The 115343-nt window shown below is 42.6% G+C and carries 115 protein-coding genes and 1 riboswitch (2 of these 116 only partly in view); of the genes, 39 read left to right on the forward strand and 76 right to left on the reverse strand.

The window, feature by feature from the left end; translation table 11 throughout:
• From DFR59_RS02305 to DFR59_RS02320, 4 genes are all read right to left on the reverse strand, one after another.
• On the reverse strand, positions 1–255 hold the beginning of the coding sequence (locus DFR59_RS02305; RefSeq protein ID WP_158538289.1) for a bifunctional diguanylate cyclase/phosphodiesterase. 2661 nt of this gene lie to the left of the window's left edge; the window shows 255 of its 2916 coding nt (coding positions 1–255); its start codon is at positions 253–255; the stop codon falls past the left edge of the window.
• A 106-nt stretch (positions 256–361) separates the two neighbouring features.
• Positions 362–736, reverse strand: coding sequence for a YisL family protein (locus DFR59_RS02310; protein WP_114744011.1), 375 nt, complete (start codon positions 734–736; stop codon positions 362–364).
• A gap of 86 nt (positions 737–822) precedes the next feature.
• Positions 823–1737, reverse strand: coding sequence for a fumarylacetoacetate hydrolase family protein (locus DFR59_RS02315; RefSeq protein ID WP_245948350.1), 915 nt, complete (start codon positions 1735–1737; stop codon positions 823–825).
• Positions 1738–1767: 30 nt separating this feature from the next.
• Positions 1768–2916, reverse strand: a complete 1149-nt coding sequence (locus DFR59_RS02320; protein WP_114744012.1) for a DUF418 domain-containing protein — start codon at positions 2914–2916, stop codon at positions 1768–1770.
• Between the two features lie 178 nt (positions 2917–3094).
• Between DFR59_RS02320 and DFR59_RS02325 the strand changes: the two genes are divergently transcribed.
• From DFR59_RS02325 to DFR59_RS02350, 6 genes are all read left to right on the forward strand, one after another.
• Positions 3095–3316 carry a spore germination protein gene (locus tag DFR59_RS02325; protein WP_114744013.1) on the forward strand — a complete coding sequence of 74 codons (222 nt, stop codon included), beginning with the start codon at positions 3095–3097 and terminating at the stop codon, positions 3314–3316.
• A 15-nt stretch (positions 3317–3331) separates the two neighbouring features.
• Positions 3332–3580 carry a spore germination protein GerPB gene (locus DFR59_RS02330; protein WP_114744014.1) on the forward strand — a complete coding sequence of 83 codons (249 nt, stop codon included), beginning with the start codon at positions 3332–3334 and terminating at the stop codon, positions 3578–3580.
• A gap of 31 nt (positions 3581–3611) precedes the next feature.
• Complete coding sequence (gene gerPC, locus DFR59_RS02335; protein WP_114744015.1) at positions 3612–4241, forward strand: spore germination protein GerPC; 630 nt, start codon at positions 3612–3614, stop codon at positions 4239–4241.
• Positions 4231–4410: a spore gernimation protein GerPD gene (locus DFR59_RS02340; RefSeq protein ID WP_114744016.1), complete on the forward strand. Its 180-nt coding sequence runs from the start codon at positions 4231–4233 to the stop codon at positions 4408–4410. Before gerPC ends, DFR59_RS02340 begins: the two co-directional genes overlap by 11 nt.
• Positions 4407–4790: a spore germination protein GerPE gene (locus DFR59_RS02345; RefSeq protein ID WP_114744017.1), complete on the forward strand. Its 384-nt coding sequence runs from the start codon at positions 4407–4409 to the stop codon at positions 4788–4790. The genes DFR59_RS02340 and DFR59_RS02345 overlap by 4 nt, the downstream gene beginning before the upstream one ends.
• A gap of 86 nt (positions 4791–4876) precedes the next feature.
• A complete protein-coding gene (locus DFR59_RS02350) occupies positions 4877–5095 on the forward strand; it encodes a spore germination protein (protein ID WP_114744018.1) in 219 nt (72 codons plus the stop codon).
• 112 nt (positions 5096–5207) lie between these two features.
• Here the strand turns inward: DFR59_RS02350 and addA are convergent, their stop codons facing one another.
• Positions 5208–8963: a helicase-exonuclease AddAB subunit AddA gene (gene addA, locus DFR59_RS02355; RefSeq protein WP_114744019.1), complete on the reverse strand. Its 3756-nt coding sequence runs from the start codon at positions 8961–8963 to the stop codon at positions 5208–5210.
• Complete coding sequence (gene addB / locus DFR59_RS02360) at positions 8960–12451, reverse strand: helicase-exonuclease AddAB subunit AddB (RefSeq protein WP_114744020.1); 3492 nt, start codon at positions 12449–12451, stop codon at positions 8960–8962. The genes addA and addB overlap by 4 nt, the downstream gene beginning before the upstream one ends.
• Positions 12452–12626: 175 nt before the next feature.
• Between addB and DFR59_RS02365 the strand changes: the two genes are divergently transcribed.
• Entirely contained in the window at positions 12627–13808 is a 1182-nt protein-coding gene (locus tag DFR59_RS02365; protein WP_114744021.1) for an MFS transporter, read from the forward strand.
• 69 nt (positions 13809–13877) lie between these two features.
• On the opposite strand, the gene DFR59_RS02370 is transcribed toward DFR59_RS02365, so the two are convergent.
• The 14 genes from DFR59_RS02370 to DFR59_RS02435 form a co-directional block, all read right to left on the reverse strand.
• The gene (locus DFR59_RS02370; protein WP_114744022.1) at positions 13878–15365 is read right to left on the reverse strand and encodes an acyl-CoA synthetase; all 1488 of its coding nucleotides are present in this window, start codon (positions 15363–15365) and stop codon (positions 13878–13880) included.
• Between the two features lie 141 nt (positions 15366–15506).
• On the reverse strand, positions 15507–16679 hold the full coding sequence (locus tag DFR59_RS02375; protein ID WP_114744023.1) for a thiolase family protein: 1173 nt from the start codon (positions 16677–16679) through the stop codon (positions 15507–15509).
• A 14-nt stretch (positions 16680–16693) separates the two neighbouring features.
• On the reverse strand, positions 16694–17434 hold the full coding sequence (gene fabG, locus DFR59_RS02380; RefSeq protein ID WP_114744024.1) for a 3-oxoacyl-ACP reductase FabG: 741 nt from the start codon (positions 17432–17434) through the stop codon (positions 16694–16696).
• Between the two features lie 13 nt (positions 17435–17447).
• Positions 17448–18350, reverse strand: coding sequence for an intracellular short-chain-length polyhydroxyalkanoate depolymerase (gene phaZ, locus DFR59_RS02385; RefSeq protein WP_114744025.1), 903 nt, complete (start codon positions 18348–18350; stop codon positions 17448–17450).
• 10 nt (positions 18351–18360) lie between these two features.
• The gene (locus DFR59_RS02390) at positions 18361–19374 is read right to left on the reverse strand and encodes a 3-oxoacyl-ACP synthase (RefSeq protein WP_114744026.1); all 1014 of its coding nucleotides are present in this window, start codon (positions 19372–19374) and stop codon (positions 18361–18363) included.
• A 15-nt stretch (positions 19375–19389) separates the two neighbouring features.
• A complete protein-coding gene (locus DFR59_RS02395; protein WP_114744027.1) occupies positions 19390–20388 on the reverse strand; it encodes a branched-chain amino acid ABC transporter permease in 999 nt (332 codons plus the stop codon).
• A 4-nt stretch (positions 20389–20392) separates the two neighbouring features.
• Complete coding sequence (locus DFR59_RS02400) at positions 20393–21253, reverse strand: branched-chain amino acid ABC transporter permease (RefSeq protein WP_114744028.1); 861 nt, start codon at positions 21251–21253, stop codon at positions 20393–20395.
• 16 nt (positions 21254–21269) lie between these two features.
• A complete protein-coding gene (locus DFR59_RS02405; protein WP_114744029.1) occupies positions 21270–21977 on the reverse strand; it encodes an ABC transporter ATP-binding protein in 708 nt (235 codons plus the stop codon).
• Positions 21961–22728 (reverse strand): ABC transporter ATP-binding protein, encoded by a 768-nt coding sequence (locus DFR59_RS02410; protein ID WP_114744030.1) that lies wholly within the window; start codon positions 22726–22728, stop codon positions 21961–21963. Before DFR59_RS02410 ends, DFR59_RS02405 begins: the two co-directional genes overlap by 17 nt.
• A 120-nt stretch (positions 22729–22848) precedes the next feature.
• Complete coding sequence (locus DFR59_RS02415; protein WP_114744031.1) at positions 22849–24075, reverse strand: substrate-binding domain-containing protein; 1227 nt, start codon at positions 24073–24075, stop codon at positions 22849–22851.
• A gap of 173 nt (positions 24076–24248) precedes the next feature.
• A complete protein-coding gene (locus DFR59_RS02420) occupies positions 24249–27482 on the reverse strand; it encodes an AfsR/SARP family transcriptional regulator (protein WP_114744032.1) in 3234 nt (1077 codons plus the stop codon).
• Between the two features lie 102 nt (positions 27483–27584).
• Complete coding sequence (gene lepB, locus DFR59_RS02425) at positions 27585–28139, reverse strand: signal peptidase I (RefSeq protein WP_114744033.1); 555 nt, start codon at positions 28137–28139, stop codon at positions 27585–27587.
• Positions 28140–28161: 22 nt separating this feature from the next.
• Positions 28162–28779: a TVP38/TMEM64 family protein gene (locus tag DFR59_RS02430; RefSeq protein ID WP_114744034.1), complete on the reverse strand. Its 618-nt coding sequence runs from the start codon at positions 28777–28779 to the stop codon at positions 28162–28164.
• 194 nt (positions 28780–28973) lie between these two features.
• Positions 28974–30956 (reverse strand): S9 family peptidase, encoded by a 1983-nt coding sequence (locus tag DFR59_RS02435; protein WP_114744035.1) that lies wholly within the window; start codon positions 30954–30956, stop codon positions 28974–28976.
• A 230-nt stretch (positions 30957–31186) separates the two neighbouring features.
• Here DFR59_RS02435 and DFR59_RS02440 point away from each other — a divergent pair, with 230 nt between their 5' ends.
• Positions 31187–31579: a YhjD family protein gene (locus DFR59_RS02440; protein ID WP_114744036.1), complete on the forward strand. Its 393-nt coding sequence runs from the start codon at positions 31187–31189 to the stop codon at positions 31577–31579.
• Positions 31580–31621: 42 nt separating this feature from the next.
• On the opposite strand, the gene DFR59_RS02445 is transcribed toward DFR59_RS02440, so the two are convergent.
• Positions 31622–32215 (reverse strand): competence protein ComK, encoded by a 594-nt coding sequence (locus DFR59_RS02445; RefSeq protein WP_114744037.1) that lies wholly within the window; start codon positions 32213–32215, stop codon positions 31622–31624.
• 202 nt (positions 32216–32417) lie between these two features.
• Here DFR59_RS02445 and DFR59_RS19990 point away from each other — a divergent pair, with 202 nt between their 5' ends.
• Complete coding sequence (locus DFR59_RS19990) at positions 32418–32657, forward strand: IDEAL domain-containing protein (RefSeq protein WP_158538290.1); 240 nt, start codon at positions 32418–32420, stop codon at positions 32655–32657.
• A gap of 43 nt (positions 32658–32700) precedes the next feature.
• On the opposite strand, the gene DFR59_RS02455 is transcribed toward DFR59_RS19990, so the two are convergent.
• The 6 genes from DFR59_RS02455 to DFR59_RS02480 all read right to left on the reverse strand — a co-directional run bounded on the left by DFR59_RS02455 (position 32701) and on the right by DFR59_RS02480 (position 38144).
• Positions 32701–33951: a M48 family metallopeptidase gene (locus DFR59_RS02455; RefSeq protein WP_211318507.1), complete on the reverse strand. Its 1251-nt coding sequence runs from the start codon at positions 33949–33951 to the stop codon at positions 32701–32703.
• 117 nt (positions 33952–34068) lie between these two features.
• Positions 34069–34377: an AzlD domain-containing protein gene (locus DFR59_RS02460; RefSeq protein WP_114744040.1), complete on the reverse strand. Its 309-nt coding sequence runs from the start codon at positions 34375–34377 to the stop codon at positions 34069–34071.
• On the reverse strand, positions 34367–35095 hold the full coding sequence (locus tag DFR59_RS02465; RefSeq protein WP_114744041.1) for an AzlC family ABC transporter permease: 729 nt from the start codon (positions 35093–35095) through the stop codon (positions 34367–34369). The genes DFR59_RS02460 and DFR59_RS02465 overlap by 11 nt, the downstream gene beginning before the upstream one ends.
• 136 nt (positions 35096–35231) lie before the next feature.
• Positions 35232–35708: a GNAT family N-acetyltransferase gene (locus tag DFR59_RS02470; protein WP_245948351.1), complete on the reverse strand. Its 477-nt coding sequence runs from the start codon at positions 35706–35708 to the stop codon at positions 35232–35234.
• Between the two features lie 6 nt (positions 35709–35714).
• Positions 35715–36491 (reverse strand): enoyl-CoA hydratase-related protein, encoded by a 777-nt coding sequence (locus tag DFR59_RS02475; RefSeq protein WP_114744042.1) that lies wholly within the window; start codon positions 36489–36491, stop codon positions 35715–35717.
• A 108-nt stretch (positions 36492–36599) separates the two neighbouring features.
• Positions 36600–38144, reverse strand: a complete 1545-nt coding sequence (locus DFR59_RS02480; protein ID WP_114744043.1) for a fatty acid--CoA ligase family protein — start codon at positions 38142–38144, stop codon at positions 36600–36602.
• 265 nt (positions 38145–38409) lie between these two features.
• Between DFR59_RS02480 and DFR59_RS02485 the strand changes: the two genes are divergently transcribed.
• Positions 38410–39576, forward strand: coding sequence for an MFS transporter (locus DFR59_RS02485; protein ID WP_114744044.1), 1167 nt, complete (start codon positions 38410–38412; stop codon positions 39574–39576).
• 51 nt (positions 39577–39627) lie between these two features.
• Here the strand turns inward: DFR59_RS02485 and DFR59_RS02490 are convergent, their stop codons facing one another.
• The 3 genes from DFR59_RS02490 to DFR59_RS02500 are packed head-to-tail and all read right to left on the reverse strand — an operon-like array spanning position 39628 to position 42185.
• A complete protein-coding gene (locus DFR59_RS02490) occupies positions 39628–40386 on the reverse strand; it encodes a TrmB family transcriptional regulator (RefSeq protein WP_114744045.1) in 759 nt (252 codons plus the stop codon).
• A gap of 56 nt (positions 40387–40442) precedes the next feature.
• Positions 40443–41432 (reverse strand): lipoate--protein ligase, encoded by a 990-nt coding sequence (gene lplA, locus DFR59_RS02495; RefSeq protein ID WP_114744046.1) that lies wholly within the window; start codon positions 41430–41432, stop codon positions 40443–40445.
• An 18-nt stretch (positions 41433–41450) separates the two neighbouring features.
• The gene (locus DFR59_RS02500) at positions 41451–42185 is read right to left on the reverse strand and encodes an MBL fold metallo-hydrolase (RefSeq protein ID WP_114744047.1); all 735 of its coding nucleotides are present in this window, start codon (positions 42183–42185) and stop codon (positions 41451–41453) included.
• A 176-nt stretch (positions 42186–42361) separates the two neighbouring features.
• Between DFR59_RS02500 and yhfH the strand changes: the two genes are divergently transcribed.
• Positions 42362–42496 carry a protein YhfH gene (yhfH, locus tag DFR59_RS02505; protein ID WP_114744242.1) on the forward strand — a complete coding sequence of 45 codons (135 nt, stop codon included), beginning with the start codon at positions 42362–42364 and terminating at the stop codon, positions 42494–42496.
• A 143-nt stretch (positions 42497–42639) separates the two neighbouring features.
• Positions 42640–43218, forward strand: coding sequence for an SCO family protein (locus tag DFR59_RS02510; protein ID WP_114744048.1), 579 nt, complete (start codon positions 42640–42642; stop codon positions 43216–43218).
• 52 nt (positions 43219–43270) lie between these two features.
• On the opposite strand, the gene DFR59_RS02515 is transcribed toward DFR59_RS02510, so the two are convergent.
• Together DFR59_RS02515 and DFR59_RS02520 are read right to left on the reverse strand one after the other, a co-directional pair.
• Positions 43271–45481 carry a YhgE/Pip domain-containing protein gene (locus DFR59_RS02515; RefSeq protein WP_114744049.1) on the reverse strand — a complete coding sequence of 737 codons (2211 nt, stop codon included), beginning with the start codon at positions 45479–45481 and terminating at the stop codon, positions 43271–43273.
• Positions 45482–45578: 97 nt separating this feature from the next.
• Complete coding sequence (locus DFR59_RS02520) at positions 45579–46154, reverse strand: TetR/AcrR family transcriptional regulator (protein WP_114744050.1); 576 nt, start codon at positions 46152–46154, stop codon at positions 45579–45581.
• A 149-nt stretch (positions 46155–46303) separates the two neighbouring features.
• Here DFR59_RS02520 and DFR59_RS02525 point away from each other — a divergent pair, with 149 nt between their 5' ends.
• A complete protein-coding gene (locus DFR59_RS02525; RefSeq protein WP_114744051.1) occupies positions 46304–46915 on the forward strand; it encodes a hypothetical protein in 612 nt (203 codons plus the stop codon).
• A 75-nt stretch (positions 46916–46990) separates the two neighbouring features.
• Entirely contained in the window at positions 46991–48412 is a 1422-nt protein-coding gene (locus DFR59_RS02530) for a glycoside hydrolase family 18 protein (RefSeq protein ID WP_114744052.1), read from the forward strand.
• Between the two features lie 40 nt (positions 48413–48452).
• Here DFR59_RS02530 and hemY read toward each other — a convergent pair whose 3' ends face one another.
• The 3 genes from hemY to hemE form a co-directional block, all read right to left on the reverse strand.
• A complete protein-coding gene (gene hemY / locus DFR59_RS02535) occupies positions 48453–49865 on the reverse strand; it encodes a protoporphyrinogen oxidase (RefSeq protein ID WP_114744053.1) in 1413 nt (470 codons plus the stop codon).
• A gap of 21 nt (positions 49866–49886) precedes the next feature.
• Positions 49887–50822: a ferrochelatase gene (hemH, locus tag DFR59_RS02540; protein ID WP_114744054.1), complete on the reverse strand. Its 936-nt coding sequence runs from the start codon at positions 50820–50822 to the stop codon at positions 49887–49889.
• A 75-nt stretch (positions 50823–50897) separates the two neighbouring features.
• Positions 50898–51938: a uroporphyrinogen decarboxylase gene (gene hemE, locus DFR59_RS02545; RefSeq protein ID WP_114744055.1), complete on the reverse strand. Its 1041-nt coding sequence runs from the start codon at positions 51936–51938 to the stop codon at positions 50898–50900.
• 351 nt (positions 51939–52289) lie between these two features.
• Between hemE and DFR59_RS02550 the strand changes: the two genes are divergently transcribed.
• The gene (locus tag DFR59_RS02550) at positions 52290–52808 is read left to right on the forward strand and encodes an antibiotic biosynthesis monooxygenase family protein (RefSeq protein ID WP_114744056.1); all 519 of its coding nucleotides are present in this window, start codon (positions 52290–52292) and stop codon (positions 52806–52808) included.
• Positions 52809–52870: 62 nt separating this feature from the next.
• Here the strand turns inward: DFR59_RS02550 and DFR59_RS02555 are convergent, their stop codons facing one another.
• The 3 genes from DFR59_RS02555 to liaF are packed head-to-tail and all read right to left on the reverse strand — an operon-like array spanning position 52871 to position 55389.
• Complete coding sequence (locus DFR59_RS02555) at positions 52871–53506, reverse strand: response regulator transcription factor (RefSeq protein WP_114744057.1); 636 nt, start codon at positions 53504–53506, stop codon at positions 52871–52873.
• Positions 53499–54545, reverse strand: coding sequence for a sensor histidine kinase (locus tag DFR59_RS02560; RefSeq protein WP_114744058.1), 1047 nt, complete (start codon positions 54543–54545; stop codon positions 53499–53501). Before DFR59_RS02560 ends, DFR59_RS02555 begins: the two co-directional genes overlap by 8 nt.
• Positions 54546–54561: 16 nt before the next feature.
• Complete coding sequence (liaF, locus tag DFR59_RS02565; protein WP_147278248.1) at positions 54562–55389, reverse strand: cell wall-active antibiotics response protein LiaF; 828 nt, start codon at positions 55387–55389, stop codon at positions 54562–54564.
• Between the two features lie 248 nt (positions 55390–55637).
• Here liaF and DFR59_RS02570 point away from each other — a divergent pair, with 248 nt between their 5' ends.
• Positions 55638–57032 (forward strand): hypothetical protein, encoded by a 1395-nt coding sequence (locus DFR59_RS02570; protein ID WP_114744060.1) that lies wholly within the window; start codon positions 55638–55640, stop codon positions 57030–57032.
• 18 nt (positions 57033–57050) lie between these two features.
• On the opposite strand, the gene DFR59_RS02575 is transcribed toward DFR59_RS02570, so the two are convergent.
• Positions 57051–57656, reverse strand: a complete 606-nt coding sequence (locus DFR59_RS02575; RefSeq protein WP_158538291.1) for a phosphatase PAP2 family protein — start codon at positions 57654–57656, stop codon at positions 57051–57053.
• 155 nt (positions 57657–57811) lie between these two features.
• On the opposite strand from DFR59_RS02575, the gene DFR59_RS02580 reads away from it, so the two are divergent.
• Entirely contained in the window at positions 57812–59020 is a 1209-nt protein-coding gene (locus DFR59_RS02580; protein ID WP_114744062.1) for a M20 family metallopeptidase, read from the forward strand.
• 26 nt (positions 59021–59046) lie between these two features.
• Here DFR59_RS02580 and DFR59_RS02585 read toward each other — a convergent pair whose 3' ends face one another.
• The 3 genes from DFR59_RS02585 to DFR59_RS02595 are packed head-to-tail and all read right to left on the reverse strand — an operon-like array spanning position 59047 to position 61767.
• Complete coding sequence (locus DFR59_RS02585; RefSeq protein ID WP_245948352.1) at positions 59047–59769, reverse strand: EcsC family protein; 723 nt, start codon at positions 59767–59769, stop codon at positions 59047–59049.
• A 41-nt stretch (positions 59770–59810) separates the two neighbouring features.
• Positions 59811–61031, reverse strand: a complete 1221-nt coding sequence (locus DFR59_RS02590) for an ABC transporter permease (protein ID WP_114744063.1) — start codon at positions 61029–61031, stop codon at positions 59811–59813.
• The gene (locus DFR59_RS02595; RefSeq protein WP_211318511.1) at positions 61018–61767 is read right to left on the reverse strand and encodes an ABC transporter ATP-binding protein; all 750 of its coding nucleotides are present in this window, start codon (positions 61765–61767) and stop codon (positions 61018–61020) included. Before DFR59_RS02595 ends, DFR59_RS02590 begins: the two co-directional genes overlap by 14 nt.
• 570 nt (positions 61768–62337) lie before the next feature.
• Between DFR59_RS02595 and DFR59_RS02600 the strand changes: the two genes are divergently transcribed.
• Together DFR59_RS02600 and DFR59_RS02605 are read left to right on the forward strand one after the other, a co-directional pair.
• Positions 62338–62760 (forward strand): HIT family protein, encoded by a 423-nt coding sequence (locus tag DFR59_RS02600; protein WP_114744244.1) that lies wholly within the window; start codon positions 62338–62340, stop codon positions 62758–62760.
• Between the two features lie 194 nt (positions 62761–62954).
• Positions 62955–63464, forward strand: coding sequence for a tryptophan transporter (locus DFR59_RS02605; RefSeq protein WP_114744065.1), 510 nt, complete (start codon positions 62955–62957; stop codon positions 63462–63464).
• Between the two features lie 89 nt (positions 63465–63553).
• On the opposite strand, the gene yhzF is transcribed toward DFR59_RS02605, so the two are convergent.
• On the reverse strand, positions 63554–63745 hold the full coding sequence (gene yhzF / locus DFR59_RS02610) for a membrane protein YhzF (RefSeq protein ID WP_114744066.1): 192 nt from the start codon (positions 63743–63745) through the stop codon (positions 63554–63556).
• Positions 63746–63896: 151 nt separating this feature from the next.
• Here yhzF and DFR59_RS02615 point away from each other — a divergent pair, with 151 nt between their 5' ends.
• Both DFR59_RS02615 and DFR59_RS02620 read left to right on the forward strand, forming a co-directional pair.
• Positions 63897–64268, forward strand: a complete 372-nt coding sequence (locus DFR59_RS02615) for a YtxH domain-containing protein (protein ID WP_114744067.1) — start codon at positions 63897–63899, stop codon at positions 64266–64268.
• Positions 64269–64564: 296 nt separating this feature from the next.
• Complete coding sequence (locus DFR59_RS02620; protein ID WP_114744068.1) at positions 64565–65140, forward strand: HTH-type transcriptional regulator Hpr; 576 nt, start codon at positions 64565–64567, stop codon at positions 65138–65140.
• Position 65141: 1 nt separating this feature from the next.
• Here the strand turns inward: DFR59_RS02620 and DFR59_RS02625 are convergent, their stop codons facing one another.
• Positions 65142–65471 carry a DUF1878 family protein gene (locus DFR59_RS02625; RefSeq protein ID WP_114744069.1) on the reverse strand — a complete coding sequence of 110 codons (330 nt, stop codon included), beginning with the start codon at positions 65469–65471 and terminating at the stop codon, positions 65142–65144.
• Positions 65472–65673: 202 nt separating this feature from the next.
• Here DFR59_RS02625 and DFR59_RS02630 point away from each other — a divergent pair, with 202 nt between their 5' ends.
• Positions 65674–65853: a hypothetical protein gene (locus DFR59_RS02630; RefSeq protein ID WP_114744070.1), complete on the forward strand. Its 180-nt coding sequence runs from the start codon at positions 65674–65676 to the stop codon at positions 65851–65853.
• 88 nt (positions 65854–65941) lie between these two features.
• Here the strand turns inward: DFR59_RS02630 and DFR59_RS02635 are convergent, their stop codons facing one another.
• From DFR59_RS02635 to DFR59_RS02645, 3 genes are all read right to left on the reverse strand, one after another.
• The gene (locus DFR59_RS02635) at positions 65942–66028 is read right to left on the reverse strand and encodes a YjcZ family sporulation protein (RefSeq protein ID WP_114744071.1); all 87 of its coding nucleotides are present in this window, start codon (positions 66026–66028) and stop codon (positions 65942–65944) included.
• A gap of 68 nt (positions 66029–66096) precedes the next feature.
• A complete protein-coding gene (locus DFR59_RS02640; protein WP_114744072.1) occupies positions 66097–66177 on the reverse strand; it encodes a YjcZ family sporulation protein in 81 nt (26 codons plus the stop codon).
• 182 nt (positions 66178–66359) lie between these two features.
• Positions 66360–66446, reverse strand: a complete 87-nt coding sequence (locus tag DFR59_RS02645; RefSeq protein ID WP_114744073.1) for a YjcZ family sporulation protein — start codon at positions 66444–66446, stop codon at positions 66360–66362.
• 182 nt (positions 66447–66628) lie between these two features.
• Between DFR59_RS02645 and DFR59_RS02650 the strand changes: the two genes are divergently transcribed.
• Positions 66629–67528 carry a peptidylprolyl isomerase gene (locus DFR59_RS02650; protein ID WP_114744074.1) on the forward strand — a complete coding sequence of 300 codons (900 nt, stop codon included), beginning with the start codon at positions 66629–66631 and terminating at the stop codon, positions 67526–67528.
• 59 nt (positions 67529–67587) lie between these two features.
• On the opposite strand, the gene DFR59_RS02655 is transcribed toward DFR59_RS02650, so the two are convergent.
• The 6 genes from DFR59_RS02655 to DFR59_RS02680 all read right to left on the reverse strand — a co-directional run bounded on the left by DFR59_RS02655 (position 67588) and on the right by DFR59_RS02680 (position 75818).
• On the reverse strand, positions 67588–67779 hold the full coding sequence (locus DFR59_RS02655; RefSeq protein ID WP_114744075.1) for a sporulation YhaL family protein: 192 nt from the start codon (positions 67777–67779) through the stop codon (positions 67588–67590).
• A gap of 390 nt (positions 67780–68169) precedes the next feature.
• Positions 68170–69114, reverse strand: coding sequence for a 3'-5' exoribonuclease YhaM (gene yhaM, locus DFR59_RS02660; RefSeq protein ID WP_114744076.1), 945 nt, complete (start codon positions 69112–69114; stop codon positions 68170–68172).
• A 56-nt stretch (positions 69115–69170) separates the two neighbouring features.
• Positions 69171–72158 carry an ATP-binding protein gene (locus DFR59_RS02665; protein WP_158538292.1) on the reverse strand — a complete coding sequence of 996 codons (2988 nt, stop codon included), beginning with the start codon at positions 72156–72158 and terminating at the stop codon, positions 69171–69173.
• Between the two features lie 17 nt (positions 72159–72175).
• Positions 72176–73402, reverse strand: a complete 1227-nt coding sequence (locus DFR59_RS02670; protein WP_114744078.1) for a metallophosphoesterase family protein — start codon at positions 73400–73402, stop codon at positions 72176–72178.
• A gap of 267 nt (positions 73403–73669) precedes the next feature.
• Positions 73670–74926 (reverse strand): ABC transporter permease, encoded by a 1257-nt coding sequence (locus DFR59_RS02675; RefSeq protein WP_114744079.1) that lies wholly within the window; start codon positions 74924–74926, stop codon positions 73670–73672.
• Entirely contained in the window at positions 74919–75818 is a 900-nt protein-coding gene (locus tag DFR59_RS02680) for an ABC transporter ATP-binding protein (protein WP_114744080.1), read from the reverse strand. Before DFR59_RS02680 ends, DFR59_RS02675 begins: the two co-directional genes overlap by 8 nt.
• A 160-nt stretch (positions 75819–75978) precedes the next feature.
• On the opposite strand from DFR59_RS02680, the gene DFR59_RS02685 reads away from it, so the two are divergent.
• On the forward strand, positions 75979–76158 hold the full coding sequence (locus DFR59_RS02685) for a YhzD family protein (protein WP_425454683.1): 180 nt from the start codon (positions 75979–75981) through the stop codon (positions 76156–76158).
• 62 nt (positions 76159–76220) lie between these two features.
• Here the strand turns inward: DFR59_RS02685 and DFR59_RS02690 are convergent, their stop codons facing one another.
• The 5 genes from DFR59_RS02690 to DFR59_RS02710 all read right to left on the reverse strand — a co-directional run bounded on the left by DFR59_RS02690 (position 76221) and on the right by DFR59_RS02710 (position 81377).
• Positions 76221–77015: an enoyl-CoA hydratase gene (locus tag DFR59_RS02690; protein ID WP_114744082.1), complete on the reverse strand. Its 795-nt coding sequence runs from the start codon at positions 77013–77015 to the stop codon at positions 76221–76223.
• Positions 77016–77101: 86 nt separating this feature from the next.
• Positions 77102–78604 carry a coproporphyrinogen III oxidase gene (locus DFR59_RS02695; protein WP_114744083.1) on the reverse strand — a complete coding sequence of 501 codons (1503 nt, stop codon included), beginning with the start codon at positions 78602–78604 and terminating at the stop codon, positions 77102–77104.
• 125 nt (positions 78605–78729) lie between these two features.
• The gene (locus DFR59_RS02700) at positions 78730–79599 is read right to left on the reverse strand and encodes a Cof-type HAD-IIB family hydrolase (RefSeq protein ID WP_114744084.1); all 870 of its coding nucleotides are present in this window, start codon (positions 79597–79599) and stop codon (positions 78730–78732) included.
• A gap of 167 nt (positions 79600–79766) precedes the next feature.
• A complete protein-coding gene (locus tag DFR59_RS02705) occupies positions 79767–80120 on the reverse strand; it encodes a YlbF/YmcA family competence regulator (RefSeq protein ID WP_114744085.1) in 354 nt (117 codons plus the stop codon).
• A gap of 117 nt (positions 80121–80237) precedes the next feature.
• On the reverse strand, positions 80238–81377 hold the full coding sequence (locus tag DFR59_RS02710) for a DUF445 domain-containing protein (RefSeq protein ID WP_114744086.1): 1140 nt from the start codon (positions 81375–81377) through the stop codon (positions 80238–80240).
• Between the two features lie 139 nt (positions 81378–81516).
• Here DFR59_RS02710 and DFR59_RS02715 point away from each other — a divergent pair, with 139 nt between their 5' ends.
• From DFR59_RS02715 to DFR59_RS02730, 4 genes are read left to right on the forward strand one after another with little or no spacing between them, the layout of a single operon-like run.
• Positions 81517–82899 carry a YheC/YheD family endospore coat-associated protein gene (locus tag DFR59_RS02715; protein WP_158538293.1) on the forward strand — a complete coding sequence of 461 codons (1383 nt, stop codon included), beginning with the start codon at positions 81517–81519 and terminating at the stop codon, positions 82897–82899.
• Entirely contained in the window at positions 82892–83980 is a 1089-nt protein-coding gene (locus DFR59_RS02720) for a YheC/YheD family endospore coat-associated protein (RefSeq protein WP_114744088.1), read from the forward strand. The genes DFR59_RS02715 and DFR59_RS02720 overlap by 8 nt, the downstream gene beginning before the upstream one ends.
• An 11-nt stretch (positions 83981–83991) precedes the next feature.
• Positions 83992–85353, forward strand: coding sequence for a YheC/YheD family endospore coat-associated protein (locus DFR59_RS02725; RefSeq protein ID WP_114744089.1), 1362 nt, complete (start codon positions 83992–83994; stop codon positions 85351–85353).
• The gene (locus DFR59_RS02730; RefSeq protein ID WP_114744090.1) at positions 85350–86522 is read left to right on the forward strand and encodes a YheC/YheD family endospore coat-associated protein; all 1173 of its coding nucleotides are present in this window, start codon (positions 85350–85352) and stop codon (positions 86520–86522) included. Before DFR59_RS02725 ends, DFR59_RS02730 begins: the two co-directional genes overlap by 4 nt.
• Before the next feature lie 74 nt (positions 86523–86596).
• On the opposite strand, the gene DFR59_RS02735 is transcribed toward DFR59_RS02730, so the two are convergent.
• Positions 86597–86992, reverse strand: a complete 396-nt coding sequence (locus tag DFR59_RS02735; protein WP_114744091.1) for a ferritin family protein — start codon at positions 86990–86992, stop codon at positions 86597–86599.
• 150 nt (positions 86993–87142) lie between these two features.
• Between DFR59_RS02735 and DFR59_RS02740 the strand changes: the two genes are divergently transcribed.
• The gene (locus DFR59_RS02740; protein WP_114744092.1) at positions 87143–87358 is read left to right on the forward strand and encodes a YheE family protein; all 216 of its coding nucleotides are present in this window, start codon (positions 87143–87145) and stop codon (positions 87356–87358) included.
• A gap of 56 nt (positions 87359–87414) precedes the next feature.
• Positions 87415–87615, forward strand: coding sequence for a hypothetical protein (locus tag DFR59_RS02745; protein ID WP_114744093.1), 201 nt, complete (start codon positions 87415–87417; stop codon positions 87613–87615).
• A gap of 46 nt (positions 87616–87661) precedes the next feature.
• On the opposite strand, the gene DFR59_RS02750 is transcribed toward DFR59_RS02745, so the two are convergent.
• Entirely contained in the window at positions 87662–87922 is a 261-nt protein-coding gene (locus DFR59_RS02750; protein ID WP_114744094.1) for a metal-sensitive transcriptional regulator, read from the reverse strand.
• Between the two features lie 131 nt (positions 87923–88053).
• Here DFR59_RS02750 and DFR59_RS02755 point away from each other — a divergent pair, with 131 nt between their 5' ends.
• Both DFR59_RS02755 and DFR59_RS02760 read left to right on the forward strand, forming a co-directional pair.
• The gene (locus DFR59_RS02755) at positions 88054–88977 is read left to right on the forward strand and encodes a PucR family transcriptional regulator (RefSeq protein WP_158538294.1); all 924 of its coding nucleotides are present in this window, start codon (positions 88054–88056) and stop codon (positions 88975–88977) included.
• 110 nt (positions 88978–89087) lie between these two features.
• Entirely contained in the window at positions 89088–90185 is a 1098-nt protein-coding gene (locus DFR59_RS02760) for an ABC transporter ATP-binding protein (RefSeq protein ID WP_114744096.1), read from the forward strand.
• A 57-nt stretch (positions 90186–90242) separates the two neighbouring features.
• On the opposite strand, the gene DFR59_RS02765 is transcribed toward DFR59_RS02760, so the two are convergent.
• Positions 90243–90485 (reverse strand): hypothetical protein, encoded by a 243-nt coding sequence (locus DFR59_RS02765; protein WP_114744097.1) that lies wholly within the window; start codon positions 90483–90485, stop codon positions 90243–90245.
• A 267-nt stretch (positions 90486–90752) separates the two neighbouring features.
• On the opposite strand from DFR59_RS02765, the gene DFR59_RS02770 reads away from it, so the two are divergent.
• Positions 90753–90965 (forward strand): alpha/beta-type small acid-soluble spore protein, encoded by a 213-nt coding sequence (locus tag DFR59_RS02770; RefSeq protein ID WP_114744098.1) that lies wholly within the window; start codon positions 90753–90755, stop codon positions 90963–90965.
• A 77-nt stretch (positions 90966–91042) separates the two neighbouring features.
• Here DFR59_RS02770 and fumC read toward each other — a convergent pair whose 3' ends face one another.
• The 4 genes from fumC to DFR59_RS02790 all read right to left on the reverse strand — a co-directional run bounded on the left by fumC (position 91043) and on the right by DFR59_RS02790 (position 95648).
• Positions 91043–92425 (reverse strand): class II fumarate hydratase, encoded by a 1383-nt coding sequence (gene fumC, locus DFR59_RS02775; protein ID WP_114744099.1) that lies wholly within the window; start codon positions 92423–92425, stop codon positions 91043–91045.
• A 967-nt stretch (positions 92426–93392) separates the two neighbouring features.
• Positions 93393–94127, reverse strand: coding sequence for an amino acid ABC transporter ATP-binding protein (locus DFR59_RS02780; protein ID WP_114744100.1), 735 nt, complete (start codon positions 94125–94127; stop codon positions 93393–93395).
• 23 nt (positions 94128–94150) lie between these two features.
• The gene (locus tag DFR59_RS02785) at positions 94151–94852 is read right to left on the reverse strand and encodes an ABC transporter permease subunit (protein ID WP_114744101.1); all 702 of its coding nucleotides are present in this window, start codon (positions 94850–94852) and stop codon (positions 94151–94153) included.
• Positions 94839–95648 carry an amino acid ABC transporter substrate-binding protein gene (locus DFR59_RS02790; protein WP_114744102.1) on the reverse strand — a complete coding sequence of 270 codons (810 nt, stop codon included), beginning with the start codon at positions 95646–95648 and terminating at the stop codon, positions 94839–94841. Before DFR59_RS02790 ends, DFR59_RS02785 begins: the two co-directional genes overlap by 14 nt.
• 180 nt (positions 95649–95828) lie before the next feature.
• Between DFR59_RS02790 and DFR59_RS02795 the strand changes: the two genes are divergently transcribed.
• Entirely contained in the window at positions 95829–96449 is a 621-nt protein-coding gene (locus DFR59_RS02795; protein ID WP_114744103.1) for an NAD(P)-dependent oxidoreductase, read from the forward strand.
• Between the two features lie 44 nt (positions 96450–96493).
• Here DFR59_RS02795 and DFR59_RS02800 read toward each other — a convergent pair whose 3' ends face one another.
• The 4 genes from DFR59_RS02800 to DFR59_RS02815 all read right to left on the reverse strand — a co-directional run bounded on the left by DFR59_RS02800 (position 96494) and on the right by DFR59_RS02815 (position 102738).
• Entirely contained in the window at positions 96494–97015 is a 522-nt protein-coding gene (locus DFR59_RS02800) for a hypothetical protein (protein ID WP_114744104.1), read from the reverse strand.
• Positions 97016–97170: 155 nt separating this feature from the next.
• Entirely contained in the window at positions 97171–99186 is a 2016-nt protein-coding gene (locus tag DFR59_RS02805; RefSeq protein ID WP_114744105.1) for an ABC transporter ATP-binding protein, read from the reverse strand.
• Entirely contained in the window at positions 99183–100940 is a 1758-nt protein-coding gene (locus tag DFR59_RS02810) for an ABC transporter ATP-binding protein (protein WP_114744106.1), read from the reverse strand. The genes DFR59_RS02805 and DFR59_RS02810 overlap by 4 nt, the downstream gene beginning before the upstream one ends.
• Before the next feature lie 520 nt (positions 100941–101460).
• Positions 101461–102738, reverse strand: a complete 1278-nt coding sequence (locus tag DFR59_RS02815; protein WP_114744107.1) for an MFS transporter — start codon at positions 102736–102738, stop codon at positions 101461–101463.
• A 330-nt stretch (positions 102739–103068) separates the two neighbouring features.
• Between DFR59_RS02815 and DFR59_RS20215 the strand changes: the two genes are divergently transcribed.
• Positions 103069–103218 carry a hypothetical protein gene (locus DFR59_RS20215; RefSeq protein WP_170137257.1) on the forward strand — a complete coding sequence of 50 codons (150 nt, stop codon included), beginning with the start codon at positions 103069–103071 and terminating at the stop codon, positions 103216–103218.
• Positions 103219–103328: 110 nt separating this feature from the next.
• On the opposite strand, the gene DFR59_RS02820 is transcribed toward DFR59_RS20215, so the two are convergent.
• Positions 103329–105422, reverse strand: coding sequence for a transglycosylase domain-containing protein (locus tag DFR59_RS02820; RefSeq protein ID WP_114744108.1), 2094 nt, complete (start codon positions 105420–105422; stop codon positions 103329–103331).
• 385 nt (positions 105423–105807) lie between these two features.
• Between DFR59_RS02820 and DFR59_RS02825 the strand changes: the two genes are divergently transcribed.
• The gene (locus DFR59_RS02825; protein WP_114744109.1) at positions 105808–106314 is read left to right on the forward strand and encodes a universal stress protein; all 507 of its coding nucleotides are present in this window, start codon (positions 105808–105810) and stop codon (positions 106312–106314) included.
• A 66-nt stretch (positions 106315–106380) separates the two neighbouring features.
• Here DFR59_RS02825 and DFR59_RS02830 read toward each other — a convergent pair whose 3' ends face one another.
• Complete coding sequence (locus DFR59_RS02830; protein ID WP_114744110.1) at positions 106381–106833, reverse strand: helix-turn-helix transcriptional regulator; 453 nt, start codon at positions 106831–106833, stop codon at positions 106381–106383.
• Positions 106834–106966: 133 nt separating this feature from the next.
• Here DFR59_RS02830 and DFR59_RS02835 point away from each other — a divergent pair, with 133 nt between their 5' ends.
• Positions 106967–108376: a cryptochrome/photolyase family protein gene (locus tag DFR59_RS02835; RefSeq protein WP_114744111.1), complete on the forward strand. Its 1410-nt coding sequence runs from the start codon at positions 106967–106969 to the stop codon at positions 108374–108376.
• A 55-nt stretch (positions 108377–108431) separates the two neighbouring features.
• Here the strand turns inward: DFR59_RS02835 and thiT are convergent, their stop codons facing one another.
• The 3 genes from thiT to modA form a co-directional block, all read right to left on the reverse strand.
• Complete coding sequence (gene thiT, locus DFR59_RS02840; protein ID WP_114744112.1) at positions 108432–109013, reverse strand: energy-coupled thiamine transporter ThiT; 582 nt, start codon at positions 109011–109013, stop codon at positions 108432–108434.
• A gap of 118 nt (positions 109014–109131) precedes the next feature.
• A riboswitch (TPP riboswitch) is annotated at positions 109132–109230 on the reverse strand.
• 57 nt (positions 109231–109287) lie between these two features.
• Positions 109288–109953 carry a molybdate ABC transporter permease subunit gene (modB, locus tag DFR59_RS02845; protein WP_114744113.1) on the reverse strand — a complete coding sequence of 222 codons (666 nt, stop codon included), beginning with the start codon at positions 109951–109953 and terminating at the stop codon, positions 109288–109290.
• Positions 109954–109991: 38 nt separating this feature from the next.
• Positions 109992–110759: a molybdate ABC transporter substrate-binding protein gene (gene modA, locus DFR59_RS02850; protein WP_245948353.1), complete on the reverse strand. Its 768-nt coding sequence runs from the start codon at positions 110757–110759 to the stop codon at positions 109992–109994.
• A 193-nt stretch (positions 110760–110952) separates the two neighbouring features.
• Here modA and DFR59_RS02855 point away from each other — a divergent pair, with 193 nt between their 5' ends.
• Positions 110953–112065 carry a histidine kinase N-terminal domain-containing protein gene (locus DFR59_RS02855; RefSeq protein ID WP_114744114.1) on the forward strand — a complete coding sequence of 371 codons (1113 nt, stop codon included), beginning with the start codon at positions 110953–110955 and terminating at the stop codon, positions 112063–112065.
• A gap of 203 nt (positions 112066–112268) precedes the next feature.
• On the opposite strand, the gene DFR59_RS02860 is transcribed toward DFR59_RS02855, so the two are convergent.
• Positions 112269–113504, reverse strand: a complete 1236-nt coding sequence (locus tag DFR59_RS02860) for a dicarboxylate/amino acid:cation symporter (RefSeq protein ID WP_114744115.1) — start codon at positions 113502–113504, stop codon at positions 112269–112271.
• Positions 113505–113835: 331 nt separating this feature from the next.
• Here DFR59_RS02860 and DFR59_RS02865 point away from each other — a divergent pair, with 331 nt between their 5' ends.
• Complete coding sequence (locus DFR59_RS02865; RefSeq protein WP_114744116.1) at positions 113836–114267, forward strand: arsenate reductase/protein-tyrosine-phosphatase family protein; 432 nt, start codon at positions 113836–113838, stop codon at positions 114265–114267.
• Positions 114268–114356: 89 nt separating this feature from the next.
• On the opposite strand, the gene splB is transcribed toward DFR59_RS02865, so the two are convergent.
• Positions 114357–115343 carry the 3' portion of a spore photoproduct lyase gene (splB, locus tag DFR59_RS02870; protein ID WP_114744117.1) on the reverse strand. Its footprint extends 39 nt past the window's final position, so 987 of the gene's 1026 nt are visible here — the last part of the coding sequence; its start codon lies off the right edge, out of view — the gene reads right to left on this strand; it ends in the stop codon at positions 114357–114359.

The following is a 115343-nucleotide window of genomic DNA, read 5'->3' on the forward strand; positions in this document are numbered from 1 at the left end:
TGTAAAAGAAATGATTGGCACGTCTTTATTGATGATTTCATGATGTGATATGGCATAGGTGGTGCTGCATCCAATGAGCGCTGCTTTCGGGAGGGCATCTACAACAGCCGTCCTGATTTTTTCAGCCTGGTCTTTCCCTCCTTGTCCTAAAAAAACCTGAACAAGAATGGAATTAACCTTATCGAGATTATGAGATGCTATATAGTCCAAAAGTCCTTCAACGCTTTCATATCGATAGTTATAGGTTTTTGCCATTTTTTCACCACGCTTACATATTATATATAAAAAATACCATATCCCCCAATCATTGAATATCATTATTACAAAAAAAAGAGCCAAAAAGGCTCTTTTTTGATCCATTTTATAAAAATGGGTGGAATCCAAGCGGAAGGCGAAGCCCTAAATATAGAACAAGCGCAAGGGCGATGACGAAAATCACCCAGAACGATCCAGCGTTCTTCCCTTTGGAAATTTTGATCAAGATCATTTCAAACATGGAAATAACCAATAAACCTGCAAGGACCTTAATGCCATAAAGTGCATGGTTGGCAGATTCATTTCCGAATGGATAAAGCAGGATTCCGGTGATAATGATCAGTATGTAAAAGACACGCAGAATCATCTGAACGATTTTAAATCCTTTCAAGTTGCCGCTCTTATGCAAGGACAGTGCAACAATGAACAAGATAATCGCAATTGCCCATGTAGTAATGTGGGCATGTGTAGTACTCATCATATATTTTTTCCTCCAATCCATTTCCTCTAAATTAATGCTTCCCATATCATACCATAGCGCATGCAAAATGTAGAACTAGTTATGTCCTATTCCTTAACAATATTGTGAAGAACACCGATTCCTTCAATTTCAACCTCGATTGTATCGCCAGGTTTCAGGTACTTTGGAGGTTTAAAGCCTTTTCCCACTCCTGCAGGTGTACCTGTTGCAATGATATCACCCGGCTCAAGCGTCATTCCTTTTGATAATACAGAAATGATTTCATCAATCGGGAAAATAAAATGCTCCGTACTGGAATCTTGGCGAATCTCACCGTTTACTTTTGTCTTGATATTCAATGAATGGGGATCTGTGATGAGTGATGAATGAACAACCCATGGCCCCATTGGACAGAAGGTATCGAGGCTTTTCCCAATGAAAAATTGTTTGTGCCTTGCCTGAAGGTCGCGGGCAGTTACATCGTTGATGATGGTATAGCCAAAGACATGCTTCAGGGCATCCTCCCTCGAAATGTTCCGACCACCTGTCCCGATGACGACCGCGAGCTCCCCTTCATAATCCAATGCATCTGTCAAGGATGGATGCGGGTCGATGGCGTCCCCTTGCCCGATGATGGAAGTAGGCGGCTTAGTGAACATCATAATATCTGTTGGGATATCCGCTTCTGTGCCCAATTCAAGTGCATGTTCCCGATAGTTTTTCCCAACGCACAGAATATGTTTGGGCGGCCTCGGTATTGGTGGTCCGATGATGGCTTCTGCTGCAGATTCTTGATAGATTGAAGGATCGGAGCAAGATTTCCCGAAATTGATCCATTTGTTTACTTCTTTAATGAATGTTTCGCCTTTTTCGATTGCCTGCAGCATGGTTTCAGGATAATCTGTTCCCTTTTCGGATGCATGATGAAGGGCTTTCAGATCCCATATATATGTTTCATCCCCTGATACGACACCTAAACTGAAAGACTGCTTTTCTTCCATTTTATAAGAAACAAATTTCACTTTTCACCACTCCTATTTTTATATGATCTTTTATTTATAGGTCCATTTTCTCCATATGCTTTCCATTGGGCCATATGTGAATTTGCTGAACCATATTTCAGCGAGAATTACTTGGATCATAAAAATCCCAATGGCAACCCATACACCAGTCTCAAGCGGCAAGCGGTTGTACATCCCCATTCCATAACCATAAAAAATGAAGGATGAAAGAATCGACTGCATTAAATAGATGGTCAATGACATTCTCCCGGCGGCTGCTAATGGCTTTAAGATTTTTCCTGCCAGGGGATTTACAACAATCAGAAGGATTGCTGCAATATACCCCATCCCGGTGATCGGCCCCCCGATAATGTCCTGAATGTATAGAAAAACGGTATTTTGAAGCAGGAGATAAGGAAGCGATTTCAATAAAATGCCCAAGAAGAGAAGAACCGTCATCCCTGCAATCCAATACCCTTTATTTTCTTTCACTTTTTTAAACAAATCAGCTTTAAACGCCCCTGCCCCTATCATCATCATTGGAAAGATTGTCGTAAGCATATAAAGAAAGTTGACCGGATTATTGACTGCATACCAATCTATTAACCTTTGATGCAAGGCATCAAAATAAGAGGATGACGTGTAGGAAGCAATGGAGTCCTTCACTCCTCCAATATCTGTCCAAAGCATAGCGCCATAGGGATTCGCGATTGAGCTCCAACTCAAGTAAAAAACAAACAATAAATTAGGGATCAGAAGCAGAGTCAGGCCAAAGGAAATCAGTCGTCTTCCTGAGTATGGCAGGACTGTCATCAGCAAGAAACCAAGCAGCGCATAAATGATCAGGATATCTCCGAACCATATAAAAACGGCGTGCAGTACCCCGATGAAAAGTAATAGGGCGAGTCTCCTGCTCCCTATTCGACTAAACCTTGCACCCTTTTTCAACGCTCTTTGTCTGATGGCTGCCAGTCCGAATCCGAAAAGCAGCGCAAAAATGGGATAGACGCTTCCCTCCAGAAAAATATCGATCCATTCATAATTGATAAGTGTATTACGGAATTCCCACCATTCAAATGGGTTTATGTAAAGGACCGGTGTGTGGAATGAAATGATATTCACAATGAAAATGCCTACTAATGCAAGCCCTCTTAAAATATCTATGGATAATATCCGGTCCTTTGATGAAATAGGCTCCATTTTCCTCCTCCTTGCTAAGCCTTGGCCATGCTGCTTTATGTATTAAAAGTAATTTTGACCGGTGCTTCATGCTGTCTCATTTATTTTACAATGCTTTTTGAAATTAGGCGAATGAATCACATTTCCCCCATCCCTTCATACAATGGGATATGAAATCATGTAAAGGATGTGAACGGTCATGCCTGCATTTGTTGGTGCCGTTCAAGTCATCAACCTGGGGTCGAGTGGTGTTTTTCATATCGGGGATGTTTTCCAGATACAGCCGCTTTCAAATGCAAAAACGTATTCAGGAGCCGGTTCATTTAATACTGGAGACGGACTTTCCATATACAACGAACGTTCTTCCACAAACACCTATGACCAGGACGCTTTAGATCAGGGGCAATATTTCAATGTATAGAGATGCGGTGAAGCCATGAAATTGTATATCCAGCAAACCATTCAAATTCATTTGATAAAAATAGGCTCTGTATCCAATTCATCCGTTTTCCAAATCGGAACGCTTGGCGCAGTCACTGAGACGTCCAATCTTTACAATACTGGTGGATATACCCAGCCAGCGCCGCCTGCGAAAAAGCCTGGAACAGCAGTCTTGGAGCCCGGTGAATACATTAAAGGCGGGGAAAAGACATTTGTTCCTTTCCCTCCTGCCGGCACTCGATAAGAGTAGTATGCAATAAAAAGGGGGTGTCAACATGCAAGATCTCTATTACTACATCAATCAACTATATTCCTTCATCAAACAACAGAATAAAAGAATGGAAGGATTGGAGAGTGCCATGAAAGATCTTCAAAATGAAATCGAAGCACTTAAAAATCGCCCCTCCATCAATGTAGAAAGACTGGAATATAAATTTGACCAATTGAAAGTCGAAACATTGGAAGGAACGCTCAATATAGGGTTAAACCCTTCTGATATTGATAAAATAGAAGATTTTGCAGTTGACCAGCAGACCTCCGCAACCAATTCCCACACTTCAATGTCCCAGCTTCCGGAGGGACTCCGTGAAAAAGTCGACGAATCCAGCAATGAGTATATTGAACAAGAGCTGCCTGCCCTGATTGTTGATACTGAAGATCAACTGCAAGTCAAACTCGATCCCCAATATCACACGATGATCATCGAGGATATCAAACGCCAGCTCCCTCAAAGAATCAGTTATTATATCAATACGCTGAGCGGCCAGTATAACCGTTCTTCAGAAGAATCCAGCCTGGATGAAATTATTTTCTCACGGATTAAAGCAGATATCCAACAGGCGGTCTATACCTTCATTGCCCAATTGCCAAATGAACTGAAAGGAAAGAATAATGATGGAACTTAATGTTGTAAACCGGGAATTATGTGTCAATTCCATTCAATTAACTGGTGTTTCTGCATCTTCCCTCTTTTTAGTTGGAGATGCGAATACAATCCAGCTTGCTTCCACCTTTGATACACCTGCAGAATCCTTAATCATCGGACCGTTTGTTCCATTGACTCCTAAAGGATGAACATCACTCCTTTTGGTCGCCAGTCCCTCGTCCACGATATCAAGCTGAGAACCCTTGCCTTCAGCTCCACATTTCAGATCGGGGATTCCTGCAAAATTAAAGCTGTTTCAAATGTTTTAGCCATTCAAAGGGAGCGTGAACTATTCTTTGATGATGAAGGAAAATTTGAAGACTATCCGATATTTTCAGAACCAATACCCCTTGCTCCTATTACGACTCCTGTCAATGTGAATACATTGAATGCGAATGGCACCATTAAAGTGGGTTCCATAGATATTATCGGGGTTTCGTCTGCTTCCATCCTTCATGTCGGGAATACAGATGATGTCTATCTTGAAAATCGGACCCACCACATCCGTCAATTGAGTGATGCCGAATAGCATTTGAACCATTTTACTTCCCAGGAATACAATAAAAAACATATCCAACAAAAATGACTTTGAATGAAAGAAAAGAGGATAGTACTATGCCTGCTTTTACTGGTCCTGTTTCTGTCCTGAGTGTAAGCGGCGGAAATATTCAATTTGGCGACACGGCTGTCATCTCTCCAAAAAACGCATCCAAGACTACAACCGGATCAGGTTCCGTCAATACAGGCGGATTCTTTTTCACCAATACTTTTTTCAGTATAAACGGCACATTGAATACGAGCCTTCTAGACCAGCCGGTAGTCGGAAACAATTAAAGCTGGCACCTGTGCATCTGCTGCAGCCTTCATGGCCGCAGCAGATACAGGTGTCAGCTTTTTCGTTTTCTAGAAAAGGAACAGCCTAAGACTGCCCCTTTTCATTCTTACCTTATAATTCTAGAATATGAGCACCGTCGAAAAAGAAGAGGAACTTTTGTTTAATAGGCTTCTTCCATATTTTCCGAAGGGCTTCTTCGTAAAATTCCAATTGCACCCGATACCTGTTCTCCAACACAGGTTTCGCATCTTCGAATTTCCCTTTGAATCGATCCGTAATATTATCCGTTTTATAATCAATCAAGACCAATCCATCCGGTTCTTCGATGACACAGTCGATGATCCCTTGTACAAGCACACTTTCATCAGGGCTATTCCAATCAGTGTAAATTTCATTGGCTGGAACGGCGATGCTGAAGGGGATTTCCCTGTGTACATTTGACGATTCTGCCATCTTCCTTCCCAAATCCGTCTCAAAAAATGACAAAATTTCGCCAATCGTAATAGCCTCTTTCTGCTCTATGGATAATAATTCTTTCTCCACCATTGCTTCAAGCAGCGTATTTAAGAGGTGGACATCAATTCGTTCTCCGAATGGGATATGCTGCATGACCATATGCATGGCAGTACCCCTTTCTGCCGGACTCAGCTTCTGCTCCTGCATGAACTTCGGTCTTTTCATCACAGGCTTCTGGAATTTCTGCAAAAAGCTTGTATCACTTTCAGCATCCCGTGTCTCTAACATTCGCTTCAGTTCTGATACCGATTGCTTTGATCTCCGTTTAGCTGCTTCTTGATATGGATATTTCCATGAAAGAACCTCATCTATCTTGTCCCCGGATGAATCAGAAGACTTCAATGGCTGTCCTTTCTGTACCGCTTCGATCCATCCATCATTTTCACTTTCAGGCTCCGGGAAGATATTATGAAGCTCTGATTTATGATGCACCTCTATATGCCATCTTGATTCATGTGAAGCGATTTCCTCACTTAGGAGCGGATGAGGGGAACTTCCCTCTAGAAACTCCCTTAAATCACTGTGGCGTGCCATGGAAGGACCGATCCAGTCAAGATACGACTTTGCACTAGCACGGTCATAGTCTTTCAACAGCCAATCTTGGTGGGATAATGCTCCTGCCCACTTTTGGATGCTTTTCTCCAGATTTTTTGGACTCGCCACTAAATACAATTTTTCTTTGGCCCTTGTCAATGCCACATAGAGAACGCGCATTTCCTCTGCAATGGTTTCCAGTTTTTTCTTTCTTTTAAAAGCAATCTGCGGCAAGGAAGGATATGTGATCCGTTTTTCCGGATCCATGTACTTGGATGCAAAACCTAAATCCTTATCCAATAAATAGGACGCATTTAAATCCATCATATTAAAATTCCTTGAAACGCCAGCCATAAAGACGACCGGGAATTCCAACCCCTTGCTGGAGTGGATGGTCATCAGTCTGACTACATCCTCTCCTTCACTTAAGGCTCTTGCAGTCCCGAGATCATCCCCTCTTTCCCTCATACGGTCTATAAATCGAAGGAAGCGGAATAATCCCCTGAAGGAAGTCGACTCATATTGGCGTGCACGGTCATAAAGAGCACGGAGGTTTGCCTGCCTCTGCTTTCCACCGGGAAGTCCTCCTGAAAAATCGTAGAATTTTGTATCCCTGTACAATTGCCAGATCAGCTGCGACAATGCTCCCTGCCTTGCCAGCGTCCTCCACGCTGAAAGATCTGAAAGAAAAGACTGCAGCTTTTCGTTTAATCCTTCTGCTTGCCCTGAATGATTCTTTCTGGAAGCAGCTTTAACCGCATCGTAAAAAGCACCGCTTGAACTGGAAGAACGGATAGCTGCCAATTCTTTTTCCGATAATCCCACTATAGGCGACCTCAATACAGAAGCAAGAGGGATATCTTGATATGGATTATCGATCACTTTTAAAAGGGAAAGCATGATAGTGATTTCCGTTGCATCAAAATAACCTGTAGCCAAATTGGCATAGATGGGGATTCCAGCTTCTTTGAATTCTTCCATGATGACCGGTGCCCATGGCATTGACCTTAAAAGAAGGACAATATCTTTATACTGAATTGGACGGTAAGCTTTTCTCTTAGGATCATAGATTTGCTTCCTGCTGTCTATGAGCTCCTTAATCTTAGCCGCCATCCATCTTGCCTCGAGCTGTGATTTTTCTAAATCCACAAGATCTTCTTCAGGCGACGCCTGATCTTCAAGTTCATCGGCTGCACTGCCGGATTCATCCTCTAAATCAATCAAATGAAGTTCGATCGGATACGTTTCATCCTGAGGATATGATGCACCAAGTTTAAGTTCGGCATTTTCGTCATATTCGATTTCGCCGACTTTCATTCCCATGATTTGCTTAAAGAGATAATTGGTCCCCGCCAATACTTCATTCCTGCTCCGGAAGTTCATGGCCAGGTCAATTTTAAGCCCAGACCCTTCTCCTTCCGAATCAAAGGCATTGTATTTATTCAAAAACAGATTGGGTTCAGCCAGCCGGAATCGATAGATGGATTGTTTGACGTCACCCACCATGAACAGATTGCCGTTATCCCTTTCTGCTGAAACAAGCTGCAATATCGTTTCCTGGACCATATTGGTATCCTGATACTCATCAACAAGCACCTCTTTGAACTGTGAGCGATAGGACTTTGCGGCTTCTGATGGGGTATTCGGATCATCTGAGTCCATCAATATCTCCAGACAGTAGTGCTCTAGATCTGAAAAATCAACCAGACCTTTTTCTTCTTTTACATCCTTGAACTTTTCACCGAATGTTTTCACAAGTTCAACAAGGGAGGAAATGACGCCTTTCATTTTCTGCATATCATTCAGAAATGTTTCAGGCTTTCTTGAAAACAATTCATTCCTCTGCTTTTCAAGAATCGTTTTCGCTTTCTTTCTCAAGTCATCAGCCGACTTCACCAGATCTTTATTGAAGTCATCCCCCCTGCACGCCTTCGCCCGGTTGAATTCCATCGTATTCATGGCGAGATAAAGCTCATTCCAGCTGGTTTTCCCGGCTGTTATCAACCGGTCAACCAACGCCATATCGTCCAGATAATTTTCTGCCCTCGGTGCAGGACCGCCAGGCAGCTTCGTCAATTCATAGGCTTCCTGAAGCAGCGACTTAGCCCCTTCAAATTGAAGCAGCAAATCCCATAAAATTGCATCATAAAAGGGAAGTTCCTCAATGGGTCCGCCATCATTCACATCATACATGGAGACAAGCTCATCAAGCCACTGATCCGGGAATGGATGGGATCTTGAAAAATCATAAAGCTTCCTGACCATGTCTTGAAGTGCTGCATCGCTCCGGTCATTCGTGAAGGTATCCACAAGAAGGTAAAACGGTTCGTTCCCTTCTTTTCCATACTCTTCTTCAAATAAATCATCGAGCACTTCATCCCTAAGCAGCTCTCCTTCTGTCCCATCAGCGATCCTGAATCCTGGATCAATATCAATCAAATAGTAATATTTTCTGATGACTTCCAGACAGAAGGAGTGCAAAGTGGAAATCGATGCCCTGTTGAGAAGGCTCAGCTGCTTTCGCAAGTGTACAGAAGAAGGGTTTTGACTGATGGCTTTTTCAAGGGCTTCCCCGATCCGATGCCGCATTTCCGCTGCAGAAGCGTTCGTGAAGGTCACGACTAAAAGACGGTCTACATCGAATGGTTCTTCTTCTGAAATAATCTTTCCAATGATCCGCTCAACAAGTACTGCTGTTTTTCCGGAGCCTGCCGCCGCAGCAACCAAAATATCCTGATTCTTGGCATGGATGGCTTTCCATTGATCATCTGTCCAAGTGACTGTTTCCGGTTTTACGGGAATTACACTTCTTTTCATTCCCCATCAACCTCCTCTCTCATATATTGAATGACTTCATCCGGTTTATGAGGCTTCAAGACTCTGTAGTCATTTCCTTCGAGCGACTGATCGAACTGGCAGACAGGCCGGTATGAGCAGAATTGGCATGGTGTTCTGTCCTTCAGCTTGTACGGAGAAATATCCACTGATCCGGAAATGATTTGATTCCCGGTTTTTTCGTATATTCTCCGGACATATTTCCTCATGTAATGAAGATCTTCTTTTCCTGCTGTTTGAGAAGCAGCCGTCAAGCTTCCGTCCTTTTTGAAACCTGCTGAGACCACTTTGGAATTTCCGCTTTCAAGAGCCGTATCCATCATCCTTAGTACTTCGGGATCATCCAGGATCAGCCCTTTCATCTTGAAGCTTTTAAAAATTTCCTCTTCAATCTGATCCAGTGTAAGAATAGAGTTTGCCTTGACAACCGGGTTATGGACATGGAAATAGAGGACTCCTGCAGGTGATGCTTCTGTTCCGACCAGGTTTTTGGAATGCGCGATGACAATGTCCAAATATGTCAGCATCTGCATGGCCAGGCCATAGTAGACCTCCGTGTAGTCAAGGGTTTTGGCACTTGATTTGTAATCGATGACTCTCAGGAAGATTCCATTTGGATTCTCCGCTTTATCCACACGGTCAATTCTTCCTTGAAGGGCCATTTTGACTCCATTCTTCAATGTGAAGGAAAATGGCGGAAGGCTTCCATTCGGGCCAAATCCCAACTCGAGGCCGACAGGAGCGAAGCCACTGACTTTTGCATGCTCGCTCAATACATAGGAAGCCCTGCTGATGACGTTCTCAAGCTTCCGTTTAATATAATGATGGCGATTGGAGCTTAACAGGATCTGATGCTGAAGCTTTGGTGCCAGCTCATTGACCGCCGCTTTCGCCAGATGGATACATTCCTCTTTCGAAAGCTTTGCCCATGAAATATTTCTTCTGTTCACTTCCTCGGAAATCCACTTTAAAGCACCGTGGAACATTTCACCGATATCCGGTGCATCCAGCTTGAAGATATCCCGTTCCTGCAATTTCAGTCCATGACGTGCAAAATGAGAGAATGGACAGCCATGGTACATCTCCATCCTCGACACACTTGCTAATATTTCTTCCCCATAAATGGATTTACTGATGTCTTCATCCAGCGGCTTTGTCCGATTCTGGAAGAAAAGACTGGAAAGAATCAGCATCGCATTTTCTTTCCATTGCGGGTTCTTCATATAGTAATTGTAGACATCCCACCAGAAACCAGCCATTGGGTAGTGGTTTTTCTTCAACTGAAGCTGCGTGGTCAAATAGGCAATCGCAACATTCGGATGGGAAATGTATTCTTTTTGATCTTCTTCAAATAATTCAGCTGGATCATTGACGACCAGTTTTTCCGATAAATCGGGAAACATTTCTTTTATCCTCTTGATATATGGAGAAGGCATCAGTGCCCGTCCTTCTTCGTTTGCAAGGGGATAGGAAAGAATAAGCTGTTCGGATGGAGTCGTCAATGCCTTATAGGCAATGAACTCTTCATCGAGCAGTCTCTTCCTGCTTGAAGGTGCAATGTTGAGTCCTGTATTCAAAAGCATTTCCCTGTCATCGTCTGCAAGAACCCCTTCTTCAGAAATTTTGGCAGGGATGACGCCATCATTTAGTCCGACTACAAAAGCCGTTTTGATTTCTGACAGCCTGGATAGTTCCAGATTCGCCACGATTACCTGATCCATCGCTGGTGGAACAATGGAAAACTTCATGGACTCCAAGCCTGAATCAAGAATTGTCGTAAACTTTTTCAAGGTTAAGGATTCTTTTCCCAGCAGCTCGACGAATTGATCGAGAAGGTCTATCACGGCGTTCCATGCTTGATCATGCTCTCTTGCCAGTACTAAGTTTCCTTTTTCCTCGGCAGCCGTCCTCATATTCTCAAGCTTTGCCGGGATATCCAGCTCTTCTAAAAATAGAAACAGTGCTTCAGCATACTCTTTTCCCACGGATGCTTTCTTCAGTCTTCTTGCCAACCGCAGGATAGGGGCAGAGATGAACAGTCTTAATTCATTGATTTCATGCTCGATTTCCCTTTCCTGGTCTGTCTTAGGGAGATCCGAATGCTCCAGTCCCCGGAAACGCCTGTAAATCCATCGGTCCTTGCTCGTCCATCTGGATCCTTTTATTCCATTGGAAAGAACATAATTCTCAAGGCGGTCCATTTTTTCCCTCAGTTGATGATGATTGCTTTTAAGCGGGAATAGCAGATCTGTTTTCACGGCCCTGAATACCGGTTCATAGCGCCACTGGCTGTTCAACACCTCAAGTGTAGAGCGAATCAGCTCAATGAGCGGATGATTGAGCATCGGCCGTTTTTGATCGATAAAGTACGGGATTTCGTAGTCAAAGAAGATGGTTTCCAGCACTTCCTGGTAGTCTTGTCCGTTTCGCACCAGAATGGCAATATCCTTATAGCGCTTACCTTCTTCCATGATAAGGCGGCGTATTTTCCGCGCAATGCCTTCTATCTCGGCCCGTCTGTTAGAAGCCTGCATCAGCTCGACCGCTTCTTTCTCACCACCATCAAATACAGATGTCGGACGGATTTCAAACTGGTCTTCCAGATGGGATAAAGACTTTTGGTCAAAACGAACCGATTCTCTTAAAATATGATCTTCCACTTCCAAGCGATTAGCAGCGGCCAGCCCATACAAGGAGGAATACGTTTCACCTGTCATCCTGAATAAATCCAACTCATCCGGTACACTGTTTTTATAGGGCTTATCAAGCGTCAATGCGATGGAAACACTTCTGCACGTCTTCATCAGCTGTTCGATGACCAAATACTCCTGTGGGGTGAAGCTATGGAATCCATCAATATAAATGTCCGCATTTTGGAGGTACTCTGAATGGCGGATGGAATCAGCTAAAAGCCTAAAATAATCCTCTGAATCTATATATTTATCAAATAGCGCGTCTTCGAATTGTGTATAAATGAGTTCGAGGTCATGAAGCTTGTCCGACAAGGATTTGTTTGTCCCCTGGTTTTCAAGCTCTTTATTTTTCCTGCTCAGTTCTTCGGGATTCACACAGTAGCGTTTGAATTCCGTCAACATACTTTCAACATGTGAGACAAATCCATTTTTATCAGCAGCGCGATTAAAAAGCTTCAGATCATCTTTCCGTTCTTCGATGATTTTTCTGATCAGCATATTCAGACCGGCACTGCTGAGATGATAGCGTCCGATGCCTCCCGTTTCTTGCAATACTCTCCATGCCAGCCTCGTAAAACTGAACACTTGAGCCCTTATCATCCCTGAAAGATTGGGGGACTGGACCAGACGGTACTCGGATAAGAATGTCATCTGATCAGGCACTAAGTAAATGATCGGTGCGCCTGCCGGATGTAATTCAAGCTTTTCCTGCATCTCATTGAACATAAAAGATGTTTTCCCGGCACCGGAGCGCCCGATTAAAAAGCGGATAGCCATGATTCCACTCCCTTTATATAAAAATCTCTATTTTCGTTTCTTATTCTCCTGAACTTTCATTATAGTACATCTGGAGCTGGATGAGAGAGGAAGTTGCTTTTCAAAATGTGGAAGAGCGTTGGTTTCCCTGATTAGGAACTACCTGCATACAATATGCCAGGAGGTGCACTGCTAAATGAAATTCATTAATAAACTGTCCTTTATTGAGCCGCTTCTCGTTGCGGCGGCCATCATGGTCGCCTGCAACATTTATACTCTCCTGCCTTTATATGACCCCATTTCATCCGACCTTTCCATTTCCCGTGAACAGGTAGTCATCGCTGCCAGCATATTCACGTTTTTCTATGCCCTCGGTCTCCTTATCTTTGGGCCGCTTTCAGACAAATGGGGAAAAAGGACGATTATCGTTTATGGACTGGGTATTTCTGCTGCCAGTACTTTTTTGGTCTCCCTTTCTTCAGGCGAATGGACGCTGTTCCTTTTCAGGGGGATTCAAGGATTCACTTTGGCAAGCTTTGCTCCCGTCGCATTTTCTTATACTTATGACTTATTCAAAGAAAAGAAGCGGACCATGCTGCTTGTTTATATCAATACTGGATTTCTGGCAGCCGGGATCCTCGGACAGCTGATCAGTGATACAATCAGCCGCCAAATGAACTGGCAAGCTGTCTTTCTGTTTTTTATGATTGTTTATCTAGTGCTCTTCTTGATGAGCTTCTTCATTTTCCCTGCCACTGCAATAGTAAAAGATAAAAGTTCTTCGGCCGTTCGAATCATGGCAGGGCTGCTGAAAAGACGTTCCTTGATTCTTTCGTACGGAATCGTCCTGACGCTCCTTGGTTCGTTTGCTGCCTTCTATGATGCAGTGACACGGCTCTCAGACATCCCCCACGAATCTTTATTTCAAATCAGGATGATGGGTTTGACTGGTGCTGTTTTATCCCTCTTTACCGGTAAACTCATTGAGCTGATGGGCGAAATAAAAACCCTTTTTCTCGGCATCGCACTCGGGCTTCTTGGAATGCTGTTACTCCTGCTTGCACCTGTCGTGCTCCTGACATTGATGATTTCATCCATATTAGTGGTTTCAAGTGTTTCGCTGATGATTCCGACCATCATCACGTTTATTGCCAATGGCAGCGGGGTTCATCGGTCTAAAGCATTGAGCCTGTATTCATTTACATTATTAGCGGGGGCAAGCCTTGCTCCACTCCTGATCATGCCCTTGGGCTTTCGCGGAAGCATCGCGGTGATACTGGCCTTTTTTGCCGTTGATCTGGTTCTGGCTGTTTTATTGATAAGAACACAGTCAAAAAGCATCATTCAACTCCAAAGAGAGTCGATGCATAACCATTGAGATTCAGTTAAATTTTACCATAATATGTCCAAAAAAATGCACCCTTGGCTCTGCGTGGGTGCATTTTGATTATTTCTCATATGTCAGTTTTAATGTTTTTTTATCAATTTTTCCGACATCCGTCTTTGGCAATGAGTCGATAAAATGAAATTCTTTTGGGATTTTATAGTTGGTGAATTTCAATTGACAGTGGGATTTCAACTCTTCTTCGCTAAGAACTGCACCGGTTTTGAGGGAAACAAATGCCGCTACCCGCTCTCCCCATTTTTCATCACTCAAGCCTATCACCGCAGCCTCATTGATGTCATAATGTTCACAGATCCAATGCTCGATCTCCAATGGGTAGACATTCTCCCCGCCTGTAATGATCATATCTTTTTTCCTGCCCACAATATAAACATATCCTTCTGCATCCCGCTTCGCCAAATCCCCCGTATACAGCCACCCATCATCTTTTAAGCTTTGAGAAGTAGAACAGGGATCATTCCAATAAAATGCGAAGACATGCTTCCCGCTGATCAAGAGTTCGCCTACTTCCTCTCTACCAGCTTCCGTTCCATCTTCCTTAAGGATCCTGATCGAATTGAACATCATTTCCTTTCCAACCGATCCCTTTTTCTTTTTAGCATCCTCTGGATCTATGTAAAAATTATTAGGGCCTGCTTCGGTCAATCCATACCCCTCTTTGAAAGGCAGACCTTTCCGAATAAAAACATCATAAATCGATAATGGACACGGGGCGCCACCAGATAAAAATACATTCATACTCTTGAACTCGGCTCTTTCAAACTCTTCCGTATGGATCATCATGTGATACATGGTGGGCACAAACAAAGCAATGGTGCATTGATGCTTGATCAGCTGCCTGATCGCCGTAACCGGTTCAAATTGCTTCCCGATGACAACCGTACCTCCCATCATCAAGATTGGCATGGACAAAGCATTTATCCCACCGGTATGAAACAGCGGCAAATAGGTCAGCGTCGTATCATCCTTTGTCAGGTTCCAGCTGACAATAGTGTTTAATGCGTTCCAATTGACAGACTGATGAGTGAGCACAACTCCTTTTGGCTTCCCAGTCGTTCCGCCAGTATAGATCATGATCCAGGGATCATCTTCTTTTACAGATATATGCTTAATATGTTGTGCTGCTTCCTCATGGAATTCAACGCTTTCGAGCCTGATAGTTTCCACCCTGAACGATCTCTCAGCTGCTATTTTTGAAAAAGGGCTTCCATACAGCAAAACTTTCGGCCGGCAATCATCTAAGATCTGTTCCAACTCTTCTCTTCCCAGGCGCCAATTCAGCGGAACAAAAATCGCTCCCAATTTTGCGCACGCAAACATCAGCTCAAAGTAGACTCCGTCGTTTTCTTCAATCAGGCAGATGCGGTCTCCTTTGACTGCTCCTTTTCCCGCCAAAAAAACCGCCCACTTTCCTGCACGTTCATTCAGTTCTTGATAGGTCGTTTTTTTCTCTGTTTCTCCATCGATGATGGCAATTTCGTCTGGAGTCAACCGTGCACGGCTCTCCATCCAATTCAAATGACTCAGCACCGTCTCTTCCCCCCTGCCTTAATGAAGAAAGTGTATCGGATGAAAGTTACACGGCGGTTACAGGATGCGAATCAAATATGGAAACATATCACTCCTGAAGAAAAAACCCCGGACCCTAAACCGGATCCGAGGTTCTCTCTATCAAACTTCCAAAAAGACTGTTGCACCCATTCCGCCGCCGACGCAAAGGGAGGCCACACCTTTTTTTCCATTTCTTCTTTTCAGTTCATGAATCAGGGAGACTACGATTCGGGCGCCGGTGCATCCAACAGGGTGCCCCAAGCTGATTCCGCTTCCGTTGACATTCACTTTTTCCCTGTTCAACCCAAGCTCTTTTTCCACCGCCAGGTATTGGGCAGCAAAAGCTTCATTGATTTCCCAAAGGTCGACATCATCAATGGTCCAATTCACTTTGCCTATGCCTTTCTGGACTGCCGGTACAGGTCCGCGCCCCATCACTTTCGGATCTACTCCTGCTACGGAATAACCGGTGATGCGTGCGAGGATCGGCGCCCCTCTCCGTTCAGCTTCTTCCTCAGACATCAAAATGAGTGCGGCTGCCCCATCATTCAGACTCGAAGCATTCCCTGCTGTGACCGTACCATTCTTCCTGAATGCCGGTTTTAGTCCTGAAAGCTTCTCCAAAGAGAGCCCGGCCCGTGGATTTTCATCCTTTTCGATCAAACGCTCTTCCTTGCGATTCTTGACGGCAACCGGGACGATCTGGGATTCAAAATAGCCTTTTTCCATTGCTTCCACTGCCCGTTGATGTGAAAGGCACGCCAATTCATCCTGTTCTTCGCGGGTGATGCCATGCATATCAGCCAGGTTTTCTGCTGTTTCCCCCATCATGAAATGGTGGATCGGATCTTCCAGCGCTTCCCATACTGTGTCGCGGATTTCTCCATGCTGAAGGCGCTGTCCCCAGCGGTACTGCTTCAAAACATAAGGGCTTGAGCTCATCGCTTCCACTCCACCGGCAAGGACGATATCTGACATGCCTGTCTGAATCTGCATGGCAGCTGAAATGACTGCCTGCATCCCGCTTGCACACTGGCGCTGGATGGTGTAGCCCGTTGTTTCGTCGCTGAATCCTGCCAAAAGGGCTGCAGTCCTTGCCGTATTTGGCTGATCTGTTCGCTGGATGCAGTGGCCCAAAATCACTTCATCGATTTCATCCGGGCCTAGCCCGCTTGCTTCAGCTGCCGCTTTCATGACCGGGACCGCCAGATCGGTAGGAAGCAGGTCCTTGAATACCCCTCCGAATGATCCGATTGGCGTCCTCAGTGCAGATGTGATGACTACATTTCGCATAATTCCATCTCCTTTTACATCATGATGCCTCCATCAACATGCAGGACTGTTCCACTGATATAATCAGATTCATCGCTCGCCAGGAATAGATAGGCATTGGCGATGTCTTCAGGTTTCCCGAGTCTTTGGAGAGGCACCATGCTTTTCATTTGATCAATCACTTTATCCGGTACTTTTGCCACCATATTCGTTTCAGTGAAGCCCGGGGCAACGGCATTGACGTTGATTCCTTTTCGGCCAAGCTCTTTTGCCCACGTTTTCGTCATTCCGACGATGGCTGCTTTGGCAGCTGCATAATTGGTCTGTCCGATATTGCCATAGACCCCGCTGACAGAGGAAGTGCTGATGATCTTGCCTTTGCCATTTTCTATTAAATGGGGCAGGACTGCCTGGGTGCAGTGAAATACCCCTGTCAAGTTGACATCGATGACTTGCTGGAAGTCCTCTTCAGACATTTTCGAGAGCATGCTGTCACGGGTAATCCCCGCATTATTGATCAGGATGTCAATTTTACCGAACGTTTCCGCCACTTTACCAACCATAGCATCTATGCTTTTGCGGTCGGCCACATTCACTTGAAAGAATTCAACATCATGTCCTGATTCCTTTAATTCAGCTGCCCTTGCTGCACCTGTCGCTTCATCAAAATCCCCTATTGCTACTTTTGCTCCTTCTTCTGCAAAACGTTTGGCTGCAGCCAATCCAATTCCATTGGCTCCACCTGTAATAATGGCTGTTTTTCCTTGAAGTCTCATTGTTCTCCTCCTATTATTTCGCTAAAAATCCGTGGATTTCCTGCATGAGTTGATCCAAGTCATCAATCAGCGGTGAATGGCCGCAGTCTTTCAACTCTTTGAATTCTGCATTCGACCCCAGATCTTCCATGATTTCTTCTGCCATCCGTGCATTCACTACGTAGTCGCGGTCGCCTCTTAATACAAGCACCGGGATATTGATCCTCTTCGCTTGATCCGTCCCATCTGTCAATCCGTTGTGTACGGGGCTGATATTAAATAGATTCAAACTTTGATAGACATCAGCAAGATTGCGCTGTGTGAGCATGTCATCCAAATATTCTTCATAATGTTCTTCTGAAGGCTTTCGGTGTGTGTAAATGAGCATATCCCACATGGCTTTTAAAAAGTCTTTATCCCCACGGTCATATGCCCCCTGAACGGCCAATGTCTTTCCAGCGTCTGCTTCGACTTCTTCAATCGTCTTCAGCCTATTTTCCAAATCAGGCTCCCCGCTCGGTTTTGTTCCGAAGAAAGGATAGCCCCTAGTCGAAGCTGATGCCAATAAAATAAGCTTCTCACAGTACCCAGGATAATCGGCAGCGAACTGCATTCCTACCGCCCCTCCAGTCGACCATCCGATCACGGCAAATTCTTCCCAGCCGATGGCATCGATGAATAATTTTACGTCATCTGAAAAATCCTTGATGCTTCTGACCCTGCTATTATAAGTGGAGTGGCCGAACCCCCTAAGGTCCACGGCAGCGACATGATAATTGGGATCCATTCTTTCAATCAAAATATCCCAGTGTTTGGATGACGTCATATTCCCATGGATCAAAAGCACTTTTTCCCCCGTTCCCTTTCGTTCCACATAGCCAAGCTCTTCCCCATTGGACAGGTTAACTTTTTTCAACTGGATTTCCTTCGTTTCCATCCTTTTCACCTCACTCAAAATTTCCCCACTGAATGGTTGATGCAGCCCATGCGTATCCTATGCCTGCACTGACCAGCACCACAATATCCCCACTTTTCAATTTTCCTTCCCGTTCTGCAAGCTCCAGGGATAAGATTTGATCGAACTGTCCGATATGACCATAGTCTTCAAGATAGATAGATTGTTCATTCGACAGCCCTAATTCCCGCAGAACGTAATCGTGAGCAGAGCGTTTCATATGAAGGATGGCTGCATACCCAACGTCCTCTTCTTTATAACCGCTCTTTGCAAGGGATTCCCTTATCACTTTCAAAAAGTTATCCATGGACTTTTGTTCAAGACGCTTTTTCATCCCTGCAGGATCTAAGACATCCAGTCTATAAAGCCCTTCTTTTAAATTCTCGGCTGTAATAGGGTTCTTCGTTCCCCCTGCCGTGACGACGACATCTTCCGAAAATGAACCGTCCGTAATAATTTCTGTTTCAAGCAAACGGTTCTTTTTCAATCCTTTTTGCAGGATGATTGCTCCCCCGCCTGCTGCCAAATTGAACATAAATCGGGTGCGTTCATTTTTATAATCGATGAAATCCCCGTTTCGATATCCTCCAGCCAAAAGTACTGTCTGAATGGATGAATCTGCGACCATCAATGACTTGGCCAGTTTCAGGCCCATTAGTGCTGTCCCGCACCTTAAAGCTGTGTCAAAAGCCCATGCCCGGTAAGCCCCGATTTCTTCCTGAAGTTTGATGGCGGCCGTCCATAACGGGTATTCTTTGTACTCCTCCCCAATATAAATGACCACGTCGATTTCCTTCGGGTCGATTCCTGCACGCTCAATCGCTATTTTCGCGGCCCGGACGCCCATTTCACACGTATGATCTTCTGCCCCGGGGATCGTTTTTGATCTTATTCCCATTTTGTCTTCGATCACTTCCAGGGGAATTCCTGCTTTCTCTGAGATTTCCTTGCTTGTCATCTTCTCATCCGGAAGATAAATACCTGTGCTTAAAATGCCGATATTCATTTTTCCCCCTCCTTATCAACCAGCTGGGCTTTTTTGTTCTTTCACCGATTTTCTTTGCAGGATCCGTTTTCTTCCCCAGCCATGAATCGTCCCTATGATACCTGCAGGGAAGAACATCACCACGAGGATGTAGAGGATACCGAAGAAAATCAGCCATCTCTCGAATATTGGATGTTCTTTGGCCAATTCGGTCAGCCAATGGTGGGCAAATTCGATTAATCCGGCTCCAAGCATCGGTCCGACAAGGGTCCCCACCCCGCCAATGATGGTCATCAATAGGGCATCTAGTGTGGTATCCATTGAGAAAACACTCGTATTGGCAAATCTAAGCGACAGGACATATAGAGAGCCCGAAATGCTTGCGATGACGCCTGCAATGACGCTTGCAATGATTTTATAATAGAGTACTTGAAATCCAAGCGACTCCACTCTCTGTTCGTTTTCCCTGATAGCCACCATCACCTTGCCGAATGGCGACTGGGTGATTCTTTTTAACAAAAAATACACGATGAACATGACAACCAAGCATATGAAATAATAGTCCATCCGATCTTTTAAGATGTCGGGCACCCGGAAGGTAAATCCGTCATTGCCCATTGTTAAAGTCCTCCACTTTTCGGCTGCCACCAGAAACAGTCCCGAAAACGCCAGAGTGAGCATGGCGTAATAATGGCTTTTCAATCTCAATGTTAAGAGCCCCACAATAAAGCTGACCACAGCAGCGAGCAAGATCCCGGCAGCAATCGATATAAGCAGCGTAGGGACTGTTGGCTCAAACCGATCCAGGATGATGCCTGTTGCATAAGCCCCGATGCCAAAAAACATCGCATGCCCGAACGAAACGATTCCTGTAAAGCCAATCAAAATATCATAGCTCATGGCAAAAACAGCAAATATAAAAATTTGAGTCATCAAAATGAGAAAACTTCTGGAATCATTTATGTACGGAACGGCGAGCAGGACAATCCCTGCAATGATCATGACTAAAGTTGAAAGTTGATATCGTTTTCCCATTTCTTCACCCCTTTATCGCAAATAAGCCTTTTGGTTTGAAAATCAATACGACCGCCATTAACAGCATGTTGACGGCGAGAGATAAATCCGGGACATAATATGCCATGAATGAACCCGCCAATCCAACAAGCATTGCTGCGAATAGGGATCCCGGAAAACTTCCCATCCCTCCGATTACTACAACGACGAATGCTAAGATGGCAAACTCCATCCCCATTTCAGCATGAATCACACCGGAGTATGGAGCCAGGAGAACCCCTCCGAGTGCCGCCATGGCTGAGCCGCACATAAAAACCCATAAAAACACTCTCTTTATGTTGATTCCAAGAGCTTCCACCATCTCCTTGTTGAGGACTCCCGCTCTGACTACAAGACCAATCTTCGTCTTTTTCAATATGAATTGTACGATGCCGAAGACAAGCAAGCCCATGATGATAATAAACAAACGGTATTTTATGATAATGACATCTCCAAGTTCCCAGCTGCCGCTAAGATAACTTGGTGTTTTCGCAGAAATTTGATTCGGCCCCCACACTACCTTCAGAAGTTCTGAAAGGACTAGCATGAGCCCAAGCGTAATCAGAATTTGCTGGATGTGGTTTCCGTAAACTGGCTGAATGATTAATTTCTCGGTAATGAATCCGAGCACCAAACCTGTCAGGATGGCGCCTCCAATCGCAAGGACAAAACTTCCTGTCGTTGAATATACCCAGACGCCGCTGTAGGCTCCCCATGCGAACAATCCTCCATGAGCAAAGTTCAGCACATCCATCAAACCGAATATCAATGTCAATCCTGCAGCAAGCAAAAAGATGAGCATCCCGGTTGCCAGGCCATTGATGGATAAATTCATGATTAATTCCATATGGTCCATTTCCTCCTTACGCTATACCTAAATATTTCCTTTTCATTTCTTCATCTTCTTTCAGTGATTTCATCTCTCCGGAGTGAACAGTCCTGCCGTCATCGATGATAAAAAATTTATCCCCGATGGCGCTGGCCATGATAAAATTCTGCTCCACCAAAATGATGGTTGTTTTCTTTTTCATCTCCTGAATGGACTCCATCACTTTTTCCACAATCACCGGTGCCAGCCCTTTGCTGGGCTCATCGATAAGCAGGAGGTCATTCTCATTGACATATGCCCTTGCAATGGACAGCATCTGCTTCTGCCCCCCGCTCAGAAGTCCACCCGGCTTCTTCCAGAACTTCTTCAAGTCAGGGAACAGGGCAAGGATCCATTCCAGACGGCTGTTTGTTTCATCATCCACCTTTTTCATGGCGACCTTTATATTTTCTTCAACGGTCAGCTCTCCGAATATCCCTTGGTCTTCAGGCACAAACCCTATTCCAAGATTGGATGTTTTATAGGTTGGCAGTTTGCTTATTTCCACTCCCTTGTACTTAATTTCGCCTTTGGATGCAGGGGTCATCCCCATAATGGATCTTAGTGTGGTGGTTTTGCCGGCGCCATTTCTACCTAAAAGGACTGTCACTTCTCCTTTTTGAGCCTGGAAGGATACTCCCTGCAAAATATGATATTGTCCGATATAGGTCTCAATTTGATTGACTTCAAGCAGTGAACTCATTATAGAGCCCTCCTAAATACGCGGATTGGACGGTCTCATTCTTGACGATTTCATCCGGTGGACCGTCAGCAAGCAGCTGACCGTTGAAAAGAACCATGATAGAATCGGATAACTCCATGATCATATCCATTTTGTGCTCGATCAACACAATGGTCCTTTCTCCCCGCAGTTTAATATTTTTAATGACTTCCACTATGGCCGGCACTTCTTCAACGGACATTCCCGCGGTCGGTTCATCCAATAGAAGGATTTCTGTTTCCAGCGCGAGAAGCATGGCAATTTCGAGCTTCCTTTTTTCCCCGTGTGATAGATTGCATGCCAAGGAACCCGCTTTACTATCTAAGAGAACAAGCTTCAGATGATCCTCTGCCTTTTTGACCACCGAATCAAATCTGCTAAAATGCCGCAGCATCTGATAGCGGATTCCTGCTTGTGATTGAACGGCCAATCTTACATTTTCCAGCACCGTTAAATTCGGGAACACATTCGTGATCTGAAAAGAGCGCCCTACGCCTTTTCTCGTCCGATTTGTCGGAGAAAGAGAAGTGATATCCTCCCCTTTTAACATGATGCTTCCTTTTGTCGGTGAAAGCTGGCCGCTCAAAAGGTTGAAAAATGTTGTTTTCCCTGCCCCGTTAGGTCCAATGATCGCCTTGAAATGCTTTTCCTGAATGGCGATGCTTACACCGTCAACAGCTGTATGCCCGCCAAGTCTGATCGTCAAATCTTTTGTCTCTAGAATATTTCCCATTTATGCCTCCACCTGCCTTGCTTTTATTATCAAAATAAAGAAGAGAAGTGCCGGAATCCCTTTCCACCTAAACTATGGATGAGGAATCACCGGCACTTACCTTTTAAGAATGGTTCTTTATTAGTTCCGGATCGGCGGCGCCGTTTCTTCAGGAGTCAATTCCCTGATCAATACCGGAACAGGATATGGCACGCCATCTTTCTTCTCCAGCTTGATAGCGTACATGGATTGCAATGCCTGGTGGTCTTCTTTACGGAAAGTCATTTTGCCTTTAGGTGTTTCAAAGCTCATTCCTTCCATAGTTTTGATCAATTTATCCGCGTCAGCATCCCCTTTTGTTTTCTTCAGCGCATCCACAATGGCGATCGCTGCACTCATGCCGCCCGGTGTAAAGAGATCCGGTACTTCTCCGTTATAGCGCTTCTTATGTTCTGAAACGAGCCAATCATTGATTTTGTTTTTCGGAAGATCGTTGTAGTACACAGTGAATCCTTCCATGCCGACAAGGGGCTCCATTGTTGAAAGTGCTGCAATATCAGGTGCGCCTGTTGAAATTTTGATGCCTTTTTCCTGGATTTTCATGTCGGCGATTTGGTTCCAAGGTGAATTTGCCCCAGCCCAAATGACGAATAAATAATCCGGCTTCTCATCGATGATTTTTTGTAGATTTGATGTGAAATCCGTTGCGGCAGGATCTGCGTATTCTTCTAAGACGACATCAGCACCAAGCTTTTCAGCTGCTTCTTTGAATGCCGCCACTCCATCTCGTCCGAAAGAGTAGTCAGGAGCAAGAGTCGCAATCTTGACGCCTTTCTTCGCAATCGCTGCTGCACCCGCCACTGCATCCTGTGAAGAGTTTCTCGCAGTCCTGAAAATATACTTATTGAATTCTGAGCCCGTGATGCTGTCTGCAACGGCAGGCTCGACGATCATCACTTTTTCATATTCTTCCGCCAATGGAAGGACTGCCAATGTATCCCCTGAACTTGAGGATCCGACCAAGAAGTCGACATTGTCTTCTTCAAGAAGCTTAGTCGCTTTTTGAACAGCCACTTCAGGTTTGGTTTCCGTATCTTCATACACTACCTGGATCTTCCTGCCATCGACTTCCATTTTTCCATCTGTGGCATAATCAAGTCCAAGTTCAAACCCTTGCTTTGTCTGTTTGCCGTAAGATTCAAGTGCGCCAGACAGAGAAGCCAATACCCCAATCTTGATCGGTTCCTTCGATTTAGAACCGCCTTCCTTTTTACCGTCCCCTGATGCATCATCAGACGAACATGCACTTGTGAACAAGAGCACGGCAATAAGCATCATAATAAGAGCTGTAAACCTGCGAGTCTTCATACCTTCAATTCCCCCTCATCCCAATAATGATCAAGCATTAAGCTTTGAAATCATCATAAAAGATAGGAGTTACAAAAGAGTTACATAGAAAAGCCCAAGCCGCCGGAGCTGGACAATTAGAAGACTCATAACAAAAAAACGCCCGCACCTGGACGCTTTTTGCCGCTTCACATTCAATTCGCTTCAAGGATCATGCCGTACATTTGCCTTGTTCTTTCCATTGGCTCCACGCCAAGTTCTTCGTTCAATTTTTTCACACACTTATTGAACCATTTCAATGCCTGTGGCCTATTATTTTTTTGATAATAGCAGAACATCAGCAGGCGGTATGCTTCTTCCCATGAAGAATCCTGCTCAAGAATTTTTTCGCACCAGGAGATTGCTTCATCATATTGTTCCGTCTGAACGGCAATCTGTGCAAGCCTCTCCGCTCCCCTTAAGAATATTAATTTCCATTTCTCTTTTTCGCCCTCACACCATGAACAGCCTTTTTTCTCGGCAAGGAATTCTCCATTGTATAAACTGATTCCTTTTTTTAATAACGTTCCTGATTTCTCAGGTGAATGTTCGTCCAGCCCTTCCTGAACCCAGCGCTGCATTAGGAGGCAGTCGATTTCAATCATGGCTTTCGGGTTCAGTCCGTATCCGTTATTGACTCTCTGAACAAAAAAGGGCTTCTCCCTCGGCTTCCGATTCGGTTCCAAGGCGTTATTCAATGCGTTCAGTGCCACTTTAAAGTCCCGATCATTACTTTTGCTGCTATTTTCCGGCCAAAGTTCTTCACACAATTCTTCTTTATTCCACCATTCCCCTTTATGGATGATGAAAAATTGGAATAGTTCTTTCGCCTTTTCCCTTTGCCAGTCCTTATCTTCAATAAGCCGATCACCCATACCGACATGGAATTCCCCCAATGTCGAAACAGTCAGGGAATAGCCTGGATGGGATTCGATTTCATCATAGCCTGCTTCCTTTAATAATTTTCGTGTATAAACCGGATCAATCTCCAATTCTTTCGCTTTCAGGAGAAGAGGGATGTGAGCCTGCAAGTCTTTGGGGCCGAATGTCGTATGGTTTTTGAGGAAAAATTCATATTCCCCGAATTGGACATCTTGCAGGAATTTGCTCATAAACTGTCCAAATGCACCATCATCCCCCAAGTCCAATGCAATTCTTGCAAGCCAATATTCTTCTGCCATCAAACCATATTGGTCCCCGCATATGAGAGAACCCTTCTTAGCTTCACTGATTTCCTTCATGGCATCTTCAAGTTTTCCTGAATAGACATAAGAAATCCCCATACAAAGTTTAATCAATGAAGACAGCCACATATCCTGGACTTTTTCTGTTTCATACAGCGCCCTTCTGCCTGCTTCCAATGCTTTTTCCGGTGCCCCCTGCCTCCCATATAAAATACAAAGTCCCATATATGGCTCAGCATTTCCCCTTGAGACATTCATCTCACCCATCATTTTGAGTGCGGTCATATAGCATTCCTCTGCCAGGTCAGGATGATAGCGGTCAAGCTGCTGGACGGCATGCCCCATCCTGATCCATCCACATGCTTCAACAAATGGAGTCTTAAAACGGATGCCTTGTTCAATCCCTTTCTGGGCAAGCCTTTTTGCCTCTTCCCCGTTTCCGATGAAAGCTTCAATCAGTGAAAAAAGAAGATCTGTCTCCCGGTGAGACTGGGGAAGGTGTATTTTCTCTTCCGACTTTCTTTTTATCAGGATTGATTTAGCCTGATTGAGTTTGCCTGTACGCAAAAACATCCTTGCATCAAGGTTGCCTTCTTCAATCAATAATTTTTCTGACTCCAGTTTTTCATACCACTTTTCTGCTTTTACGGCATTCCCCGAGTTGACCAGGTTTTCCGTGATCAGTTTATAAATTTTCTGCTTTTCAGACAGGCTCGGAGAAGGAAACTTTTCAAGCATATTCAGAGCATCAAATAAGTATCTCTCAGCTTTAAGGGGCTGGATCGTATCAAGATAAATCTCTGCAATTCCCATATAGGCCTGGCTGCAAAGAAAAAATTCATTTTTATCCCTGCAGATGTCCAGTAAATGCTGATAGCATCTTTCCGCTTTTTCGTAGTAAGAACGGTGCCTTAATACATCCCCTTCATGAAGCCATAGGATGACATGCTCATTTTTTATTTCTGCAGGCAAACGCTTGAGCTGGTCTGACAACCCTTCCAGCTTTCCTGCTTGAAGCATGCTCGTGCCCCATTTTTCAAGGATCTTGGCAATGCCGATATGAAATTGAATCCTGTCATAATGATAAATGGCTGAATCCCAATTGTTTTTGCTTAAATAGAAAGCTGCACTCTTCTTATGCAGTTCCTCGTAAATCTGTTTACTTTCCTCTTTTAATTTCTTCTCTAAGAATGATTTGAACAATGCATGGAAGCGGTATTGATGTCCTGAGGCTTTATGTATGAATGTATTTCTTTCGGACAGCTGTTCAAGCATGAGATCTGATGCCGGCAAGCCGATGATTTCGTCGCAGATTTCCGGACTGATTTCTTCGAGTATCGACGTCTGCTTCAAAAAATGCTGGACCATGGAGGTTTGTTTGGAAAATACCTCTTCCGCTAAATAATGGAACAGTTCGTCCATTGAGGTATGCTGTCCCTGTATGATTTCTTCAAGGACGGCTGCTTTTCCACTCTCGTCTTCCAGCTGCTCCCCGATCATGGAAAGGGCAATGATCCATCCTTCTGTGAATTCATAGATCCTTGCAATCTCTTCCTCTTTAAGTGCAGCATCATAATATTCATTTAAAAGCAGATCGATTTCTTCTTGATTGACAACGAAATCCCTTTGATCGATTTCGTGCAGCCTTTTCGTGAGTTTCCACTTGGACAACAGCTTCCATTTCGGTTTCATACGGCTGGAAATCGCAAAATGGATTCCTGCAGGCAAGAGGTCTATCACATTCTCCATCCATTGATTGATGGAAAAGGAGTGATCGACTAAATGAAAGTCATCGAGAACGATGGTAAGTCCATCCTTTAGAAGAGAAAGCTCATTTATCAATGCTCCTGTCAGGGAATCCATCTCTTCTTCGCGGAAATACTTCTCCATCGACTGAAGGCTGTTGAGAAGATCGATGCCGAATTGAGGATAGCTCCTCCTGATTGCATGGATAAGATAGGTGATGAACGGAAGGATATCGTCGTCCCCGGCTGTAATTGTATACCAGCAAAACGGCGCTCCCTCATCATGCAAAAAGAGACTGAGTGCGGTGCTCTTGCCATAGCCTGCTCCGGAATGAATCAGCGTTGCGGGGCAGCTTCGCATCCCCTTCATCTTTTTGAATAGGGATGGGCGTCTTATGAAATTATCTCTGGCAAGGGGTGGGATTAATTTGGTTTCAACAATGATCATCGAAGAGCCCATTCCTTCTCTCCTCTTTTAATCAGACTTTTTAAAATATTTTAACATATTTTAGCAATCCACGGTCTTTAAAAAGAAAAAAACTGGCCTGTTTCCGCCAGTTTTTTAAAAATTAATATCCCATTTTTTTAATGGCCAGTATCTTAAATCCACTTTCCCCACAACCTGGCTTTCATCAACAAAACCGAAGTAGCGGCTGTCCGAGCTGTCCCTTCTATTGTCGCCAAGTACAAATATCTTGCCTGGAGGGACTTTGTCCTTGTTGGTTATTTCTTTCAGTGTAAAATCTCCTGTAAGCTTGCCGTCTATGATCTCTGATTTGTATTTATCCAAATAAGGTTCCTTATACGGCTTTCCATTGATATATAAGATGTCATTTTTATATTGAATGGAATCCCCTGGCAGCCCTATGACTCTCTTCACATAGTCTTCTTCCTTATTTGCATGGAAGACGATCACATCAAAGCGGTCAAAATCACCAATGTCGTAGCCGATTTTATTGACAACCAATTTATTTCCATCCTGCAGGGTAGGCATCATTGATTTTCCTTCCACTACATAATTGGAAAAGACAAATGTACGGATGATAAAAAACAGCAAAAGGCCGATGCAAAAAGCCTTGAACCATTCGACTCCTTCTTTTCTCCACTGGTCATTCACAGCGCATCCCTCCAAAACTTGCTTATTCACGAACTCGTACTTTTTGACTTTTAATGCTGAGTTTATTTTCAATCTGTTTTCCTGCAATCCACATGACAAAGATAAAAAGTAAAATGAACAGGGTCTTTTTTGGTTCCTGAACCAGCGCAGCAGGGTCATGTCCTATGAAGCTGATCATAAAAACCATCACCATCTTGCTTGCGGCTGAAACGAAAAAGTATTTTCCCGGGGAAATGTGAGAGAGGCCGGCGACGATATTCACCAGCGCTGAAGGAGTGAAAGGGAAGCACAGCAGCAGGAACAATGGTCCAAACCCATGCCTGTCTACCCACTCCATCATCTTTTTCACATGCTTATGCCGTTCAAAGAAATGAAAAAGCTTCTTTTTCCCAAAATAACGGAAGAGGAAAAACACAAGCATTGAACCAGCTACCGCTCCTATCCAAGAAAACAAAAAACCCCACCATAGCCCGAATGCGCTTGCATTTGCCATTACAAGTAAAAACAAAGGCAAAAAAGGGATCACTGCCTCAATCATCGGGAGCAAGATGCCCACCGCCGGTCCAAAGGCCTTGTAGTGTTGGATCCATTCCATTACAGTATCAATCGTGATCAGCTCTCGCAAGGCATGCAGTTCCATTCTTTTCTCCTTATATTACAATGATTATGTAATTTCTCTGCTAATTGAACGACTATTTTTCCTCATCTATTTGTTAGAACTGTTTTCAATAAGCTTAATCTTGTTCTTATGTTTGAAGTATATCATATCTTTTATGCACCAATCCTTATTCAGCAAAAAAAGCTGGAACAGCATCCAGCTTTTTTCAGATTATTTTATAAGTAGTCCTTGAACCAATCCCTGATATATTCGAGCCTTTTCATTCTCAAGGCTGGTTTCCCGCTCCTGGAGAGCTCGTGGTTGGATTCAGGGAATCGAATGAATTTCGTTTCTTTTTTCTGTCTCTTCAATGCAATGAAAAGTTGTTCTGACTGCTCAATCGGGCACCTGTAATCTTTTTCGCTGTGTATGATCAAGAGCGGGGTTTTGATTTGATTGACATAGGCAATCGGCGAATGCTTCCACAGTTTCTCGATATCATTTAAGTCTGCTCCAATTTGCCATTCTGAAAAATAATAGCCGATGTCGCTTACCCCATAGAAGCTGATCCAATTGGAGATGCACCTTTGAGTCACGGCTGCCTTGAAGCGGTCTGTATGGCCGACAATCCAATTGGTCATGAATCCGCCATAGCTTCCTCCTGTTACCCCAAGCCTTGTCTCATCAATAAAGTCAAATGTCTTTAATGCGTGATCCACCCCATGCATGATGTCATTGTAGTCATTTCCACCATAATCCCCTCTTACAGCATCAACAAAATCCTGTCCATATCCATGGCTTCCTCGGGGATTGACAAATAACACAGCATATCCTTGTGCAGCGAGAATCTGAAACTCGTTCATAAATGTGTTTCCATACATCGCATGCGGACCACCGTGGATTTCCAGGATCATTGGATACTTCTTACCCTCTTCAAAACCTGCCGGCTTCATCATCCAGCCTTGAACCTTCCAGCCCTCTGCCCCCTCAAATTCAAACACTTCAGCCTGGACCAGCTCTTTATTTGCTAAGGCGTCGCCATTCACATTGGTCAACTGTTCGATTCCACCCTGATCCAGCGATACCGCAAACAACTCCCCTGGCATTGTTGGAGTGCTGATGGCAACTACTCCATGATGTTTGCCCGGTGCAAGGGAAAATCCATAGATGTGCTGGTTTTCAACAATAGAAGGATAAATTTCCCCAGATACATTTCCATAATATATCGCTGTATTTCCGTTATCAGTGGCAAGGAAATAAAAGCCTTCATTATCTTCTGTCCATTGAACGCCGGGACTTGCTGCCCCTTGATGGAAATCCCCGACCATTTGATCCCCGATTGGTGCATCAAACGCTTCAGAGAAGCAAGACAGCTCTCCTTCTTTTAATTGGTACAGCCAGATTTTTGGATGCGTGGCATTTCTAAATTCCTGCAAATGACCGATAAAGCTTAAATACGAACTGTCCGGCGACCATGTTGCCTGCCAATATACCCCGCTGCCTTCCGTCACTTTTTTAGATGCCCCATTCTCCAGCTCGTAAAGGAATACATCATTTTGAAAGGAAAAATCCTTATCCTCAGCTTCATCACATGTATAAGCGATATATTTTCCATCCGGCGACCATGACTGCAATTGTGCATCATGTCTGCCTGAAGTCAATTGACTCAATTCAAATGTTTCAAGATCGATCACCGCTATGTATGTTTTACGGTCATTTAAAAATCCTTGAGCATCTGATTTATATTTCATGCGCTCAACTTCCAAAGGCTCTAATTCCTTTTTTTCTGCCTCTTTTGAAGGCTCTTGTTCCAATGTTTCGCTGTCTTCAAGCGAGACCGTGAATGCCAGCTTTTTCCCGCATGGGGACCACACTGGATTGGAAGCTCCATTTTTACACTTTGTCACTTGCATTGCTTCCCCACCGGCTAATGGAATGACATAGATTTGATTAAGGCTTGATCGATTGGAAACAAAAGCTGCCTTGTTTCCATCCGGCGACCATCTAGGGGAAGAAACTCTGTCTTTTCCGTACGTCCATTGATGGCTTTCTTTTGTTTGGAGATCCAGATGATAAAGGTTTGAAACATATTCTTTCTTCTCTTTGTCAATGTGTGTCTGTATGTACAATAATCGTGTGCCGTCCGGCGATACATTTGGATCTGCCGCTGATTTCAGTTCATAGAGATCTTCCGGGGATATGCCATTTTTTCTTTCCATCTTTAGCTCCACCTTTCATTGTTGTGAATCTTAAAATCTGCTCTTATTTTAAATATTTCGACACTCAAAATATTTTCCCTGCTTGTTTTTTGCAATTCCCCGGTGCTTTTGTAGAAAAATGGAGAAACTAAAGTGATAATACTGCCTTGAATTTTTCTTCGCTACCGGCTAAAATAAAAATACGAACAAATGTTCTTTTTAAACTTAACGATTTAGGAGGAGGTCATTTTATGACCAGGATACCAGAGGACGACAGAGATATATTTGAGCAGGCCATATACCTTCCTATGGTGTTGACTGTGCTGAACCGGGATTTAGCAATCATAGAAAAGAGCCCCTTCAAATTGAAGAAGCCCTATCTGGAACTAATTGAAGAAACAATGAAAGCCATTCAGAAAGATCTGGCTGCGGTAAAGCGCCATATGAAACAGCAGCAGATGAAAGTTGAGCGCATGACCACTGATGATACGTTCACCATGTACCTGTTTCTGTACAAAGGGTATGAAGAGCATCATAATTACTTCAATCCCCGTCTTCGCAATAAATCAGAAGAACTCCTTCGCTATTATCTCTATCAGAGGTTCATTAAAGACTCAACAGTCCAGGCAAGCCAAAATGGATGAAAGCAGCAAGACCTGTCTAAATGAAACGGGATGCGGCTGAATTCAGTCGATTCTGTTTTTGATAAGATTATCTTCTCTTTCCAGCCTTAAGATGTATGACTGCTTCCGTTCAGAGGCTTCAGATGCCTTTTCTTGATTTTTTAAATAAATTTGATTTTCCCTTTTTTCAGCACGCTGCATATATCTGACCCTCAGCATGGATGTTCTCAACAATTGTGCTTCAAACGATCTTAATGAAACCGGCAGGGAAACAGACAGGCCATTTTGAAAAGTAACCAATGTGGATTGATCCTCGAGCTGTTGATATGATTGTACTTGATCATGGGAAATCCATATGCAATGCGGCTCTGTAGGGGATGCTGTTGGAAAAAAGTAGATTGATGTCAGGGGATCTATGATGATGGGGACCTTCTTTGATACTCCAATTAGCCTTTTGGTACCTTCTTTCCTCTCTATGTAGCTGATTCCAAAAAACTCACAGCTCTTTTTAATAATCTCCAAAGGTTTGAATGGAGAGATGAACTGTCCATCAGTCTCATAGATTTCAGTGTAGATTTTAGAACCATACTTTATAGGTCTTAAGAACATGGTGGAAGAATTGACCTCATATTCTTCGATTTTATTATTCTTCATCATTCGACTCCCTTCTAGTAAATTCAACATTTTCAATAACCATCATATCACTACCCATGCCATTTGTCCCATATTTTTTCTAAAAATTCCAATTTTTCGCAATATAACCTCCTGGCTGAAATATTTTTCAGAAAATTTAATTAATTTAGTTGAATATCTAAAGCATCTTCCATATAATTATAAAAAGGGCTTCGAGGTGATCGTCATGAAAAAAGACAAATCTTATTCAGAGATGATGAAGGCATGTGCGATGGCAGGTAATCAGTTGAAAAAGTCGTTTGTGGCAGATATTTATATCGAAATGCTCCTTTTAGAAATCCAACTAAACAAAGAAAAAGAGATCCTGATCAACGCAATCAATGAAGCTCTTGATGTGAAAGATGAGCAGAAATTCATGGAACTTACCAGCCGCTATAATCAATTGATAAAAAAATACGGAACATAAGAAAAGCAAAAAAAACAACCGATTCGGTTGTTTTTTTTGTTGTCTATTTGGAGCTGTCAGCCCGCTCGATCCTCTCCCGCATCGTCGGATGGCCATATCGGAAGATTTTCACGAGCCATGGGGGATCTACTTCACTCAGCCCGGTGCGCGTCAAATCTTGAAAGGTTTTGACAGCGGATGCAGAGTCATGGGTCATCTCCATGGCATATCGGTCCGCCCTTGTCTCCTCATATCTTGATACCCAATTGGTCAAAGGACTTGCTGCGAAAAGAAGGATGGATGTGAGAAGGAAAAACAAAGGCAGCGAACTGAGATTGGATATCCCTTTGACTTTCAGCTCGTTCTTTCTTGCCATACATTTTTCCATCCATTTCGCCGTAATCCATAATCCCACCAGAGATAGAAGCAAGTAGCCGGCAATGCCAAAATAAATATGCTTCTCCACATAGTGCCCCATCTCATGGGCCATGATGAATAAGATTTCTTTGTCGCTCAATTTTTCAAGCGTGGTATCCCATAAGACAATCCTTGAATTCGATCCTATTCCGGTTACATAGGCATTGAGGGAATTCGTCTTCTCTGACATATTGACTTCGTACACATGCTTTGCAGGAATATCCGCCTTTGCTGCCATCTCCAAAATCTTCGTTTCAAGCTGCTTATCCTTTAAAGGATAAAAATCGTTGTACAGTGGATCAATGACGACAGGCTGCAAGAACATCATGAAGATCGTAAACGGGATGGATAAAATCCATGCAGCAAGCCACCATCTTTTCTTGAATTTTTTCATGAGTGCATATAACACGGTCACAACAATAAACATTAAAGCAAAATTCACCCAAAAATCGATCAATTCATCCTTCATCCAGGAATGAAAGTTTTGGGTGGAAATGTGGTAGGCTTTTGAAACGCTGTGTGATAAATAGCTCAGCGGAAATGTAACAATGAAGGACGCGAGTGAAAGCCAAAACAGGTAGACAGCACTTCTAATGATATGGAAGCGCGACGTCTTTTCCGCCCATTTTTCAAATGTTCGGGACACCCCAAATATCAACACAAGGAAATAAAACAGCCATTCATAAGGCGATGATAGAAAAAAGAGCAGATTTTTGATTTTCGAGTATTCTTCGCTAAGCATCAATTCCCGATGATTCATGAAAGTGGACGGATCCACACTGGTTCCCTTCAATGAATGCGGCACGGATGCATCTGCCAGATAAAACAAGTAAGCATACATCAGCACACCAAAAAGCAAATAAGCAAAAACGGCATTAAATGCCCATTTTCTAACCAAACTGAACTCCCCCCTCCTTGTCCTCATTATTAAATGTAGTGCATCTGCAGGAAATTAGAACAATTATATATGTACATAGACTTCATAAGTATCTCCTATTCGGTTGAAAACCAATCTTCACCAGATCCATGAATATAAACTCAGGACACTGATCGCCCCGATGACCACCACAATGACATTTGCCCCCAGGAATGCCAATAAGAACGCTGCTGCTGCACCAATCAAGCCAAAAGAAAGTTCCCCTTCTTTAATCAGAAGGATTCCCGGGAATATCAATGCTCCAAGCGTTGCATAAGGGACATTTTTCAAGACGCCTTGAACAAATGGCGGCAATTCCTTTCCTCCAAAAAGTACGAAAGGCAGCATTCTTGGAATATAGGTTACGAGGCCCATCCCGAGGATCATCCACATGAATTTATTCTCCATTGCGATTCCCCTTTCCTTTTATCACATATTCAATCGCTTCAACCACTACTGATGCCAGCAAGGTGGCAGCTACAATCCGCCATCCGGTTGATAGGATAGAAAGGACCGCAAGGATGGAGTGGATGACAGCTGAAAAAGATGCAAGGAACAGTACTTTTCTGCTCGTTTTCAGCGATGGGACAAGCAGTCCGACGAACATCGCATATAAAGCGACCGTCATGCCTTCTTGAAGCGTTTGGGGAAGATTCGCACCAATAAGGAACCCGATGCCTGAATTGACTACCCAGCTTGCATAGGAAATGGAGGTCACTCCGAATATGTAGCGCGTTGAAACCGTTCCTTCCTTTGTTGCAGCCACAGAAAATGTTTCATCTGTTATGCCGAATGCATAGACCGCTTTCTTCAGAAGAGAATCGTCTTCTACCTTTTCATTCAAGGATGCAGACATGAGCAAATGGCGGATGTTCACAATGAATGTAGTGAAAATGATTTCAAATATACCAGACCCCAAAGCAATCAGGCTAAGCGCAATATACTGGGAGGCACCTGCAAACACGACAAGGCTCATCATGACCGTATCCAAAAAAGAAAGCCCCGTTGTTTTAGCCAACAACCCGAATGTGAGGGCAATGGGCAGATAGCCGATGGCGATGCTCACGCCTCCTTTAATCCCTTCCCTGAAAGAAGAGTCATATACGTTTTCTGTTGATAGTTCCATAAGCATTCCAGCCTTTAAAAATAGATTCGAATTTTTCGGAAAATGCGATAGTGTATTTTATTATACGCTTGCTCTTATGTCAATGAGGGAAAATCCTGCAATTTCTGGCAAAAGAAAAGCATGAGGACACTATGCCTCATGCTTTCTCTGTTTCTTTAACCATTGTAAGAAATTCAATGTGGCCATTAGCAAATTTTTGCTGCTGGCGGAAACCAAATTTTCCATAAAGATGGATCGCCCGTTCATTAAAAGATGCGACGGTAAGGCGAAAGGGCTTATTTCCGCTTTCAAGTGTGGTCTGTTCAAGGATAAATGCAAGAAACTCGCTTCCCCTCCCCTTTCCGGTAAGAGCGGGCTTCATTCCCAGTCCTATATCTATGTATCCATCCGGATAAACATGATATTCATGCCCTTTCGGCACCTGTGCTGCTTTGCCCGCACAGAAAAAACCGATAATCGTGCTTTCATCATTTATTACGCCTTGATAGGAACCCCCTAAAAATTCTTTAAAAGCCTCTTCTGATTTTTCGTTATTGTAAATGTCATATGGAGGCTCATATCTCCAATTCAGTATTTCATCTGCAATTGCATGACTCATTGAAATGCTGTGCATGAAATTCTATCTCCCTTTGAATACCGGCTTCCTCTTTTCGCTGAAAGCGAGCAAAGCCTCCACCCTGTCTTCTGTCGGAATCGTGATTTCGTAGGCTTTCCTCTCGATTTGAAGGCCGGTATTCAAATCGGCATTCATTCCATTTTTGATGGCGTATTTAGCCTGCTGCAAAGCAATCGGCCCATTGGCAAGCATGCTGTCTGCAAAATCGGCAATCGTCTTCTCAAACTCTTCCCGGCTGCAGACTTTAGTGACCACTCCATAATGCAGTGCTTCTTCTGCAGTCAATCGCTTAGCCGTTAAAATCAATTCGAGTGCCTTTGCCTCTCCGATCAGCCTTGGAAGCCTCTGTGTCCCGCCAGCACCTGGAATGATGCCGAGGCTTGTCTCTGTCAACCCCATGACCGCTTCTTCAACGGCAATCCTGAAGTCACAGGATAAAGCAAGCTCCATCCCACCTCCGAATGCATAGCCGTTCATGGCAGCAATCGTTGGCTGAGGAAGCTTCTCCACAGCAGAAAAGACTTCACCAATTTTATAGACATTCCGTCTCACTTGCTGTTCAGTCAATGTCTTGCGTTCTTTTAAATCAGCCCCGACACTGAATGCTTTGCTGCCGGCCCCTTTGAATACCACCACCCGGACATCCGGATTCAGCCTCAGCGCATCGACTACTTCCTCGAGTTCGCATAACGTATCATAGTTAAAGGCATTCATCGCATCTGCACGATTGATTGTGACGGCTGCCATATGGTTTTTTTGCTGCAATAAAATGGATTCCATTAAAACTCCTCCTCCTTTGTTCAATCTATTAATTCGACATTTTTCATGCAAACCCTTTCAAAACTTTCCATAGAAAAAGCAGACATGCAAAATGCCTGCTCTAATCTATCAAGATTGAAGGATATGATCTTTTAACGCTCTTCTTAATATTTTGCCAGTGGTATTCTTCGGAAGCTCCTCGATGAATTCGATGGAGGAAGGAAGTTTATATTTGGCCAGGTGCTGTCTGCAATACTCGGCTACCTGTTCTTCTGTCAAATCTTTGTTTGTGCTCACCACAAAGCATTTGACCGCTTCCCCTTGGTTTGGATCAGGTACACCGATTACAGCTGCTTCGACAATATCAGGATGGCTGTAAAGGACTTCTTCTACTTCGCGAGGGTATACATTGAAGCCGCCTACGATGACCATATCTTTTTTGCGGTCGACGATATAAAAATAGCCTTCTTCATCCATTTTGGCTAAATCGCCTGTATATAGCCATCCATCCCTGATGGCAGCTTCTGTCTCTTCAGGCATTTTGTAATAGCCCTTCATCACATTTGGACCCTGGACAACTAATTCCCCCACTTCCCCGACAGGTACCTCTTCCCCAAGTTCGTTTACAACCTTATTTTTGGTATTCATGATGGAGGTTCCAATGGAGCCCGGTTTCCTTGGGCGGTCCAATGGGTTAAAGCATGTAACAGGTGAAGCTTCTGACAAGCCGTACCCCTCAGAGATCACCACCTTGAATTTCTGTTCGAAATTCTTCAGGAGTGCAACAGGCAAGGAAGCGCCGCCGGAAATGCAAAGCCTTAAAGTCTTCAGGCTATCCGCATCAGCTTCTGGATATTGATAGAGAAAATTGTACATAGTCGGAACCCCGGCAAAAACCGTCGCTTGATATTTCTCAGCAATGCGGAAAATATCAGCGGGGCTGAATTTCGGAGTGATCAGCAAAGTAGCGCCGCTGATCAATGGTGCATTCAATACGACTGTCATACAGAACACATGGAACATCGGAAGAGTCGTAATGACGCGGTCATCCTCATTCATTTTCAAATAAGATCCTGTATCCCTGGCATTGGAATATAGATTCTTGTGAGTGAGCATAGCCCCTTTTGGTCTTCCTGTAGTACCTGATGTATAGAGGATGACGGCAACATCATCTTCATCCAGTTCAGGCCCTTCAAACGAAAGCGCACCTGTTTCCAATACTTCTGAAAACGATTTCATTTTTGGGTGCGCGGCAACCGCTTCTTCAATGGCAGAATCCTGTTTAGTCGGGCAGATGATATAGTTCTCTACTTTTGGCAGAAGCCCTTCCACTTTTCCGACTAGCGGAACCATTAAATCCAAAGCGACCACGGCCTTCACGTCGCCATTATTCAATATGTATCCAATTTCATCTTGAGTGTAAATCGGATTGATTGGAATGACAGTGGCACCTAAACGCATCGCACCATAAAACGCAATGATAAAATGCGGGGAGTTTCCCAGTAATAGAGCAATGTGATCTCCTTTTGTGACTCCAAGAGATTCCAAACCGGAAGCAAACTTTGTAACAGCCCCGTCTAATTCACCGTAAGAAGTGGCTTGATCTAAAAAATAATAGGCTGGTTTTGCTGCGTGTGCAGCTGCTGTTTCACTTAACCGTTTTGATAAATTCATATACTCCCTCCTTCTTTAATGAATGAATGGTCATTCATTTATATTTTTTAATTTTCAAAATATATTATATAGAAAGAATATTATTCTTTCAATAAATTGGCATTCAAAAATTTTCTAAGTTTGTCGTAAGTCGCGGAATATCCTATCCTAATTTGCCTTTTTTTCTCTATTAATTTTCACTTGATGTATACACCGCTAAAGGGTTACTATTGTAGTAGTAACCTAGTGGAAAAGGTAGTTTTTGATAGAGAAAGGGGTTCTCCCATTGAATTACAAAGTATATATTTTAGCCATCGTTTCTTTTATCGCAGGGATGGTTGAATTAATCGTAGGAGGAATCCTCGATTTAGTTGCAGATGGATTGGATATTTCGATCAGCACAGCAGGCGGTTTGATTACCATCTATTCATTGGTCTTTGCAATCGCCTCTCCGATCTTACTGACCATGACAGCCAAGTTTGAGAGGAAGTCCCTTCTTCTCTGGACGCTATTTTCCTTTTTAATCGGGAATATCTTAGCGATGGTGAGTCCTACCTACACCATCCTTTTCATTTCCAGGATGATATCAGCAGCTAGCGGCTCGCTCCTGGTTGTGTTATGTGTGACGATTGCTTCGAGTATCGTTCAAGAACAATTCAGGGCTCGTGCTATCGGAATCATCTTCATGGGCATAAGCGGCTCATTAGTGCTTGGCGTCCCGATTGGCCTGGTCATTGGGAATGCATTCGGCTGGCGCGGCCCATTCGTATTCATTGTCTTCTTGACTGTCTTGGCAATGGCAGGCGTCTACTTCCTATTAGAAAAAATCGAACCGAAGCCCATCATCCCGCTTAAGCAGCAATTAAAGACACTGAAGGATTCCAAGATATTATTTGCACAGCTCACGTCCTTTCTGTTTTTAACCGGACATTTAACGCTTTACGCTTACTTGACTCCATTTCTAAAAACAGCGTTGAATTTAAATGCAGAGTGGATCAGCATCTTTTATTTTATTTTTGGAATTTCTGCCGTATTCGGCGGTGGTTTTGGCGGTTGGTCCGCAGACAAATTCGGATCAAAGAAGAGTATACTTACCTTCATTTCTATTTTCGCCGTCGTCCTCTTCATCTTGCCGAAGATGGCATTCTCCATGCCGCTATTCGCAGCCATCATGGTGATTTGGAGCATGCTCAGCTGGGCGATCACGCCTGCACAGCAGAACTATCTGATTGAATCATCCCCTGAAACAGCCGATATCCAGCAAGGATTGAATAATTCGGCCCTGCACTTCGGAATCGCGTTGGGGTCATTGATCGGCGGAGCTGTCATTGAACAGTCATCCGTGATGAACAATGCGTTCGTAGGAGGGGCATTCATCCTTCTTTCCCTTTTATGTGCTGTGATTTCGATCTCCAGATCTCCAGTGCAAAACATAAAGACAAGTGAAAATTGATGTACAGCAAAAAGCGCCATTCCATAATATTGGAATGGCGCTTTCGTTTTGCTAATAACGAAGACGCATCAGCAGCTTCTTGATTTCTTCATCTGACATGAGGGTTTCCTCATATCTTTTCGTAATTTCTGCGAGGGCGACATCGTGGTAGAAAAACTCAGCGAAAAATTTCACTACCGGTTTTGATTTGGTTTTGATTGCCTGCCAGGCTCCCTCTTCGACGCCTGCAAATAAAATTTCTTCTTCATCAATGACAAGAAGCCTGTTTTTTTCGAGCATCCGATGTTCTTCATTCGGAGATAGAATGTGCAGATTCTTCAAATCCGCTTTAGCATTTCCTACTATCAATGCTTCGACATGAAGACCCTGCCGCTCCTTTTCCTCCAAAATCGGCAGACACGCTTCCAGTTCATCGGTCCAAATGGAGATAAGGATGGATCTGTCTGCCTTCTCTAAAAGTTCAAGGAACTGCGCTTGAATGGAAGAATCCACTTTCAGACTCCAAACCCTGTCATCTGTAATCGTTTTTTTCGGCGTATTTGCTTTTAAATGGTCGATGCTTTCCTGAAACTCAGACGTCAGCTTCTTAATGGCAAGCTCCAATGGCAATGCCATATATAGCTTTTTCTTCTCTGATACGGAATCCAAAATCATTCCTTTTTCCGACATCCTCCCAAGGACTTCGTATATCTTCGCCTTTGGAACGCCGGAATATTTCACGAGCTGGGCTGCATCAAGAGGCTCGGTGCTTGATAGAAGAGCCTCATAGACTTTGCTCTCATACTGGGTAAAACCGAATTTTTGAAGCATATTTCCTCCATATAAAAACTGGATTAAAATGATGACTTGTACATTTTAATTGAATTTTACCACAATAAATCGATGAACTCTTCTTTTGTGATATTTCCAAAGTAGTGTTTGACATCGACCGGTTCAAGCGCCTTTTCGATTTCAGCTTTTTCATAGCGCACGCCTGCAAGCAGATTCTCTACTTCAGAAACATCGCCTACACCAAAGAAATCTCCATAGATCTTGCAGTTTTCAATTCTTCCTTTGTTCACTTCGAGCCGTACATCAATTTGGCCGACAGGGAAACGGTGGGAATGCTGCAGATTGAATTTGGGGGATTTCCCGTAATTCCAATCCCAATTCTGATAGCGCTCCTTCGAAATCTCGTGGATCTTCTCCCAATCCTGTTCGGTCAGTTTATATTCCTGGATTTTATCCTCTCCGCCGAAAATGTTCTTAAGGATCAAAGAACGGAATTCCTCGATTGATGTTTTTTCTTCCAAGAACTCTGATATGTTCGCCACCCTGCTGCGGATGGACTTAATTCCTTTTGATTCAATTTTATCTTTTCTTACTTTCAACGCAGAAACCACATGATCCATTTCCGAATCGAATAAAAGGGTTCCGTGGCTGAACATTTTTCCTTTAGTGGAAAACTGAGCGTTGCCGGAAATTTTCCTGCCTTCGGCTAAGATATCATTCCGGCCGCTAAGCTCAGCATTGACCCCTAGATTTTTAAGTGCTTGGACAACCGGCTCTGTGAATTTCTTAAAATTATGGAAGCTCTCACCGTCATCCTTGGTGATAAAGCTGAAATTCAGATTGCCCAAATCGTGGTATACCGCTCCCCCTCCGGAAAGCCGGCGAACCACAATGATCCCGTTTTTATCAACATAGTCCGTATTGATTTCTTCGATTGTATTTTGATTCTTACCGATAATGATTGATGGTCTGTTGATATAAAACAGTAAATACGTTTCATCAATATCCAAATGTTTAACGGCAAACTCTTCGATGGCCAGATTGATCCTTGGATCGGTAATTCCTTGATTATCAATAAAAAGCATGATTTTTCCCTCTACTTTCTAAATCGTTATCTTCAAACCAGCGGCTGCAAGCATGACTTCCCCGCTAAATATCTCGGACGCCTCGTCAACGAGCTGAGTGAGATCTCCGAATTGAGGCAGATGAGTCAGAATAAGCTTGGACACATCCGCTTTTTCCGCAATATTTCCAGCATCGCGGCTATTCATATGTCCTGCTGAAGATCCATCCATCTCTCCATAAAAATTGCATTCACAAAGCAGCACATCCGCTTTTTCTGAAAATGGAATGAATGACTCCTGGAATGATGAATCAGCGGTGTATACTAACTTTTTGCCGCCCGCTTCGATACACATGGCATAGCACGGGACCGGATGAATCGTTTTTAAAAACTTGATCGTAAACGGTCCGATTTTTATCGACTGGGAAGGGTCATATGCCTCCCCTTTCGTTACATCCCTAAACGACAAACCACGGAATGCTTGATCATCTTCAGTGTGTCCGTATATCGATAAATTCCGATTATTCTTTCCCAAAAATTTATTAATTAAAAGTGCGTGCTGCAGCACACCTATATCTGCAATATGATCAGGGTGATAATGTGAAATGATCACAGCATCCACCATTTCAGGCTGTATGTAATTCTGAAGCTGAGACAATACTGCACTTCCACAGTCAATTAAGAGATGGTAACCCTCATGTGTAAGCAAGTACCCTGTGCTCGCTTCATTCTGTTTTGGATAGCCTCCCCAGTGTCCTACAATCGTCAGTTCCAAATAAATCCCCTCCATCTTTATTTTAGCCGAAATATAATGACATTTCCTCCAATATGCCTATTTTTTCATCCTATCGCAAAAAGATACCAATTATTGTTGACCAGAATAAAACTGTTATAATACAATATAATAAAATAAGAACAGTATTATAACAAATTCCAGGAAGGATGATGAAGATGCTTCATAATGTATTGGAATTCTTTAAAAATCTCCCTGCCAAAAACTGCTCCGAATGCGGGCAGCAGATGGATGAACAGCATGAATGCTACGGCAATAAATGTGACAAGTGTATGGGGATCAGTGAACTGTAGTATGAATATTACTTATTGAGCTTGCCTTAGGGCAGGCTTTTCTTTTGTGAATTTTTCTAGAACATTCTTCCTCTGTTTCAGTAACTTCCCTTTGTTCGGTTATAATGGGATGTAGTATATGAAATCATTTCTTGGAGGTACATATGGTAAAAAAACTCCGCTTGCTTATTGCAATCACAGCTGTTTTCATTCTGGTTCTATCGGGATGTTCTTCAGCTCCCAAAACAACGAAAAAAGTAGAGGACTTTACATTTACTGATCAGAACGGCAAAAAATTCGGCTTAAAAGATCTAAAGGGGAAAATCTGGGTCTCTGACTTTGTCTTTACAAGCTGTACAACCATTTGTCCGCCAATGACCCATAACATGAGTGAACTGCAGAAGAAAGTCGAAGAAGAAGGGCTCGATAATGTGGAATTTGTATCTTTCAGTGTCGATCCTGCGGTGGACTCGCCTGAAGCCCTTAAAGAATATGCAGGAAAATATGATGGCGACCTTTCAAAATGGCACTTTTTAACGGGATACTCCCAAGATAAAATTGAACAATTTGCCAAAGACAACTTCAGTGCTTTCGTCAAGAAACCGGATAGCGGTGACCAGGTAATTCACGGAATTTCCTTTTATATCATCAATAAAAAAGGAGAAATCCTGGAGAAAAATTACGCAGGGAACAAAGACGTTCCATATGATGAAATCATTGATACCATCAAAAAGCTTAACTAAATCAACAAAAAACAAAAACTGGCCAGTGCACCATCTGCACTGGCCAGTTTTTTTATTCTGCTGCTTCTTCCAAACTGCCGTTTTTGAACTTTCTTCTGAATGTAGCCAGGAAGTAAATCAATGACAGAAGCAGGAAGCCTGCAATATAAATGAACAACATGTTCAAATTCGTCCACATGTAGGCAAAGTCGCCGCTTGAAATAACAGCTTTGAATGCCTGCACGGAATAAGACATCGGCAGCAGATAATGAATCGGCTGCAATGGTTTCGGGATAGTTTCAAGCGGGTAGGTTCCGGCACTGGTTGTCAACTGAAGAATCAGGACAATAATTCCGATGAACCTTCCCGGATCCCCAAGAGCAGTAACCAGGAATTGAATAATGGAGATAAAAGCGATACTCGTAACTATCGTAGCCACTACAAATAATGGGATACTCTCCACTTTCAAATCAAGTCCGTAAAGCAGGATTGCATCGACAATCAAGGATTGAATGATTCCGACGATGCCAACGACCCCAAATTTTCCGATGAACCAGCTGAAGCCGTTTCTTGGTCTTCCTGCTGGTTCCCTTAGAGGGAATATGATTGAAAGGACCAGAGCCCCGACAAATAAACTCAATGAGATGAAATACGGAGCGAATCCAGTACCGTAGTTAGGTACTTTATTGATTCCGTTTTTCTTTACTTTAACCGGTTCACCCATCATATCGTAAGTGTCATTGTCCGCTTTTACAGAATTTGCGTCATCCGCACCTTCTGCCAATTTATCATGCAGTTCTTTCGTACCTTCTGAAAGATCGTTTGTTCCATTCGATAAATCTTTGGATCCATCTGCAAGCTTCTGGGCTCCATCTGTCAGCTGATTGGAACCAGATGATAATTGATTCATTCCGCCTGCCAGCTGTCCTGCACCCTGTGCAAGCTTATCTGCGCCATTTTTCGCTTCATTCAGCTTGCCGCCAAAAACACCCATGCCATCTACAAGCTTGCTTTGTCCAGAAGCCAGATCATTGGCACCTTTTGCAAGCTGGCCGGAGCCGGCGGATAATTGATCTAACCCGCTTTTTAATTGCTGCTGCCCAGCATTAAGCTGTTTCATCTTATCAGCAATCGTTGATGCTCCTGTTGAAAGCTGTCCTGCAGAACCTTGAAGCTGGTTCGTGCCGGCTGACAATGACTTGCTGCCTGCTTGCAGCTGTGCCAATGCACCCTGCAGTTTTGCTTTTTGATCATCTGGAAGCATCGGCATCAATGCATTCAATTGTTCCTGTAAAGTACTGATTCCCGTTTCAAGCTGCTTGGCGCCATTTGAAGTTTGGCCAGCGCCTGCTTCCAATTTCTTAAGATTCTCTGCAAGGCTGTCAGCACCTGCACTAAGCTGGTTGGATCCTGCGACAATCTGTCCCATGGATTCATCCGCTTTTTGAAGGCCAGCCTGGGATTTTTGTGCACCTTCTGCTAATTTTTCAGAACCTGCCTGTGCGTCTTTTGCACCTTTCAGCAGCTGGCTGTGGCCCTCTGATAATTTGCCAAGTCCAGCAGCAAGGGAATCGGAACCTTTGGCAAGTTCATTGGCGCCGGATTTCAATTTAGATACTCCGGTCGTAAATTCCACCGATTTCCCCGCAAGCATCTCCAGGTTCTGTTTCAGCTTCTCGGCTCCATCAGAAACTTTATGGGCGCCGTCATCAAGTTTTTGAGAACCTTCACTTGCCTCTTCTAACCCATTGCCCAGTTTTTTAATGTTATCAAAGATGCTTTCCGCGTACGTTTTTGTCACTTCTTTAGACAATTCAGCCTTTATATCCTTCATGGCTGATTCCCCTATTTGTGAAGAAATAAAATTATAGCCTTGGTTCGGAACATACTTTAATGTCAGTTTTTTAGGCTTTTCATCCATCAGAGTAGTGGCATTTTCCGAGAAATTTTCAGGGATTTGAATGAGCATGTAATATTTCTCTCTTTCAAGCCCTTTATAGCCTGACTCCTTGCTGACAAAATGAAAATCAAATTTATCATTTTCCTTTAATTTATCTACCAGGTCATCCCCTAAATGAAGAGCTTCCCCCTCCATCTCAGCACCTTTATCTTCATTGACAATAGCGACAGGGAGTCTATCTAAATGGCCGTATGGATCCCAAAACGCCCAAAGGTAAACACCGCAGTACATGATTGGAATGAATAATATGGCAATCATGGAGATAAGGAACTTCTTCTTTGTGAAGATGGCTTTCCATTCTTCGCGAAATAATGATTTTCTCACGTATGAAGCCTCCTTATTTGATTATTTTCTCTAATTACAGATTTAGTATTAATGACCATTATGTTCATTTGGTCATTTTTTCTCAAAAAATAGCGGATCATCTAGGTGATAATCCTTGAAATAAATAAAGTTCAAATAGCTCAGATATTTGATCTTTACCCATAGGTTCATGATTTTTTTCCCAGTCAAATATGAATGAGACATATAATTTAAGCATGATGAATGCCGTGATTTCAGGGTCGCATGGTTTTATTTCGCCTTTATCGATTGCTGTCTGGATTTTTATTTTAATAAATGAAATGATGGCCTTTTCTAATTTAGCAAGCACTTCAAGCACAACCGGCGTCCCTATTTCTTTTTCCTCTTGGAAAAGTTTAATGGATAATTGATGCTCCTTTCTGAATTCAAGGATCCTCAGCAATGCATGGTGGACATTTTCAAAAAATGGTCTGTCTTCATCAATTACTTCTTCTGCTGCTTCTCTCATTTCAGCTATCATCGTCCGGACGATTTCGTCGAACAATTCCTCTTTATTTTTGAAAAAAGTATAAATGGTTCCCTTGCCGACAGATGCAATTTTAGCAACTTGATCCATTGTGGTTGCTTTATATCCAAAAAGAGAAAATGATTTTGTAGCAGCCTCTATGATTTGCTTCTTTCGATCTACAGTCAATTCATCACCTCATTCTGACTAATTGACCGGATTTGAAATTCGGTCAACCACTTAAAGTAATTTAACATAAACTAATCTATTTTACAAGGAAACTTCACCGCTTTTATTGAATTATTTATGATAAGAAGAAGTCGAAAGGAGAGAAACAGATGAAGGTTTGGAAATTGGGCATTTTTTCGTTGATATTGATTTTGGGAGGATGCAAGGAACATGAAACTGTCCAACCTGCTCCATCGACATCCAAAAGTCCTCACGTGACAACAGAAGAGGCATTGAAGGATATGTCAGAGGAAATTTATCAATGCCTGAGAAATGAGGACTTCGATTGCCTCAGCGAATATATCCCTGACAACGGGAGCGTTCTTTTCTCGCCTTATGCTGCTATCGGTGAAAACCCTGTACGCCTAAAGAAAGAAAACCTTCCTTCATTAATGGATGACTCTTCCCTTTATACTTGGGGCATCGGGGATGGCAGCGGAATCCCAATCGAACTTACCGCGAAGAATTTTGTTCATAAATTCTTATTAAATAATCCATACCCGGACCCGGACGAAGTCATTTTTGATAAGCTTGAGGACCGTGGAAATGCAATGATGAATATCAAAGACTACTTTCCTGGTGGCCATACAATTGAATATTACTTCAAAGGAACTGATTCAAATGGATTCATGGATTGGACCAGTTTGTATTTCGTTTATGTAAAGGACGATGGCGGCAAATGGAGGCTTGCTGCTCTGATTCATAACCAGTGGACCATTTAATGAAGGTTTGAACATATTTTCTCCCGTCTTCTGAATATAAATAGAACGACATGTTTAATGACGGGAGAGATGCAAATGAAGATTCACGTGGTTCAGTATGGAGAAAACCTATGGCTCATCTCCCAAAAATATGGTGCAGCCATCAATCAAATTGTTTCGCTCAACCTTCTTCCTAGCGCCAATAAATTATTGCCGGGAGAAGCTTTGATGATCCCGGAGCCTTCCAAGGAGTATGTAGTATCCAGGGGAGATACGCTTTACAGCATTGCACAGAAAACGAATTCAGCTTTTAGTGAACTGCAGCGCATCAATCAAATCTCAAATCCGGATGCTCTCTTTCCAGGTGAATTTTTGATCCTGCCATCATTTTCGTACACCATTCAATCAGGAGATAATCTGTGGAAAATCTCACAGAAGTTCGGTGTCCCCCTTCAATCACTTTTTGAAATGAACGGACTGAATCAAAATTCGATGCTTTATGCAGGGCAGCAAATAAAAATTCCAGCCCTTGAACGGCCGGAAGCTGAAGTGAATGCGTATACCACCAGCACAACTGACTCTGAACGGCAAAAAGTCCAGCAGCTTGCACAGTATTTCACTTACTTATCCCCTTTTACACATGCGGTGACAAAAGAAGGAACCATCACTACATTGGGAAGCAAGAACGATCAAGTGCTCATCCCAGCTGCAAAATCCAATCAAGCTGCCACACTACTTGTCCTGACAAACTTTGCGAATGGAAAATTCGATTCTGATTTGGCTGCCGCCATTTTAAGGGATCCTGCCCTCCAGGATAAACTCATAGGCAATATTTTGACCGAACTCAGAAAAGGATATTCAGGCGTGAATTTTGACTTTGAGTACGTTAACCCGGAGGACAGGGACAATTATTCTGCATTCCTAAAGAAAGTTGTCTCCAAGCTTCATCCAGAGGGTTTTTCCGTCTCAACTGCTCTTGCTCCTAAATTAAAGGCCGATCAAAAGGGATTGCTTTATGAAGCGCATGATTATAAGGCTCAGGGGCAGATCGTCGACTTCATTGTCCTTATGACGTATGAATGGGGATGGGCTGGGGGACCTCCACTTGCCATTGCTCCTATCAATGAAGTAAGGAAAGTCCTTGATTATGCCGTAACGGTCATCCCAGCCAATAAAATCATGATGGGTGCACCATTATATGGACGGGATTGGAAAATCCCTTGGCAGAAAGGGACCATCGCAAGGACCATCAGCCCTATTGACGCAAGAAAGCTCGCTGTGAGATATAATGTACCCATTAACTATAACTATACGTATGAATCACCTTATTTCCGCTATACAGATGAAAGCGGCCAGCAGCATGAAGTGTGGTTTGAAGATGCAAGAAGCATGAAGGCCAAGATGGATACGGTAAAAATCTATCAATTAAGAGGCATCAGCTATTGGGAGCTTGCTAATGAATTTCCACAGAATTGGACAGTGCAGCGGAATGCTTTTAGGGTTAAAAAAATATTATAACGTAAAAACCCCCTCTCATCTAAAAGGGGGTTTTAAGCTTTTATTTTTCTGAAAGATATTGAAGAGTTTTTGCCACAGCCGCTTCACCTTGATCGATGCAGTCCGGCAAGCCAAGGCCTTCAAAAGAGCTTCCTGCGACAAAGACGCCAGGCAGTTCATTCTCGATATTCCGATAAATATTCTGCATGCGTTCTTTATGTCCGACCGTATATTGAGGCATTGCTTCCTTCCATCTGCTGACAATGGAAAACTCGGGCTTCATGGAAATGTCCATTGTCTTCTTCAAATCATCAAGGACAATCTGTTCGATTTCTTCATCTGAAAGATCAACAACAGCCTCATCCCCTGCTCTTCCTACATAACAGCGAAGAAGCACTTTCCCTTTAGGAGTCGTGTGCGGCCACTTCTTGTGGGTCCATGTACAGGCTGTTATCGTATAATCACTATTTCGGGAAACGACAAATCCAGTTCCATCGATATCTCTCTTAATGGCTTCTTCTGGGAAAGCCATTGCAATGGTTGCCACGGAGGTAGCCGGCATACTTTTTAAAGGATCAAAGAAGCCCAGGCTGTTGAACATGGATTGCACAGCATGATGGGGAGTTGTGACGATTACACTGTCTACAGTTAATTCTTCCCCGCTGCTCAATTGAAGATGATAGCCCTTCTCTTCCCTTTCAATCCCTTCGACTTTCACACCTTTTACTACACTTCCTTTATCAAGCTGCTGCTCGATTTCATCCACAAAGGATTGCAGTCCGGATTTGAAAGTCAAAAACATGCCTTTTTTCTTTTTGTTCTTGTTGGGAGTTGGGGCAGGTGTTGTTTTCTTCATTCCCATAATCAAGCTGCGATGTTCCTGTTCCACTTCATAAAACTGCGGGAATGTCGACATCAGGCTAAGCTTGTCGATATCTCCCGCATAAATACCTGATAGAAGAGGTTCAATCAGGTTCTCGACGACCTCATCTCCAAGCCTTCTTCGAAAAAAGCTGCCTAAGGATTGATCTCCGATTTCTTTAGAGCGGGGCATCACAAAATCAGCTGCTGCCCGCATTTTCCCGGGAACTGAGAATAATCCAGTCGTGATGAATGGCGATATCTTAGTGGGTATCCCCATCACTGCTCCTTCAGGCATCGGATGAAGCTTTTCGTTCACCATTACGTAGGACCTTCCAGCCGTATTGCTGACAAGCTTATCTTCAAGTCCAACTTCTTTCGCTAATCTCGAAGCGCTCTGTTTTCGGGCAAGAAACGAATCAGGTCCGCGCTCAATAACAAATCCATCCTTATAGACAGTTTGTATTTTTCCCCCTAAACGATGGCTGGCTTCAATCAGTACAACCTCGATTGGAAGCTTTTTCTCCTTGATGGTCTTTTGTAAATAATAGGCGGCTGCCAATCCTGTCATTCCGCCGCCGATGACTGCCACCTTTTGTTTCTCTTCCATCACGATTCATCGCCTTCTTTATCATTACTGGTTTTCTTTTAATTTATCTAGTACAACTGAAGCCAACGCATCGATGAATGCCGGCTGACTATTCGGCATTTCCGGGCGATAATAGCTAGCGCCAATTTCATCGGTCACAATTTTACATTCAGTATCATTGTCATAAAGCACTTCTAAATGATCGGAAACAAACCCGACTGGGATATACACGAATGCTTTATAATGATTCTCATGAAAAAGATCTCTTGTAAGATCCTGTACATCCGGGCCAAGCCAAGGTTCGGGAGTATTCCCGGCACTTTGCCATCCTACGGCATATTCCGTAATACCTGCTTTTTCAGCAATCATCTGTGCAGTTTCTTTCAATTGATCAGGATATGGGTCCCCAGACTGAAGAATTTTCTCAGGCAGGCTGTGTGCTGAAACAATCAGACATGCTTGTCCTCTTTCTTCATCCGGCATTTGGCTGTATACTTCCTTTACCTTTTCAACCCAATACTCTATGAATTTAGGTTCCTTGTACCAGCTCTCGACAGATTGAATTTCGAGGCAGCCTAAATTGGCAGCGGCTTCTTTTGCCCGCCCGTTATATGATTTTACGCTGAAAGTGGAGAAATGCGGTGCGAGGACTATTGATACTGCTTCTTCAAGTCCATCTTCCTTCATTTGCTTCACGGCATCTTCCACAAAAGGTTCAATATGTTTTAGTCCTAAGTACGCCTTAAATTCAATTTCATCCTGAATCTCATTTAGATGTGCTTCAAGCTTTTCCGCCTGCTGCTGGGTAATGTGGGCTAACGGAGAAATGCCCCCGATCGCCTGATATCGGCTGCGCAGATCTTCCAGCAATTCAGGTGAAGGTGTTCTTCCATGTCTGATATGTGTATAATACCGCTCTAAATCTTCTTCTTTATATGGTGTTCCATAAGCCATGACAAGCAAACCCATTTTTTTCTTCATTGAAATAAAACCCCCATTCTAAATTACGCCAAGTATATTTTGTTCCCAAACGTGATGCAAACTAAAATGTGCTCTTTACTTCTTTGAAGCGCTGTATTCATGAACAAACGAAGCGACTTTTTTCAGTGTATCCGGATTGACGGATGGGAAGACGCCATGTCCGAGATTAAAAATATAGCCCGGCTCCTGCATCCCTTGATCCAAAATATCCTTCACTCTTTCTTCTATCACGTTCCAAGCAGCTAAAAGGATGGCAGGATCCAAGTTTCCTTGAACCGTTTTGGTAATGCCTTTGCTTCTTGCCTCTTCAATAGGGAGCCTCCAATCAAGCCCCACTACATCGATTGGCAGATCATGCCATTCCATAGCCAAATGGCTCGCACCGACTCCAAACATGATCAATGGAACATTTTCACCTTTCAGCTCTGTGAAAATCCTTTCCATGACTGGTTTGATAAATACTCTGTAATCCGCAACATTTAAAGCACCGACCCATGAGTCGAAAATTTGGAATGCTTTCGCACCTGCCTTAATTTGTGCTTTGGCATACCTTACCGTCATATCCGCAAGTTTATCCATTAAAGCAAACCATGCTTTCGGCTCGGAATACATAAAAGCTTTTGTTTTATTATAGTTTTTGGATGGACCGCCTTCAATCATATAGCTCGCAATTGTGAACGGCGCGCCTGCAAACCCGATCAACGGAACAGTCAGCTGCTCCTGTGTAAGAAGGCGGATTGTATCCAATACGTATGGTACGTCATCTTCGGGGCTGATTTCTCCCAGCTTTTCTACATCAGCCATTGATCGAATAGGATTGTCGATGACTGGTCCGATCCCTGCTTTGATATCGACTTTAACCCCGATTGCTGGAAGCGGGGACATGATGTCCTTATAAAGGATGGCTGCGTCCACATCGTACTGTTCAACGGGAAGCCTGGTCACATATGCGCATAGTTCAGGCTGATGAGTAATTTCAAATAGGGAGTACTTTTCTTTGATTGCTCTATATTCAGGCTGTGAGCGCCCTGCTTGCCTCATATACCATAGAGGCACTTTTTCTGTCTTTTCTCCCCTGGCCGCTCTCAGGAATGTATCATTCGTTATTCTGCTCATTATTGCCGTGTCCACCTTTCAAATCATTACTTTCTTTATTGTATTATAAAATAGCCAAAACAAAAAACTTCTTATCTCAAAAAGGACAAAAGCGCTTCCATTGAGACCAGCTGCGTTCTTATAAGGCATATGCGTATCCATTTAGCGTTCCATTTCATTCGTTTTCACTATAGTCTTTTTGATTTCAAAAGTATAGATTTCAAGATAAAATGTCATAAAATTGCCGATTTTACATGACTTGGCAGGAAGTTTGATGGTGAAAGAATTTGGGTAAAGTAGAATTGTCATCGTCTATCTTCTTTAAAGTGATGGCATACTATTATTAATAATTCTAGTCGAGGTGAATGTAGGATGAACTTTTACATGACAAGCGGTACATATGATTATTTATTAAAAATATATGAAAAGCACAAAAGCGAAAAATTAATTTTGGCTCAAAATGCTGAAGGTACAGTCTTGATGCATGAAACAGCCGGTGAAAGCATTTTTGAGGAGCCAAGAAAATACGAGGTCATCGACGCCCACGGGGAATTGGCCCAACAAGGATTCGTCGTCTGCAACAATATCCCTGTGACAGACGAAGGAAGACCGGTCTTTGAATATCGCTTTAAAAATAGGGCGAGACAGATTGAATCTGAGCCTGGATTTATATCGATCCGTGTTCTGAGACCAATGAATTCAGATACCTATGTCATCATGACCCAATGGGCAGATGCTGATGCATTCCATGCCTGGCAGGATTCCAAAGCCTATGCAAAAGCGCATGAAAAGCGCGGCACCAGTGAAGGAATGGACGCTCAAAAAGACTTATTCCCACGAGCATCCTTCGTGACCAAATACAGTGCGCCTGACCTTTCCGAAATCCATTAAGATGGACTGAAGTTTACAACAAAAAAAACCGCGATTTGCGGTTTTTTTGTTGTCTATAATTCTCAATCTATCAATCCATTTCTGTTGGCGTAGATGGCTGCTTGCGTCCGGTCAGATACTCCCAATTTGCTTAGGATATTGCTCACGTGGGTCTTCACTGTCTTTACACCGATGAACAACTTTTCGCTGATTTCCTGGTTTGTCAGCCCATTTCCCAAACATCTCAGAACATCCAATTCCCTTTCCGTCAGTTCCTCATGCGGCTTTTTATCCTTTTGGCGGAAACGATTCATCATCTTCGTTGCCACTTTCGGCTCAATGACCACTTCCCCGTTCATGGACTTAAAAATAGCCTGTGCCACTTCTTCCGCTTTGGCTGTCTTGAGAAGATAGCTGTGGGCACCCGCTTCAAGTGCAGGGAATACCTGCTCATCATCATAGTAGCTTGTTAATATGATCACTTTGCAGTCAGGGTGTATCGATAAAATATTCTTTGTCGCTTCAATGCCTGTTCCATCCTCCATCAGTAAATCCATCAGGATGACATCCGGTTTATGTTCCTGGGCAAGCCGATATGCCTCTTTACCGGAAGATGCCTCCCCGACTAAATGAATGTCCTTTTCGGTCATCAGATAGGATCTCATCCCCAGACGAACCATTTCATGATCATCCACAATCAATACTTTAATCTTATCCAATCTTCAGCACCTCCTCTACAGGTATTCTGATATTAATATAGGTTCCTTCATTTTCTTTGGAACGTATTTGAAAAACCCCGCCTAATTCTTCGCAGCGCTCCCTCATAGACTGAAGTCCAAATGATGTCATTTTTGACGCATGGACCCCAAATCCTTTTCCATCGTCGCTTATATATAAATGCAGCATATCCTTACTTCTTTCCAAGACAATTTTCACTTTTTCCGCATGTGCATGGCGAAGGATGTTCGACAGCGCTTCCTGAACGATCCTGAAAACGTGGGCTTCTGTCCCTTTTGAAAGATGTTCGATTTCTTCAATCCTCATTTCAATTTCAAGATTGCTCTTTTCTTTTAATTCCCTCACAAGTTTGATCAAACCTTCCCTCAAGGAGTCTCCCTTCAGGTCGATTGGACGGAGATGCAGAAGCAATGCCCTCATTTCCCCTTGTGCTTTGGAGGCAATTTGAGCGACCTGTTCCAGCATCCCTTTTGCCTGATTCGAATCTTCTTCAATGATGCGGATGGCAGCTGAAGAGAGCATGCCGAGTGCAAATAGCTGCTGGCTTACAGAATCATGCAGCTCCCTGGCAAGCCGCTGCCTTTCTTCGATGACTGCTGCATGATGGGCCTGATTGGCCAGCTCAGACTTTTCATCTGCCAGCCTTTGCAAAGATTTTACTTGATCTTGTATGAACTGTGCCAAGTGGTTGAGTTCATCCGTAATCAATCCAATCTCATCGTTCTCAGACTTTGTGATTCTCGCAGAAAACTTCCCGCTCCTCAGTGTGGTCACAAATGTCAAAAGACTGTCGAGCCTTCCTTTAAACAAGTAGCCGCCGCGAAAACCGAAGTACAGGCTTAAGATGATAAGGAGCAAAAATAGAAATAAAGATAGATAAATGGAACTTTGTAAAGAGATAATCGGCTCCGGGGAAAATAATATGTAAACCTGGAGGCCGGAGAAAAAGATCAGTCCTCCGAGAACGCCCATCAACAAAAAACTTTGGACGAACCAAATTCTGATATTCAGTGTCTTCATCCCAGTCCTTCCCTTCTCATACCCTATCAATCCGGATATCGCCGATTCCAAGCTTAATCGTCAAATCAAGTTTTTTAACAGCATCTTCATATCCCGGAGACTCATAATACATATTGGAACGCAGCAGTTCCTCAGACGTTCCATTGAATATTTTGATATCCCCTATTTTCACCTCAATGGTAATCCTGACAGGCAAATCCTCCGGGACAAGCATTTTGATATCCCCGATCCAGCCTTTGATTTTAATAGGCGTCCTTTTCTCGGGAATATAAGCCTTGCTAAAGTCAAAATAATAGTCTCCGATGACATTGGTTAAAGTCATAGGCTCAACCGCCCAATTCGGGTCTTTGAACTTCACATCCCCGATAATATAACTATTGATTTTACGTTCTTTCTTATCTTTCTTTAGGGTTATACCAGTGTTCTCTTCTTCCTCTTCGTCATCTTCATCCTCGCCATTATTCTGGAAAGGGTAGTTCCCTTCTATCAGGACCTTCATTCTTTTCTTGAAGAACAGACCGCTGATGGCAATTGCAACTATCAAGATTGGCCACAGCTTCCACCAATCTCCCCAAGAGAAGGAAATCATTCCCCAGTGGGCAGCCAATAAAAGTCCTCCATAGCTTAATGTATATAACCCCCAAAAAAGAGAGCCTGTAGAACGGTGCATAATACCTTTTATGAAAGAGGACAAACCGTACATTACGAGCAAAAAAGGAACGAATATGACAAAAACCTCTTTTATTTCCAAGGAAATGACACCAATATTCACCAATAATAATAATAATCCAATCATGAGCAATATGAATGAAATCACCCATTGTCTTCCTGTCTTATATCTCAAATCTTCCCCCGCCTTTTCACCTATCAATAAATTAACTTCGGTAAATATATTTTATTTCCTTTAATTATCTTAAGAAATTTTCCAGCAAACCTTAACATTCGTCCGCTTGAATTCATCTCCGTCCCAAGACGGAAAATATATTGGCTGTGTTCTCACATGTTTTCTTTCTGTTCATATTCTGTATTACAGAAAACGGGCGTATATCCATATTCGCCCGGACTGTCGAACAAAACAAAGGAGGAATTAATGTGGGAGTTGAATTGATTTCGCTTCATTGGATTTATGTCGTTTTCATTGGCTTGATCATTCTCTTCATGATTTTCAGGCGTGATACATCGATACTATGCATTGCAGGTATTTTCCTGATTGCCCTCACCGCTACAGGGTCCCTTACCCATTCTGTCACCAGCGTTTTCAATAGTTTTATATATGCCATCAGTGAATTGTTATCAACCATCCTCGTGATTTCCATAATCGTAGCTATGAGTCGAAGCCTTACCTCGACAGGTATAAACGATGTCATGATCTCACCGTTTACTAAATTGATAAAAACACCTGCGCTTGCGTATTGGACGATTGGGATTTTGATGATGATCATTTCCTGGTTCTTCTGGCCATCTCCTGCCGTTGCATTGATGGGGGCAGTCCTTGTACCAGTGGCGCTCCGTGTTGGCCTTCCAGCATTGGGGATTGCAATGGCCATGAACTTATTCGGGCACGGCATTGCACTTTCGGGAGACTTTGTCATTCAGGCTGCACCAAAACTGACAGCCGATGCAGCAGGTCTTCCAGTCAATGAGGTTATTCAAGCGAGCATTCCGCTTGTCATCGTAATGGGTGTTGTTACCACAGTCACGGCTTTCTGGTTCTTGAAGCGAGATATGAAAAAGGGTGTCCTGAAGGTGGACAGTTCTGTGGTAGCAGATACGCAAAATCTGCCTGGAGAAGAGACCAATCTATCAATGGGATGGAAAAAGTTTTTCGCCATTCTCATTCCTGTTTTATTCGCTCTCGACATCTGGGGCATGGTCCATTTTAATTTACAGGGCGGCGATGCCACAGCACTTGTCGGTGGTACGTCCATTTTCATCATGCTTTTGATTACGCTGGCGGGCTTCAAAAATAAAGGATTGGAAAAAACCACTCAATTTTTAATTGATGGTTTCCAATTCGGCTTCAAAGTGTTCGGCCCCGTCATTCCGATTGCTGCTTTCTTTTATTTAGGGGACGCCGGATTTCAAACGATCGTCGGGGACTTCCTTCCAAAAGGATCCCAAGGAATTGTGAATGACCTTGGAGTCGGATTGGCTTCCATTGTTCCACTTTCAAAAGAAATCGGGGCTATTACGCTTACGGCTGTAGGAGCCATCACCGGACTAGACGGCTCAGGATTCTCAGGCATCTCCCTCGCTGGTTCAATTGCCAATCTATTCGCCCACGCCATCGGTGCTGGAGCTGCCACATTGACAGCACTTGGACAGATTGCTGCGATATGGGTTGGCGGCGGTACGCTTGTCCCATGGGCACTGATTCCAGCAGCTGCCATCTGTAATGTGGACCCGTTCGAACTTGCCAGAAGAAACCTCCTTCCAGTCGTCCTCGGATTAATTGTCACAACCATTGTTGCTATGTTTTTAGTCTAGTAAAAAAAGCAAACGGGTTTATATCCGTTTGCTTTTTGTTTGCAGTTTTTCATAAAGGGCAAGAAGGAACATGAATACGGAAAATCCCAGAAAATAGCCTCCGATAACATCTGTAGGATAATGAGCATATGTCACGATCCTGCTAAGCCCTGTCAAAAGAGCAAGTAATCCCCCTGCGATAAATACTCCTTTTTTGGCCGAAGTTTTCCTCATGGAGCCTGCTATGAAGTAAGCAGCCAATAAATAAAAAATGATTCCAACCATTGCGTGGCCGCTCGTGAAGCTATAGCCTTCTTCTCCGTGTGCCATCGGCGGGCGCTCCCTCATGACGGCTCCCTTCAGCCATTTATTAAGGAGATTCCCACCTGCTACTGATACCAATAGCAGCGCTATTCCGTAATAATCTTTTTTCCACCACCACAGGAAAATAATCAGGGCGATGCTGCCTCCGCCAATGACCAGCTCCGTTCCAAAGATGCCGAAGAAACGGAGAAACGATAATGGATGCAGCCAATTGGCAGCAGATGAATCAAATGAAGTACTGCTCCCTTTCTCTACCATTAACAGCACGGCTAGAAAAGCAAAAAAAGATATGAGTCCAAACAAAATCTTCTTAAAGTTCATAGTTAACTCCTTTTCCATAAATGGTATACCTTACTATTTTATAATAGTTCCTTCATTTTTTTCACTTAATTTTAAATATCGCCTCAATATTGTTTGGTAAAGTGATATAATATTTTACAATCTTCAGACAATTACAGAATGGAGGCTTTAATAATATGCTCAATCAATTATTTCAAAAGCTTGAGAATCATTATAGTGAAATGGTGGATATTCGCCGCTACCTCCACCAGCACCCTGAGCTCTCATTCAAAGAAGTGAATACAGCAAAATACATAGCTGATTTTTATCGGGATCTCGGAGTGGATTTCCGGGAAGGTGTCGGAGGAAACGGTATCGTTGCAAAAGTCAAAGGCGCTAATCCCGGAAAAACGATTGCTCTGAGAGCGGATTTCGATGCACTTCCGATTAATGAAGAAACGGGTCTTCCATTTCAGTCCCTCAATCCTGGAGTGATGCACGCATGCGGCCATGACGGCCATACAGCCACATTACTGACCCTGGCAAAATCTATTTTTGAATTAAAGGATCAGCTTTCAGGGGAATATGTATTTATCCATCAGCACGCCGAAGAATATGCTCCCGGCGGGGCAATCGAAATGATTAAAGATGGGTGTCTCGAAGGTGTTGATGTCATATTCGGTACACATTTATGGGCTACTGTTCCATTTGGTGTCATCACGACTAAATCCGGACCGATTATGGCTGCAGCAGACCGTTTTGAAATTGTCATACAAGGATCGGGAGGACATGGGGCTCAACCGCATAAAACGAAGGATTCTGTTGTCATTGGGTCACAAGTGGTCGCAAGTCTCCAGCAAATTGTCAGCCGCAGAGTCAATCCGATTGATTCTGCCGTACTATCCATCGGTTCATTCATGGCAGATAATGCTTTCAACGTCATCGCTGATACAGCTAAACTAATCGGAACCGTCCGCACGTTCAATGAGGATGTAAGGGATCAAATCGAAGAAGAAATGGAAAAAGTGGTCAAAGGTGTCTGCGATATGTGGGGAGCTTCCTATGAATACAATTTTGACCGTGGATATCCTGCTGTTGTCAATCATCATGAAGAAACCGAATTTTTAAAGGATTGTGCCAGGAACGTCCCTGAAATCCTCCAGGTGGAGGAAGCAGAGCCTGAAATGGGTGGAGAAGATTTCGCTTACTATTTGCAGCATGTAAAGGGCAGTTTTTTCTTTACTGGAGCAAAACCAGAAGGGATCGAGCCTCCATATCCCCATCACCATCCAAAATTCGATTTTGATGAAAAATCCATGCTGATAGCTGCTAAAACTCTGGGGCACGCAGCATTATCATATCAAGAAGCACCATCAGTTGAAGAACAGTCTGCTGTGAAAAAATAAGAAATAGAAAAGCTGACCGCAATTGGTCAGCTTTTTTCATTAAAATATCTGATGCGATACGCCTGGATGGCCGTCTCTCCAAGATAGTCAAGCAGATTGAAATTGGCATATGCCCCGACAGCAGCACCTATCCCCGGAACCATTTGAAGAAGTTTCACGAAGTCGATGTAGTCACGATATTCCTGCTGAAGGATCTTCCAATCAATTTCATTACTCCCTTGATCATCTTTCTCCCAGTTTTCGATTCTTACGAGTTGATTCATCCGTTTGTCATCATTTGAAAAGGCTAATTGAAATACTGTCAGAATGAACAGCCTTTCTTCTAAGGAACGAATGTCATATCCATAAATCGCTGAAATATCAAAAAGGAGCTTCATTTTAATCGATAAGAGCAGAGGGAAATCCGCCATGCCCATTATAAAACCGCCTGCTCCAGTACCAGCACCTTCGATGGCAGCAGTCTTTTTATAAAAATCAATTTTCTTCCTGATATTTGCCTCGATTCCTTCCAATTCGAACTCAAGGGTGCTCGGACTCTTCGTCAAATACTCAGAACCGTACAATGCAGCCTCCACCATTTTTTTAATGCTTTCTGTCATAACATGATGAATTTTTTCAGGAATCAAATCATTCATCTTTTCCTGGGCTTTTTTAGCCATCCTCTTCATCATCCCGGATTTGGTGGATATTTTTCGCTTCCATAATTCATTTTCGCTTTTTGCTGCCAGTTCATAAGCGGATAAAACCAAAGGATTCCTCTCCATTTCTGACAAACGCATCAAACGAATGTTCAATGGTTCATTTTCTTAAGTCTTGAAGGAATATACGCTCTTACAAAAATGATGACAAACAGGATGCCCGCTGCTGCCAATATGACGCTATTTGTCCATTCTCCCTTCACAGCCTCCGCTGCAAAGAAAAGAATCATCTCAGCTGAAAGGATGTACTGCATCAATTTTAAGAATGATTTAGTTTTCCATTCCTTTTTCAAGGGATAGATATGAATCCAAAGCTTGTGATCCTGGCTCCCCATTAATGGAATAAGTTGAATCCCAGTCAGGTACACAAATAAAAACGCGAGCCCGATAATAAGGTAGAGGTTTGTACTGAAGAATATTAAAAGGGCCCCTATGACCGAAAGTCGTATAAATAATCCAAAGTATTCCGAGTTGCGGATGAATGTGCGGAAGAATAGATGCCAATAACTATTTTCACGCCCGTATGCGGAAAATTGAAACAGCCAATCGAGCCATTTTCTCCTCTTCACTTCCCCTTTCAGTTTCGGGACATCGGTAAACAGGTTTGCTGTACGATAAAAAGCCATCATCCGCTGCTCTTCCATTCTTATTAGCTTATCCCATTTGATGAGCTTCTTCCCTGCCGCCTTTGAAAAATAAGCAAGCAGCAGAATATAGATCACTCCGATGAGCCCGATAAGATAGATCGGAGCCCCGTCCACAAGTAAAAACAGCAATACCGCATTCAGCGCCAGCCTTACCCAAAAGTCCAGCCTGCTGTATTCCATTTCTTGAAATTTCAATACGTACCAGCGGATATAAAGGTTCCAAATTTTCATCAACAATAACACCAGCAAAAGAAGAAAAAAGAATGAAAACCCATTGCCTTTCACCTGTGCATAAATAGGCATGAGCACCGCTGACAAAATCAATAATACATAGCTTTGGGAGAGGAAACTCGTCCAGATTCCTTTATGGAAATAAGCATTCATTTTTGTTTCAATCTGTATTAAAAATACTTGGTCGGCTTCCTTTAAAAGAGTCTGGATGGGGCTGATAGTTGCTGCCAAACCCAATATCAGCGCCATCATCAATGCAACCGGGAAATTTCCATCAAGAGAATGCACCCATTTTTGATAATAAAACGCCCCTCCACCGATGCCGAAAATTACAACAAACAGTAAATGATCATTCAGCATGTAGCGCAGGTATTTCCGGAGTTCCTTATGATTTTCCCTGCTTCTATCTGTCCACAAACGATTAATTTCCTTCATCCTGATCTTCCTTTGTCAGTTGTATATATATATCGTCCAAAGTGGCCCCAGGCATGTTGAATTGCATTTGAAGGTCGCGCAATGTGCCTTTTGCCCTGATTTCACCGTTATGCAAGATGATAAAGGAGTCGCAATATCTCTCTGCAGTTGCCAATATATGTGTGGACATTAAAATGCCGGCTCCACTTTCTTTCATTTTATTCATCAATTCCAGCAGGGATTGAATGCCGAGGGGATCCAACCCTACAAAAGGTTCGTCAATGATATAGAGGCTTGGCTCGACCATAAAGGCGCACATGATCATTACCTTTTGTTTCATTCCTTTAGAAAAATGCGATGGAAACCAGCCAAGCTTCTTTTCCAAGCGGAATTCTTTCAATAATGGCTCCATTCTTAGTTTCATTTCACTTTCAGCAAGGCCATATGCCATTGCTGTAAGCCTCAAATGTTCTTCCAGAGTCAATTCTTCATAAAGGATCGGTGCTTCTGGTATGTACGTGAACTGCCTTCTATACTCATCTGGATCTTTGGCCAAATTCTTTCCATCGATGGTCACTTCCCCTTTTTTGGGATCCATCAATCCGATGATATGTTTGATAGTGGTGCTTTTCCCGGCTCCATTCAATCCAATCAGCCCGACCATTTCATTGCGGTTAATGGAGAAAGAAACATTTTTCAGGACCGGCTTTTTTGTGTAGCCTCCACTTAAGTTTGTCACATTTAATAAGGACATGATCTGATAACACCCTTTCTGCTGCCTGTTCTCCCCCCATTTTAGCAAATTTCATCTTCTTATGTTATATCGAAAGAGAAGAACAGGAAAATATTTCTAGTCATAACTGCTTTCAATCTGCACATTCTATATTCGAAGGGGTTAATAAAACTCGATAACGGGGTGGTTGTTAAAGACCGATTACCGTATTTGCATTAGCAATTCGAGCCATATCCAAAGGAAATAGTCGTCGCGCATGGATATGACCAATTCACCATTCAAGTTGATGAAACTTCCAAATGAGGTGTTTATCAAAGAAAGATCGCCGTTGATGTCTTTATGTTCCAAGTGATTGGAGTTATTAAAGAATAAGGGGATGATCGTTTTGAACGTGAGTACTGGAATCCAATTCGATTTGTAGTACACTTTTCATGACAAATGAGGTGTCTGTCAAAGAGAGATAGCCGAAGCTAAAAACCTTTAACCCTTCAATTGGGCAGGATCTTCTACGAGAATCCTGCCCTTTTACATTTCCATGTAATGAACAAGCTGTGATAAAATAAAGGAAAATGATGTATGGAAAGGCGGAGAAATATGAGCGATTGTATTTTTTGCAAAATCATCAATGGGGACATCCCCTCTTCCAAAGTTTTCGAAAATGAGCATGTCATGGCCTTCCTTGATATCAGCCAGGTCACAAAAGGACACACGCTGGTCATTCCAAAAGTACATAAGGAAAACTTATATGAATTGACACCTGAAATAGCTGCAAACCTATTTGAAGCCGTCCCGCAAATTGCGAATGCAATCAAACAGGAATTTAACCCTATCGGCTTGAACGTTTTGAATAACAATGGCGAACATGCAGGACAATCCGTCTTCCATTTCCACATGCACTTGATTCCAAGATACGGAAAAGGCGACGGATTTGGAGCAGTCTGGAAAACAAACGAAAGCCAATACACTTCAGAAGATCTGAAATCCATTGCATTATCCATCAATCAGCATATTAAATGAAGCATGGCAGCAGGCCAGGGACACCGGCCTGTTTTTTCATGTTTCTTTCAGTCGATTTCCAAACTGTTCCTAAGTCTTCAATCCTAGAAATCTACCAGACGATATGTTATACTATGGACAATCTTTCGCTGCAGGCACAGACGCACTGCAGGAGGGACAATAGCTTAGTCAGAATAGAATAGGAGAGTTGAGAAATGAAGACAAAAACATTAGTAGCACTATCTCTCATTGTGGGGATTGGTGCAGTATTGCACACGATTATTCCGGGAATCGTCATGGGGTTGAAACCTGACATGATGCTCAGCATGATGTTCTTAGGAATCCTTTTATTCCCTGAAAAGAAAAATGTTCTTTTGCTTGGTGCTGTTACAGGGATATTGTCCGGCCTGACTTCTACATTCCCAGGAGGATTTATCCCAAATATAATTGATAAATTGATTTCATCTTTTGCTTTTTACTATCTTTATATGCTGATTTCGAAAAAATCGGCTTCCGTACAGACTGCAACGGTATTGACAGCGATTGGAACGGTATTATCAGGAGCTATATTCCTGACATCTGCCTATTTCATTGTCGGCCTCCCCGGTTCATTTGCTGCATTATTCGGATTAGGAGTGCTGCCGGCAGCAGTACTGAATGGCATTGTGATGTTCATCATTTATCCAATTGTCAGCGGCATCTTAAAAAGAACACAAATAGCATGAAAATAAACCTGGATCTTCCAAACGGAGATCCAGGTTTATTTTATTGTCCAGCTCCAGCCTTGGTTCTGACTAATGCGCTGGAGCTTTTCTCATTGCAAGGCAGCCATAAAAAGCCCGAGCAAAAATGCGATTCCTCCAGCCAATGCCATCATCCGTGCCCTTTTTTTCAAGACATTTCTTGGAGGATACATCCCTGGCTTTTTAGCGGAAAGGAAAAAATAGAGAGCACCCAAAAATGCAGCCGCACTAATTAAAAATACAATCTTAATAAAACCACCCATATATCCCCCACTCCCTGCGGTCCTTTTTACTATACTTATGTCTATAAACTTGAAAATATCGTAAAAAAATACTGTTTCTCGAAAGGGTTATGCTTGCAAGAAGGAGAAAAAACATGTAGAAATGTAATATCTAAATGAATGGAGTGAGAATATGAATAAAAAGATTTTTTCATATGGACTTCTAGTCGGAGCCGCTGTCGGTGCGGTTTCAGCTTTATTAACTACTCCGTCATCCGGAAGGGATCTTCGGGAGCAGCTTCAGCATTCTGCTGAGGAGTGGCTGGAGATGGTAAAGGATATGAAGGTGAACGTAGTCAACCTGAAGGATTCCGTGGCCAAATTATCCGCAGAAGGCAAAGAGACCATTCTTCAGTTGACGTCCGACATCAAAGAAATCGTACAGCAATGGCAGATGGAATCAAAGCCTATCAAAGAACAATTAGATAAAGAAATAGCTGAAATCCAAAGAACGATCGAAGAACTCGAAAGTGAAATTCGTTCAGAAGATAAAACTGAGCAGTAATTGTCATTTTTTAGCCTGTCCAAAAAAAAATTGGACAGGCTTTTTTATTTTACTGAACAAACATTACTGCTTGCTCCTTCCCTTGAAAATACTGCTTTCTTCCACATCTTTTAACGGCAAATGAAGGAACTAGATTTATAGTTAAATTTTATTTCAAAAAATTTTGTAAATTTATATCTTTATTAATTTTTGTTTTATTGGCATAATAATATGTAAGGGTTTCCTAAAATTTCGAATCAATTCCTCTACCGTCTTTCAGGCAACAAAAAATACATAAGTAAGCAGGTGAATCTAAAATGAATGAAACTCCATTCTCTATGAAAGAAGCAATGTTATTCAGCCAGCGCATCGCACAACTGAGCAAAGCATTATGGAAATCGATTGAAAAGGATTGGCAGCAATGGATCAAGCCCTATGAATTGAATATAAATGAACACCACATTTTATGGATTGCCTATCATTTAAAGGGTGCTTCTATTTCAGATGTGGCAAAATTCGGGGTCATGCATGTTTCCACAGCATTTAACTTCTCTAAGAAATTAGAGGAACGAGAACTGCTGAAGTTTTCAAAAAAGGAAAATGATAAAAGGAATACGTATGTAGAACTTACGGAAAAAGGCGAGGAACTTCTTCTACATTCAATGGAAAACTATGAACCTACAGAAAACGTGGTCTTCCAAGGGGCAATGCCATTAAGGAGATTATATGGGAAATTTCCGGAAATCATTGAAATGATGACGATTGTCCGTAATATTTATGGGGAAGATTTTATGGAAATCTTTGAAACATCCTTCCACAACTTTGAATCTGACTTTACAGAAGAAGACGGAAAGATCGTGAAGCTTCAGGAAGAAAAAAAGGAAATCAGCTGATTCATAAATTTTGTTCGAGAAGCTGCATCAACTCTAAGTATAGTTTTTGTTTTACACATGCCTTGATTACTTGTTTTGGATCTAAGGCTGGATGCAGACTCTCTTTAAATTCTTTAAAAAGCGGAACATAGAAAACGAAACCTTCCGCTTTTTGTTCCTCATATTCTTTGTTCAACCTTTCACACAATTTGTGGAATTGTCTTGCTTCTTGCTCAGATAAATCCTTTTCAATGATTAATTTATCAAATTCATGACCGGAATGAGGCAGCATCCTCAACAATAGCTTTTGCTGGAACTCCAGCTTTTCCAATCTTTTTATCAATGCATCCATAAATCCTGCCCCCTGTATGATCTGTAATGTACAAGTGAATCTACCAATCATTTTACCACCCTTTTCCTTTAGGAAATAGTAGGCGGCATCGCGATTTTATATTTTTGGAAAAATCCCCTTCTATTCCTAAGCTAATTCTCTATCTTTTTTTATGATTTTTTGGTATCGTAATGATTACAGGAGATAAAGGGGAGGGGTTAGAATGATCTCCGCTTTTGTAATTCTATCTATGTTTATTTTGTATTTCATCAATGCATTAACTAATTCCTTATGCGTCCAGAAAGAAATTCCTGAGGACAAACAAGGCAAGGTTTTTCGAACGATCAATATCCTCATTACGATATTGCTTGTATCATCTTACGTCGAAATATTGTTTGCTTAGCTATCCCATACATAGTGCGAGATGAAGAACCTCATAGCATGAACAGAAAGAGGCAGGCCATTGGCCCGCCTCTTATTACTTTTTCAGATCAGTAAATCCAGGAAGCTCCGATAATGATAAGTAGGATGAAAAGCACCACTAAAAGCGCAAAACCGCTGTTATATCCACAAGTCATTTTATGATCCACCTTTCTATTTTGGGGAACATAAGGCTAATATGCCTTATGCTCCGTAATTGCTTGCCTTATAGCCAAGCTGCACCAACAATAATCAACAAGATGAACAACACTACGATTAAAGCGAAACCGCCGCCGTATGCACCCATATGTTCCACCTCCTTTAACAAGGACTAAAATATACTATTCAACTGCCATCCCGAACGTTTAGGCATTCATCATATAAAAAAAAATTTATCCCCTTGCACCATCGTCTGCAAAGTAAAATGAGGCTTGCTGGTCTGCTGCCAAACCAACCGCCCCATGGATGGATATCCTTTTGGAAAATTAATTAGCAGATGTATGCTGACCCAACTATAATAAGCAAAATAAAAAGTACTACTAACAGCGCGAAGCCTGCATTATATCCAGCACCCATGGCTCATTACCTCCTTTTTTCTCTTCAGCATATCTTATGAAAATTGTGTGACAATTGAATTAATTCATTCGCCTATTTTTCCCATCCCGTTTCGATAAATGTTTTTTTTCTGAATAGATATGTGATATAGTATGTTTTGTGGAAAAGGAACCCACAACATTTTAGTATTGGAGATGTTCAGCATGAAAAAATGGATTCTATCCCTTTCATTGGCTGCCGGTGTAGTCGGTCTCGCAGGCTGCAGTGATGATGGCGGCGGAAGCAAAGATGTCGTTGCCAAAACAGATGCCGGAAATATCACTAAAGAACAGCTTTATGAAGCAATGAAGGATAAATACGGTGAACAAGCGCTTCAGCAACTAGTATTTGAAAAAGTATTATCTGACAAATATAAAGTGACTGATAAAGAAGTCGACGAAAAAGTCAGCAACATCAAGGAACAATTAGGGCCTAATTTTGAACAAGCCCTTCAACAATACGGTTACAAAAATGAAGACGATCTTCGCGAAACATTCAAGATCGGAATCATGCAGGAAAAAGCAGCAATCAAAGATGTAAAAGTATCTGATGCTGAACTAAAAAAAGCATACGAAGACTATAAGCCTGAAATCAAGGCTCGCCACATCCTAGTTAAAGATGAAAAGACTGCAAAAGAAGTGAAGGCGAAATTGGATAAAGGCGAAAAATTTGAAGACCTGGCTAAGCAATATTCAACAGATCCAGGCTCAAAAGATAAAGGCGGCGACCTTGGCTGGTTTGGTGCAGGCAAGATGGATCCAGCATTCGAAAAAGCTGCTTATAATCTAAAAGTCAACGAAATCAGTGAACCTGTTAAATCTCAATTTGGCTATCACATCATCCAAGTGACAGACAAAAAAGAGAAGAAATCATTTGCTGATATGAAAAAGAAGCTTGAACATGATGTAAAAGTGTCCAAGCTAGATCAAAACAAAATTCAAGAAGCTATGAAGCGTGAAATCAAGGGTTCTGACTTGAAAATTGAAGATAAAGATCTGAAAACGACTTTTGATCAATTACTGAACGCTCCAGCAGCTGATTCCAGCGCTTCAACAGGTAAATAAGTTTATCTGTTGAAACATAAAAAGACCGCCATTTGGCGGTCTTTTCTTTTGTCAGGGGATCAGGCTCCCTCTTTCATTTGTTTGTTCTTTCGCGATTCCTTTTCCTTTTCCATTCGAGTGATATAGATTTCTCCCTCTTTTTCAATCCATTCATTTTCTGTTTCACGTTCATCTTTTGCGGACTTAACGGTCATAAATGCACTAAACAGGATTCCTGCGGCAATGAAATAGATCCAAATCGGCAATGTCATTTGCTTCCTCTCCTTTTAAATGGTCATTTATCTAAACTGTATGCTTGTCCGCATGAAAAAATGCCTTCTTTAAGGAAGGCATTTTTCAGGTTAGACTATTGGGCTGTTGATTTCCATTCCAGGTGCTTCGCTTTCCGCGGGGCTGGCGGTGAGCCTCCTCTCTGCGCTGTGGGGTCTCACCTGTCCAGCTGATCCCGCAGGACATTGAAAAACTTCGTAGAATCAACGCCGCACGAAGGAAATGCGAATGCATTTCCGAGGAGTCTTGCACCTTCCATTCCAATCAACAATGTACATTAATAAGGTTAATTTTCCTGCGAAGTAATCAGACCGGGTAATACATATTAAAGTAAATAAAAAGGTGTCCCATTTATGAGACACCAATACTTATTATTTATGAAACACCGGCTTGTAGAAGGAGCGGTTTTCCAGGGCGAAGACTCTTTCTGAGAATTCTCCCGGCTTGACTCTTTCCAATGCACGGTCGAGCATATTCATTTTTGCATCAAGGTTGTCAATGTAATGCAGGATCTCTGCTTCCTTGATCATCGGCACTTTTGGGCTTCCCCATTCGAGTTTTCCGTGGTGGCTTAGGACCAGATGCTGAAGGACCATGACTTCTTCTCCATGAATGTTCAGCTCTTCAGCTGCCTTGCCGATTTCATTCACCATAATGGTAATATGGCCCAGGAGGTTTCCTTCAACAGTATAGGATGTCGAAATCGGACCTGATAGCTCCATAACTTTTCCCAGGTCATGGAGGATGACGCCCGCATACAATAAGTCCTTATCAAGCGACGGATATAAAGCAGCAATTGCTTGGGCCAAATCAAGCATGGACACAACATGATAGGCCAATCCGGAAACAAACTCATGATGGTTTTTTGTTGCTGCCGGAAATTCCAGGAATTCACTTTGATGTTTCTTCATCAAGTGCCTTGTGATGCGTTGAATGTTCGGATTCTTCATTTCAAATATATATTGAGTGATTTTACTTGTGATTTCGTCTTTTGTAATAGGAGCCGTTTCAAGGAAATCCGAGATTTGAACCCCTTCTTGAGAATTTGCAGGACGAATCTGCCTTAGTTTTAATTGCTGGCGCCCTCTGTAATTCTGCAAATCTCCGCTCACTTTAACAATGGTCTGAGCCTGGAACACTTTTACGTCTTCATCTGATGCATCCCACAATTTTGCCTCTATATCCCCTGATTTATCTTGAAGGATGAGTGTCAAAAATGGCTTTCCGTTACTGGCGATCCCTTTTGTCGAAGACTTTATGAGCAAATAAAGCTCTACCTGATCTCCAACATCATAATGTAGTACACCACGTGTCATATCAATTACCTCCGAATCTTCCAATATAGAAAAGTATATCATAAATCGGAAAGAGTTTAAGAATTAATCAGTGTGCCGCTCTCGAGCTCAAGGATCTTTTCAGCCTCGAATAATTTTTTCAAGTGGCTGTGGCAGGTAAAGAAGAGAATTTGAGTAGTCGAGGACAATTCCTGCAGCATCTCAGCCATCGCAGACATTCTATTTTGATCGAAATGAACAAATGCATCATCAATGATCAAAGGCAGCGGGTATTCTTCTGTCAATACAGAAACCAATGCAAATCTGAATGAAGTATATATTTGTTCTGAGGTCGCCTGGCTTACTTCGCTTGGCTCGAACAACAAGCCATCTTTACGCTTGATCAGAAATGACTGCTCTTTTTGCTGAATGATTCCGAGATACTCCCCATTTGTCAAATGCTGAAGGAATCTTTCTGCCTCCAGAATAACCTTCGGAAATCTTTCCTCTTCAAACTTTCGAATGGTCTTTTCCAATATACTCTTGGCTGCAGCAAGGGCTGCCCATTGTTTTGCCTTTTCTTGGAATAGTGACTTTTGATAATTGAAGCGGTGCATCAGTTCAGTGTATACCCCGCCCTCTTCCATTATTTTGATTTCCTGGCGCAGTTCTGAAGATTCTCGCTGGAGTGCTTTGATCTGCTCCTGATGCTCCTTGATCCCTGTTTCGAGCATGGAACATTCATTGAAAAGTGCTTCATCAGTTTGAAAGGATCCAAGCTCTTGAAGTTCCTTTTCTGAAAGCTGCATTTGCAAAAGGGACAGCTCTTTTAATAACTCTCCTTTTTCCTTGAACTGCTCAGCTTTCAGCCGGAATGATTCCTCATCCCGAACGGAAGCTTGTTGGAATAATTCATTCAGCTGATCTTTTAGATTTTCCAATCCGGTCTTAATTTTCACCCTTGCTTCCTTAAGGTGCTCCAGTTTCTGCCTGCCTTCACGGTAGAAAAACTTCTTTTCTTCCTCTGCTTTTATCATTCTTTTCAGCTGGACCATTAACTCTTCAGTCCTATCCCCGTCCAAGCCCACTGATGCGCTAATGGATTTGACCCCGCCTTCCCAGTTCTCGATTTTTGCTGACAATGACTCAATCATATCGACAAGCCTTTGTCCTTCTGCTGCTGCCGTAATACTTTCTTTAATCAAGTTGAATGCATCTTCGAGACGGGAAACCGGGAATGAATCAGACAGCCGCAATGCTTCTTTCAATTCCCGCGCTTTTTGCTTATGCGTGTTCCATTCCTTCTGCCATTTTTCCTGCAGTTCTTCACTTTCTGCGCACCTGCCCTGCTGTTCCTCCAGCTGAATGAGCGTCATCTTCCATTCATTCCTCAGCTTTATTTGGTAATCATACTGAGCCCTATGTTCCTGGAATCTCCCAGAATCAGATGCTTGAAATTGCTGGCTGATGGCATCCGCTTTATTTTTCAGCAGCTCTTTCTTCTTGTTGAGATTTGCCTGCGACTTTATCACTTTTTTGTGATTTATCCAAAATTGAACACCTGACATGGCCAAAAGGAATAAGGCAGCACCTCCGATGATCAAGTTTGATCCAACCAATCCCCATATCAGCAGAGCAATTGAAGCGGCCATGAAAAGGATGTGCATTCCCCTTGAGGATTTGTATTGGTTCTTATTCCATTCCGCTTGAATTGCTAAATCTTTTATTCTTTCATTCAGGGAATTCCATTCTTCCCTCAGTTGGTTTTCTGAAGCCCCTCCTGAGAAATTTTTCTCTAGCTCCCGGAATTGATCTTCACTAAACATATCCTTTTCCAAGACGTCAAGGCGCTTGTCCATCTCGGCAAGCTTCTTCGATTCTCTAGCTTTTTGGTCATCCAAATCTTGCTTGAGCATGTTCAGTCTCAAGTCTTTCTCCACTGAATCTTTCACTGCGGCTTTCATTTCAAGCCCTGCCTGCACCCGGCCCCATGCCTCAAATGAAAATGGAGGAAGATGAAGTTCTTTAGAATTAGCTTCCAGCCTCCTCGCCACTTCTTCTAATTGTCTGGAAAGCCTGGAAGCCTCCTCCCTCCAATGTTGATAAGCTGGCCATTCTGCTGCCGCCCTGTTTATTTCAGCTTCTGCATTTTGAAAATTCGGGTCCGGCATATTCTGTTTCAAGTAGTCTTCTATTTCAGCAATTTGATTTTCAGTCGATTGCCACTCAGTTTTTCCCGTATGGAGGCTTTCCAGCGTTTTTTCCAACCTGCTGACGCCATCTGATGGAAAATGAATCCCTTCCAATTCGACAAGCCTTTTATCGATTCTATTATATTGATGGTACACCGGCATCATCTTTTGAAGATGCTGAATATGAAGGAGTTTTTGCTGAAGGTTGTCCCGCTCTTTTATGAATGATTCCATCTTTTCTTCGCTTTTTTCTAATGAATGGGTCAGAGAACTGTATTTTTCATTCTCATGCCTTGCTTTTTTCATCATTTTTTCCAGCTCTCGCAGCTCATCCAATTCCTTATTCAACAGCGGCTTTCTGCCACTCGGCTTAAAAAGGTCATCCATTTCCTTTTGAAGCTCACGTTCTGCCTCGAATATCCGATCCGTTCCCATCGTACCTGCCGAGAACAGAAATTTTCCGATATCTTCCTTGCTTAGTCGATGAACTTGCTGCAGTCCATGGACACTGAAGGAAAAAATAGCTTGAAAGACTGATTTATCGATTCCACCTAGGATGCGGGCAAGAAGTTCTTCTCCACCCACTGTCCCATCCTTCAATAAAACCTTTACATCGCCTGATGCCTTTCCTCTTACACGCTCAATTGTGACTTCTCCCCAGTCGTGTGCCTCAATGATTAATTGTCCGCCATATTTCGAATGAGTTTTCGGTTCAAATCGACGCTCGTTTTGCACCTTCGTTGGAAATCCAAAGAGAATATTTTGAATAAATGCCATAATCGTAGATTTGCCTGCTTCGTTTTCCCCAAAGAACACTTGGAGGTTTTTATCAGGATGAAGGATCAGCGACTCGAATTTTCCATAGCCGTATATATGGATTTCTTTTATCTGCACATTCATGTCCTCCTTTTTTAACGGTGAAGCAGTCCAGCCAGAATCTTCTTGGCATTTTGCAAAACTTTCACCTGTTCATCCTCGTCCGGCGCTGCAATGAATTTCCTTGCATGCAGGTGCCGGTATAAATCCTTCATACTTTCATCCATGTCCTCTTTGCTAAAACCATCCATAGCATTCTCTAATTCATGAAAAAAGGAACTGCCCTGAAATTCCGTTCGAGGAGGAACAGCTTCCGCCCAGTCAATCCTGTTCAGCCAAACAAATGAGTCATCAAAATCCATGGAGTCTTGAAATGCCTCCAGGAGTTCTCCGGAAACAATTTTGTCCTTCGCTTCCTGGGAAAGAGAAGCAGTTCCGATCAATTCGATGTTCAGGATGACGCCTTTTCCATTGATGTATTCTTCTGTAATGGCCTTCTCGATACAATAGAATACATCATTGAAATGCACGATTCCTTCAATCGAAACCTTTTTGTTCTCCCAAATCACATCAGACGTTTCCACTTTCTCCATTTTCGAATGATCTGATGATAGTTCTATTATTAGGCACCCTTTTGCACCTGTTTCTTTTCGGTGGCGCCCCTGGATATTCCCGGGGTAGATGATATACGGGTCTTCCCAAAGGATCTGGTGCTGATGAATATGTCCCAGCGCCCAATAATCGAACTCTTTTTCCAATAATTCTCCTACTGTAAACGGGGAATATGGCTGGTGGCTGCTGGGACTGTTTTCGCAATGCCCGTGAAGCATCCCGATATGATAGTCGACATCCCCATTTTTTATGAAATGCGTGCAGGTCCTTTCCATTACATGCCGTTCTCCATAGCTGATGCCATATATATGTATCATCATTCCCCTCTTAGTTTTCATCTCTTTGATGGAAACCTCATCTGAACCAAACACCATTACATTCTCCGGGAGCTCCACGCAAGTCCAGCTTCCTCCGAGATGATCATGATTTCCATGTATGATGAAGACAGGGATTTCTTCCTCAGCAAGACGTTCCATCTGCTTCTTCATCCTCGCCTGTGCTTTGATGCTCCGGTCCTCTCCATCATATAAGTCTCCGCTGATGAGGACAAAATCAACTTCCCTAGTGACTGCTTCCTCCACAATCCGTTCAAATGAGCGGAAAGTACTCTCCCGCAGCCTATTAAAAAGCCCTTCTGGAAGGCTGCTCAGGCCGGAAAATGGGCTGTCCAAATGCAGATCGGCACAATGAATGAATGATATTTCTTTCATGCTTCCACCTCCTCAATGCGAATGCACGTTCTTATCATTTCATTATAGCCTATTTATGTGAATTAAAAAACACATCTCTCTTAGAAAAGCGAAAGCGCCTCGATCAGCCCCGACAAGCATAAGACGGAACTCGAAGGAAATCCTGATTTCCGTAGAGGTACGGCTTATGACTCGAGGGGCTAGGCGCTGGAGCTGGACAGATTTCATTCTTTTAAAAAAACACACCTCTTTTCTATAATACTTAGAAAAAAGATGTGCTTCTTATACTTATTGATTTTTAGTCAGCTGCAGTGCTTTTCGGATATCTTTATAAGAGTTTGATTTTCCATACATCAATACTCCTCCCCGGTAGACGCGCGCACCGAAAATTCCAAGGGCAATGATCGCCGCAACCAGAACCGCAATGCCAGTCAATGCTTCCCACGTTGGGATGTCGAGCATTCCGATTCTCATGAACATAATCATCGGGGTGAAGAAAGGAATATAAGAAGTGATTGTGATGAAGGATGCTGATGGGTTTCCAAGACCATACATGGAAATGAAGAACCCGATCATGATCAAAAACGTCATCGGCATAATCATTTGCTGCATGTCTTCTATTCTGCTGACAAGCGAACCCAAGAAGGCCGCAAATGTAGAATAGAGCAAGTAGCCAAGCAGGAAAAAGACAATGGCATAAATGATAGTAGACGACTCCATATTTCCAAATCCAAAAAATTCGAAGAATCCTTCTTTCATATTTTTATAATTCTGCGATAGTGAAATGTATCCTACTGTGAGGACCAGCCCCATCTGCGCCAAGCCGAGCATTGCGACCCCGATGATTTTCCCGAACATATGCTGAAGCGGGGGAGCACTGGAAATCAATATTTCCATGACACGGGATGATTTTTCGGTGGCAACTTCCATGCCAATCATGTTGGCATAAAAAATCACAGCGAAATAAATGATGAATAGCAGAATGTAAACCATTCCTCTTGCTTGATTCAGTTCTTCAGCTGATTTCGCATGGCTTGAAAGTGCTTCTTTATCGAATTGAACCGGCTCATTCAAAAGAAGCAGCTGCTCTGGAGCCAGCTTAAGCTGATTAGCTGCCAGATTGGATTTTACACCCTGCAAGGCTGCCTGAAGGGTGCCCATTGTATCTGTATCAGTGATTGCTTCTGCTTTATATGACGCTTTCACGATCTTTTCTTTGTCTTGTTCGATGATCAGATAGGCATCATATTTTTCTTTTTCAAGATTTTTTCTCATCGCCTCTTCAGAGGAATCGGTTTCCTTTGTAAGGTGAACGTCTTCATCAATAGTTTTCAGTGAGGCTTTAAACAGATCGTAGACGCCCCCTGTTTCATCTATAACAGCAATCTTTTTGATATCATTTCCCGCACCGAATAGATCCATTATTCTGCCCATATTTGTCATGCCGAGAACACCGAGCAGCAGGATGACTGTAATGATAATGAAGGCCTTTGATTTTAGCTTGGTCATGAATGCCTGTGAGAGGATCAGGAAAAATTTATTCATAGGAAGCACCTGCCTTTTCTATAAAGATATCATTAAGGGAAGGTTCCTCCAGCTCAAATTTCCGGATGAATCCTTTTCCATAGATGTTCTGCAATACTTTTTCTGCCGTTTCCTCGCGGTCGACCTGAAGACGGACCCCTTCTGCCGTCTGCTTCCATTTAAGGACTCCATCCAATTCCTTCAATCCGGATAAATCAAAATCGGCATGGATTGAGATGTTTTTCTTCCCGAAATCTCGTTTGATGTTTTTCAATCCCCCCTGGACGACCGGCCTCCCTTTCTGCATGATGCAAAGGTTTTGGCATAGCTCTTCGACATGCTCCATTCGATGGCTGGAGAATACAATCGTGGATCCTTGATCTTTTATTTCGTGGACAGCTTCTTTAAGCAGTTCAACATTTACAGGATCAAGTCCACTGAAAGGTTCATCCAGGATCAACAGCTGCGGCTTATGTATGACAGATGCGATGAACTGGATTTTCTGCTGGTTTCCTTTAGAAAGCTCCTCAACCTTTTTATCTGCATACTCCGGCACTTTGAAACGGTCTAGCCACCGAGTAAGCTGTACGGAAGCCTCGTGCTTCGTCATCCCTCTTAATCTGCCTAAATAGACAATTTGATCCTTTACTTTCATTTTTGGATATAGTCCCCGTTCTTCAGGCAGGTAGCCTATGTGGGAACTTGTTGAATAATCGATGGGCTTTCCATCCCATTCAATCGACCCTGATGTTGGATCGATCAATCCCAGAATCATTCGAAACGTCGTCGTCTTCCCTGCACCGTTTGATCCAAGAAAACCAAACATGTCATTTTCTTCAATCGCAAGAGATAATCCATCTACTGCAGTAAAATGACCGAATTGTTTTGTGGCGTTATGTATTTTTAAAGCCATTTGACAGCCTCCTTTTTGTTCACATTAGATTTACGAATTAAAATGGAAAATGATTCATATTTTAATGATTTTTCTATAACTTTTCTTCTTTTCATTTTCAGAAAATTATGCAAGAATAATAGTAAGTGAATTTGATATACCTTTAGAAAGGAAGATCTTCATGTATAAGCTGACTGCTTTTAAACCAAATGGCGAAAAAATCCTTGATGAATCATTTGAAGCTAAAAATGATGCGGAAGCTAAGGAATTGGGTAAAACGATGCTGGAAGAAAAGGAATTATTAGAAACGACTCACCGCTGTACTTCTCCTGCTGGTAAACTATTATTATTCCATGTTTGAACGAAAAGAAGCTTGAGTATCGACCTCAAGCTTCTTTTTTGATCCAGCTCCGCTTTTCTATCTCATTCCCCTTTAAATACAGGAGGCCGTTTTTCCAGGAATGCCTGGATGCCTTCTCGATGGTCTTTTGTGTTTCTCATTTCATATTGTCCCTTCTTCTCATGTTCCAGATAGGAGCGAAGCTTTTCCAAATTCATCTGTGAATAGATGGTTTTTGTTTTGATCATCGCCTTCAATGGCTTCTTGCTCCATTTGGACAGCAGGGACTTCAATTCATCCTTTAGTGAGCCAACTTGCACAAGTTGATCGATAAGCCCCAATGTGTGGGCTTCGACCCCTGTCATGACTTTTCCTTCCCAAATGACTTTCTTGGCGGCGTGCGCACCCAGCCTGTTCTCCATTAAGAAGTGGCCGGCGCCGTCTGGAATCAGGCCGATGCCGATAAAATTCATTGCGATTTTGCTTTCCGGGTCTGCCAAAATGTAGTCTGATGCAAGTGCAAGACTTAGACCAAGTCCTGCAGCAGCTCCCTGAATGCAGCTGACTGTCAGCATTGGCATCGTATAGAGTGTTTCAATCATTTCTCCGATTTGATCCATGATGACAAAGAAATCGTCATTATTAGGCTTCTGCAGCATCTCTTTAATATCTCCGCCAGAAGAAAAAGCAGGACCGGAGCCTTGCAGGACAAGGATTTTCACTGACTCGGACTTCTTGAGCTCATTCAGGCACTGGGCCATTTCAGAAATCAAATCTTCATTCAATGCATTCAATTGCTTCGGCCGGTTCATCGTGATATAAGCAATATTTCCATCAACATCAACATTCAGCGTCTTATATGATTCTACAAAATTCATAATATTCCCCCTTTTCTTACCTCCTTCTAGCATACCTAAAGACAAAGTGCCTGTCACCAAGAAAAGGGTGATTCAGGCACTTATCGTTATTTTTCAAATAGATCGTTCAGTATATTGATTTTTTTCTGGGTGTAATCCTGGAATCCTTCGTTGTAGGATTTCGGATCTTTCGGGTTGTTGAAATGTGTGATTTTGCCCGTTTCCGGATCCACAAATTTGCTCGCTGCTCCGCATCCGATTCCAATGATTGTCTGTACTTCTTCCATGATCATAATATTATAGATGCTTTCTTGATTAGCCAATGAGTAGCCCACGTTTTCCAGATTTCCCAGGATGTTTTTCTGACGGTATAAGTAATACGGTTTATAAGCATGCTCTTTTGTCCATTTTTCCGCCATTGACATCATTTCCTGGACTTCTTCTCGTGGAGCCACCTTATATTTATCTTTATTCTGTGTCATCTCTGAAGCCCTTTTAAAGGAGAGGGTATGCACTGTCAATGATTCCGGCATCAGTTTTTCCGTCTCATCAAGGGAATGCTGAAATTCCTCTATCCCTTCATTCGGGAGACCGATGATCAAATCCATATTAATATTATTCATGGCCATCTTTCGGGCCAGATGGAATTTTTCAATTGTCTCTTCAACGGTGTGGTGGCGTCCGATCGCTTTCAATGTCTCCTGTGTATAGGACTGCGGATTGATGCTGATCCGATCGATATTCCACTTTTTCAGCACTTCCAGTTTTTCAGGAGTAATCGTATCAGGGCGTCCTGCTTCCACCGTAATTTCACGGATGTTTTCCACATCTGGGAAGGATTCATACATTTCTTCATATAATACATCCATTTCTTCAGCAGAGATCGATGTAGGAGTGCCTCCTCCGTAGTACACAGTCGTAATTCGAATATGGTTCTCCTTCAGCCATTTCCCCATTTCCCTCATTTCATAATGAAGGCCTGCAAGGAATGAATCGACTCTCCCCTGCTTCCCTTGCATTGCAAATGCAGGGAATGTACAGTAAGCGCATTTCGTCGGACAGAATGGGATGCCGATATAGATGCTGACTTCTTTTCCAAGGTCATACAAGTCCGGAACAACCTCGAGCTGTGTATCGACTATGGACTGCATCAATTCCACCTTTTCAGGGGTAATCATATAGTTTTCCATCAGGCTTTTATGCGCCTCTTCTCTAGAAACGCCGGCCTGAGTTGATTTATGGAGCAGTTTTGTGGGTCTCATCCCTGTCAAGATGCCCCATTTTTGAATGATTCCTGTATAGTTTTGCAGGACTGTCAAATAAGCATGTGAAAGAACATTTTTTTGGAGGCGGAAGTATTCTTTTTCCGTCAATCCGGATTGGACTGCCTTAGAATAGGAAGCGTTCAATTCTTTTTCTTCCTTTGTTCCTTTTAAAGAAGCGTGGGCCTTAAGGGATCCTTCTTCTTCTTTAATGGAAATATCGATGATCAAGTCGGTATCTTCGATTGGTTCCAGGGATACAGTGGGTTCTTCAAAAAACAGGTTGCCTATCAATTGGAGCGGCCGATGAAATTTTTCTTCATGGATGCCGTTTATTTGTATGTTCAACGCAATCACCTTTCAGTATTAAAGCTTCCTTAAGTTTACTGAAAGACCATTGGGAGGTCAATCAAACACAAAAAAATGACCCCTCTACTCGTTCTTCAACGATTGCTGGGTCATTTTTTTCAAAGCTATTTTTTTATTACGTTCATTTTTTTCAGGAAGTCGATGGGCTGCTGCTTGCGGAAGTGCTCTTTGATCATGTAGGCTACACCGTTTTCGGTTGTGTCCCGTGTGATCCAGTCGGCGCTTCTTTTTACTTCTTTATGTGCATTCCCCATTGCTACTCCAAGCCCAGCCCATTGCACGAGCGGCAAGTCATCGAGGCCCGAACCGATCATTACGACTTCTTCTCTATGGATGCCTAGGCGATCGCAGACATAGAGTACGCCTTTCAATTTGGACGCGCCATTTGGCACGATTTCTAATTTTTGAGGCCCGCTTACCAGGCAGTCCACTTCGAAATACATGCTTTCAATCGCTTTTTTTGCATCCTGCATATCTTGCTCATTGGCAAAGGATACTTCCATTTTTGGCGGTTCGGCTGGATTCCCTGCCAGCTCCTCGCTCAAACTCTCTACATATTTGGTCGAATAGCTGAGGCTTGTCGCCCTTTGCCAAAATCCTTTTATTACAAGGTCCTGATCTGATTCTTTTTTGTTTGCCAAGGCATATTTTTCATGGAGCAGACGAATATCGCATTCAAAGTCCTCAAGGAATCTTACCACATCATACGTGATGTCCTCAGGAATCCTTTTGACCAGAAGCGGTTTATCCATCTCATTTGCAAGATAGGCCCCTTGATGGGTGACAAGAAAACTTTCAAGCTTCAGGGCTTTTGCTACCCTTTTGGCTGAAGGGAAGCTTCTCGATGTGACGAGCATGACATAGACGCCCTTCGATGCCACATATTCAATGGCTTCCTTCGTCTGCTTATTGATTTTCCCATCTTCATTTAATATTGTTCCATCTATATTCATTGCAAGTAAACGATAAATCATTGCTGTTCCCCCTTTGGTGTATACCTTGTTCTTTAATTACTACTATGAAAAAGCTTGTAAATATAGAACAGGCTTAGAGGGAAACTAAACAAAAAAGCCGGATTCGATCAATCTCCTCACCCGTTAAACAGGGGGACATTGGCCGAATCCGGCTCTTAGAGAACCAATCAGCTTCCCATTGGTCCGTATAATTCCTCAAGCGGCTTCATGATAATTTTATTTAGATCCGCAATCACCATGCTTAATTGCTGCTCAGCTTGCATCAGCTTTGCAATTTTAGGATTCTGCTGAACAAGCGCAGCTGCTTTTTGTGCCTGCTGAACTTCTTCTTGTGAAATTTCTTGTCCGGACATTTGCTTTTGCTGCAGTCTTACTTGGATGTCACGGAAATTAGTGAAAAGCTGATTGGCTGATTCATCTTTGTTGACGGCATCATAGTAAGCCACCAAATTTTTATATTCATCGCTTTCACGCAATGCTTTTTGCAATTCATAAGAAAGATCATGTAAATTAACAGACATGCTTTATTACCTCCTTGAAATTTTGCCGCAGCCGCGTTCCTGGCATACCGGCTCTTTTAAAACCCACACTCACTATAACAAACTATGTATGAGAATGCGAGAATGTGCGAATGCCCATCAATTATTCAGCAGGAGGGTGATGATTCCTTGAATGATACCGATAATACCGCCTAAAAGGGCTCCAAGGTACGTGATCATCCCCAATTCAGACCTGGTGATGCCAAGCACGAGTTCTTCAAGGCGCTGGACGGAAAATGTTTCGACCTGTTCCTTGACCATGTCCTCAACCCGAAGTTTCTTCATCAATAAAGGCATTTTTTCAGCCAGCGCTTTAAGTCCGGCCTGAACAGCTGCAGGAATCACTTTTTGCGAAATGGCATCGGAAAAGCGGCCTAAGACCGACCCGATCGTTTGGTTATAGAATGCCTCAATGTTGACTGCCTTTTCGATCATGGATGTGAGGGCTGCCTCCACTTCTTTCGCTGGAGCTTGGTCAATAATGTCCTCTAACGAACGTTCCTTCCATTTGCCCCATTCTGACTTGATCACTGTATTCAGCAGTTCGACAGTTCCAGGATTATTGAAGAATTTCATGATTTCCGGCTGAACCTTATCAATCAGGGAGTCGTTGCCGAGAAACATTTTTACCATGTTCCAAAGCATGCCCCTCTCTTTAAAAAAGTCTTCAAGCAGCATCTTCAACCGTATCTTTCCTTCTGGGGAGGAGAAGTAATCTTTCCCTTTTTGCAGGATGAAATCTGCTGCTTCAGGTATTTTGGCTTCAACCTTTGCTTCAAAATCGGGTCCTATGATTCCAGCAACTGTCTTCGATTTATTATCCATAATCCAGGACTCGTACTTTTCATGAATGACTCGTTTCAATAGTTCATTCGTTTTGCCGGCCGGGTCTGAAAATCCGGTACCTGCCAAAAGATCACCGATTTTTTTCTCAGAAATCGCAACTGAAGACAGTTCCTGCTGCAGCCACGAAACGATTTCATCATGAAATTCAGGCTGCATCAATTTTTTTTCTATGCTTTCAGGCGTGACCAAATGGTCTACTACCATTTTCCCTAATTGGACTGCCAATTCATCTCTTCTTTTTGGAATCAGCCCCGGTGTAAACGGAAGCCTCCATTTCCCGATATAAATAGGTTTATAAGGCCTGAAAAGCATTTTGATCGCAAGTGAATTGGTGAAGCCGCCGATCACAGCTCCGATGGCCGCCATCAATAAAATTACTAAAAAAGCATGCATTTACTACTCACTCAACCTTTCTTTTTACCATAAAAGCATCGAACCTTTCAAAAGGGTGCTACATACGATGCAATATCAACTAATGCCTAGTAAATAATTATATCTACAACCATTGACTTTAAGCAAACGGGGAATGACTATGGCTGCTCTTATTTTGTTCCATATAAATGAAAAACCTGTCCATGTTCCCTCATTCCCGGGAATCTTCCTTAGTCCTGAAGACGGAGACGCACTTGGCTTGAAGGATGGACAGCAGGCAGATGTTCAAATAGGCAATAAAAAATCCGCTGCCCTTATCTTCCTGCAGAATGATTTGGCGGAAGGAATGGGAAAAGTCGATTCTGCTTTATACAATCAATTAGGGATCCCCCATCAGATCATCCGTTGGAATGTCCGCTTTCATATGAAGGATGGCCATATTAAACTTGGTCCTTTCCTCTCCATTTTAACGGAAATCCGCCAGAACGGAAACGGTCAGCCTCATTTTGGCTCCATTCATTGCTTCGCAGAAGAACTGCATGCGTTCACACAAAAAAATGGGGGTTACCTTTCATTGATGGGGCTTCCTTCATCAGTCAGCAGCACCGGCTCACCGTCTTCATTTTATTTAGATGGTGATCAATGGACTCGTGCGGTCCTTCCCCTTCCTGATGTGGTATATAACCGTATCCATTCCAGAAGGACGGAACGATCTGAAGTGTTTAAAATGGTGTATTCGCATTTAATCGATGAAGGCACTGTCATCTTCAATCCACACTTCCTGTCAAAGTGGGAAGTCCATCAGTTCCTCAGGAATGAAAGTCATCTGCTTCCATACATCCCTATAACAGATCTTTATTCAAGGTCTGTACTGGCTGCCTATCTGGATGAATTCGGGGCTGCCTTCATTAAGCCCATCCACGGAAGCCAAGGCAGGGGAATCATTGAAATCAAGAGGAAGAATGATACTTATCATATAAGCCAGACCAATTACCACCAGGTAAAAGATCATCAATTTTCAGAACTCCGAGAAGCTGAAAATCTCATCGCTGGATGGATCGGCAAAAGGGCTTGCATCATCCAGCAATCCCTGCAGCTGATCTCACTGGATGATAAAAAAATAGATTTCCGGCTTCTCGTCCATCCTAATCGATCAAAGAAATGGACCGTCACTTCCTCTGTTGCGAGACTATCCGCAGAAAATCAATTCGTGTCAAACTTGGCACAGGGAGGCACCATAAACAAACCCTTAGCCGTCCTTCGTGAGTTCTTTAAACCAGAGACAGCCCATTATATTTATTCCTTAATGAAAGAATTAGCAGTGGAATCTTCCAAAACCTTATCGGAATCGATTGAAGGAGTTGCAGGGGAATTCGGCTTGGACATCGGGGTCGATCAATCCGGAAAAACGTGGATCATAGAAGTGAATACTAAGCCATCCAAGCAATCGGAGCAGATCCAATCGCCATTCCGCCCATCCACAAGAGCCATCTGGAATTTTGCAGAAATCCTATGGCAAGAAAGGAGATTACAAGATGATTAATTTAGGAATTCTTACTTTATGTCCTGAAAGACCGTCTGACTATTTTGAAGAACTTGGAAAACTAAGCAAGGAGGCAGAAGTGAAACTCTTTCTCTTCTCTCCTCTCGCAATCATGCCCGGTTCGGATGCTGTATCAGGATTTTGCTTCGACCACGATCAGCAGACTTGGGCAAATGCTTCATTCGAAATCCCGGAGATGCTTTACGACCGATGCCTCTATGGAGAAAATAAAAACGATAAAGATGCCCAGGCAATTGTATCCTGGCTGAAAACAAGAAAAGATATCACTTTCCTTGGGTATGGACTGCCTAATAAATGGTCCCTGTATGAGAAGCTTAAAACGGACCTTGAATTATCCCCTTATTTACCCCAGACAAAAAAAGTCAGTTCTGCCCAGCAGATTATCCAAGAAGCGCAAGTCTACGGGGAAGTCATCATCAAACCCGTCAATGGTGCACATGGCTACGCTGTATATTCCATCCAATTCCATGAAGGCATGCTTCTCATTAAAACGACGAAAAACGGTAAAGTAGTCTCCAAGCTGTTAGCGAAACCGGATGAATCCATTCCATTTTTTGAACGTCTCCTTATCAAGAATATATATATCGTCCAGCCGAGGCTTCCGAACTTGGATGAGACAAATCGTCCGTTTGATCTCAGGGTATTTCTTCAGAAAAACGGGGAAGGAAAATGGATTGAGAGGGCAAGGGGGATCCGAATCGGCCAATCAGAGGGAATTTTAACAAACATGAGTGCAGGGGCATCCATCCTCCCCTATTCCGAATGGAAAACAACCACCCCACAATTCAATCATTCATTCTTGGAAAAAGAAATCAAGGAATTATTAGAAAAACTGCCGCCGCTCCTTGAAGAACACTTTTTCCCGCTATTTGAATTAGGCATAGATATCATCATTGCAAAAGATGAATCCATTTGGGTGCTCGACATCAATTCCAAACCCGGAAGAAAGCTGGTGGCGTCCACAAATCCAGTACAATTAGAATCACTATATAAAGCTCCCTTTGACTATTGCCGCTTTTTAACAGAAAAAGTTGATGAACGATTTGAAAAAACAAAGTGAGGTAGAATGTGATGGCGAAACGATTCAGACTAGAGAGAGTCCAATCTGAAAAAAGCTTGGTCTATCTCCCTGCTAATTTTGATGAAAATAAAATATTGTCGACCATTGGTTTCGGCTCTTCTGAATGCCAGGCAGAATTTCTGCAGCAGCCAAATGGAAGAAATGTCATTTCAATCAGTTCAAAGCTGTCTAAAGAGCTGCACCTCCCCAGCCACATAGAAACAATCCATGTTTTTACGAAGGACAACTGTCTTCATTTAGGACCTCTGATCGGCATTTTTTCTTCCGGTTTCACTCCCTTCCAAGTCCGTCCGATTGGCGAGAGGTCGTTTTTATTTTCAAAGATCCTTTCTTCCCAGTCCGCAGCAGGAGTCGTTCCGTTCCTTTTCGGAGATGGACATATTGATTGGGAACACGGATTGATCAATGCCTACTTTTTCACCGATAAAGGCTGGGAGCAGGAAATTGTTCCGTTTCCAAATGTAGTTTATGACAGGCTTCCTAATCGGCGAAGCGAAAAGCTTAAAGTATCGAAGGAGATTAAGGAAAGGCTTGAAAAAGACTATTTGATCCCTTGGTATAATCCGGGCTTTTTCAACAAGCTCGAAATTTTTGAAAAACTCTACAATACCCCGGAGGCTGAAATATATTTACCGGAAACCGCCCCTTTTCAATCATTTCATCAAATTGAACAAATGTTGTCAGAGCACGGGCAAGTATTCATTAAACCGCAAAATGGAAGTTTGGGTCTTGGGGTTTATCAAATCATCTATGATAAAAAGAATGGGGCCTACTATTGCCGCTATCGGGATCAACAAAATAAACTTCAGCGTTTTTCAAGTTTGGAAAGCCTGGCGAAAGTGGTTTTTGCTAAAAGGAGCCTTGACCGGATGCTCGTTCAGCAAGGCATCTATTTAATAAAGCATCAAGGCAGGCCGCTTGATTTCAGGGTACACGCCAATAAGGACGAAAAAGGAGAATGGATCATCAGTGCGATTGCGGCAAAAATGGCCGGGAATGGCTCACCAACCACCCACCTGAATAATGGCGGGGAAGTAAAGACTCTGGAAGAAATATACCCGGATGAACAGAATCAGAAATTATATCGAGAAAAGCTGGAGAAAGCAGCTTTGATCCTTTCCAATGCACTTGAAAGGCAAATCGGAGGCATCGTGGCTGAAATCGGATTTGACTTCGGAATCGATCGAAACGGGGATATATGGCTGTTTGAAGCTAATTCAAAACCGGGAAGATCTATTTTCTCCCATCCAGAATTACGGGAAGTGGATCTGCTGACGAGAAAATTAGCATTATCATTCGGAATTTATTTAACGGAACAAACATTTGAGAATCCTGAGGAATTATTTAGATGATGCTTTATTTCCATGAAGGCTCTCGATATTTTTCCCACACTGGTGTTCAACCTTTGTTTTGGGGGAACAACGAAGATTTCGTTGAGGGGCGGGGGGAAACGAGCCGGTTTGATTTCAAGATGTGTGAAAGGAAAAATCAAATCGGGCCACTTATCGGAATTCTAACCGGGAAGAATAAAGCGGGGCTTTTAACAGGAAACGGCTCCCTATTCAAAAGCATACAAGCAGAATTGCAGGAAATCGGAGGATTCAGCTTTGTCTTTACATTGGATGACCTTTTTCCCCAAGGCATCCATGGCTATTTTCACCATCCTTCGACCGATACTTGGCATGAAACAGATTTTCCTTATCCAGAGATCATCTATAACCGCCTTCCTTCCCGTAAAACCGAGGAAAGTGAAAGTTTTCACCATTTAATTAAAACACTGAAAGAAAAAGAAGTTCCCTTCTTCAATCCTTGCTTCATCAATAAACTGGATATGTATGAATCATTTAAAAATATCCCCTCTATTTCTAAACACCTCCCCTTTACCGCTCCACTTATGGAGAAAAGCGCACTGTTGGCGCTACTGGAGGAGAAAAGGAATCTCTATATCAAGCCCATCAAACAATCTCAAGGAAAAGGCATCACCCTCTTGACTATGGATGAGTCAGGAGAATGGAGACTGGTAAAGGAAAAAGACACAGCCCGCTTTTCATCCTTCGACTCCCTTTGGGAATGTGAGGGGGATAAATGGCTGGCAGAGCCCTACTTGATGCAGGAAATGATTCAAACCAAACAGGCTGCAGGAAAGAAATACGACCTGCGCGGGCATGTCCACTTTGGGAAGAAAGGATACACCCTTACCGGAATCGGAGTCAGGCTTGCGAACAAACAGCAGCTTACCACCCATATGAAAAGAGGCGGATCCCTCTACCCTTACCATTCCATCCGGAATCCTCTTCTGGAAACTGAAATCAAGTCCCTTGCAAAACATTGCGGGAAAGCATTATCAGACCTTTATGGCTTTTTCGGGGAATTCACATTCGATCTCGGCCTTGATGAAAGAAATCATATTTGGCTTTTCGAATTGAACTCCAAACCGATGAGTTTTGATGAAGAAGAAATCGAACTAAAAAAACGTTCAAGCATAGTGCGTCTATTTTATCAATTGACCCACTGGGTTTGAAAACAAAAAGCCTGATTTCCCTTCGACGGAAACCAGGCTTTTCTATGGAAATCCTAAAATAACGCACGTTCCATTCATTTCAATGAATTATAGATCGTTGAAAAACGGGTAGCATGGTTCATTTCATCCGTCATAGCGGTAAACAATGGCTGGTAGGCCTGCTGATTTGGCATTTCAAAAAGCATATCCCGATAAGAATCAGCTGCTTCGAGTTCATCTTTCAGCGCCATCAGAACCCCTTCTTTGAAAGTGGTGAACTTCACTTTCTCCTGTTCATTTTCATAGTAGTTCCCTGTCAGGAGATAATGAAGATATTGAAACATCTCATAATGCTTTTTCTCATCCTGCATAGGTTCTTCTATAAATTCAAGGAATAATGGATTGTTTGTTTTTGTCTTCAGTTCCTTATAAAAGTGATAAGCCTTCCATTCATCCGTGATGGCTTTCTCAAGCTTCTCCAAAAAAGTCATGTTCCCAGCCCCCTTTTTTTCATATCGGTATACACTATGTTGCTTGGACCTCGATTATTCGCTTCATATTGCTCCCAAACAGCGGAGATTCCCACTGTTCAACCAGAGCCTAAAAACGTACAATAGAAGCAGAGAAAAGGGGCTGAGTATATGATTCAACACTTTCAATTCCAACCAATGTACAAAGAACAGCGGCTGCCCGGATGGACAATTTCCTTCTATTTCAAACAGAACCGCTATGAAGGCAATTATCTTCCGGATGGAAAAATCGAATGGACATCTGCGGCACCGCCTGAAGATTCCGTCCAAGCACTGTCCTCCCAAATCCATGATTTAATGCTTTATCACGTATACGACAAACAATAATGGCATGTATGGGAAGTTCCTTCTTTTGAAAAAATAATAAAAAGGAGGAATGAACCATGTCCAGTAAAGATAAAGAGCAATACGAATTTCTTGAAGATACGAATTATGAAGGCAAAAACAAAGCCTATCTCGATGTCGATCGAATGATCAATGAGGGCATGTCCGGCGGTTCCGTCCACATGAGGGCAGAATCAGCCAATATTGAAGAAGCAACGGACTTGACGGAAGAGACTCCACCGTCCTCGATGCAGGGGTAAAAAAGAAAAAGGCATTTCCATAATCGGAAATGCCTTTCTTAATGCTTTATCGGCTCTTGACGAGCATCTTGACTGCTTCTTGAATTGCCTCTTCAGCACTTTGCCCCTGATCGGAGGATTCCTTGATGCATGCTTCCAAATTCTTCGCCACAATCAGACCGATTGAACGATCGACAGCAGAACGGATGGCTGACAGCTGTGTCACGACATCCTTGCAGTGCTTATCTTCCTCCATCATTCGAAGAACGCCTCTAACTTGCCCTTCGAGACGGCGCAGACGATTTTTCATCTCTTGATTATATTCCATGTTTTCCACCTCGACCTAATACTACATACTAGTGTATAGAAGTTATTAACAGTTTTCAATTACTTGATTTTGAAAATAAACGTCACTTGCCTGTATAATAATTGTACCATAATACAAAAAGAGGAATGCGAATGCTGGAAAAATTAATCAATCAATTCCCCAATTCACTCATTGTTAAAAACAATCCGCTCCCTTCAAACGAATACCATTGGTTTAAGGACGAAGATAACCATCAATTCATCGGAATCCCGAATGAAGAACTTTCGGATGGACAACTTGAACTTCTTCAAGCTTTGTTTCCTCATGTGGAGCAAACTGATGGGTTCCAGGTGATTGCCGGCCAGGCAAATGCATGGTATGAATTCCTGTTCAAAGGAGAGGATTCACCACTGTTCAAAAATGAATTCAGAGTGATTCAGTTTTATCTTTCTTCCCCTTCGATTGAGGCTGATGGTCTTGGAGAGGCGCTGGTGAATATTTTCGAAAAACCTGCAGCAATCGGTATGCTCTCTCCTCATCAAGGGTTCATCATTGAGGAGAAGATAGACTTTTCTATATCCAATGAAGAGCTTGCCTCTGCTATTGAAGCATTTGAAGGCGATTTTTATACAAATGCCCTGTTTTATATTGGGTCTTTCCATCTGCCTGATAACTTTAGAGAACGTTCATTTGAGCAGGAACAGAAGTATTTTCGTTTTGCACAGCAAACGATGCTGAAAGATAAGGTGGTTTCATTTGATAAAGTGCTGCCGGTCTTCCTGGTGAAGGAATTGCGTGAAAATCCTTCATTAGCTTTTAAATCCTCAATGGATCAGGTCATCTCCATTTTCCAAGGCGATCCTGACCTTTTTTCGGCAATAAAAAAATATATCGAAAATCATAATAATACAAGTTTGACAGCAAAGCAGCTGTATCTTCACAGAAACAGCCTGCAATATCGGCTTGAAAAGTTCACTGACAGCACAGGAATCGATTTGAAGTCATACAGCGGGACGCTTGCCGTTTATCTCGCTTGTCTGGAATACGAATATTTCAAGGATGAACACTTTGCCTAAACGACCTGCACCCTTTTTGTGCAGGTTGACCATATTATTTTGAAAGGGCTTTCTTTAAAATAGGTGCTAGGACATGAAAACGATTGCACTATTATAAGGAGGCTTTTCAAATGGCAGAATTAAAATTAAACAATATTTATAAAGTCTATGATAATAAAGTAACAGCCGTTAATGACTTCAACTTACATATCCAGGACAAGGAATTTATCGTATTCGTCGGACCATCTGGCTGCGGTAAATCCACTACTTTGCGCATGATCGCAGGTCTAGAGGAAATTTCTAAGGGAGATTTCTATATTGGTGAAAATCGTGTGAACGATGTTGCGCCGAAAGACCGCGATATTGCAATGGTTTTCCAGAACTATGCACTATACCCTCATATGAGCGTATATGACAATATGGCATTCGGATTGAAGCTGCGCAAAGTGGCTAAGGACGAAATCGACCGCCGCGTGAAAGATGCTGCTAAGATCCTCGGACTTGAAGCATACCTTGACCGTAAACCGAAAGCATTGTCAGGCGGTCAGCGCCAGCGTGTCGCTTTGGGCCGTGCAATCGTTCGTGATGCGAAAGTATTCCTTATGGATGAACCTTTGTCCAATCTGGATGCAAAACTACGCGTACAAATGCGTGCAGAAATCGCTAAGCTTCATCAGCGCCTGCAAACAACTACAATCTATGTAACACATGACCAGACAGAAGCGATGACAATGGCAACACGCATTGTTGTTATGAAAGACGGCGTCATTCAGCAAGTAGGTACGCCTAAAGAAGTTTATGATAATCCGGAAAATATCTTTGTCGGCGGATTCATCGGGTCCCCAGCAATGAACTTCTTTACTGGACGCTTGGATGGCAATGACTTTGTCATCGGCGATAAAAAAATCGCTGTTCCTGAAGGAAAATTAAAAGTATTAAGAGATAAAGGCTATGTCGGCAAGGATCTTGTACTTGGTGTACGTCCTGAGGATATTCATGATGAACCTGTCTTCATCGAATCTTCACAAGGCACAACCATCACAGCAAAAATCGAAGTAGCTGAGCTGACTGGTGCTGAAATGATGCTTTATTCCCAAGTTGGCGGCCAAGAGTTCATCTCAAGAGTCGACTCCCGTTCAGACATCAAGCCAGGCCAAACTGTAGAACTTGCATTTGACCTGAATAAAGCACACTTCTTCGATCCATCCAATGAATTAAGAATCCGATAATATCTAAAGATCCTCCCAACGCGGGAGGATCTTTTTTGTCCAAATCCAGCTCTTTTCTTAGTAATAAATATTTTGGATGATTTGCTGCCGGCATTCTGTACATGCTAACAAATGCATGCAAACCGCCTTTTTTGAACTCTCCGGGTCTCCGTCTTCCAACTTAGCGACATCGATATCCATATATGCGCTGTATTCATCATAATAATCATACAGTCTGCCTTGATCTTGCATGATCCCCCTGCATTCGGGACAGTGAAAAACGTATTGTGCAAAACCATTGCACACTGAGCAAAAATTCATCCCAACGGCTCTCCCTTTATGAACTTATTTTACTCATAGGATGCATGATTGCAGAAGAAATATGTAGTGGACGATCATGGATCACTTTACCCATAAATTCCCTCTATCACCCTCGCATATTCTTTCGAAAAAACACCATAATACAGATTAACAGCAGCAAAATATTACTCGATGGGTTAGTCCAAACAGTGGAGCACATCACGATGTGTACTGGTGCAAATCCAGCTGACTCAACCATAAAATAACTCTACAAGGAGATGACAGAACATGCAAAACCAACAAAGATCTAATTCTTCAAACCAATTAGTAGCTCCAGGGTCTCAAGCAGCTATCGATCAAATGAAGTATGAAATCGCTTCTGAATTCGGTGTTCAACTTGGACCAGACGCAACTGCACGTGCTAACGGCTCTGTAGGTGGAGAAATCACTAAGCGCCTAGTACAAATGGCTGAACAACAGCTTGGCGGATACCAAAAATAATAATCTTTAACCTTCAATAACATGGCAAAGGCCCCTGAGAACGCTCAGGGGCCTACTTATTTTTTAAAGAACAAACTTCACAAATTGACCATTTTTTTCGGATCGATCCACTCATTATATTGTTCTTCGGTCACGAGCCCGCTTTCAATGGCTGCCTCTTTCAGTGTAATTCCTTTATTGAAAGCAGACTTTGCAATCGAAGCTGCATTTTCATAGCCGATATGCGGATTCAATGCGGTTACAAGCATAAGGGATTTATCTACAAATTCCTTGATTACCTCTTCATTTGCTTCAATGCCCTTTGCACAATTTTCATCAAAGGATTTCATACTGTCAGCCAGCAGCCTGACACTCTGCAGGAAATTGTAGATGATGACCGGTTTGAACACATTTAATTCAAAGTTGCCTTGGCTTGCTGCAAATCCAATGGCCGCATCATTCCCGAAGACCTGTACAGCAACCATGGTCAATGCTTCGCTTTGGGTCGGGTTCACTTTACCAGGCATGATGGAGCTTCCAGGTTCATTTGCCGGAATAGTCAATTCCCCAATCCCGCTCCTCGGGCCGCTCGCAAGCCAGCGCACATCATTGGCAATTTTCATTAAATCTGCAGCCAGCGCCTTCAGACCACCATGAACATGGACGATTTCATCATGACTTGTCAATGCGTGAAATTTATTGTCTGAAGAACGGAACGAATAGCCTGTTTGATCCTTCAACTGAGCAGCAACTTTTTCACCAAAGGAAGGATCGGCATTGATTCCAGTTCCGACTGCCGTCCCGCCAATCGCTAAATCAAGGAGATGGTCCATTGCTTCCTCAATCATCTTTCCGCTTTTATCGAGCATGGCCCTCCATCCGCTGATTTCCTGTCCAAGTGTAACCGGAGTGGCATCCTGCAGATGTGTGCGTCCAATTTTGATGATATTCATAAATTCTTTTTCTTTATTGGCAAGCGTTTCTCTAAGCTGCTTCAAAGCAGGAAAAAGCCTTTCTCTCATTTCATGATAGGCTGCGATATGCATAGCTGTCGGAAATGTATCATTGGAGCTTTGAGACATATTTACATCATCATTCGGATGGACAGATTGATCGAATCCTGATTCCTGAAGTTTTTGATTGGCCCTTCTTGCGACCACTTCATTGACGTTCATATTCGATTGAGTTCCGCTTCCCGTCTGCCAGACAACCAGTGGAAACTGTTCATCCAGACTGCCTGTAAGAATTTCATCACAAGCAGCAGAAATGGCATCTCTCTTTTCCCCAGAGAGCTTCCCCAATCCATTATTGACATGGGCTGCTGCTTTTTTCAGCTGGGCAAAAGCGTACGTCACTTCGATCGGCATTTTCTCGATGCCGATTTTAAAATTCTGCTTGCTCCGCTGTGTCTGGGCACCCCACTCCTTATCGGCAGGAACTTTGATTTCGCCTATTGTATCCTTTTCAATACGATATTCCATGAATCATACTCCTCCTTTTATCTTCACTATTCATTTCCATTGAAGACAGCATCTAGTATGTATTTTCTCATAATAGGGAAAAATTTTCATTTTTGACGAATTGGGATGAATCTGCTGGGTGTCGTTAGAGTGGCGGAATTATGTTGTCTTTCCCGCCACAAATTTGATCTTGCCGAATATCCAGGCGGCAGCCTGGCAAATTGAAGGGGTTTGGCTTTGGCGCGTTTGACTGAGCGCTCAATCGACGATGTGGATTGGAACCGAATTTGGCGCTGGCGCATAAGGAGGAAGTTTTAGCGCATAGGCTGCCTTGCCCCGTGCATAGGAAATAGGATTTCGCGCATAAAGGCTGGCCGCTGGCGCATAGCCGACCATGCTTCGCGCATAGAGCCTATCACAAGGGATGATCCACAATAATTTCTCCCGTTTTTTTATCCCCTCGTATCCTTCTAAGTTGAGGCCGCCCCCCTAATTACCGATAAAGGGACAATTGGAAGCATTTTAGGTTCAGATCCGCTTTTACAGGGTCATATTTTCTTGTTCTCTTGATCTTGCCGAATATCCAGGCGGCAGCCTGGCAAATTGAAGGGGTTTGGCTTTGGAGCAATTGACTGAGCGCTCAATCGACGATTTGGATTGGAACCGAATTCGGCGCTGGCGCATAAGGAGGATGTTTTAGCGCATAGGCTGCTTTCGCCCGCGCATAGGCTGCTTTCGCCCGCGCATAGGAGATGGTTTTTCGCGCATAAGACCCGCGCGCTGGCGCATAGCCGATCATTTTTCGCGCATAGCTCAGATCGAGGGCAGATTTCCAACTTGTTTTCCGTGTTTAATGGATCCTCCTGCCCTTTCCAAGTGGGAATTCATTCAATTTCAATTAGAATATTAACTTCGAGAGCGGTATTTTAGTCATTTTTCCACTTTCAAACATAAAAAAAGCACCGGCTTCCGCAGCGGTGCTCCAAGGCTACTGTATCATATTCAAAAATCGCTTTGTTCTTTCTTCTTGGGGATTATCAAAGATTTGAAATGGTTTGCCGCGTTCTACGATGACGCCTCCATCCATGAAGATGACTTCATCCGCTGCTTCTTTCGCGAATCGCATTTCGTGGGTGACGACAACCATCGTCATCCCTTCATTGGCTAAATCCTTCATCACTTTAAGGACTTCCCCTACCAGTTCCGGGTCCAATGCGGATGTGGGCTCGTCAAACAGCATGACTTTCGGTTCGATGGCCAATGCCCTTGCAATGCCGACGCGCTGCTGCTGTCCGCCGGAAAGCTGGTGCGGGTAATAATCGAATTTATCGCCAAGTCCGACCTTTTCCAGCAGGATTTTTGCCCGTTCCGCTACTTTCGCTTTCGGCTCTTTTTTGACAATGACCGGACCTTCCATCACATTTTCCAATGCTGTCTTATGTGGGAAGAGGTTATAGTTCTGGAACACCATCCCTGATTGTCTGCGGTATTGAAGAAGCTTCTGCTTATTGATCTTTCCGTTAAAGTCCAAGGAAACATCGCTTAATGAGACTTTGCCTTGATCCGGGATCTCAAGTGCATTCAAGCACCTGAGAAATGTCGTTTTTCCGGAACCGGAAGGACCGATTAAAACAACCACCTGGCCTTGTTCAACGTTTAAATCAATGCCTTTTAAGACTTCCAATTTATCAAACTTTTTATGAAGTCCATTAATCGTAATCATATATGTCCTCGCTCCTTTCTTCTTTATTTCGCTACATAACGGTCAAGTCTTGCCTCAATGCGCCCCTGAATGATTGACAGGATGAAACACATGACCCAATAGAGGAGAGCCGCTTCTGAATAGAGGAGCAGGAATTCATAGTTCATCGCAGTGATTTCCTGCGCTTTTCTAAACAATTCTGTTACCAGTATCAATGAAGCAAGGGACGTATCCTTAATCAAGCTGATAAACGTATTGGATAACGGCGGAATTGAAACCCTTGCTGCTTGAGGAAGGATGATGCGCTTCAACACTTGGTTGTTTGTCATCCCGATGGATGCGCCTGCTTCCCATTGTCCTTTTGGAATGGATAATATGGCTGCCCGCACTATTTCTGATGCATAGGCGCCTACGTTCAATGAAAATCCAAGGACAGCGGATGGAAATGGATCGATTTCAATATTCAATGAAGGCAATCCGTAAAAAATGATAAATAATTGCACCAAAAGAGGAGTTCCCCTGATGGCAGAAACATAGAACCGGGCAATCCCCCTGAGGATCCCGATCTTGGATAAGCGTGCGAGTGCTGCCAATATTGCAAGTATCATACCGAATATGAAAGAAAGAATGGTTAATGGGATCGTATAATACAAAGCTCCCTGAACCATGGGAGCTAGGGAGCTTTGTGCAATTTGAATCATGTCGTGAAGACGGTCTGCCGAAGGAAAAATATTATTTAGATACATCTTCGCCAAACCATTTTTTAGAGATTTTCAAGTACGTACCATCATCTTTAATATCTTTCAATGCTTTATTCACTTCTTTAACCAGCTTATCATTTCCTTTGCGGAACATGAATGCACTTGCAGATGCATCTTTTGCTTCAGCAGCAATTTTAATGTTGGCATCTTTTTGCGTATTTAAGTAGTCAAGAATGGATAATTTATCGTTTACAGTCACATCTACGCGTCCAGCTTCAATCAATTTGACCGCTTGGCTCATTCCCTCTACTCCGACAATCTGTGCGCCATTTTTGGCAGCGATATCTTTATAGTTGCTTGTCAAGGATTGCGCAGCTTTAAGGCCTTTCATATCTTCAAAAGATTTTACATCGTTGTTGTCTTTTGCTGTTACAAGAACGGCAGCTGACTTGATGTATGGATCAGAGAAATCATATTTTTTCTGGCGGTCTTCCCTGATTCCAACCTCATTGGCAATCATGTCGAAACGCTTAGAGTTTAAGCCTGCAAACATGGAATCCCATTGTGTTTCTTTGAACTCAGCTTTAACACCCATGCGTTTAGCCACTTCTTGTGCAAGTTCTACATCAAAGCCAGTGAGCTTTCCTGATTTATCATGGAATGTAAATGGCGCATAAGTTCCTTCTGTCCCGATCGTAAGGACTCCATCCTTCTTCACTTTGTTGTAAAGGGCATCTTCTTTATTGGCTGATTCATTCTTATTTGTATCAGATGAACCACAGCCGGCTAGTATAAACATGGCACTTAGAGCAAGAACCAAAGTCATTTTAAGCTTCTTCATTTTTAAACCACCTATTCTTATCGGAATTATTTTATTCACGAATGACATCATAATATCTTTAATTCGAAATGTCAATGAGAATGTTTTGTTTAGATTTCCCACTTAATGCTTGAACTATTATTTCTAAATGAAAAGGCTTTATAATAGAGGAACCGTCAAATGGAAAGGGGATAATCAGACATGAGACTTGGATTTTTCGGAAGCACAGGAAGAGTGGGGAATGTCGTTCTGCAAAACGCTTTACAGGATGGCTGGAACATCAAGGCCCTAGTGAGAAATCCTGAAGAATATAAGGAGGATTCTTCCTTGATAAAAGTGATAAAGGGAAATGCTTTGGAAGAGGATTCTGTCTTTGAAACTATCAGGGATACGGACGCAGTCTTCAGTGCACTTGGAACAGATGGAAACACTACATTGTCGGAATCCATTCCATTGATTATCAAAGGGATGCAGAACTATGGAGTAAAAAGAATCGTCACCATTGGGACAGCCGGAATCCTTCAGTCACGAGCCGAGGCTGGACTCTATCGATTCCAATCATCAGAATCCAAACGGAAGCTGACGAGGGCTGCTGAGGAGCATTTAAAAGTATATTCGCAGCTAAAGGAAACAGACCTTTCGTGGACCATCCTTTGCCCTACGTATTTGCCTGATGGCGAAAGGATCGGAAAATATCGGACAGAACAGGATTACTTGCCGATCGATGGCAAGATGATTTCTGTATATGATACCGGGGATTACGCCTACTCACTTCTGCAAACTGGTGAATATCCATGTGCAAGGGTAGGCATTTGCTATTAAATAGAGAAAAGCCTTCTGTGACACGTGTCTCAGAAGGCTTTTAATTAATTTTGAGATTTTAGCTCGGCAATTTTATCGGAAAGCATTTTGTTTTTTTCTGCCATTTGAGTGTATTTCTGATCGAGCAGCTGCTTAATTTTTGCTTGATCCTTTGCATCAATCGCTGTTTTTAGATCCTCAGTAAACTTTTTCTGTGCTTCTTTTTTCGCTGTCCACTCAGCTTTTTTCTGCTGAAACAGTTTCTGCTTCTCTTCTTCGCTCAGCTTGTCCCATTGTTTTTTATGGGCTTCCTTGAATTTTTCGCGTAAAGCAGGATCGCGGAACTGCTTCATTAAATCATTACGATCGGCAATGACCTTCTGCCAATTGGAAAGTGTATCAGGGCTGTATTGTTTTACAAGTGAAAGCAGCATTTCCTGATGTTTTTGCTGCTGCTTCATCCAGTCCTGATGATTTCCCATATGATGACGGTGCTCAATTGGCGCTCCGGATGTATTATGGGCAAGCACAGTTCCTGGAAGAGCAAGCAGCAAAGCAGCCGCTGTCAGAATCAATATTTTTTTCATTTTCTTCACTCCTTTTCAAGTTGCTTATACATCATTATCTTGAGCAAAGCGAAATAAAATATGTAAAAAATATGTAGGATAGGTACAAAGAACAAAAGCGCTGGAGCTGGACGTTACAAAAATGGCCGCTCGATAATTGAGCGGCCATTTCATTATTAACTTGCTTGTTCTTTCTTTCCCTGCTGTAATTCATACATCTGATAGTATCTGCCTTTAAGATTCATGAGTTCTTCATGGTTTCCTCGTTCGACGATTCTTCCTCTGTCGAGCACCAGGATCTGGTCGGCATTTTTGATGGTTGATAGCCTGTGGGCAATGATGAATGTGGTCCTTCCTTTTTTCAGGACTTCCATCGCGTTTTGGATGATGGACTCTGTTTCGGTATCAATGCTTGAGGTGGCTTCATCCAAAATCAGAATCGCAGGATTAAAAGCCAGGGCACGGGCAAATGAGATCAGCTGCCGCTGACCGGAAGACAGTGTGCTTCCCTTTTCAATCACTGGCTCATCATAGCCGTTTTCCAGGTTTTTAAATACGGTCTCTGCACCGACATCTTTCAATGCTTTCTCGACGATATCCCTGGAGATCCGTGGATCATCGAGGCTGACATTGGATGCAAGTGTGCCAGTGAACAGATATGGATCCTGGAGGACGATTCCCATGTGCTCCCGGATGGTCTGATGGGGAATATCCACCGTATTTTGTCCGTCAATCGTAATCTTTCCTTCATTCGGATCATAGAAACGGAACAGAAGGTTGATGATCGAACTTTTTCCTGAGCCGGTGTGTCCCACTAATGCCACTGTTTCACCTTGCTTTGCTTCAAATGAAATATCTTTTAGGACATGTGCGCCGTCTTTATATCCGAAATACACATGTTCAAATTTAACATCGCCTTTATACCTTTTTATTTTATCGTCGCTGACAGGAACTCCGTCTTCATCAATTAATTTGAAAACCCGCTCGCCGGCCACCAATGCCTGCTCGAGATTCGCCAATTGGTTGACAATCCCCTGCACTGGCTGGAAAAGGCGGTTGATGTAATCGACAAATGCATAAAGTACACCGAGGGTCACAAAAGATCCCACACCGATGGAGCCTTTTCCAAAATACCAAATGAAAGCCACAAACGTAATATTGCGCAATACACCGACAAGGTTATGTGATGTCAGGGCATTGAGGCTGAGCATTTTGTTTTGATAAGAAAAGTGGGTTTCATTCAATTCATCGAATTCCTGCTTTGATTTTTCTTCCCTTCTGAACGCTTGGATGATGTTCATCCCTTGGATCGATTCATTGATTATTGCATTGATCTCGCTGATCTTGCTTCTGATGACATGGTTGTATTTAGAAGCGTATTTGCGATAGAAAAAGATCCATATCAATAGGACTGGAACCAAAATCAAACAAATGAGTGCCAGCTTTACATCAAGGATGAATAAGGCAATATAAATCCCGATGATGTAGATTCCGCTCGTGAAGAAATTGGCCAGAACATTTACATAAAGTTCCCTGATCGCCTCTGTATCATTTGTGATCCTGGCCACCACCTTACCTGCAGGGAGGTTGTCAAAGTAGCTGATTGGCAGTCTTTGAATATGCCTGAAAATATCCATTCGCATTCTTTGGATGACCCGATTGGCTGCCGTCTGCAAATAATAATGCTGTCCATACTGAAAGATGGACGCAAAAAGAAGTAGGCCCAGGTAGATTCCAAATAATTTCATTAATTTAGGCACTTCAGGATTATAGAAATTCAATAATTGATCCATAGTCAGCTTATCTGCCTTGAATCTTTTAACGATATTCCCTTTTTCGATGGTCAAATAGCCATTTTTGTATTTTTTGTCCCCATCCATGTCTACGGCTTTAGGAACAAATACAAAATCTTTCCCTGCCTGGAAGACGTGGACTTCATTTCCCTTTTTTTCTCCGGGGCTTAAATAGTCTCCCCTTTTATAATAATGTCCTTTATAAAGGACGCTCTCACTGCTTTTTTCCGTTTCATACCACTTCGATTCGATTCCCAATATGTGATGATCGATCATGCGCTTGGCAATGAATGGGCCTGCAAGCTCTGCCCCAACGGATACAGAAAGCATGAGCAGAGCTGCAATGATGATGCCTTTATATAGTAAGGCATACTGTACAAGCCTTTTCCCTAAACTCATGCCTGCACCTCCTCTAATACTGTTTCTTCAATCTGCTGACGGATGAATTGTTCATAATACCATCCGCCATTTTCAATCAGGTCCGAATGATTTCCTTCTTCAATGATCCTTCCGTCATCAAGGACCACAATCCAGTCTGCATGCTGAACCGCTGATAATCTATGAGTCGTGATAATCGTCGTTTTTCCGCTCCGCTCTTTTCGGATATTTTGTATGATGTTCGTTTCTGTCTTGGCATCGACTGCAGAAAGCGAATCATCCAAAATAAGGATTTCTGGATCTTTGATCAAAGCCCTTGCAATGGAAATCCTCTGTTTCTGCCCTCCGGATAATGCGACCCCTTTTTCCCCTACAAGTGTTTCAAGCTTTTCAGGGAGCATCGCAAGATCTTTTCGGAATGATGCTAGATCTATCGCCTTTTCAAGATCCTCATCTGTGGCATCTGGATTCCCAAACAAAATATTTTCTTTGACAGACCTTGAGAAAAGAACATGGTCCTGCGGCACGTAGCCGATCCAGCTCCTTACTTGCTCTTTTGTCTGTTGTTCGATTGGTACATCTGTGATATTCAAGGCACCTGTTCCTGCTGGGTACTCTCTTAACAGCTGTTTAATCAATGTTGTCTTGCCGCTGCCTGTCTTCCCTACAACACCCAATGTCTCACCCTGTCTCAATGCCAATTTGATATTGGAAAGATTGGATACATTAGATGAAGGATATTGGAATGAAACTTCATTAAACTCAATTGACTCTGGCTCATGAATATGGATCGGCTTATTAGGATTTTTTACATCTTCCTGATAATTCAATGTCTCCTGGACGCGATCCAATGAAGCGTTTCCTCGCTGCATGACGTTGATCAGTTCCCCGATTGCAAACATCGGCCAGATCAGCATTCCCAAGTAGACGTTGAACGAGACTAGATTCCCGAGAGTCAAGACCTGGTGAAACACCATATAGGCTCCATAGCCAAGACCGATCATATAGCTGATGCCGACAAGTGTTTTAATCGTCGGATCAAATAAGGAATCGATTTTCGCGACAGCAATATTTTTCTTAAAGACGTCTTCTGTCATCTCTTGGAATCTTTTCTCGTCCGCCCTTTCTTGCACATAAGCCCGAATGACGCGTACACCGGCAATCGATTCAAGCACTTTATCATTCAAGTCTCCGAAAGCATCCTGGGCACTCATGAAACGTTTATGGATCCTTGCCCCATATACTTTCATTAACAGCGCCATGATCGGAAGAGGAAGAATGGATGCAATCGTCAATTTCCAACTGATGAAAATCCCCATGGTACAGAGGATGGTAAGCATGAAGATGCTGGAGTCCACTAAAGTCAGGATCCCAAATCCAGTTGTCACGGAGACAGCCTTTAGATCGTTTGTCGCCCTTGCCATCAAATCCCCTGTTCTATTCTTCTCGTAAAAAGTCGGCGTCATTTTTAGAAAGTGACCCATGAGATTGGAACGAAGCTTTCTTTCAATAAGGAAGGCTCCTCCGAAAAGCAAATACTGCCAATAATAAGTGATCATATAGGACGTGACGGCAATTGCCCCCAAAATCCCGATATATTTTAAGATTCCCTGAACAGTTAAACTGCCCATATGAATATCATCAATCGCCATCCCCACTAATTTTGGCGGGATGACATCCATGACTCCCACAATAATTAATAAGATAACTGCAACCATGTATCTTTTCCAATTCTCTTTAAAAAACCAGCTTAATTTACCTAAGACACTGAACATATCTCAACTTCCTCCCATTCCTTTTAGTTGCTTGCCAACTATCCGCTGTCTGACTCTGCCAGTGATAAAAGCATTCTCTTTTTTGAATTATGCATGTTCAAAACCTCCGAAATGAATTTTATTAAAAGGGAATTCTCCCGATTAAACGGTAAATAAACAGAAAAAGGCATACTGCGCTTCTGCAGTATGCCAAAAAAAAGCATATAAAAAGCACAGACTGATAGACAGCCCATGCTTTGTCATCTTCTACAAAAATAATCTTATAGCATGTAAAGTTTATAAGGATGGGCTGAACTGATATGAAGTTTTCTTGCTTGGATTGGTCTTACAATCATATTGATCATGTCAATGCCCTCCTTTGGTTAAATTTTCTAATTAATACTAAATTAGATTAACATCTTCATAATATTAAGTCAATTACTTTTTTTATGAATATTCAAGTAACTGAGCAAACCTGGTTTAATTCCTTAATTATCTTATTCTTCAACAAGAGGAATATGCTGAGGCATCTGGCTCATTTTCATGAGGAAACAGCGGCTGCTTTTCCTGTGACCTCTTTTTCCCCCTTAATATATTTCGGGAGGATGATGGCATAAAATACACCGACTGCCATCATGCATCCTCCTACAATCCAATAAAGCATCTCCACGGTAAGAACCTTCGGAAAACTGACAGCAATGAAACCGAGTGTGGCAGATTGGGACAGCATCATCAACGGACCGATCCATCCCTGGACCCTCCCCATCATTTTTGGATCGATGATGCTTGGCATCCATCCCCCGATGCCAATATTGGCAAATGGAATTCCAAATGAGGATAGAAAAACTAAGGCCATGAAGCTCCATGTATTCGGTGCAAAAGAAGAAAGTACAGTAAATGCACCTGCTATGATGATACCAAACACAATTAAATGATGGAATTTGACCTTCTGTACCACAGTTGATGCCACTACCCCGCCTATTAATGCCCCGATGCCGAACGCAGCCCCCAAAATGATGGATAACTGTTCGTACGAATCAGGCGCCAGTTTATATTTGAGAATGAATACCGGCATGACAGAGAAGCCTCCATTGACTACTCCAAAGACAAAGAATCCGACAATAAGCGATATCAATAGCTTATTTTTTATGATATAGAACATGCCTTCTTTGAAATCCTTCATGACAAACTTGATATTTAAATCCTTCATTCGATGTTTTCCATTTGGGAGCCTTGCTTCTGTGGAGATCGTACAAGACTTAATCAATAAGGCGCTGATGGCAAAGGTGATGCCATCGATGATCAGTGCCCCATATATGCCACCGAGCCAATAGGCAAGGATTCCAAGCCCATTCCCAAACAGCATGAAAATACTCATCACCATTTGGTTAAGTCCCGCTGAAACAGCGTAGTCTTCTTTTTTCAATATGCCTTGCATGATTCCGGATTCTGCCGGAAAGAAAAACTTCTGTACAGCACTGCGCAAAAAGAGTGCGGCAAAAATTAATGGCATCCAGCCATACCATATGGCAAAAATTAGTGCGGCGGAAAGGACCACACAAATGGCATCACAATAATAGGCTATCTTTTGCCGGTCAAATCGATCTGCCACCACACCGACCACAAGAAAGATTGCGAGTGTCGGAAGGGAGTACATCAATTCTGTGATGGATGCATAGATTGGCTGATCGGAAAATCTGTCTAAAAGATAGAACATGAAAGCAGTGACCCCGATTACACTGCCCATCTGTGATGTGAAATTGGCAAAAAATAGTTTTGCAAATATTTTATTCTTAAAAATTTCTTTCAGGTTTTTCATTCCCATTCCCCTATCATGGTTATTGATATTCTTATTTTAGCCTTTTCACCATAGCCTTAAGAGAGCCTTCTGGAGGTTTTTTCCTCCGTCTTCAGGCTGATATATTCTTTTATCAAGCTTAAGAGTTTATGAAGTGATGAAAGGGGTAAAGAACACATAACCGGTTGACATTGAGAATTCTCACTAAAACAAATATAACTTGAGGTGTAATACATGCTGCGGACTATACTTATGATCATTGGAGCAATTGTAGTAATTGGATGGCTGATAAACGCTTTAGCTTAACAGCGAAATGAACATTTGAAACTATTTTAAAATGAGGTGATTGGAATGGATGAACATCGTGAAGTTGAAATTAAACGGGAAGAGAAATCGAATAACAGCCTTGTCGGTGCAACATTCATCAAGTATTTGGCCTACATCATCATTTTCTTTGGAATCATTTGGTTTCTTATCCACTATATCTTGCCGATGTTTTAATCGAAATTATATTCTTATTCAAAGCCCGATTCAGGGCTTTTTATTTTGCATTCCATTCCTAACATAAAAAAAGGATGAACCCGCTGATTGGGTTCATCCTTTTTGATTTCTTAATGGCCGGGACCATGGCCTTTTCCATGACCTTTTTCGTGCCCTTTATCGTGCCCTTTGCCTTTAAAATGTTCCTTGAATTTCTTCTTTGCTTCGTCGAGCTGGTCTTTCCATTTTTTCGCTTCATCTTTGATTTTTTCTTCTATGCTTTTATTCTTCTCGGCTTCCTGCTTCTTCCGTTCTTCCTCTTGATAATAGTTGACCGACTTGACGTCAAATTCCTTCGGTTCAACGTATTGGAGCGCACTCTCCATGACTGCTTTATAGAGTGGGACTACCCCTTGGGAACTTAGCCCTTCGAGATAATGATTTTCATCTGTTTTATCGTACCCAAGCCAGACCGCTCCTGCAAGGTTCGGTGTGAAGCCGACAACCCATTGATCCTTGGTTCCAGATTTGTGTCCCTCGATCGGTACTTCTGTAGAACCTGTCTTTCCTGCAAGTGAATAACCGGGGATATGAGCACCTGCGGCTGTTCCCGTCTCAAAGACATTTAGCATCATCGAAATCATTTGATCTGAAACCTTTTTGCTGATGACATTTGTCTCCTGCTTCTTCCACTTCATGATCACTTCATCAGTTGGACCGACAATCTTGGTGATCAAATGGCTCTCTTCCCTCTTCCCGTTATTCGGGAAAGTGGAGAAGGCCTCTGCCATTTGTTGAGGGGATACACCTTCATTGATATTCCCAAGAGCTAAACCGAGCTGGCGGTCTGCTTTTGTTAATGGGATGCCGAATTTCTCAACAGAATCCATTCCTTTTTGGATGCCGATTTCGTTTAGGAGCCAAACGGCAGGAAGGTTAATGGACTCTTCCAATGCTTTGTACATCGGTACCGTGCCTAAATACTGGTCATTATAATTGCTTGGCTGATATCCGTCGAAATCCATTTTTTCATCCTTTAATGGGGATGTGGCAGAATATCCTTCTTCGACGGCAGGCGTATACACAGCCAATGGTTTGATGGTAGAGCCTGGCTGTCTTGCCAGTTGAGTCGCACGGTTATAGCCTCGGAAGACGTGTTCTCCTCTTCCTCCGACAAGCCCTCTGATTCCCCCTGTTTTCGGGTCAATCAGTATGGCGGAACTTTGGACCACTTGATCGGACTTGCCTGCCGGGAATAATGAATCCCTGTTATACACTTTTTCCAGTGCTGTTTGGATATTCTGGTCCATCGTTGTATAAATTTTATAGCCTTTTGTCAATATATCATCTTGGGTAAGGCCGTATTTCTTGATTGCTTCATTGATAACTGCATCCACATAATATGGATACTTCCCTTTCAGCGGATCGCCGCCTTTGTCTTTCAGTGCAATTTTCTCTGATTTTGCCTCTTCGTATTCTTTTTCTGTAATCATATTATACTTTTTCATCTGGCCAAGGACGACATTCCTTCTAGCAATTGCCCCATCATAATTTTCATATGGGTTTAAGGAAGAAGGCGCCTTGATCAATCCTGCGAGCAAAGCCGATTCGCTGATGGAGATATCCTTAATATCTTTTCCAAAGTACTTTAAGGAAGCGTTCTGGACTCCCCAAGCCCCATGGCCGAAATAGATTTGATTCAAATACATTTGAAGGATTTCATCTTTTGTATAATGCTTTTCAATTTCTGCAGCCAAGAACAATTCCTGGATCTTACGTTTATAAGTCCGTTCCGGTGAAAGCAATGCGTTTTTCGTAAGCTGCTGAGTGATCGTACTTCCACCTGCCACTACATGCCCTGCGAATAAATTCCCTACGAATGCCCTTGCCATCCCCTGAAGATCGAATCCGCCATGCTCATAGAAGCGATGATCTTCAATGGCTACGACTGCATTTTTCACTTGATCGGGTATGTCATTGATTTCAACGCCCTCTGTCCTGTTGGCAGTCACTTTGCTTGCTTCGTCTCCATCTTTATCATAAATGATGGTCGATTGGGAGAGGCCTTTTTGCAAATCTTCCACATTGGCCGTACTTGCAAAATAAGCAAAAAATCCAATAAATCCTAAAATAAAGATAGAAAAACACAATATCAGTATTTGATTCATATGCTTCCTTTTCCAGAATTTCCTGATAGCAAGCATATAATTCTTGATTGTATTCATATCTGTTACCTGCTTTCCTTTCGATGTACCATTATTTTCTTCTTAATGAATCCAGATATACTTACCCTTTACACGATTGTTTTAATCATTTTGGCTCAGTTTTCCGCCAAGTCTATAAGATATACCAATCTGAATCAAATGGCAAAGGATAAAACATCCTGAGGCACGGCTCCATGACAAGTATTTCAATCACCTTCAATCTCCCTGCTCCCAATTAAATCAACGTTCGTCATCCCATTTGTTTTTATGGGTGCAGTTTATCACTTATCATTTTGAAACATTCGTCAACAATTTTTAATAAATCACTGTGGATAGTTTTCAGATAATTGGGTAAACACCAATATAAGAACAAACAAATAATGGACTTTTGAGGAGATGACAGAAAATGATTAGTCATATTATGGTGGCTTATGATGGATCTGATGGAAGTAAAAAAGCGCTTGAAGAAGCAATGGCTGTATATGACCGTTCGGGGATGCAAAGATTCACGGTTGCCCATGTATTCCATGAAACTGTTTCAGAGGTTGCATCAGAGGACAAACTCGCAAATATGGATACGATGATCACCCCAAGGGTAGATGGCATTTATGCAGCCCATATGCCATTATCACAAGATGAAAAAGTTACCCAGACGCATGAAGTAGTGCATAACAGCGCCGATCAGATCGTTGCAGATGCGCGCTATGCCATGGAAACCCGGGGCATCCATGGAGATGTTGAAATATTGGAAGGCTCGCCTGCTGAAGCACTTTGTGAATATGCCGAAAGCAGCGGGGTGGACTTGATTGTGGTAGGAAACAGCGGGCACAGCGGCATTAAGAAGTTTTTTGTAGGCAGTGTCAGCGAAAAAGTCGTTAAACATTCCCATTGCCCTGTACTCGTAGCAAAATAAAATCAAATTTGTAAAAGAAGCGTGGACTGATGTTGTAGACGGTCCACGCTTCTTCTTATTGATTATCTATTTTTCCTGTAATTCGAAGAATCTCTGCCTCGAATCTTCCTCGTCAAAAGAACTGTAAAGCCTGAATTGCTCATCGTCAATGATTCTGTAATGCTTAGTAATAAGGTTTTGCTGAAGAATCAATCCTGTGTGCTTTTCTAACGTCTTCCACCATACTTTCCCACCCATGGTCCTTTCTTTTCGCACATCGATTTTTTCCCTTGCAACCATTTCGACAACTTCCAGCGGATCGCCGCCAAATACTGTCTGCAGAGTTTGACTCATGGAAAATAAGGCACAGACTGCAATGACCGTAGTCCATCCTGGGAGGATGCGTCCCTTTTCAATCTGAACAAGCGTCTTTTTCGAAATGCCGATGATTTCGGCCATTCGATCTTGCGTGTATCCGGATTCCGTGCGGACAATTTTCAGGTGTTCTCCAAGCATCTCTATGATTTCTTCCCGGGTCACGAGATCCCTCCTAACTGCTTATAGGGAAATTTTACACCACACCTTTGAAAATGCAATCATTAATGCGCACATTCCTTTTTGAAAAGGATAAAAACCTTGCATATAATTTTGTCTAAAAAGGAGGAATCCCTACATGAAAAAAAGCCGCATCATTGTTCTTTTTCGGAACGATTTCCGCCTCCATGATAATCCCGCTTTATATGAAGCTAGCCGAACAGGTGAAATTATCCCTGTCTATATTCATGAAAGCACTAATCATACTAAGTCCATGGGCGGCGCGCAAAAATGGTGGCTCCATCAGTGCCTCCTCTCTTTTCAAACATCGTTGGAAAATATGAATGGCCGATTATATCTATTTAACGGAAATGCAGAAGTACTTCTCCCTGAGATCATTGAAACAACAGAAGCTGATGCCGTCTATTGGAATCGCTGCTATGATCCGAAAACTTATCGCAGGGACCTAAAGATTGCCGCTCTCCTGATAGAGGAGAATATACAGATAAAGTCTTTTGAAGGACGCCTCCTTCGTCCGCCATGGGAAGTGGTAAAAGAAGAGAAAGTTCCGTATCGGGTTTTTTCAGCTTTTTATAAAGCTTTCTTAAAGGAGGAAGTTCCTAAACCATTCCCTGCCCTTAAAGAGTCTGTTTTTGCCGAAACCGATCTTAAAGGTGAAACAATTTCTTCTCTTGGCCTGCTCCCAAAAATGAATTGGACGAAAACAATGGAAGAAACATGGATGCCTGGTGAAAATCATGCGATTGAGCAATTCAAGGATTTCTGTGAAACAAAGCTTGCCCGCTACCACGAGGCCCGGGATATTCCTTTTCCTGAAGGATTTTCAGTTATGTCTCCTTATTTAGCCCTTGGCATCATGTCAGTCAGGAGCATGTATCATTACTTAAAGAATAACCCTCATTCTTCCGCCTATATCAGGCAATTGATCTGGAGAGATTATGCTTATCAGCTTCTTTTCCATTTCCCAGATCTGCATGGGATATCATTGGATGAGCGCTTTACCTCTTTTGAATGGAGAATTGATGAAGCTGATTTTGACGCCTGGAAGCATGGACGCACCGGTTTCCCTATCGTTGACGCCGGAATGAGGGAATTATGGGCAACAGGATATTTGCCCAACCGTGTTCGGATGATTGCAGCTTCTTTCCTAGTGAAAGATTTATTGATTCCATGGCAAAAAGGGGAAGAATGGTTTTGGGATACATTGATCGATGCGGATATAGCCAATAATTCGATGGGATGGCAATGGGTGGCCGGGACCGGAATCGATCCAGCCCCTTATTTCCGCATCTTCAATCCTGTCCTTCAGAGCGAAAAGTTTGATAAAGATGGGAGATATATCAAAAAGTGGGTTCCCGAGTTGAAAAGCCTTCCTGCCAAATACATTCATGACCCGAGCAAAGCGCCTGACCACGTATTACAAGAAGCAGGAATTGAACTTGGCACCGACTACCCATTCCCGATCGTCGATCATAAAGCTGCTAGAAAAAGAGCACTTGAACACTATGGACAAATAAAAAAAGGATGATTCAAGACCCGCTCCCAAATTAAGGGTGCGAATGGTCATGAATCATCCTTTCATTTTATCTTTTTGTAACTGTAGCTAATCTTGGCGCGATGGAGAATAGCAAAATGATAACGACGGCACTGATGATGAAAGTAGGAAGCATGTACGTTCCATTATAAATCAATGAATAAAGTGCGACTGGCTGGCCTTTTGGTGCATAAGAACCAAAGAACACAATTCCTGTATAAAAATGTGCCAGGAATCTTAGTAATGAGCCGATGAATGTACTCACAATCACAAGGCCGATCCATTTTCCCGTCTTTTTATTTTTCACCGCTTCACGGACGCCAGATGCAAATAATCCGGCAAATCCAATGACCGTAAAGGCGACAAAGTAATCAATGAACCCTTGTACAGGATGATATATCTGTGCAAAGCCTGTAATAAATTGAAGCAATCCAAGAAGGAATCCCGATAAAAGACCTCCTTTTACTCCCCATCTATAGGCAATCAGGAAAACAGGAACCATCGCAAGCGAAACGGATCCCCCCTGCGCCCAGATCCTTGAAAATAGTGCAGTAGAAACAATGTCAAGTAAATAGGCTAATGCAGCCAATACAGCGACTTCTACTAAAAAAAGTGTTTTGTTAGACTTCATTGCTAACTCCCCCTACTCATATTTTTTGGGGAAATGATTCCGTGGGACCATAAAAAATTTATGGATTAAGGCAATAAAAAAAGCAATGAAGGGCGGTAAAGATGGCCCCTCATTGCATATCCCATCAAAACCACATCCCTGCGCAAGCATTAACTTACAGGTTCGAAGGGTCTGAACTTCTGTTCACTCTCAGCCAAAGGCTCCCCTTGTGGAACTATTAAATTAGCAAGCTTCCTTTAATACTATACTATGCTGTAAAAAATGTATCAATGATTTATTCTTTGCCTTTTGACATCATTTGAACTATAAATAGCAGGAGAAAAGAAATGACGATCAAGGAACCGGCCCATGTCCATGCCTGCTCCATCCTGCCGGTCTCTATGGAGGTATAAATGGCAGTTGATGCCGTCTGCGTCTTTCCCGGTATATTCCCGGCAAACATCAGAGTTGCTCCAAATTCTCCAAGCCCTCTGGCAAAACTGAGAATGAATCCAGTCAAAATATATTTATAGGAAAGGGGCATCTCGATTTTCCAAAACAGCGCCCACCCTCCAGCTCCGTCCACTTTTGCTGCACCTTTAATATCCTCTTCAATACTGGAAAAACCCAGTTTAAGTGATTGATACATCAACGGAATGACCACGACAGTCGCTGCGATTACACCTGCCCACCAAGTAAAGATGAGCCCCTCCCCGAACAATGATTCTACTGCTTTTCCAGCAATGGAATTCCGTCCAAATACTGTGATCAGCAGGAGACCTGTAACAGATGGAGGCAGCACCAATGGAACGAGAAGGAGCAGCTCAATGGAAAGCACCCATTTTCTTGTGGTGGAAGACAAAAGTTTTGATACTCCCAAACTTATGCCAAATGCGAATATAGCTGAGAGAATAGCAATCTTAATACTTAGCGATAAAGGTTCCCAAAATCCTTCAAACATGTTTATCCCTCTTTCACTTCCTGCTTAAGTCAATCTGTTTAGTAGCTGAATCCGTACCCTTCAAAAATGGATTTTGCTTTTTCGCTTTTCATGAATTCCAGAAAACCGCTTGCTTCATTCCGGTTTTTCCCATCACTGATGATGGAAGTGTAGTAGACAATCGGCTGGTGCCAGCTATCTTCTGCCTCCGACACTACTTTCACCTTTTTAGAGGTGATCGCATCCGTATAATAGACCAGCCCTGCATCAACATTATTGGACTCTACATATTGAAGGACTTGTCTGACATCCTTGCAGTAAACCAGCTTCTCTTTTAAGCTCCCCCATTTGTTTAAGGATTCCAGTGTCTCTTTTGCATACGTTCCGGCGGGGACTGCTTCTGGAGTGCCAATGGCTATTTTCTTCACATTCCCGCTATCCAGATTGCTGAAGTTGATTTGCTTATTTCCCGCTGCTTTCGGGACAATCAGAACCAGCTTATTTTTGAAAAAAGCTTCTTCGCTTGCCGTCAATCCTTTGTCCTTGATTAAATCAACCGGTTGTTTAGCAGCCGAGATAAATAAATCGACTGGGGCACCATGGATGATCTGCTGAGATAATGCACCCGAACCGCCAAAATTAAAAACGATCTTTTCATTTTTGTGTTCTTTCTGATAAGCATCTGCTGTTTCTTTCAATACATCGCTTAAGCTGGCGGCTGCTGATATTGTAATGGTTTTTTTCTTATCCTTTTCATCTGTACAACCTGCCATTGCCCCTGCTAAAAATAATAGAATCACAGCAATGGGAAGAAATTTAGACTTCACTTAAATATTCACCTCATTATCGGAAAACTGATTCTTTCATTTTACTATTAAAGGCATTCATAGAAAAGAATGTTCCATTATTACGAGTATTACGAGCGGGTTCATTAACTACTTTTTCAGAATCATGAATATTGTAAAAAAATTAGTTTTTTTACAGAATATTCTTGCTATAATAGAAAACAGAGGTGAAAGTATGATTCCACTGAAAAAACACTTAGCCCAATATATCAAAACGAATAAAACCGACTTCATTAATAGATGGGAAAAGCGAGTCATTATTCCAGATGGTGAAGATTCGATTGAAATCATTCGGAAAAACGGAGAAACAATGGTGGAATTATTGGTCCATTTATTGACCTTTCCCCAAGAGAATATTGAAGAACATATTAAACCTTTTGCATGGAAAGTTGCTGAAGAGCGTTTAGAAGCGGATATTAACATCGGAGAATTTGTTTATAATGTTAATATTGCTCGTTCTGAAATTTATAAAGACCTTAATAAACTTACAAATGATGTAACTGAAATTCAGGATGCCTTAGATCATTTCAATTTAATTTTTGACCGGTTTCTTTATTATGCGGTTTCCCATTATACTGATTTAAAAAATTCAATCATCAGACAAAAAGAAGAATATATCAGCACAACTCATGATGACCGTCTTTCCCTTCTTGGGCAGATGACCTCCAGCTTTGTACATGAGTTTCGCAATCCCCTGACTTCCATCCATGGGTTTATTCAATTATTAAAGGCAGAACATCAAAACCTTCCCTACCTGGAAATCATTTCTGGTGAACTGGAACAGTTGAAGTTCAGGATCACTCAATTTTTAATGCTTTCCAAAAAACAGATAGTGGACACAGAATGGGCTTCATTATCAATGAATGAGCTGCTTGAAGAAGTGATGTCTTTTCTTTATCCACGGATTGTCGAGGTCAATGTCAGGATTGAGGAAGATCTGCAGCCTGGACTGCAATTCAGCGGATATAAAGAAGAAATTCGCCAAGTATTCATTAATATCATTTTCAATGCAGTTGAAGTATTATCAGATCAACCGGATGATTCTGTCATCCTTTTAAAAGCCTATGAACAAAACGGATCCATCGTTGTCAGCATCAAAAATAACGGCCCTCAAATTCCATTGGAACATCAGGCCACTATTTTCGATCCATTTTTTACGACTAAAAAGACCGGAACCGGGTTAGGATTATATATTTGCAAAGAAATCATAGAAAAGCATGGAGGCTCGCTTACTTGCGAATCAGCTCAGGATTGGACAGTCTTTAACATTTCCCTGCCTGCCACATAATGTTGTTGAACAAAAAAAAGAAGCCATGATGGCTTCTTTTTTTTGTCCAGCTCTCATTTCTATGTCCAGCTCCGCTTTTCTAATTGTCCAGCTGCAGCGCCTAGCCCCTCGAGTCATAAGCCGCACCTCTACGGAAATCAGGATTTCCTTCGAGGTCCGTCTTATGCTGGTCGGGGCTGTTCAAGGCGCTTCCACTTTTCTAATTACGCTTCTTTTCTTTGCAATTTAATTTTACGTTTTTTCTCGCTTTCAGCTACAATCACGGCACAAGATGCATCTCCAGTGATATTAACAGCTGTTCTGGCCATATCAAGAATACGGTCGATACCGAGGATAAGACCAATCCCAGCAACAGGTAGATTGACGGAATTCAAAACCATTGCCAATAGGATCAACCCTACACCTGGCACCCCTGCTGTACCTATACTTGCCAACACGGCGGTCAGTACGACTGTTGCCAGTTCTCCTATTGAAAGATCAACTCCATATACTTGAGCGATGAATACTGTTGCAACACCCTGCATAATGGCTGTACCATCCATATTGATGGTTGCCCCAAGGGGCTGCACGAAACTCGAAATGGGTTCCGGCACTTTCAGATTATCCTGAGCAGTTTCCATAGAGACTGGAAGAGTAGCATTTGAACTGGATGTACTAAATGCAACACCCATTGCAGGCAGGAATCCTTTAAAGAACCAAATCGGATTCTTTCTTGCCAGGAGTGATACTGCTCCACCATAGGTGATGATCGCATGAACCACTAAGGCTAAAATTACGACAATCATATAGACGCCCATTGCCTTCATTGCACTGAAGCCCTGGCTTCCAATTGCGGAGGCAATCAAACCAAATGTACCATATGGAGCAAACTTCATGACAAGTGTAACCAGATACATCATGATGTCATTGCCCTGTTCCACAAGTTTATAGATGCCTTTTGCTTTATCGCCCAATGCAGTCAATGCTAGTCCAATAAAGATGGCAAAAGCAATGATTTGAAGCATGTTCCCATCTGCCAGAGCCTGAATCGGATTTTTCGGAATGATATTAAGAAGTGTATCAGCTATGGATGGTGCCTTTTCAGCTGAATATTTCGCTGATGCTGTATCAAAATGTCCAGCTAATCCAGGCTGGATGATATAGGCCAATCCAATCCCGATAATGATGGCGATACAGGTTGTGATCAAAAAATATGCAATCGTTTTCAAACCAATTCGGCCAAGCATCTTTGGATCCCCTAAACCTGCGGTACCAAGAATGATGGAGAATAGGACGATTGGAACGACGAGCATATTGATTAAGTTCAAGAAGATTTTTCCTAGAGGAGTGAAAATATATGGATCTAATACTTTAAATAAACCAGGTGCAGCAATATTTAGGATAATTCCGACAATTGCACCCACTATTAAGCCTAAAATGATCTTTGTTGTCAATTTCATCTACATACCCCCAAACAGCTTAGTCATGATGTGATTAGATTCTTGTTAGAAAACTCAGCCAATTAAAAATGGTTGGATGAGCTCACTTATTTCTACCCGGGTACTATTTACCTTAAACATGAAATTATTATTTTTCAAATCTAAATCTTTTTTTGATACTTTTGTCATATTTAAGAATTATTAGGCATGACCCTTTATTTTATGGGTAAAAAGGACTATTATGAAAGAAAAGGGTTATTATTTCCATTATTTATTGCATGAACATTAGATTATTTTTATTTATTCCGGGTAAAGTGCCTATAGAATATCAGCAGAAAGGACTTCACCGATCATGACAAAAAAGCTACTATATTTTGTTTCATCACATCATGGAAGAAGTTCAATGGCAGAGGCGTGGGCCAAAAAGCTCCGTCTGACGGACTGGTGCTTCAAAAGCGGCGGCTGGTTTGATGCAAACCGTTCCCCTCTGACAATTCAGGCAATGGATGAATTAAATATCGATTTGTCCTCTAAAACTGCTGAATGGGTGGATACAGCCCTTTTGGATCAGGCTGATTACATTGTATCCATCTATGACTTTCACCATGAAACGAAAATACCGATTCCAATTGAACTTAAAAACAAAGTAATCGAATGGGATATTAAAAATCCCAATTCCCTGGCAGAAACATCTGCGGAAAAATGGCCTATCTATCAGGAAATTTGCGACGAGATCGCCTTTAAAGTCAAGCATTTAGAACCTTCCTTGAAAGTGATTATGTAAAGAGATTGACAAAAGAGCAATGATCATTACACTCTTAGCCAATCTCTTTATTTTTTTTGAAACAATAATGTTTACGAAAACAGCCTTTTTTAAGTGAAATATTCTAATTTTGCTTTTGGAAAATATTTTTCGATATATCCTCCAAGGACATCTTTCATTTCTTTTTCTTCATCTTTAGGGTAGATATATTTACCTATACCATATCTCCCCCATTTATATCTTCTCTTCTCCTCATCCAATTCAAGCTTCGTCATTGGGTAGTTTTTTTCGATGACTCTTTTAGCCGGCTTGGTGAAGCGATGCTGTATCAATTCAAACGTTAAATCCTTTTTGGCTTCTGCAGATAACTCTCCTTCAAGACGTTCAAATAAATCTTTATAGCCTTCCTGCCAGCCTTCATGCAAATAAATAGGGGCAATGATAAAACCTAATGGGTAGCCTGCCCCTGCCACCTTCCCTGCCGCTTCAATCCTTTTGGCAAAAGGAGAGGTTCCCGGCTCAAAGTTTTTAATGACATAATCCGCATTCATACTGAAGCGAAATCTGGTCCTTCCATTATGCTTGGCATCAAGCAGATGATCTATATGATGAAATTTAGTAACAAAGCGGAGATTTCCATACTTAGAGTCTCCGAAATATTCGATTGCCTTCTTCAATGTATGCGTGATATGGTCGATCCCTACGATATCTGATGTACAGGAAGCTTCGAACCGGGTGATCTCAGGTGCCCGTTCATCCATATAATTCTGGGCAGCTTCAAAGATCTCGTCGGTATTCACATATGTCCTAATATACGGCTTCGATCCCATTGTCGTCTGGAGATAGCAATAATGGCAATGCCCCATGCATCCTGTGGCAAACGGGATCGCATATTCTGCAGAAGGTTTTGATGTATCAAATTTCAGAGTCTTTCTAACTCCGACAACAAGTGTCGACTTGGCAACCCTGTATTTTTGAAAGTGGTTATCTCCTGGTAAATCCCTCACTTGATTATGTGAAGTGGTTAAGCGAATTTCGATATTTTCTTTTTCGAACTTTTCTTTCAGCATTTTCCCTAAAGGGTAATCAAGTGCCTT

This window comes from Falsibacillus pallidus (assembly GCF_003350505.1).
In the GTDB taxonomy this organism is placed as follows: domain Bacteria; phylum Bacillota; class Bacilli; order Bacillales; family DSM-25281; genus Falsibacillus; species Falsibacillus pallidus.

Coding starts and splice junctions, on each gene's coding strand:
- DFR59_RS02685 (WP_425454683.1), top strand. CDS start 75,979: ATGTATAAGCTGACTGCTTTTAAACCAAATGGCGAAAAAATCCTTGAT.
- DFR59_RS02430 (WP_114744034.1), bottom strand. CDS start 28,779: ATGGAACTGCATGCCTTGCGAGAGCTGATCACGATTGATACTGTAATG.
- DFR59_RS02815 (WP_114744107.1), bottom strand. CDS start 102,738: ATGAAAAACCTGAAAGAAATTTTTAAGAATAAAATATTTGCAAAACTA.
- yhaM (WP_114744076.1), bottom strand. CDS start 69,114: ATGACACGTGGTGTACTACATTATGATGTTGGAGATCAGGTAGAGCTT.
- DFR59_RS02855 (WP_114744114.1), top strand. CDS start 110,953: ATGATTCCACTGAAAAAACACTTAGCCCAATATATCAAAACGAATAAA.
- DFR59_RS02810 (WP_114744106.1), bottom strand. CDS start 100,940: ATGTTCAGTGTCTTAGGTAAATTAAGCTGGTTTTTTAAAGAGAATTGG.
- DFR59_RS02800 (WP_114744104.1), bottom strand. CDS start 97,015: ATGAAAAAAATATTGATTCTGACAGCGGCTGCTTTGCTGCTTGCTCTT.
- DFR59_RS02530 (WP_114744052.1), top strand. CDS start 46,991: ATGAAGATTCACGTGGTTCAGTATGGAGAAAACCTATGGCTCATCTCC.
- DFR59_RS02580 (WP_114744062.1), top strand. CDS start 57,812: ATGCTCAATCAATTATTTCAAAAGCTTGAGAATCATTATAGTGAAATG.
- DFR59_RS19990 (WP_158538290.1), top strand. CDS start 32,418: ATGAAAAAAGACAAATCTTATTCAGAGATGATGAAGGCATGTGCGATG.
- DFR59_RS02785 (WP_114744101.1), bottom strand. CDS start 94,852: ATGTATCTAAATAATATTTTTCCTTCGGCAGACCGTCTTCACGACATG.
- DFR59_RS02825 (WP_114744109.1), top strand. CDS start 105,808: ATGATTAGTCATATTATGGTGGCTTATGATGGATCTGATGGAAGTAAA.
- DFR59_RS02720 (WP_114744088.1), top strand. CDS start 82,892: ATGATTAATTTAGGAATTCTTACTTTATGTCCTGAAAGACCGTCTGAC.
- DFR59_RS02675 (WP_114744079.1), bottom strand. CDS start 74,926: ATGAATAAATTTTTCCTGATCCTCTCACAGGCATTCATGACCAAGCTA.
- DFR59_RS02820 (WP_114744108.1), bottom strand. CDS start 105,422: ATGAATACAATCAAGAATTATATGCTTGCTATCAGGAAATTCTGGAAA.
- DFR59_RS02770 (WP_114744098.1), top strand. CDS start 90,753: ATGCAAAACCAACAAAGATCTAATTCTTCAAACCAATTAGTAGCTCCA.
- DFR59_RS02780 (WP_114744100.1), bottom strand. CDS start 94,127: ATGATTACGATTAATGGACTTCATAAAAAGTTTGATAAATTGGAAGTC.
- DFR59_RS02605 (WP_114744065.1), top strand. CDS start 62,955: ATGAAGACAAAAACATTAGTAGCACTATCTCTCATTGTGGGGATTGGT.
- DFR59_RS02395 (WP_114744027.1), bottom strand. CDS start 20,388: ATGGGAAAACGATATCAACTTTCAACTTTAGTCATGATCATTGCAGGG.
- DFR59_RS02350 (WP_114744018.1), top strand. CDS start 4,877: ATGCCTGCTTTTACTGGTCCTGTTTCTGTCCTGAGTGTAAGCGGCGGA.
- DFR59_RS02655 (WP_114744075.1), bottom strand. CDS start 67,779: ATGACATTGCCGATTTGGATCTATTTCATTGCCGCAGGAATCCTGTTT.
- DFR59_RS02735 (WP_114744091.1), bottom strand. CDS start 86,992: ATGACTTTTTTGGAGAAGCTTGAGAAAGCCATCACGGATGAATGGAAG.
- DFR59_RS02525 (WP_114744051.1), top strand. CDS start 46,304: ATGAAGGTTTGGAAATTGGGCATTTTTTCGTTGATATTGATTTTGGGA.
- DFR59_RS02700 (WP_114744084.1), bottom strand. CDS start 79,599: ATGATTTATCGTTTACTTGCAATGAATATAGATGGAACAATATTAAAT.
- DFR59_RS02575 (WP_158538291.1), bottom strand. CDS start 57,656: ATGAACTTTAAGAAGATTTTGTTTGGACTCATATCTTTTTTTGCTTTT.
- lplA (WP_114744046.1), bottom strand. CDS start 41,432: ATGCTTTTTATTGATAATCAAGGAATTACCGATCCAAGGATCAATCTG.
- DFR59_RS02615 (WP_114744067.1), top strand. CDS start 63,897: ATGAATAAAAAGATTTTTTCATATGGACTTCTAGTCGGAGCCGCTGTC.
- DFR59_RS02435 (WP_114744035.1), bottom strand. CDS start 30,956: ATGGAAAGAAAAAATGGCATATCCCCGGAAGATCTCTATGAACTGAAA.
- addA (WP_114744019.1), bottom strand. CDS start 8,963: ATGAAAAGAAGTGTAATTCCCGTAAAACCGGAAACAGTCACTTGGACA.
- DFR59_RS02635 (WP_114744071.1), bottom strand. CDS start 66,028: ATGACTTGTGGATATAACAGCGGTTTTGCGCTTTTAGTGGTGCTTTTC.
- DFR59_RS02445 (WP_114744037.1), bottom strand. CDS start 32,215: ATGATGAAGAATAATAAAATCGAAGAATATGAGGTCAATTCTTCCACC.
- DFR59_RS02795 (WP_114744103.1), top strand. CDS start 95,829: ATGAGACTTGGATTTTTCGGAAGCACAGGAAGAGTGGGGAATGTCGTT.
- modB (WP_114744113.1), bottom strand. CDS start 109,953: ATGTTTGAAGGATTTTGGGAACCTTTATCGCTAAGTATTAAGATTGCT.
- DFR59_RS02550 (WP_114744056.1), top strand. CDS start 52,290: ATGAACTTTTACATGACAAGCGGTACATATGATTATTTATTAAAAATA.
- hemE (WP_114744055.1), bottom strand. CDS start 51,938: ATGAGCAGAATAACGAATGATACATTCCTGAGAGCGGCCAGGGGAGAA.
- DFR59_RS02330 (WP_114744014.1), top strand. CDS start 3,332: ATGAAATTGTATATCCAGCAAACCATTCAAATTCATTTGATAAAAATA.
- DFR59_RS02475 (WP_114744042.1), bottom strand. CDS start 36,491: ATGGAATCCATTTTATTGCAGCAAAAAAACCATATGGCAGCCGTCACA.
- DFR59_RS02715 (WP_158538293.1), top strand. CDS start 81,517: ATGGCTGCTCTTATTTTGTTCCATATAAATGAAAAACCTGTCCATGTT.
- DFR59_RS02390 (WP_114744026.1), bottom strand. CDS start 19,374: ATGAATATCGGCATTTTAAGCACAGGTATTTATCTTCCGGATGAGAAG.
- DFR59_RS02680 (WP_114744080.1), bottom strand. CDS start 75,818: ATGGCTTTAAAAATACATAACGCCACAAAACAATTCGGTCATTTTACT.
- DFR59_RS02490 (WP_114744045.1), bottom strand. CDS start 40,386: ATGCTTCAAAAATTCGGTTTTACCCAGTATGAGAGCAAAGTCTATGAG.
- DFR59_RS02710 (WP_114744086.1), bottom strand. CDS start 81,377: ATGCATGCTTTTTTAGTAATTTTATTGATGGCGGCCATCGGAGCTGTG.
- DFR59_RS02405 (WP_114744029.1), bottom strand. CDS start 21,977: ATGAGTTCACTGCTTGAAGTCAATCAAATTGAGACCTATATCGGACAA.
- thiT (WP_114744112.1), bottom strand. CDS start 109,013: ATGAAGTCTAACAAAACACTTTTTTTAGTAGAAGTCGCTGTATTGGCT.
- DFR59_RS02645 (WP_114744073.1), bottom strand. CDS start 66,446: ATGGGTGCTGGATATAATGCAGGCTTCGCGCTGTTAGTAGTACTTTTT.
- DFR59_RS02805 (WP_114744105.1), bottom strand. CDS start 99,186: ATGAGTTTAGGGAAAAGGCTTGTACAGTATGCCTTACTATATAAAGGC.
- DFR59_RS02415 (WP_114744031.1), bottom strand. CDS start 24,075: ATGAAGACTCGCAGGTTTACAGCTCTTATTATGATGCTTATTGCCGTG.
- DFR59_RS02670 (WP_114744078.1), bottom strand. CDS start 73,402: ATGAAAGAAATATCATTCATTCATTGTGCCGATCTGCATTTGGACAGC.
- gerPC (WP_114744015.1), top strand. CDS start 3,612: ATGCAAGATCTCTATTACTACATCAATCAACTATATTCCTTCATCAAA.
- DFR59_RS02465 (WP_114744041.1), bottom strand. CDS start 35,095: ATGGAACTATCAACAGAAAACGTATATGACTCTTCTTTCAGGGAAGGG.
- DFR59_RS02650 (WP_114744074.1), top strand. CDS start 66,629: ATGAAAAAATGGATTCTATCCCTTTCATTGGCTGCCGGTGTAGTCGGT.
- DFR59_RS02745 (WP_114744093.1), top strand. CDS start 87,415: ATGTCCAGTAAAGATAAAGAGCAATACGAATTTCTTGAAGATACGAAT.
- DFR59_RS20215 (WP_170137257.1), top strand. CDS start 103,069: ATGGATGAACATCGTGAAGTTGAAATTAAACGGGAAGAGAAATCGAAT.
- DFR59_RS02865 (WP_114744116.1), top strand. CDS start 113,836: ATGACAAAAAAGCTACTATATTTTGTTTCATCACATCATGGAAGAAGT.
- fabG (WP_114744024.1), bottom strand. CDS start 17,434: ATGAGACTTCAAGGAAAAACAGCCATTATTACAGGTGGAGCCAATGGA.
- DFR59_RS02860 (WP_114744115.1), bottom strand. CDS start 113,504: ATGAAATTGACAACAAAGATCATTTTAGGCTTAATAGTGGGTGCAATT.
- DFR59_RS02410 (WP_114744030.1), bottom strand. CDS start 22,728: ATGGGAAATATTCTAGAGACAAAAGATTTGACGATCAGACTTGGCGGG.
- DFR59_RS02340 (WP_114744016.1), top strand. CDS start 4,231: ATGGAACTTAATGTTGTAAACCGGGAATTATGTGTCAATTCCATTCAA.
- DFR59_RS02640 (WP_114744072.1), bottom strand. CDS start 66,177: ATGGGTGCATACGGCGGCGGTTTCGCTTTAATCGTAGTGTTGTTCATC.
- DFR59_RS02375 (WP_114744023.1), bottom strand. CDS start 16,679: ATGCGAAATGTAGTCATCACATCTGCACTGAGGACGCCAATCGGATCA.
- DFR59_RS02765 (WP_114744097.1), bottom strand. CDS start 90,485: ATGAATTTTTGCTCAGTGTGCAATGGTTTTGCACAATACGTTTTTCAC.
- DFR59_RS02440 (WP_114744036.1), top strand. CDS start 31,187: ATGACCAGGATACCAGAGGACGACAGAGATATATTTGAGCAGGCCATA.
- yhzF (WP_114744066.1), bottom strand. CDS start 63,745: ATGGGTGGTTTTATTAAGATTGTATTTTTAATTAGTGCGGCTGCATTT.
- DFR59_RS02705 (WP_114744085.1), bottom strand. CDS start 80,120: ATGTCTGTTAATTTACATGATCTTTCTTATGAATTGCAAAAAGCATTG.
- DFR59_RS02310 (WP_114744011.1), bottom strand. CDS start 736: ATGATGAGTACTACACATGCCCACATTACTACATGGGCAATTGCGATT.
- DFR59_RS02590 (WP_114744063.1), bottom strand. CDS start 61,031: ATGAAGGAAATTAATCGTTTGTGGACAGATAGAAGCAGGGAAAATCAT.
- fumC (WP_114744099.1), bottom strand. CDS start 92,425: ATGGAATATCGTATTGAAAAGGATACAATAGGCGAAATCAAAGTTCCT.
- DFR59_RS02690 (WP_114744082.1), bottom strand. CDS start 77,015: ATGAATTTTGTAGAATCATATAAGACGCTGAATGTTGATGTTGATGGA.
- DFR59_RS02760 (WP_114744096.1), top strand. CDS start 89,088: ATGGCAGAATTAAAATTAAACAATATTTATAAAGTCTATGATAATAAA.
- DFR59_RS02480 (WP_114744043.1), bottom strand. CDS start 38,144: ATGAATTTATCAAAACGGTTAAGTGAAACAGCAGCTGCACACGCAGCA.
- DFR59_RS02620 (WP_114744068.1), top strand. CDS start 64,565: ATGAATGAAACTCCATTCTCTATGAAAGAAGCAATGTTATTCAGCCAG.
- DFR59_RS02560 (WP_114744058.1), bottom strand. CDS start 54,545: ATGAAGACACTGAATATCAGAATTTGGTTCGTCCAAAGTTTTTTGTTG.
- DFR59_RS02400 (WP_114744028.1), bottom strand. CDS start 21,253: ATGGAATTAATCATGAATTTATCCATCAATGGCCTGGCAACCGGGATG.
- DFR59_RS02740 (WP_114744092.1), top strand. CDS start 87,143: ATGATTCAACACTTTCAATTCCAACCAATGTACAAAGAACAGCGGCTG.
- DFR59_RS02320 (WP_114744012.1), bottom strand. CDS start 2,916: ATGGAGCCTATTTCATCAAAGGACCGGATATTATCCATAGATATTTTA.
- DFR59_RS02600 (WP_114744244.1), top strand. CDS start 62,338: ATGAGCGATTGTATTTTTTGCAAAATCATCAATGGGGACATCCCCTCT.
- DFR59_RS02625 (WP_114744069.1), bottom strand. CDS start 65,471: ATGGATGCATTGATAAAAAGATTGGAAAAGCTGGAGTTCCAGCAAAAG.
- addB (WP_114744020.1), bottom strand. CDS start 12,451: ATGGCTATCCGCTTTTTAATCGGGCGCTCCGGTGCCGGGAAAACATCT.
- DFR59_RS02345 (WP_114744017.1), top strand. CDS start 4,407: ATGAACATCACTCCTTTTGGTCGCCAGTCCCTCGTCCACGATATCAAG.
- DFR59_RS02630 (WP_114744070.1), top strand. CDS start 65,674: ATGATCTCCGCTTTTGTAATTCTATCTATGTTTATTTTGTATTTCATC.
- yhfH (WP_114744242.1), top strand. CDS start 42,362: ATGCTTCATAATGTATTGGAATTCTTTAAAAATCTCCCTGCCAAAAAC.
- DFR59_RS02790 (WP_114744102.1), bottom strand. CDS start 95,648: ATGAAGAAGCTTAAAATGACTTTGGTTCTTGCTCTAAGTGCCATGTTT.
- DFR59_RS02730 (WP_114744090.1), top strand. CDS start 85,350: ATGATGCTTTATTTCCATGAAGGCTCTCGATATTTTTCCCACACTGGT.
- DFR59_RS02750 (WP_114744094.1), bottom strand. CDS start 87,922: ATGGAATATAATCAAGAGATGAAAAATCGTCTGCGCCGTCTCGAAGGG.
- DFR59_RS02325 (WP_114744013.1), top strand. CDS start 3,095: ATGCCTGCATTTGTTGGTGCCGTTCAAGTCATCAACCTGGGGTCGAGT.
- DFR59_RS02365 (WP_114744021.1), top strand. CDS start 12,627: ATGAAATTCATTAATAAACTGTCCTTTATTGAGCCGCTTCTCGTTGCG.
- phaZ (WP_114744025.1), bottom strand. CDS start 18,350: ATGGAAACGAAGGAAATCCAGTTGAAAAAAGTTAACCTGTCCAATGGG.
- DFR59_RS02835 (WP_114744111.1), top strand. CDS start 106,967: ATGAAAAAAAGCCGCATCATTGTTCTTTTTCGGAACGATTTCCGCCTC.
- DFR59_RS02470 (WP_245948351.1), bottom strand. CDS start 35,708: ATGCACAGCATTTCAATGAGTCATGCAATTGCAGATGAAATACTGAAT.
- DFR59_RS02725 (WP_114744089.1), top strand. CDS start 83,992: ATGGCGAAACGATTCAGACTAGAGAGAGTCCAATCTGAAAAAAGCTTG.
- hemH (WP_114744054.1), bottom strand. CDS start 50,822: ATGAAGAAAAAAATGGGTTTGCTTGTCATGGCTTATGGAACACCATAT.
- DFR59_RS02420 (WP_114744032.1), bottom strand. CDS start 27,482: ATGGGCTCTTCGATGATCATTGTTGAAACCAAATTAATCCCACCCCTT.
- DFR59_RS02460 (WP_114744040.1), bottom strand. CDS start 34,377: ATGGAGAATAAATTCATGTGGATGATCCTCGGGATGGGCCTCGTAACC.
- DFR59_RS02510 (WP_114744048.1), top strand. CDS start 42,640: ATGGTAAAAAAACTCCGCTTGCTTATTGCAATCACAGCTGTTTTCATT.
- DFR59_RS02755 (WP_158538294.1), top strand. CDS start 88,054: ATGCTGGAAAAATTAATCAATCAATTCCCCAATTCACTCATTGTTAAA.